Below are 113,342 nucleotides of genomic sequence, written 5' to 3'. Positions count from 1 at the left end.
TCGTCCCGGGCGACCAGCACGGCCAGCGCCCCCTGCCCGGACCGGCCCGCCCGCCCGGCCTGCTGCCACAGCGACGCCCGGGTGCCCGGATAGCCGGCGATGACCACGGCGTCCAGGCCCGAGATGTCGACGCCGAGTTCGAGGGCGTTCGTCGCCGCGAGGCCGAGGAGCTCGCCGGAGTGCAGGGCGCGTTCCAGGGCGCGGCGCTCCTCGGGGAGGTAGCCGCCGCGGTAGGCCGCGACCCGCCGGGGCAGCGACCGGTCGACCTCGGCCAGGCGCTCCTGGGCGATCACCGAGATCAGCTCGGCGCCGCGCCGGGAGCGTACGAAGGCGATCGAGCGCATGCCCTGCACAGTGAGGTCGGTGAGCAGGTCGGCGGCCTCGGCGGTGGCGGTGCGGCGGACCGGCGCCCCCTTCTCGCCCTCCAGTTCGGTCAGCGGCGGCTCCCAGAGGGCGAACACCAGTTCACCGCGGGGTGAAGCGTCGTCGGCCACCTCGACGACCGGCAGCCCGGTGAGCCGCCCGGCGGCCACCGAGGGCTCGGCGGCGGTGGCGGAGGCCAGCAGGAACACGGGCGACGCGCCGTAGCGGGCACACAGTCTGCGCAGCCTGCGCAGCACCTGCGCGACGTGTGAGCCGAAGACGCCGCGGTAGGTGTGGCACTCGTCGATGACGACGTACTTCAGCGACTTCAGGAAGGAGGACCAGCGGGCGTGGGACGGCAGGATCCCGCGGTGCAGCATGTCCGGATTGGTGAGGACGTAGGTGGCGTACTGGCGGATCCACTCGCGTTCCTCGAACGGCGTGTCGCCGTCGTACACGGCGGCTCGCACGGATGTGCCCAGCGGCCGTGCGAGTTCCTTCACGGACCGGCACTGATCGGCGGCCAGCGCCTTGGTCGGAGCCAGGTAGAGGGCGGTGGCGCCACGCCCGTTCGGGGCCTCGGAGCCGTCCAGGAGCGTCGAGAGGACCGGCACCAGATAGGCCAGGGACTTGCCGGAGGCGGTGCCGGTGGCGACGACCACCGACTCGCCGTCCAGGGCGTGTTCCGCGGCCCTTGCCTGGTGGGCCCAGGGGTGCTCGATACCCGCGGCCTGCACGGCGGCCACGACCTCCGGGCGAATCCGGTCCGGCCAGACGGCATGACGGCCCGCACGCGGGGGCAAGTGCTCCGTATGAGTGATGCGCGCAGCCCGGCTCGGTCCCGCGGCGAGCCGGCCCAGGACCGTGCCCGGATCCGGCCGGGAGCCGGGCCCCGCCGGGGGTCGGTCGGTTCGGTGATTCTCGGCCATCGGCACCGAGTGTGTCACTGGCGTGACGGACAATGGGACCAAGGCGTCGTGCACGCCTGCCGGTAAGTGATTGAATGCCATCGCGGCTGGCGAACCGTCCTGGGGGCTTCAAGCCGAGGTGTCCCGAGGGACGACCGCTCGATAGCAAGGTGCTGGAGGATCCGTGGACCTGTCCCTGTCGACCCGTACCGTCGGCGATCGTACGGTCGTCGAGGTCGGTGGCGAAATTGACGTATACACCGCGCCCAAGCTGCGCGAGCAGCTGGTCGAGCTGGTGAACGACGGGAGTTTCCACCTCGTCGTCGATATGGAGGGCGTGGACTTCCTCGACTCCACCGGGCTCGGCGTGCTGGTCGGCGGACTGAAGCGGGTGCGTGCCCACGAGGGCTCGCTGCGCCTGGTCTGCAACCAGGAGCGCATTCTCAAGATCTTCCGTATCACCGGCCTCACCAAGGTGTTCCCCATTCACACCTCGGTCGAGGAAGCGGTGGCGGCCACCGACTGACGACCGGTCCCGGGCCGTGGCCCGGGACGACCGAACCAAAGAGGGGCCGGGCTGTCGGCGGCCCGGCCCTTCGACAGCACGCCCGTAGTCCGAGGGGGATGCATGGCCACCGTCGAACTCCGCTTCAGCGCGCTGCCCGAGCATGTCCGCACCGCCCGTCTCGTGGCGGCGGCGGTGGCACGCAGGGCCGGAGTGGACGAGGCCGTCCTCGACGAGGTCAGGCTCGCCGTCGGCGAGGCCTGCACCCGGGCCGTGGGCCTGCATCAGCACGGCGGCATCACGGCGCCGGTCAACGTGTCGCTGATCGAGGAGGAGAAGCAGTTCTCCATCGAGGTCGGCGACAAGGCGCCGCACGCCGTGATCGGGCCCGTAACGCCGGAAGCCGCCGTCGACGACGCGGAGACCGAGGAGGACGAGATGGGCCTCGCGGTCATCAGCGGCCTCGTCGACGACGTGGAGGTCTCGGCCGGCCAGGACGGCGGACGGATCCGCATGACCTGGCCGACCGCGCCGGTGGTGCTGCCGCCGGCCTGACCCCGCCCCGCTTCACCCGAAGGGCCCTACCTCGTAGGGCCCTTCGTCATGTGCGGAAGACGCGGGCCGCGCCTACAGTGGCCCCGTGTCGCGTCAAGTGAATTCATTCACTACCGGCGGCGCGGAATGAGATCGCAGAAAGAGATCACGGAAGAGATCGTGAATAGGCTCGGGTCGGAGTCTCGCGGCGTTTAATGCCGGAGGGGCATTACTACTTCCGGGGCCCTTCCGGTTGACAGGGTAATTCTCTTTGTCGTGCACTGTTTTGATCAGGTTCCGGTACCTACAATCCCGTCCACATCTTGAGCTCAGCCCAAGCGTCAAGGAGGACGAATGGCGGAGCTTTCCACCCCTCATCAGTTGGGCGATGCCTCGACCGTCGCCGCCGCCGTACTGACCGACGGAAACCGCGCCCTGGTCGCGGTCATCGCGGTCGTGGCGCTGGCCGCCCTGGTGCTCGCGGGAGTCCTGGTGCGCCAGGTTCTCGCGGCGGGCGAGGGCACCGACAGCATGAAGAAGATCGCCGCGGCCGTCCAGGAAGGCGCCAACGCCTATCTGGCCCGGCAGCTGCGCACGCTCGGCGTATTCGCCGTCGTCGTGTTCTTCCTGCTCATGCTTCTGCCCGCGGACGACTGGAATCAGCGTGCTGGACGATCGGTCTTCTTTCTGATCGGCGCGGCGTTCTCGGCGGCCACCGGCTATATCGGCATGTGGCTCGCCGTGCGCAGCAATGTGCGCGTCGCCGCGGCGGCGCGGGAAGCGACACCGGCCCCGGGCGAACCGGAAAAGGATCTCACCCTCGTCTCGCACAAAGCGATGAAGATCGCCTTTCGCACGGGCGGCGTCGTCGGCATGTTCACGGTGGGACTCGGTCTCCTGGGCGCCTCCTGCGTGGTGCTGGTGTACGCGGCCGACGCGCCGAAGGTGCTGGAGGGCTTCGGCCTCGGCGCCGCGCTGATCGCGATGTTCATGCGGGTAGGCGGCGGCATCTTCACCAAGGCCGCCGACGTCGGCGCCGACCTGGTCGGCAAGGTCGAACAGGGCATCCCGGAGGACGACCCGCGCAACGCCGCGACCATCGCCGACAACGTGGGCGACAACGTCGGTGACTGCGCGGGCATGGCGGCCGACCTCTTCGAGTCGTACGCCGTGACGCTGGTGGCCGCGCTGATCCTCGGCAAGGTGGCCTTCGGCGACTCCGGACTGGCGTTCCCGCTGCTCGTGCCGGCGATCGGCGTGATCACCGCCATGATCGGCATCTTCACGGTGGCGCCCCGGCGCTCCGACCGCAGCGGCATGAGCGCGATCAACCGGGGCTTCTTCGTCTCCGCGGTGATCTCGCTGGTGCTGGTGGCGGTCGCCGTCTTCGTCTACCTGCCCGGCACGTACGCCGAGCTCGACGGCGTCACCGACGCGGCCATCGCCGCCAAGGACGGCGACCCGCGGATCCTCGCGCTCGTCGCCGTGGCGATCGGCATCGTGCTGGCCGCCCTGATCCAGCAGCTCACCGGCTACTTCACGGAGACCACCCGGCGGCCCGTCCGGGACATCGGGAAGACCTCGCTCACCGGCCCCGCCACCGTCGTCCTCGCCGGCATCTCCATCGGCCTGGAATCCGCCGTCTACACCGCCCTGTTGATCGGCCTCGGCGTCTACGGGGCCTTCCTGCTGGGCGGCACGTCGATCATGCTGGCCCTGTTCGCGGTGGCGCTGGCCGGCACCGGCCTGCTCACCACGGTCGGCGTGATCGTCGCCATGGACACCTTCGGACCGGTGTCCGACAACGCCCAGGGCATCGCCGAGATGTCCGGCGACGTCGAGGGCGCAGGCGCCCAGGTGCTCACCAACCTGGACGCCGTCGGCAACACCACCAAGGCCATCACCAAGGGCATCGCCATCGCCACGGCCGTTCTCGCGGCGTCGGCGCTGTTCGGGTCGTACCGCGACGCCATCACCACCGGCGCGCGGGACGTGGGCGAGAAACTCAGCGGCGACGGCGCGCCGATGAGCCTGATGATGGACATCTCGCAGCCCAACAACCTCGTCGGGCTCATCGCTGGCGCGGCGGTCGTCTTCCTCTTCTCGGGGCTGGCGATCAACGCGGTGTCGCGGTCGGCGGGTTCGGTGGTCTTCGAGGTGCGGCGGCAGTTCCGGGAGAAGCCCGGGATCATGGACCACACCGAGACACCGGAGTACGGCAAGGTCGTCGACATCTGCACCAGGGACGCCCTGCGCGAACTCGCCACGCCCGGGCTGCTCGCCGTGATGGCGCCCATCTTCATCGGGTTCACGCTCGGCGTGGGCGCGCTCGGCGCGTTCCTGGCGGGCGCGATCGGCGCGGGCACGCTGATGGCGGTGTTCCTCGCCAACTCCGGCGGCGCCTGGGACAACGCCAAGAAACTCGTCGAGGACGGCCATCACGGCGGCAAGGGCAGCGAGGCGCACGAGGCCACCATCATCGGCGACACGGTCGGAGACCCCTTCAAGGACACCGCGGGCCCCGCCATCAACCCGCTGCTGAAGGTCATGAACCTGGTGGCGCTGCTCATCGCGCCCGCGGTCATCAAGTTCTCCTACGGCGCCGACAAGAGCGTCGGCGTGCGGGTGCTGATCGCGGTCGTCGCGTTCGTCGTGATCGCCGCGGCGGTGTACGTGTCCAAGCGGCGCGGCATCGCGGTGGGTGACGAGGACAACACCGACCAGGAACCCAAGTCACCCGATCCGGCGGTCGTTTCCTAGGCACCGTTTGGGGCGGCGAGGAGCCGCCCTGCTCAACGTACGGGCGGACAGCGCGCACTGACGCGTCGTCCGCCCGTGCGGCGCGTCCGCGCGCCCTCACCGTGAGCCTTCTCTCTCTTGGTGCAAATGGCTGCAATACGGTCCTAATGGATGTTCGTCCTGCGGGTGTCCCCCATCCGGCGTGTATGTTCCGGGGCCGAGAGCCATGGAAGGGACCAATCCGGTGAACAAGAAGCTCGCGGCCGCACTGTCCGGCGGTGCGGTACTGGTACTGGCGCTGACGGGATGCAGCAGCGACGACGGCAACGACAAGCTGGACGCCTGGGCCAAGCAGGTCTGCGACGGGGTGCAGCCGCAGGCCAAGAAGATCGAGGCCGCCAACGCCGCGATCCAGAAGGAGACCTCGGACAACAGCACGCCGGAGCAGGTCCAGAAGACCGACGCGAAGGCCTTCCAGGACATGTCCGACGCCTACAAGGCGATGGCGAGCACGGTCCAGAACGCCGGGGCGCCGGACGTCGAGGACGGCGAGAAGAAGCAGCAGGACGCGGTCAAGGAGCTCAACGGCCTCTCGGCCTCGTACGCCTCGCTGAAGAAGCAGGTGGAGGGCCTCGACACCAAGGACCAGGCGAAGTTCGCCGACGGCCTCAAGGACGTCGCCACCGAGCTGAACAAGCTCGGCAAGTCCGGCAGCGACGCGCTGAAGACCCTCGAGGAGGGCGACGTCGGCAAGGCGATGGCCCAGCAGCCCAGCTGCAAGTCGGCCACCCAGTCGGCGCCGGCGGCCACGGGCTGACACCACGGCACCAGCGAGGCGGTGGGGGCACACCGGGCTCCGCCACCGGGGGCGGGGCGGCGCACCGGCCTCCGCCACCGGGAGGCGGGCGGCGCACCGGCCTCCGCCCGAGGGGCGCGAGGCGGAGCGCGGGCCACAATGGGGGTGTGAGTAACGCCAGCCTCTCCCCCCTGCCCTCCGCCGACCGCCCCGACGTCACCGCGCGGCTGCGGGACGCCCTGCTCGGGGCGTCCTTCACCGCCGACGGGCTGCTGGAGCTGCTCGGCGCCCCCGCCTACGCGGCGCTGTCGCGCAGCGAGGTCGTGCCCGCGCTCCGGGCCACCCGCGGCGACACGCCGCTGGAACTGCTCGTCCGGCTGTTCCTCCTCCAGCAACCGGTGTCCCACGCGCGCGTGGCGGACGTCCTGCCCGTCGACGCGTGCCTGGAGACCGGATGGCTCGTGCCCGTCGACGACGAGCTGGCGGCCACCGTGGACGTACGGCCGTACGGCGGACCCGACGGCGAGGACTGGTTCATCGTGTCCGACCTCGGCTGCGCGGTCGGCGGCGCCGGAGGCATCGGCAACCGCGCGGAGGGCGTCGTCCTCGGCGTCGGCGGTGCCTCCACGACCCTGGCCGGTCTCACCGTCCGCACCCCCGTATCCGCCGCCCTCGACCTCGGCACCGGCTCCGGCATCCAGGCGCTGCACGCCGCCCGCCACGCCACGCGCGTGACGGCGACGGACGTCAACCCGCGCGCGCTGCACATCACCGCGCTCACCCTCGCCCTGTCCGGCGCCCCCGCCGCCGACCTGCGCGAGGGCTCGCTCTACGACCCGGTCGGCGAGGGGGACACGTACGACCTGATCGTGTCCAACCCGCCCTTCGTGATCTCCCCCGGGGCCCGGCTGACCTACCGGGACGGCGGGATGGGCGGGGACGATCTGTGCCGCACGCTCGTTCAGCAGACGGGGGAGCGCCTGAACGAGGGCGGGTTCGCGCACTTCCTCGCCAACTGGCAGCACGTGGAGGGAGAGGACTGGACGGACCGGCTGCGCTCCTGGGTGCCGCGCGGCTGCGACGCGTGGATCGTGCAGCGCGAGGTGCAGGACGTCACGCAGTACGCCGAGCTGTGGCTCAGGGACGCCGGCGACCACCGCGGCGACGAGACCGAGTACCAGGCGCGCTACGACGCGTGGCTGGACGAGTTCGAGGCGCGCAAGGTCAGGGCCGTCGGCTTCGGCTGGATCACGCTGCGCAGGACGGCCGCCGCGGAGCCGTCGATCACGGCGGAGGAATGGCCGCACCCGATCGAGCAGCCGCTCGGCGAGACGGTGCGGACGCACTTCGACCGCCTCGACTACCTGCGCGAGCACGACGACGCGGCCCTGCTCGAGGCACACTTCGCGCTGGCCGCAGAGGTCGTCCAGGAGCAGGTCGGCCTGCCCGGCGCCGAGGACCCCGAGCACGTCGTGCTGCGCCAGAACCGCGGCATGCGCCGGGCCACCCGGGTCGACACCGTCGGCGCCGGCTTCGCGGGCGTCTGCGACGGCACCATGAGTGCCGGACGCATCCTGGACGCCATCGCCCAGCTGGTCGGCGAGGACCCGGTGGCGCTGCGCGACCGCACGCCCGCGCAGATCCGGCTGCTGGTGGAGCAGGGGTTCCTGGAACCGGCGTAGGGAATTCCCGCAGCGGCCGGCCGCGGTCCGCCGCTGCCTGCGGACCCGGGGGGAACGCGCCACGGGCAGCGCCCGTCGGCTCCCCGTTCACCTCGGGTTCGCCTGCCCGCCGCCCGCGCGTGACAGCCTCCCGGAGGCTGGACACTCGCGGACGGGGAAAAGGGGCACGGGGACCATGGAGAGCGGGCCGGCGATCTTCGCCGGAATGGTGTTCGCCCTGTTCGGGGGCGGCCTGCTGGTGTGGACCGTGACACGGGTGCGGCACGGCCGGCCCGTCGCGCTCGGTGTGAGCCCCGTCGCATCGGCGACCCTCGCGAGCGTCGTCGCCGTGGCCGCGCTGACCGCCGGGGCCTGGTGCCTGACGCGCGTGTGAGGGGCCGGATCCGGACGTCGGCCGCGGCCCCGCCCCGGTGATCGGGGGATCGCGCTCCGGATACGCGCATCATGGCTGGTCGGCACTCCGGGCGGCAGGAACAGGGTTCGTCGGGTTACCGTTCGAGTGGCCGTTGCGGGCTTTTCCCGTTTGACACGGGGGCGGGAGGTACCGTCACACTCCGCAGCGTCACGACCGAAACGCAGCACGACCCGAACCCGGGAGCACCGCCTGGGTCAGGCCCCAGTGTCGACCGGAGAGAAGAGCGAAGTTGTCCCCGACCAGCGAGACCGCGAACGGCGGCCGCCGACTCGTCATCGTCGAGTCGCCTGCCAAGGCGAAGACGATCAAGGGCTATCTCGGCCCTGGCTACGTCGTCGAGGCGAGCGTCGGGCACATCCGCGACCTTCCCAGCGGCGCTGCCGAGGTGCCCGAGAAGTACACCGGCGAGGTCCGCCGCCTCGGTGTGGACGTCGAACACGACTTCCAGCCGATCTATGTGGTCAACGCTGACAAGAAGGCCCAGGTCAAGAAGCTCAAGGACCTGCTGAAGGACTCGGACGAGCTCTTCCTCGCCACCGATGAGGACCGCGAGGGCGAGGCCATCGCGTGGCACCTCCAGGAAGTCCTCAAGCCGAAGATCCCGGTCAAGCGCATGGTGTTCCACGAGATCACCAAGGACGCGATCCGCGCCGCCGTCGCCAACCCGCGCCAGCTCAACCAGAAGCTGGTCGACGCCCAGGAGACCCGCCGCATCCTCGACCGCCTCTACGGCTACGAGGTCTCGCCGGTCCTGTGGAAGAAGGTCATGCCGCGCCTGTCGGCGGGCCGTGTGCAGTCCGTCGCGACGCGGCTCGTCGTCGAGCGGGAACGCGAGCGCATGGCGTTCCGCTCCGCCGAGTACTGGGATCTGACGGGCACCTTCGGCACCGGCCGCGCCGGTGACGCCTCCGACCCGTCGTCGCTGGTCGCGCGTCTGCAGACCGTCGACGGCCGGCGCGTGGCGCAGGGCCGAGACTTCGACTCCCTGGGGCAGCTCAAGAGCGCGAACACCCTCCACCTGGACGAGGCGAACGCCCGCGCGCTCGCCGCCGCGCTGGAGAGCACGCGCTTCGCCGTCCGCTCCGTCGAGTCCAAGCCGTACCGCCGCTCGCCGTACGCCCCGTTCCGTACGACGACGCTCCAGCAGGAGGCGAGCCGCAAGCTCGGCTTCGGCGCCAAGGCGACCATGCAGATCGCCCAGAAGCTGTACGAGAACGGCTACATCACCTACATGCGTACGGACTCGACGACGCTGAGCGAGACGGCGGTCGCCGCCGCCCGCGCCCAGGTCACGCAGCTGTACGGCGCCGACTACCTGCCGGCCCAGCCGCGCACGTACGCCGGCAAGGTGAAGAACGCGCAGGAGGCGCACGAGGCGATCCGCCCCTCCGGCGACCGCTTCCGCACGCCCGCCGAGACCGGTCTGACGGGCGACCAGTTCAAGCTGTACGAGCTGATCTGGAAGCGGACCGTCGCCTCCCAGATGAAGGACGCGACGGGCAACAGCGTCACGGTGAAGATCGGCGGCGCCGCCTCCGACGGCCGGGACGTCGAGTTCAGCGCCTCCGGCAAGACGATCACGTTCCACGGCTTCCTCAAGGCCTATGTCGAGGGCGCCGACGACCCGAACGCCGAGCTGGACGACCGCGAGCGCCGCCTGCCGCAGGTCGCCGAGGGCGACGCGCTGACGGCCGAGGAGATCACGGTCGACGGCCACGCCACCAAGCCCCCGGCCCGCTACACCGAGGCGTCGCTGGTCAAGGAGCTGGAGGAGCGCGAGATCGGCCGCCCGTCGACGTACGCGTCGATCATCGGCACGATCCTGGACCGCGGCTACGTCTTCAAGAAGGGCACGGCCCTCGTCCCGTCCTTCCTGTCCTTCGCCGTGGTCAACCTCCTGGAGAAGCACTTCGGCCGGCTCGTCGACTACGACTTCACCGCCAAGATGGAGGACGACCTCGACGCCATCGCCCGCGGCGAGGCCCAGTCCGTGCCGTGGCTGAAGCGCTTCTACTTCGGCGAGGGCACCGGTGAGGGCCGCGCGGCCGACGCGGGCAACGGCGACGGGGACCACCTCGGCGGCCTCAAGGAACTGGTGACCGACCTCGGCGCGATCGACGCCCGCGAGGTCTCCTCGTTCCCCGTCGGCAACGACATCGTGCTGCGCGTCGGGCGCTACGGTCCGTACGTCGAGCGCGGCGAGAAGGACTCCGAGAACCACCAGCGCGCCGACGTCCCCGAGGACCTGGCGCCGGACGAGCTGTCCGTCGAGCTGGCGGAGGAACTGCTCGCCAAGCCCAGCGGCGACTTCGAGCTGGGCACCGACCCGGCCACCGGCCACGCCATCGTCGCCAAGGACGGCCGCTACGGTCCGTACGTCACCGAGGTGCTCCCCGAGGGCACCCCGAAGACCGGCAAGAACGCCGTGAAGCCGCGGACGGCCTCGCTGTTCAAGTCGATGTCCCTGGACACGGTGACGCTGGACGACGCCCTCAAGCTGATGTCGCTGCCGCGTGTCGTCGGCACCGACGCCGAGGGCGTCGAGATCACCGCGCAGAACGGCCGCTACGGGCCGTACCTGAAGAAGGGCACGGACTCCCGGTCGCTGACGTCCGAGGAGCAGCTCTTCACGATCACGCTGGAAGAGGCGCTGGCGATCTACGCCCAGCCCAAGCAGCGCGGCCGGGCCGCGGCCAAGCCGCCGCTGAAGGAGCTCGGCACCGACCCGGTCAGTGAGAAGCCCGTCGTCGTCAAGGACGGCCGCTTCGGCCCGTACGTCACCGACGGTGAGACCAACGCGACCCTGCGCTCCGGCGACAGCGTCGAGGAGATCACGCCGGAGCGGGGCTACGAGCTGCTCGCCGAGAAGCGGGCCAAGGGGCCCGCCAAGAAGACGGCGAAGAAGACCGCGGCCAAGAAGACCACCGCCAAGAAGGCCCCGGCCAAGAAGGCGGCGGCGAAGAAGACCGCGGCCAAGACGACGACCGCCAAGAGCACGGCCGCCAAGACCACGGCGAAGAAGGCGGCCACGAAGACGGCCGCCAAGAAGGCCTCCGGCTCCCCGGCGTCGGAGGACTGAGAAGCCCTCCGGGCAGCTCCCGGGCCCCGTACGGCACACGCTGTCGTTCGCTGAGCGAACGCCCCGGCATCGATTCGGTGTCGGGGCGTGCGTACGTTCGGCCGGGTACCACGGGCTGTCGGTGACGCCCGATAGGCTGAACGCATGACGCGAGCCGACCAGCCAACGGCCCCTCACCCCGCCCCGGACGACGCCCTGGTCGCGGACTCCCGCGAGCGTGCCGTCCGCGCCCTGCTGCGCCGACCGCAGCTGAGGCGGTTGTGGAGCGCACAGCTCGTGGGGGGTGTCGGCGACACCCTCGCCCTGCTGGTGCTGGTCCTCCTCGCCGTGCAGGCCGCCATAGGCGCGGGCTCGTTCGGCGGGGGCTACCGGGGCGTGGCGTTCGCAGTGGCGACCGTTTTCGGCGTCCGCATCCTGGCGACGCTGCTCTTCGGCGCCGTCCTGCTCGGCCCGATCACGTCGCTCACCTCGCACGACGGTCCGCTCGACCGCCGCTGGACCATGGTGGGCGCGGACGGCCTGCGGGCGGCCCTGCTGATCGTGGCGCCGCTGTGGATCGACTGGACCCCGGACGACGCCCTCGCCGTCCTCCTGGTGACCGGCTTCGTCACCGGCGTCGCCGAGCGCTTCTGGACCGTGTGCCGGGAGGGCGCGGCCCCCGCGCTGCTGCCCGCGCCGCCCCCGGAGGGCGCGACGGTGCGGCCGCTGCCGGACCACATGGACTCCCTGCGCCGCCTGTCGCTGCGCACCGGCTTCGTGGCGATCCCCCTCGCCGCCGCCGTGCTCGTCGTCGCCGGACTGCTGAACAACCTGCTGGGCGCCGGCATCGACTGGTTCGCCCAGCACCAGGCGGCCCTCGGCTCGTACGTGGCGGCCGGACTGTTCGCCGCCTCCCTGTCCCTGGTGACCTTCCTCGAGCTGCCCGGTACCCGCACACCGCGCCCCCGGTCGCCGCTGGAGGGCATGCGCCGCCCGCGCTCGGCCGCCGGCGTCGACAAGGGCCGCAGCGGTGCCCTGCCGCTGCTGGTGTTCGCCTGCGCGGCCGTCGCCGCCGTCGTGTCCGCCGCGGTCGCCGTGGCGGTGCTGCACGCCAAGGACCTGGGCGGCGGCCCGGTGCTGTACGGGCTGATGGCCGGCGCCCTCACCGGCGGCGTGGTCGTCGGCATCCGCACGGCCCCGGCCCTGCTGCCCTCCCTGTCGCGCCGGCGGTTGCTGGCCCTGGCGATCGCCTTCGCCGGCGTCGCCCTGCTGGCCGCCGGTCTCGTCCCGGACGTCACCAGCGTGCTGCTGCTCCTCGCCCTGGCCGGCATCGGCGCGGGCGTGGCCGCAAACACCGGGCACGCGCTGCTCGACCAGGAGACCGAGGAGCAGCGCCGGTCCCGGACGGCCGACCACCTGCACGCCGTCGTCCGGGTCTATGTGGCGCTCGGCGCGGTGATCGCGCCCGTGGTGGCCGCGGCGATCGGGCCGCACCGCCTGGAGAACGGCAAGTTCGTCTTCGCGCACGGCGGCGCCGCGTTCGTGCTGATGCTGGCCGGCGCGCTGCTGCTGCCGGTGGCGGCGCTGGTGCTGGCCAAGGTCGACGACCGGTCCGGGGTGCCGCTGCGGCACGACCTCAAGGACGCGCTGCTCGGCGGTGACGACCCGGTGCCGACGCCCGCGGCGAACGGTTTCTTCATCGCCCTGGAGGGCGGCGACGGTGCCGGGAAGTCCACCCAGGCCCAGGCGCTCGCCGAGTGGATCCGGGGCAAGGGGCACGAGGTCGTGCTGACCCGTGAGCCCGGTGCGACGCCGGTGGGCAAGCGCCTGCGGTCGATCCTGCTGGACGTCTCCAGTGCCGGTCTGTCGCACCGCGCGGAGGCGCTGCTGTACGCGGCCGACCGCGCGGAGCACGTGGACACCGTGGTCCGGCCCGCGCTGGAGCGTGGCGCCGTGGTCATCTCCGACCGGTACATCGACTCCTCGGTGGCCTACCAGGGCGCCGGCCGCGACCTGTCGCCGACCGAGATCGCCCGGATCAACCGCTGGGCCACCAACGGCCTCGTCCCGCATCTGACGGTTCTGCTGGACGTGCCGCCGGAGACCGCGCGCGAGCGGTTCACCGAGGCGCCGGACCGTCTGGAGTCGGAGCCCGCCGAGTTCCACGCGCGCGTGCGGGCCGGTTTCCTGACCCTGGCCGCCGCCGACCCCGGCCGCTACCTCGTCGTGGACGCCGGCCAGGAGCCCGAGGCCGTCACCACCGTCGTACGGCACCGGCTCGACCGGGTGCTGCCGCTGTCCGAGGCCGAGATCAAGGCCCGGGAGGAGGCGCGCCGCAAGGCCGAGGAGGAGGCCCGGCGCAAGGCCGAGGAAGAGGCCGCGCGCAAGGCCGAGGAGGAGCGCCTGGAGCGCGAGCGCCTCGAACAGCTGGAGCGGCTGCGCGCCGAGGAGGAGGAGCGCAAGCGGCGCGAACTGGAGGAGGCGCAGCGGCGCGAGGCCGAGCGGCAGGCCGAGGAGGCCCGGCAGCGGGCCGAGGAAGCCCGCCGGAAGGCGGAGGAGGAGCGGGCCCGGCTCCTCGCGGAGGAGAAGGCCCGCGCCGAGGAGGAGGCCCGGCGCAAGGCCGAGCAGGAGCGGCTCCGCAAGCAGGCCGAGGAGGAGGCCCGGCTGCGCGCCGAGGCCGAGGCCCTGCGACTGGAGAAGCAGCGCAAGGCCGAAGAGGCCCTGATGCGGGCCGAGGAGGCACGCCGGGCCGCGGAGCAGGCGGCGGCCGCCGCCGCGGCGGGCCCCGGCCCGGCGGCTCCGCCCTCGGCGGACGGCCCCCGGCGCACCCCGGCCGCCCCGGCCGCGCAGGACCCCTCGGATGCGCTGACCGTGCCGACGCCCATCGTCACCCCGACGAACGCCTCCGGCGGTCCGGTGGAGGACACGGCGGTACTGCGCCCGGTACGGGACACCGGGGACGGCGTCGGCCGGCGTGACGACCGTCGCGACCGGCGAGCCGACGGCCGCGGCGACGACGGCCGCGGCGACGATGGCCGCGGCGACGACGGCCGGGCGTCCGGCGTGTCCGAGTCCGAGGTGACGGCCGAGCTGCCCAAGCCGCCCGCGCCGTCCGGCGCCGCGGACGAGACGGCGGTGCTGCCGGCCGTGGAGCCCCGGTCCGCCGACGAGACGGCCGTCCTGCCCCCGGTGACGCCGGGTGCCGCCGACGAGACGGCGGTACTGCCCCCCGTGCGCGGGGACGACCCGGCCGACCGGGTTCCGCCTGGCTACTTCCGGGAGGAGGGACCGGCCGGTGCCGGCCGGTCCGAGGAGCCGCAGGAGACCACGCGCGAGCTGCCGCAGATCGACCCCGACCAGGCACCGCCCCGCAGGCGCCGTTCCGACTGGGCCGAGGAGACCCCGCTGGACGACCTGCCGACCCTGGCGGACGAGCTGCTCGGCCCGAGGGACGACGACCGCGAGGACGGCCGTGACGGCGACGGGGGAGGCCGCGGCAGGGGCCGGGGACGGCGCTGACCGGCGCCCTCCGACCGGCCCGGAGCCCGTTGTCGGAGGCGGCCCCCACAATGGAGGGCGTGGCGCAGAGTGTGCGGCGGAGTGTGACGGAAGGACGGCGTGACCCATGACCGTGTGGGACGACCTCGTCGGGCAGGAGAAGGTGAGCGAGCAGCTCGCCGCCGCCGCCCGGGACGCCGACGCCTTCGTCACGGCCGCCGCGGCCGACGGCCCCCTCCCCGGAGCGTCGAGCATGACGCACGCCTGGCTGTTCACCGGCCCGCCCGGTGCAGGAGTGACGCAGACGGCGCGGGCCTTCGCCGCCGCGTTGCAGTGCGTGAGCCCCGACCGGGCCCTTGGCGGATCACCGGGCTGCGGCTTCTGCGACGGGTGTCATACGGCACTGGTCGGCACCCACGCGGACGTCAGCACGGTGGTCGCCGTGGGCGCGGAGATCCGGGCCCAGGACATGCGGGACACCGTCCGCAAGTCGTTCACCTCACCGGCGAACGGCCGCTGGCAGATCATCCTCGTGGAGGAGGCGGAGCGGCTCAACGAGAAGTCGGCGAACGCCGTCCTCAAGGCCGTCGAGGAGCCCGCCCCCCGCACGGTGTGGCTGCTGTGCGCCCCGTCCGTCGAGGACGTGCTGCCCACGATCCGCTCCCGCTGCCGCCACCTGAATCTGCGCACACCGTCGGTCGACGCCGTCGCCGACATGCTCGTCCGCCGCGAGGGCATCGAGCCGGACGTCGCCGCGTCCGTCGCCCGCGCCACCCAGGGGCACATCGACCGGGCCCGTCGGCTGGCCACGGATCCGGCCGCTCGGGCCCGCCGTGCGGCGGTGCTGAAGCTGCCGCTGCGCGTCGAGGACGTCGGCGGCGCGCTCAAGGCGGCCCAGGAGCTGGTGGACGCCGCCGCGGAGGACGCCAAGCAGCTCGCCGAGGAGATGGACACCAAGGAGACCGAGGAGCTGAAGGCCGCTCTGGGCGCGGCCCAGGGCGGCCGCCTGCCGCGCGGTACGGCGGGCGTGATCAAGGACCTCGAGGCGGACCAGAAACGCCGCAAGGCGCGCACGCAGCGCAACAGCCTCGACCTCGCCCTGTCCGAGCTCACCGGCTTCTACCGCGACGTCCTCGCGTACCAGCTGGGATCCCGCGTGGCGATCGCCAACGCCGACGCGGAGGACGTCCTGGAGCGGCTCGCCCGCGGCAGCACCCCCGAGTCGACCCTGCGCCGCATCGAGGCGATCGCCGCCTGCGGAGAGGCCCTCGACCGCAATGTCCCTCCGCTGCTGGCGGTGGAGGCGATGACGATGGCGCTCAGAGCGGGCTGAGCGCGAGCGGCCGACGCTCCCCGGCCGACGGCGTAACACGAACGAGGCACGCGAACCACGCACCGCGATGCCGTCGTCGCGGACAGTTACGCTCGCTGGATGCACACAAGGCGCACCCACCGCAGAACCCGTACCGGAACCACGCTGCTCGCCGCCGCGCTGCTCGCCACCGCCTGTTCGGCCGGGGGCGCCTCGACGTCGGCCGGTTCTCCGGCCGCGCAGGAGGCGGCCGGGGCGACCACGGCGGCGCAGACGACCCTGGCCGCGCTGCCCGAGGCCACGCCGTCGTCCCTGGCGCCGTACTACGGACAGAAGCTGAGCTGGCGCGACTGCGGTGTGCCCGGCTTCCAGTGCGCCACGATGAAGGCGCCGCTCGACTACGCGAAGCCGGCCGACGGTGACGTACGCCTCGCCGTGGCCCGCAAGAAGGCCACCGGCCCAGGCAAGCGGCTCGGCTCCCTGCTGGTGAACCCGGGCGGGCCGGGCGGCTCCGCGATCGGCTACCTCCAGCAGTACGCGGGCATCGGCTACCCGGCGGAGGTCCGCGCCCGGTACGACATGGTGGCCGTCGATCCGCGGGGCGTGGCCCGCAGCGAGCCCGTGGAGTGCCTCGACGGGCCGAGGATGGACGCGTACACGAAGACGGACGTCACCCCGGACGACGCCAGGGAGACCGACCTGCTGGTCGCCGCCTACAAGGGCTTCGCCGAGGGCTGCGGAGCGGACGCGCCGAAGCTGCTGCGCCACGTCTCGACCGTCGAGGCGGCCCGGGACATGGACGTCCTGCGGGCGGTACTGGGCGACGAGAAGCTGTCCTACGTCGGGGCCTCGTACGGCACCTTCCTGGGGGCGACGTACGCGGGCCTGTTCCCGGCCCGGACGGGCCGCCTGGTCCTGGACGGCGCGATGGACCCGTCCCTGTCCGCCCGCCGGCTGAACCTGGAGCAGACGGCGGGCTTCGAGACGGCGTTCCAGTCGTTCGCCAAGGACTGCGTACAGCAGCCGGACTGCCCGCTCGGCGGCAAGGGCACCTCCCCCGACCAGGTCGGCAAGAACCTGAAGGCATTCTTCGACGACCTGGACGCCAAGCCCGTCCCCACCGGCGACGCCGACGGCCGCAAGCTCACCGAGTCCCTGGCCACCACGGGCGTGATCGCGGCGATGTACGACGAGGGCGCCTGGCAGCAGCTGCGCGAGGCGCTGGGCTCGGCGATGAAGCAGCACGACGGCGCCGGCCTGCTCGTCCTGTCGGACAGCTACTACGAGCGCGGCGCCGACGGCCGCTACAGCAACCTGATGTCCGCCAACGCGGCGGTGAACTGCCTGGACCTCCCGGCGGCCTTCTCCTCCCCGGACCAGGTGCGCGCGGCCCTCCCCGACTTCGAGAAGGCGTCCCCGGTCTTCGGCGAGGGCCTGGCCTGGTCCTCCCTGAACTGCGCCTACTGGCCCGTCCAGCCCTCGGGCGAACCGCACCGCATCGAGGCCGCCGGCGCCACCCCGATCGTCGTGGTCGGCACCACCCGCGACCCGGCCACCCCGTACCGCTGGGCCCAGTCCCTGGCCGGCCAGCTCTCCTCCGCCCGCCTCCTCACCTACGAGGGCGACGGCCACACCGCCTACGGACGCGGCAGCACCTGCATCGACACGGCGATCAACACCTACCTCCTGCGCGGCACCCCACCGGCCGACGGCACGCGCTGCTCATAACCATCACCGTCGCCACCCGCCCCGCAGGCCCCGCCTCCGGGGCGGGTACGAAGCACCCCCGGAAACTGTGTAGACTTACCGACGTTGCTGATCGCACCATGGTGCGCACAGCGTGCCGCCTTAGCTCAGATGGCCAGAGCAACGCACTCGTAATGCGTAGGTCTCGGGTTCGAATCCCGAAGGCGGCTCCATCCGAAGCCCAGCTCAGACGTTACCTGAGCTGGGCCTTTTCATTCAGCGGGTGCGACGGCGGCCGCGGGAGCGCTCCGCGCGGGTGTCGGGCGGTCTCACTTCTGTTCTCAGTCGGGCCAGGATCCGGGGCCGGTGGGCTCGGTCCCGCCCGGCACGAGGCGGAACATGCCGAGGTCGGGATCATGTCGGTGGCCAAGGTGGGCCTTGGGCCGAGTGTGACGTTCGACCCGTGGGAGACAGCGGCCTACGGACCGATCCTGGGGTGCACGGTGGGGGCCTACGCCCGCCACGGCGCCATGCGGGGCTGGTGGCTCCGGCAGCTGTGGAATACGGCCTGACACGGTGAGCGGCGACTGATACGGCGACGGGCGCGGCCGGTGAGTCCCGGCCGGTCGGCGCGGCCCCCCGCTCACTTCGCGTCCGCGTAGCACTCCACCACCGCCGTCGTGAACGGGAAGCGGACCGGTGTGCGGCCGAAGGTGAGGTGGCCTGCCAGGTCGGACGCCTCGCGGATGGCCGCGACGACCGTGTCGGCCTCCTCCCGGGGACAGTGCACGATCACCTCGTCGTGCTGGAAGAACACCAGCTCCGCCGCCGATCCCGCCAAGGCCCGCCGCAGCGCGGCCAGCATCAGCAGGGCCCAGTCGGCGGCGCTGCCCTGGACGACGAAGTTGCGGGCGAAGCGGCCGCGCGCACGGGCGTCGGTGGAGGCGTAGCCCGGCACCCACTCCTCGCGGCCGGGGGCGTCCTGGGGCATGCCCGCCTCCTCGGCCGGGTCGTCGTCCGGCGTTCCGGCGGCCGGCGGGCAGGTGCGCCCCAGCCAGGTGCGCACGAGCCTGCCCTCCTCGCCGGCGCGGGCCGCGTCGTCGACGTACGCCACCGCCCTCGGGAAGCGGCGCCGGAGGGCGGCGAGGTTCTTCAGGCCGTCGCCGGAGGTCTGGCCGTACACCGCGCCGAGCACGGCGAGCTTGGCCTGGGCGCGGTCGCCGGAGAAGGCCCGGTCGGACACCGACTGGTAGAGGTCGGTCTCCCGGCCGGCCACCTCCATCAGACCGGGGTCGCGGGAGATCGCCGCGAGGACGCGCGGCTCCATCTGGTCGGCGTCGGCGACGACCAGGCACCAGCCCGGGTCGGCGACGGCGGCCCGCCGGATCACCTTGGGGATCTGCAGCGCGCCCCCGCCGTTGGTCACCCAGCGCCCGGTGACGGTGCCGCCGGCGAGGAACTCGGGGCGGAAGCGGCCGTCGCGCACCCAGTCCTGCAGCCAGGACCACCCGTGGGCGACCCAGATCCGGTACAGCTTCTTGTATGCGAGCAGGGGTTTCACCGCCGGGTGGTCGACCGACTCCAGCTCCCAGCGGCGGGTGGAGGTGACCCTGATTCCGGCCCGGGCGAACGCCTTGACGACGTCGGCGGGCAGGTCCGGCCGCACCCGGTGCCCGAACGCGGCGGAGACCTCCTCCGCCAGCTCGGCCAGGCGGCGCGGTTCGCCCCCGCCCGCATACCGCTCGCCGAGCAGGTCGTGGAGCACCTCGCGGTGCACGTCGGCCCGCCAGGGCAGTCCGGCGCGGTTCATCTCGGCGGCGACCAGCATCCCCGCCGACTCGGCCGCCGTCAGCAGCCGCAGCCGGTCGGGGTGCGCGGACCGGTCGTGGCGGCGCTGCTGCTCGGCGTAGACGGCGAGGAGGTCGTCCAGGGGGACGTGCACGCCCTGCGGTTCGAACAGCGGGGACTGCGCGCCCGGTGCGGCGGACCGCTGCGGCGGGTCGGGCGGTACCGGGCCGCCGCGCAGGCGGGCGAGGGCGGCGGCGGCCGAATGCGGCTGCCCGTATCTCCCCTCGTGGCCGAGGAGGAGGGTCTCGGCGGCCTCGATGTCGTAGCACCGCTCCACTCGCACCCCCGTGGCGAGCAGGCGCGGGTAGATCTCCGCGGTGGAGCGCCAGACCCATCGGGTGACGTCCGGGCGGGCGCGGACGGCCTCGGCGAGGCCGGGCTCCCGCCGCACCGGTCCGGCGGGCAGCCCGTCGGGGCCGAGGGGGGCGACGTCCACGCCACCGTCCTCGGCCACGGCGAGCGCCCACCGGTCGGCCATGCCGCGAGTGTGACAGGAGGGTCTGACAACGGCGTGACCCCGCGCATCGGCCCCGGCTCAGGCGTCCCGCGCATCGGCCCGGCTCAGGCGTCCCCCGCCCCGGCCGCCTCCTTCCCGGGCTCCTCCGCTTCCTCCGCCGCCGTCAGGAACTGGGACACCGTCTCGGTGACGTACCGCTCCACCGCGTCCTTGCCGATGCCGAGGCCGCTCAGCACGCCCTCTCCGTGCTCGTGCTCCAGCAGGGCGAGCAGGATGTGCTCGGTGCCGATGTAGTCGTGGCCGAGGCGCAGGGCCTCGCGGAAGGTGAGTTCCAGGACCTTCTTGGCCGCCGGCCCGTACGGCACCAGCTCCGGGACCTCGTCGGCGGCCGGCGGAAGCGCCGCCTGGGCCGCCTCGCGGACCGCGTCGAGGGGGACGCCCTGCTGGGCGATGGCCTTGGCGGCGAGACCCTCGCGCTCGGTGAGCACGCCGAGGACGAGGTGCTCGGGCAGGCCCTCGGTGGCGCCCGCGGCCACGGCCTCGTTGTGCGCGGCCATCACCGCGTTGCGCGCGCGGGGCGTGTAGCGGCTGAAGCCCTGGCTCGCGTCCAGGTCGGCCGACTCCTTGGGCACGAAACGCTTCTGCGCGGCCTGCCGGGTGACCCCCATGCGCCTGCCGATCTCCGTCCAGGACGCGCCCGAACGCCGGGCCTGGTCCACGAAGTGGCCGATCAGATGGTCCGCCACCTCGCCGAGGTGCTCTCCGGCGATGACGGCGTCCTGGAGCTGTTCGAGCGGCTCCGCGTGCGCCTTCTTGATGGCGTTGATGAGGTCGTCGAGACGTACGGATGACGTGATGCTGCTCGAGTTCGTCGTCATGTGTCAACCGTAGGTTGCGCTCCTGACACTGTCAACCAGTGGTTGACAGTGTCCTGTCGTGGCCGTCGTGGCACCATCACCGGGTGAGCACGTCCAGCACCGTCGACCGCGCCTTCGGGGCAGCCCTGTACGACACCGCCGACACCGCCCTCGACACCGCGGCCTCGCTGCTCGCGGCGGACCCCGCGGCCGATGCCGAACTGGCCCGGCGGGGTGCGGAGTTCGTGGCGACGGCCTGGCGGCGCGGCTGGCAGCCCGCCGACGTCGTACGGATCGTGCGGCGCGAGCTGGACGACGCGCACGTACGGCTGGTGGCCGGGCTGATCCGGGCCCAGGCGCCGCACGACCGTCCGCGCGGCCCCCGCTGGGCCGCGCAGCTCGAAGACCTGCCGGACCCGACGGCGGGGCCCCGCACCGACCGCTTCTCGCACGCCACCGCCGTACTGGAGCTCTACCGCCTGCTGCTGCGCCTGCCCGTGCTGGAGCCGCTGGAGACGGGGGAGCCGCACCGGGAGTCCCGGCCCGAGTCCCGTGCCCTCGCCCGCATCCGCGCGCTGCTCGCCAAGGCGGAGGCGACCGGGTACCCGGAGGAGGCGGAGGCGCTCAGCGCCAAGGCGCAGGAGCTGATGGCCCGGCACAGCGTCGACGAGGCGCTGCTGTCGGCGCACGCGCCCGCGCCGGACGCGCCGGGCGCCTGCCGGATCGGGGTGGAGCCGCCCTACGAGCAGGCCAAGGCGGTGCTGCTGGACGCGGTGGCCGACGCCAACCACTGCCGGGCCGTGTGGAACGAGGCGTTCGGTTTCTCCACCGTCGTCGGCTTCGAGGCCGACCTGGAGGCGGTCGAACTCCTCTACACCTCCCTGCTGGTGCAGGCCGAGACCGCGATGACCAGGGCGGAGGCCGCCCAGCGCGCCGGAGGGCGCAAGCGGACCAAAACCTTCCGTCAGTCGTTCCTCGCGGCCTACGCCCACCGCGCGGGTACCCGCCTGAGAGCCGTCGCCGAGCGCACGGCCGCCGAGACGGGGGCGGCGGACGCCGATCTGCTCCCGGTGCTCGCCTCCCGCGAGGTCGCGGTCACCGACCGCCTGGAGCGGATGTTCCCGGAGACGACCACGACCCGGCTGCGGGGCGTCGACGACGCGGCCGGCTGGACGGAGGGCACCCGCGCGGCCGACCGGGCCCAGGTCGGCCACCGGCGCCCGCTGCCGGGCCGGTAAGCCCCGGTCGGTCGACCGGCCCCGGTCAGTCCCCGGCGCGCTGGAACGCGCTCACGGCGGCGTCCGGCCCCTCGCCCTTCACCGCGACCTCGCCGTACGACCACGGGAAGCGGTGGGTCGTGGCGTCGCCGGGCAGGGCGAACTCCGCCGACCGCACGTCGAGGCCGTCGGCGGACCCGCGCACGTAGGTCAGGGCGAACGTGGCCGTGCCGTCCGCCGCGAGGGTCAGCCGCTGCGCGGTGGCGGCCTCGTCCGCGGGGACCCCGGCAGGGGCGCCGGTGCCGGTGAGGGTCACGGAGGGGAAGCCGTCGAGCGTGCACGCCGGACCGCGGTTGGCGAGGTTCACGGAGACGGTGCCCGTGTCGCCGGCGGCCGGAGCGGGGCTCGCCGCGATCTCCACATCCGTCTCCCCGATCCGGCAGGCGGCGGGGCCGCGGGCGCCGGTGCTGCTCTTGCCGCCGCCGTCACCGCCCCCGTCCCCGCCCCCGCTGTCGCAGCCGGCGAGGAGAAGGGCCGCGGTGACGGCGACCGCGGCGAGGGCGGGCGGTCCGGTGGTGCGCATGGCGTGGTTCCTTCGTGCGTGTGGTGCAGGACCGAGTGCGGCTCAGGAGCCCAGACCGGCCGTCGGCAGACCCGGCGGCAGCGAACCGCCCTCGGACTTGGTGTACGTCTCCTCACCGAGGGAGCCCTGCCACTTCACCTTCAGTGACGTCCCGTCGACCGACTCGACCGTTCCGTTCGCCCGGTCGTCGTTGCCGTCGGTGCACTTCAGGCGGAGGGTGCGGGTGCCGGACTCCTCGCCCGCGGTGCCGCTGCACACGGACCCGCCCGTGGCGAAGAGGGCGGCCTTGTCGCCGGTGACCATCAGGGCGACGGCGTTGCCGTCGGTGGTCGTCAGCCAGCTGCCCTCCAGCTCACCGGCCGGGGCGGACGGCGAGGCGCCGCCGGCACCGCCCGTGTCCGCGCTCGCCGAGGCGCTGGGCGCGGCCGAGGGCGCGCCGTCCTTGCCCGAGCCGCCGTCGGAGTCACCGTCGTCGCTGCACGCGGTCAGCGTCAGCGCGCCCACCAGGGCGACGGCCGCGGCGGCCGCCCGGGCGGACCGCCGCGCGCCGCCGCGGACGCCCGCGCGCGCCGCGTCCGCCGCGCTGCCCGCGTCCGCCGTGCTCGCCGTGCTCTCCCCAGTCACCAGTGTCACCGCAAGCTCCAAGCTGTAGCCGGACGGCCGGGTGGCCCCGCGTCAGCGGCAAGCTACCAGGACGACTTGCGAACTCCCGGCAGATGTCCGGCGTGTGCCTGCTCACGCAGATTCACCCGGGACAGGCCGAAGGCGCGGAAGACGCCGCGCGGGCGCCCGTCGATCTGGTCGCGGTTACGTACCCGCGTGGGGCTCGCGTCGCGTGGCTGGGCACGCAACTCCCGCTGGGCCGCACGCCGTTCGGACTCGGTCGAGGACGGCCTGCGGATGATCTCCTTCAGTTCCGCCCGCCGTGCGGCGTACCGCGCGACGGTCAGGCGCCGTTGCTCGTTCTTCGCGACCTTGCTCCTCTTCGCCATCAGACCCGCACCCCCCGCGCGCGGACGCGTGCCACGGCCGCCTCCACGCCGATCGCGTCGACGGTCCTGATCCCCTTCGTGCTCAGCCGCAGCCGCACGTGCCGGCCCTCGCTCGGCAGCCAGTAGCGCTTGGTCTGGATGTTGGGGTCGAAGCGGCGTGAAGTCCGCCGGTGGGAGTGGGAGATGCGGTTGCCGAAGCCCGGCCGGGCCCCGGTGAGCATGCAGTGCGCGGACATGGTGACGTACCTCTCGTCAGACGTCGGTGCTAATGGAATTCATTTTCATTAAGGTACCAGCATGGCACGCAACGAACTCCGCCCGGTCATCAAACTCCGGTCCACCGCCGGGACCGGCTTCACCTACGTGACCCGCAAGAACCGCCGCAACGACCCCGACCGCCTGACGCTGCGCAAGTACGACCCGGTCGTCGGCCGCCACGTCGACTTCCGAGAGGAGCGCTGACCGCCATGCGCGAGGGAATCCACCCGGAGTACCGCCCGGTCGTCTTCCGCGACCGTGCCGCGGGCCACGCCTTCCTCACCCGCTCGACCATGACCTCCGAGCGCACGATCGCCTGGGAGGACGGCCGTACCTACCCGGTGGTGGACGTCGAGATCTCGAACGTCAGCCACCCCTTCTACACCGGCACCGCCCGCGTCCTGGACACCGCCGGACGCGTGGAGCGCTTCGAGCGCCGGTACGGGAAGCGGGGCGGGGCATGAGCCCGTCGCCGGCCCTGCCGGTGGTGATCGTCGCGGGGCTGCACGCGGACGCCCGCCGGGCGGCCGTGGCGCGGCTGCTGGCCGACGTGCCCGGCAGCGTGGTCCTCCACCACGACCTGGCGACGGCCGCCGCGGGCACGGTCGTACGCACCGTCCGGGACGCCACCGGTGTCCTGTCCACCGGTGAGGCGCCCCTCGTCAACGACTGCGCGTGCTGTGCCCTGCGCGAGGACCTCGTCCCCGAGCTGGGACGGCTGGCGGACGCCGGAGGCACCCCGCTGGCCGTGGTCGAGCTGTGGGACTCGGTCGAGCCCAAGGCGATGGCGGAGGTGGTGACGGCCGGCGGCTTCACCGTCACCGGCGTGATCACGGCCGTCGACCCGGCACTGGTCCTGCCGTACCTCGGCAACGGCGACGATCTCGCGGAGGGCGGCCTCGCCGCCGCGGCCACCGATCAGCGCACCGTCGCCGACACCTTCGCACGCCAGTTGGAGTACGCCCCCGTCCTCGCCGTCGCCGACTCCCCGGAGGCCGACGACGAGGATCGCGAGCTGCTGTCCCAGCTGCACCCGACGGCCCGCCGGGTCCCGATCGGCCACGGTGGCCCGGCGGGCGCCCGCCCGTCCGCGCCCGCCTCCTCCGCCCTGGCGCGGGCGGCGTTCGCCGGCTTCGACGTGGAGGCCGCGGCGGCCGCCCAGCACCCCGCCTGCGCGCTGCTGCCCGCGGAGGCCGACGCGCACGGTGTCGCCACCTTCGTCTGGCGCCGGCGCCGCCCCTTCCACCCGGAGCGGCTGTACCAGGCGCTGGAGGACCTGACCTGCGCCGCCGCCCGCAGCCGCGGCCGCTTCTGGCTCGCCGACAAGGCGGACACGCTGCTGCACTGGGACGCCGCGGGCGGGGCCCTGTGCGTGGAGAGCGCGGGCCCGTGGATGGCGTCGCTGCCCGACGCGGCCTGGGAACTGGTCCCGCCCGTGCGGCGCGCCGCCGCCGCGCTGGACTGGCACCCCGAGCACGGCGACCGCTGCCAGCACCTGGTCTTCACGTCGCCGGGACTCGACCGGGACGGACTCGAACGGCTTCTGGAGTCCTGCCTGCTGACCGACGCCGAGTACGCCGCGGGCCACGCCGCCTGGCGACGGCTGCCGCCCGCCTTCGACACCCTCCTGGAGGTCTGACCGCCCATGCCCCGCAAGAGCGACCGCCGGCCCGCCGAGCAGCGCCCCAATCCGCTGGACGCGGCCGGGGTGACGTACATCGACTACAAGGACACCGACCTGCTGCGGAAGTTCCTCTCCGACCGCGGCAAGATCCGCAGCCGCCGCGTCACCCGGGTCTCGGCCCGGCAGCAGCGGCAGCTGGCCAGGGCCGTCAAGAACGCGCGCGAGATGGCGCTGCTGCCCTACGCGACCCGCTGACCGGCGGCGCCCCAGCCGCCCTCCCCGGCGACACCGGGGCCCGTTCCGTCCGACGGGTCCCGGTGTCGTCGCATGCCGTCTCACAGGGTCGTCGGCGCATGTTCTCCGAATACCGGGGCAGACGCGGGAACGACTTCTTCGGAGCGGGCGTCAAAGAGGGCAAGGGCTTTCGGGACGGCGGCCGTCAGCGCTGTAACCGGAGCAACACCGCGCGTGCACGTGCATTTGCTCATGCATCCGCACGTGAACGGGGTTATGATCCGGACCAGTTGACCGCTGCATCAAATGGCCACACCAGCCAGTGCACCACCGGGGAGCGACCTGTGGACCACGACGTGTACGACGTTGACGACGCGTCCGGCGTGTACAACGGCATGGCGGCCACGCAGCTGCACGACGTGGCCTGGCAGAAGAGCCGGCACAGCAACTCGCAGGGCTCCTGCGTGGAGTTCGCGCGGCTGCCGGACGGGGGCGTCGCCGTGCGCAACTCGCGCTTCCCCGACGGTCCCGCGCTCGTCTACACGCGTGCCGAGATCGAGGCCATGCTGCTTGGCGTCAAGGACGGCGAGTTCGATCACCTGATCGCGAGCTGACCGCCCGCGTCGCCGGGGCCGCTCACGCCGCAGGAAATTCGCGGGACGGTCAGTCCGCGGGCTTCTGGAGCCGGAACAGCGCCCAGACGACCTTGCCCCCGAGCGTGCCGGCCATCGGGTGCCAGCCCCAGCTGTCGCTGAAGGAGTCGACGAGGAACAGGCCGCGGCCCGACTCGGCCGAGAAGTCGTCGGTGTCCCGCGCGACCGGACTGTCGTGGCTGGGGTCGCGCACCGCGCACACCAGCCGCTCGCTCCAGCGCATCAGGTGCAGCCGCACGGGGCCGTTCCGGTCGGCCAGTCGCGGGGCGTTCGCCGGCAGGGCGTGGCGCAGGGCGTTGGTGACGAGCTCGGACACGACGAGACAGACGTCGTCGAAACGGTCGCCCATCTCCCAGCCGTCGAGCGTTCTGCGGGTGAACCGCCGGGCCTCGCGCACCGCCTCGTAGCGGGGCGGCAGGGCGCAGGACGCCGCGTTGGAGACGGCCGCGGGGTCGAGTGGCGGAAGGCCCTGCCGTAACGGCTCGAGCATGGTCGATCCATTCGTCCCCATGCGAGGCACTCCCGGGAATTCGCGGTCGTAGCGATGCGGCGCGGTGGTGCGGGACCATGGTTTCGGATGCGTACCCCAGATGCAAGGGCAGATGCACGTGCACGTGACCGAAATGGACCTGCCCGTACCGCTTGTTGGGTAATTTTTCCGCCGTCTTCGCGCCGCCTTCACCTCACAATCCGAGCGCCGGACGTCAACTCCCCGACCGTTCCCGCACGTTCTCTTTGGCTCGATTCCGTTTCCGTAACCGGACGAGTACTGCTCGGAGTGTTTTAGTGGCAGACTTCGGCCCCTGAAGACGGTTGGGGAGGCTGGCGAACGTGAGCGCGGGAGAGCCCGGATCGGTGGTGCGGCGCATGCTGCTCGGATCACAACTCAGGCGACTGCGTGAGACACGGGGGATCACGCGCGAGGCGGCGGGCTACTCGATCCGCGCCTCCGAATCGAAGATCAGCCGGATGGAGCTGGGCCGGGTGAGCTTCAAGACGAGGGACGTCGAGGACCTGCTGACCTTGTACGGCATCACGGACGAACAGGAGCGCGCCTCCCTGCTCTCGCTGGCCAAGGAGGCCAACGTCGCGGGCTGGTGGCACAGCTACAGCGACGTGCTGCCGAGCTGGTTCCCCACCTATGTGGGCCTGGAGGGCGCCGCGTCCTCGATCCGGGTGTACGAGGTGCAGTTCGTGCACGGCCTGCTGCAGACCGAGGAGTACGCCCGCGCGGTCGTCCGGCGCGGCATGAAGGGCGCGAGCGAGGCCGACGTCGAGCGGCGCGTGACGCTGCGCCTGGAGCGGCAGAAGCACCTCGTCGCCGAGAACGCACCCGAGTTCCACATCGTCCTGGACGAGGCCGCGCTGCGCCGCCCGTACGGCGACCGCGCGGTGATGCGCGGGCAGCTCCAGCATCTGATCGACATGTCGGAACGCCCCAATGTGAGGCTTCAGGTCATGCCGTTCGGCTTCGGCGGGCACTCCGGCGAAGGTGGCGCGTTCACGATCCTCAGCTTCCCCGAGTCCGACCTCTCGGACGTCGTGTACCTGGAGCAGCTCACCAGCGCCCTGTACCTGGACAAGCGCGAGGACGTCACCCAGTACGAGACGGCGCTCAAGGAGCTCCAGCACGACAGCCCGGGGCCGGACGAGAGCCGTGACCTACTGCGGGGTCTTCTCCAACTCTCCTGAAACATAAGTACGATGACGTCCCATCAGGCCGCTCGCGGCAGCTGCGGCGGCAGCTAGGGGATTGAGGGATCACATGTCGTCGTACTTCACCGACCTCGCCCAGCAGTACATCGACGGCGAGTGGCGTCCGGGCACCGGCTCCTGGGACATCATCGACTTCAACCCGTACGACGACGAGAAGCTGGCCTCGATCACCATAGCCACCGTCGACGAGGTCGACGCCGCGTACCGGGCGGCCGAGCGCGCGCAGAAGCGGTGGGCGGAGACGAACCCCTACGCGCGTCGCGCGGTGTTCGAGAAGGCGCTGCGCCTCGTGGAGGAGCGCGAGGCGGAGATCAGCGAGGCGATCGTCGCCGAGCTGGGCGGCACCCGCCTGAAGGCCGCCTTCGAGCTGCACCTCGCCAAGGAGTTCCTGCGCGAGGCCGTCCACCTGGCGCTGCGCCCCGAGGGCCGGATCATCCCCTCGCCGGTCGACGGCAAGGAGAACCGGGTCTACCGGGTGCCGGTCGGCGTCGTGGGTGTCATCAGCCCCTTCAACTTCCCCTTCCTGCTCTCCCTGAAGTCGGTCGCCCCCGCCCTCGCCCTGGGCAACGGTGTCGTCCTCAAGCCGCACCAGAACACACCGGTCGTCGGCGGCACCCTGGTGGCGAAGCTCTTCGAGGACGCCGGCCTGCCGGGCGGCCTGCTGAACGTCGTGGTCACCGACATCGCGGAGATCGGCGACGCCTTCCTGGAGCACCCGGTCCCCAAGGTGATCTCCTTCACCGGCTCGGACAAGGTCGGCCGGCACGTGGCCACCGTCTGCGCCGCCCACTTCAAGCGCTCGGTGCTCGAACTGGGCGGCAACAGCGCACTGGTCGTCCTCGACGACGCCGACGTCGACTACGCGGTCGACGCGGCCGTCTTCAGCCGCTTCGTCCACCAGGGCCAGGTCTGCATGGCCGCCAACCGCGTGCTGGTCGACCGCGCGGTGGCCGACGAGTTCACCGAGAAGTTCGTCGCCAAGGTGAAGACCCTCAAGGCCGGCGACCCGAGCGACCCGTCGACCGTCATCGGACCGGTGATCAACTCCTCGCAGGCCGACGCGCTCTCCGGCGTGGTCGAGCAGGCGCTCGCCGAGGGCGCGACCGCCCTGGTGCGCGGCACCACCACCGACAACCTCGTCACGCCGTCGGTCCTGACCGGGCTGCCCGCCGACTCCGCCCTGCTGAAGCAGGAGGTCTTCGGCCCCGTCGCCTTCCTCGTCCCCTTCGACGGCGAGGAGGAGGCCGTACGCCTGGTCAACGACACCCCCTACGGCCTCAGCGGCGCCGTGCACACGGCGGACGTCGAGCGGGGCGTCGCCTTCGCCAAGCGGATCGACACCGGCATGTTCCACGTGAACGACGGCACCGTGCACGACGAGCCGATCGTGCCCTTCGGCGGCGAGAAGCACTCCGGCATCGGCCGGCTGAACGGCGACACCATGCTGGACGCCTTCACCACGCAGAAGTGGATCTCGGTCCAGCACGGGCGCAGCGGCTTCCCGTTCTGAAGCCCGGCTTCCCGTTCCGAGGTCCCGGGCGGGCGGACTCCGGCGCCGGATCTAGGCTGGGCTCCATGTCAGCGATCCGTCTCCTCGTGCTCGGTGCCGTCCGCCAGCACGGGCGGGCCCACGGCTACCAGGTGCGCAACGACCTGGAGTACTGGGGCGCGCACGAGTGGTCCAACGCCAAGCCCGGCTCGATCTACCACGCGCTCAAGCAGATGGCCAAGCAGGGCCTGCTCGTCGCGCACGAGATCGCCCCGTCCACGGCCGGCGGCCCGCCCCGCACGGAGTACGAGATCACCGAGCGGGGCACCGAGGAGTACCTCACCCTGCTCCGCTCCTCTCTGACCGCCTACGACCAGCGGCCGGACGTGCTCACCGCGGCGCTCGGCTTCATGGTCGACCTCCCGCGCGCGGAGGCCCTCGCGCTGCTGGAGGAGCGGGTGCGGAAGATCGAGGAGTGGCGTGCCTCCGTCACCGACTACTACACGCCCGAGGAGGGGCCCGGCCAGCTCGGGCACATCGGCGAGATCATGAACTTCTGGGTCCACTCGGCCGACTCCGGTGCCGAGTGGACCCGGGGTCTGATCGAGCGGATCCGGGGCGGCGCGTACACCTTCGCCGGCGAGGGCGAGCCGTTCGTCGGCGTGCTGGCGGAGGGCCAGGAGAACCCCTTCGCGGCGGGGCGGCCGCACTACGGGGACGCCCGCTAATCAAGTTTGACCAATCGGATCGAGCGCGTTACCTTCTGGTGGTAGTCAAATTTGGCTAGTAGAGGGGGAGTGCAGTGGCCGACGCGGCGATCACCGTCGAAGGGGCACGCAAGAAGTACGGCGGCAGGCACGCGCTGGACGGGCTCGACCTCACGGTCGCCCGCGGCACGGTGCACGGGGTGCTCGGCCCCAACGGCGCGGGCAAGACCACCCTCGTCCGGATCCTGTCCACCCTGCTGCGCCCGGACGCGGGCCGCATCGAGGTGGCCGGGCACGATCCCGTCGCCGAGGCGTACGCCGTACGGCTGCGCATCGGACTGCTCGGCCAGCACGCGGCGCTCGACGAGGAACTGGGCGGCCGGCAGAACCTGGAGATGTTCGGCCGCCTGCACCATCTGGGCGCCCGGCGGGCACGCGCGCGTGCCGGCGAACTGCTCGACCGCTTCGGCCTGGGCGACACCGGACGCAGACCGGTCAGCGCCTACAGCGGCGGCATGCGGCGCCGCCTGGACCTCGCCGCGTCCCTCATCACCGAACCGGAGGTGCTCTTCCTGGACGAGCCGACCACGGGCCTCGACCCGCGCGGCCGCGCCGAGGTGTGGGAGTCGGTCCGCTCCCTGGTCGGCGGCGGTACGACGGTCCTGCTCACCACGCAGTACCTGGAGGAGGCCGACCAGCTCGCCGACCGCATCTCCGTCGTCGACGCCGGCCGGGTCGTCGCCGACGGCACGGCGGACGAGCTCAAGGCCGCCGTCGGCGGCGACCGCATCGACGTCGTCCTGCGCGACGCCGGCCGACTGGGCGCCGCCGTCGCCCTGCTCCCGCTCACCGGCGTCCGCGTCGACCCCGACCGCCGGCTGCTCAGCGCACCGGTCACCGACCGGATGGCGGCGCTCTCCGGCGTCGTACGGGCGCTGGAGGAGGCCGGGGTCGAGGCCGAGGACGTGGCCCTGCGCCGCCCGACCCTGGACGAGGTCTTCCTGCACCTCACCGACCGCACCGAGGAGGCCGCGTGACCGCCTACGCCCTGACCGACTCCTGGACCATGACCCGCCGTGAGCTGGCCCGCTGGGCGCGGCAGCCGGTGACGGTCGTGGTCAACCTCGCCTTCCCGGTCATGCTGCTGCTGATGTTCGGCTACCTGATCGGCGGCGGCCGGGGCGTGCGCGGCGACTACGTCGACTACCTGGTCCCCGGGATGCTCGCGCTCACCATGGCCTTCGGCCTGGAGGGCACGATGATCGCCGTCACCCGGGACCTCGAGAGGGGCGTCGTCGACCGCTTCCGCTCGCTGCCGATGGCCGACGGGGCGGTGCTGGTGGGCCGTTCGGCCGCCGACATGCTCCAGTCGGCCGCGGGGCTCGTGGTGCTGACCGCGGTCGGGTACGCGCTCGGCTGGCGCGCCCACGGCGGCCCCGGCGCGTTCCTGGGGGCGATGGGCCTGCTCCTGCTCCTCCGGTTCGCCATGCTGTGGGTCGGCATCTTCCTGGCCCTGGTGGCGGGCAAGCCGGAACTCGTGCAGGCGGTGCAGATCCTGGTCTGGCCGGTCGGCTTCCTCTCCAACGCCTTCGCCGCACCGGACTCCATGCCCGGCTGGCTGGGCACGGCAGTCCAGTGGAACCCGCTGTCCCAGACCGCCACGGCCGTGCGCGACCTGTTGGGCGGCCCCGGCGGCGAGCCCGGGCACGCCTGGGCGGCCGTCGGCTGGCCGCTGGTCCTGCTCGCGGTGTTCTTCCCGCTGGCGGTGGGGAGGTTCGCGCGCCTCAGCCGTTGAGGACGCTCTGGTGGTGGAACCCGGAGGCCGCGGCCTTGTCGCGGGTCAGCGGATACGGCTGCCGGCGCAGGTCCGGCAGCAGCCGCTCCAGGTCGGCGAGGAGCAGGTCCGCCATGTCCGCCGAGAAGCCGTTGCGGCACACCACGCGCAGCACGGACAGGTCCTCGCGGTGCGGCGGGAAGGTGTACGCGGGCACCAGCCAGCCGCCCTCGCGCAGCCGCCGGGACACGTCGAACACGTCGTACGCCTTTACGTCCTCGGCCGTCGTGAAGGCGAACACCGGCAGCTCGTCGCCGCGCGTCAGCAGCCGGAAGTCGCCGAGCGCCTCCACCCGCTCGGCGATGCCCCGGGCGATGTCCCGCGAGGTCTGCTGCACGGTCCGGTAGCCCTCGCGGCCCAGCCGCAGGAACGTGTAGTACTGCGCGGCCACCTGCGCGCCGGGCCGGGAGAAGTTCAGCGCGAAGGTCGGCATGTCGCCGCCCAGGTAGTTGACCCGGAACACCAGCTCCTCGGGCAGCGCGTCCGCGTCCCGCCACAGCGCCCAGCCGACACCGGGGTAGACGAGCCCGTACTTGTGCCCCGAGGTGTTGATCGAGGCGACCCTCGGCAGCCGGAAGTCCCACACCAGGTCCTCGTCGAGGAACGGCGCGACCATCGCGCCCGACGCCCCGTCGACGTGCACCGGGACGTCGAGGCCGGTCCGCTCCTGGAGGTCGTCCAGGGCGGCGCACAGGTCGGCGATCGGCTCGTAGGACCCGTCGAAGGTGGAGCCGAGGATGCCGACGGCCCCGATCGTGTTCTCGTCGCACAGCTCGGCGGCCGCCTGCGGGTCGAGGTGGAAGCGGTCGCCCTCCATGGGCACCTGCCGGGCCTCCACCTCCCAGAAGTTGCAGAACTTCTCCCAGCAGACCTGCACGTTCACGCCCATCACGAGGTTGGGCCGCGCGGTCGCCGGATAGCGGCCGGCGTTGCGCAGCGCCCACCGCCGCTTCAGCGCCATCCCGGCCAGCATGCACGCCTCGCTCGACCCCGTCGTCGAGCAGCCCACGGCCGCCGACGGGTCGGGCGCGTGCCACAGGTCGGCGAGCATCGCCACGCAGCGCCGCTCCAGCTCGGCGGTGCGCGGATACTCGTCCTTGTCGATCATGTTCTTGTCCCGGCACTCGCTCATCAGCACGCCGGCCTGCGGCTCCATCCACGTGGTGACGAAGGTGGCCAGGTTCAGCCGGGCGTTGCCGTCCAGCATCAGCTCGTCGTGGACCAGCCGGTACGCCGTCATGGGCGGCAGGGGAGTGTCGGGAAGGCGGTGCGTGGGCGGGGCCTCGGTCATACCGCCGGTCGGGTCCGTCTGACCGTAGAAGGGGTTCACGGCGAGCCGGCGCCGGGCGCTGCCCTCGTCCCGGGGCGGCTGGTGACCGTGGTGCAGTGGCATGCGTCCGACGGTAGGTCCGGGCCGGGCGGCACGCATCCGGGCTTGCACCTCACGCGACGTGAGGAGGCAGCGTGGACGGCGTCACAGAAGGGAGCGGAAGTGAGCTACTCCGTGGGACAGGTGGCCGGCTTCGCCGGGGTGACGGTGCGCACCCTGCACCACTACGACGACATCGGCCTGCTGGTACCGAGCGAGCGCAGCCACGCCGGCCACCGGCGCTACGGCGACGCCGACCTCGACCGGCTGCAGCAGATCCTGTTCTACCGGGAGCTGGGCTTCCCGCTCGACGAGGTCGCCGCGCTGCTCGACGACCCGGCCGCGGACCCGCGTGCGCACCTGCGCCGCCAGCACGAGCTGCTGACCGCCCGGATCGAGAAGCTGCAGAAGATGGCGGCGGCCGTGGAGCAGGCCATGGAGGCACGCAGCATGGGCATCAACCTCACGCCCGAGGAGAAGTTCGAGGTCTTCGGCGACTTCGACCCCGACCAGTACGAGGAGGAGGTCAAGGAGCGCTGGGGCGACACCGACGCCTACCGCCAGTCCAAGGAGAAGACCGCCTCGTACACCAAGGAGGACTGGCAGCGCATCCAGGACGAGGCCGACGAGCTCACCCGGCGCTTCGTCGCCCTGATGGACGCCGGTGAGCCCGCCGAGTCCGAGGCGGCCATGGACGTCGCCGAGGACCACCGACAGGGCATCGCCCGCAACCACTACGACTGCGGGTACGAGATGCACACCTGTCTGGGCGAGATGTACGTATCGGACGAACGTTTCACGCGGAACATCGACGCCGCCCGGCCGGGCCTCGCCGCCTACATGCGCGACGCGATCCTCGCCAACGCCGTCCGGCACACCCCCTGAGCGTCGTGGTCCGGGTCACTCCCGGACCACGACCACCGCCGTCCCGTAGGCGCACACCTCGGTGCCCACGTCCGCCGCCTCCGTCACGTCGAAGCGGAACGCCAGCACCGCGTTGGCGCCCCGCGCGCGGGCCTGCTCCACGAGCCGCTCCATGGCCTGGTTGCGCGTCTCGACGAGGGTCTTGGTGAGTCCGCGCAGCTCGCCGCCGACCAGCGACTTCAGCCCGGCGCCGATCTGGCTCCCCAGGTGCCGGGAGCGTACGGTCAGGCCGAAGACCTCCCCGAGCACCTCCTGCACGCGGTGGCCGGGCAGGTCGTTCGCGGTCACGACGAGTACGTCGGGCTGAGGGCCCTGTCCGCCGCCGTATTCTTCAATGCCCATGGTTCACAGGGTTCCCCGGACGGGCGCACAGCGCACCCCATGGACCTCCGTGGAACCTGGGCCCCGACGGCCGCGTTGATACGTTGGGGCAGCCAAGCCCCAGCCCGCCCCCCAGTGCAGGAGCCACAATCCCGTGACCACGCTTGCGCTCGGCCCCGAGTGGCTGAGCCCGGACTACCTGATCGAGACCTTCAGCCTGGCAGGCATCCTGCTGATCGTCTTCGCCGAGTCCGGTCTCTTCGCCTTCCTGCCCGGCGACTCGCTGCTGTTCACGGCGGGTCTGTTCGTCGCCCAGGGGCAGTACATCAGCCAGCCGCTGTGGCTCGTGTGCGCCCTGATCGTGGCCGCCGCCGTCCTCGGCGACCAAGTCGGCTACATGATCGGCAAGTTCTTCGGTCCCAAGCTCTTCAACCGGCCCAACTCCAAGCTCTTCAAGCAGGAGAATCTGGAGAAGGCCCACGAGTTCATGGAGAAGTACGGGCCCAAGGCGATCGTCCTGGCCCGCTTCGTGCCGATCGTGCGCACCTTCGCCCCCATCGTGGCGGGCGCCGGCCGCATGAAGTACCGCACCTTCCTCACGTACAACGTGATCGGTGGCGTGGCCTGGGGCACGGGCGTCACCCTCGCGGGCTACTGGCTCGGCCAGATCGAGTTCATCCGCACCAACGTCGAGGCGATCCTCGTCCTGATCGTCGTGGTCTCGGTGGTCCCGATCGCCATCGAGTACCTGCGCGAGCGCGGGAAGAAGAAGCGCGCCGCGGCGGCACAGCCGACTCCTCCGGCGGCCCAGCAGCACCAGCAGCCCCAGTACCCGGCCATGGACGACGCGACGACCCAGCTCCGCCGCGTGGAGCCGTACCAGCAGCCGCAGCAGCACCAGCACCAGCAGCAGTCCCCGCAGCAGTACGACCAGGGCTACGGCGACCAGGGCTACGGCGACCAGGGGTACGGCCACCAGGGCTACGGCGAGCAGCAGCCGTACGCGCAGCAGTACCCGCAGAACTACGGCGGCCGGCAGCAGTACGGCGACCAGTACCCGTACGACCAGGGCCGCTGACGCCGTCCGAAGGGACGCGGGGCGTTGTCAGAAACCCCGCGTCCGCTTGGCCGCCCGCCGGCCCGCCGCGCTCGCCGCGCCCGGCACCTTCAGGAACAGCCGTGAGATCTCCCCACCGAGGTTGACCCCGATGGCGATGGCCATGGCGAGCGCCACCGCCTTCGACAGCGACAGCAGCCCCGCGTCCACCTCGCTCTGCGCGATCGCCAGCAGACCGAAGTACGTCGCCGAACCGGGCAGCAGCGGCCCGATCGCCGCGGTCGTGTACGGCAGCGCCGACGCGAACCGGTACCGGGACATCAGCTGCCCGAACAGGCCCACCAGCCCGGCAGCCGCGGCCGTGGAGGCCACCGGCGAGATCCCGCCGGTGTAGTGCATGGCACCGTAGACGCACCAGGCGATGCCGCCGTTCAGGGTCACCGCCAGCACGGTGGACCGCTCCTGCTGGAGCAGGATCGCGAAGGCCAGCGACAGCAGCATCGACGCGAAGATCTGCACGACCGGCTGGTCACCGGTGCCCAGCGCGGCGTCCGGGTTGAGCTCGGCGCCCAGCTGGACACCGAAGTACAGCACCACCAGCACCCCGGCGACGATGCTGACGAAGAAGTACATGACCTCCAGCAGACGCGCTGCGGCGGTGATGTAGAAGCCGGTCAGACCGTCCTGCACGCCCGCGACCAGCGCCCGCCCCGGCAGCAGGGCGAACAGGCCACCGGTGATGACCGCGGACGCCTTCACGTCGACGTGCGTCAGCGTCAGCGCGATCCCTATCGCCGCCGGCGGCATCGCGGCCACCGCGAACTGGTAGAACTCCGGCAGTCCGCGCCCCGCGCACAGCCACGCCAGCCGGTCGCCGAGCATCGCGCCGAACAGGGCCGCGAAGAACACGATCACGTCACCGCCGACCAGCAGCGAGGCCGCGCCGGCCAGCGAGCCGCTCGCCACGGTCAGGACCCAGGTCGGGTACGGGTGCCGGTTGCGGCGGATCTCCGCCAGGCGCCGGTAGGCCTCCTCCAGGGAGATGTGCGTGTCCGGGTCGCTGAGGTCGTCCACCAGGTGGAACACGGCCGCGAGCCGCGTGTAGTCGGTGCCCCGGCGGCGCACCGTCCGCGACGCCGTCACCGGGTCCTCGACCAGGGACGGCTGGTGGGAGATCGACAGCAGCGTGAAGGTGACGTTCGGCTCGCAGCGGTCCAGGCCGTAGGAACGGCAGACCGCGAACATCGCCGCCTCCACGTCCTCGGCGCCCTCACCGCCCGCCAGCAGCAGCTCCCCGATACGCAGCGTCAGGTCGAGCACGCGCGGCACGGCGGGGCCGGTGTCGTCGTCGTGGCGCTGCGCGGTCTCCGGCGCGGGCCGCTCGGCCACCGGCATGCGCAGCATCGCCCGCATCCGGTCCTGCCACGGCACGTCCTTGGTCAGACTCACCAGCGGGACACCGCTCGCCGGCGTGAAGGCGGCGGGCGCGGTCCAGGCGCTGTACGTGCTCGGCGTGCTGAACGCCGACCCCTCCGACTCGGCGGCCGGCCCCTGGGGCACGTCCAGGCCCTCCGGAAGCGCGAACTCCGAGGTCGTCTCGGACTCCGATCCGGGAGGGGGCACGGCCAGCCCCTGCGGGATCTCGAACTCCGACGTCGTCGACGACTCGCCGTCGACCGCCGCCGCGACCCCTTGCGGCTGCCGGAAGGCGCTGTGCGCCTCGTCCGACTGCGGCTTGCGGTCCTCCGCCTCCGTCACTTGCGTTGCGCTCCCTGGGTACGACACACCCTCCTGTAGCCCTCAGTATGCGTACCCAAACGTGTACGGGCCGCACGCCATGGCGTGCGGCCCGTTACGGGAGGGGCTGCTGCTCAGTGGCCGCCCTGGTCCTTGAAGCGCTTGTAGGACCGCTCGATCTCGGCCTCGGCCTCGGTGCGGCCGACCCAGTCGGCGCCCTCGACCGACTTGCCGGGCTCCAGGTCCTTGTAGACCTCGAAGAAGTGCTGGATCTCCAGGCGGTCGAACTCCGACACGTGATGGATGTCACGCAGGTGCTCCACGCGCGGGTCCGTCGACGGCACGCACAGCAGCTTGTCGTCGCCGCCGGCCTCGTCGGTCATGCGGAACATGCCGATGGCGCGGCAGCGGATGAGGCAGCCCGGGAAGGTCGGCTCGTCCAGGATGACCAGCGCGTCCAGCGGGTCGCCGTCCTCGCCGAGGGTGTTCTCGACGAAGCCGTAGTCGGTCGGGTAGGCGGTCGAGGTGAACAGGCGGCGGTCCAGGCGGATACGACCGGTCTCGTGGTCCACCTCGTACTTGTTCCGCGAACCCTTCGGGATCTCGATCGTGACGTCGAACTCCACCGGACGCTCCTCCATGATCAGCACATAGTTCTGGTGGTTAAGTGTCCCTCACGCAGGCGTGTGATCGCGAAAGGGGCTGGTGGTAGTGCCAGAGCTGAGGCCTTGGCGGGCCGCGAGACCGCACATGGTGCGGGCCGCGGGTGCCGTACGACCGCGTCTCGCACGGGCCGCGCGCGCCGCCCGTCCGCGTCTGACGCGGCTCGCGCGGGCCACGACACCGCAGCTCACCCGCAGGCCGAAGACCTGGCAGTACACCGCCGGCGCCGCCACCGCCGGGCTGGCACTGGCCGCCGGTGTGGTGACCGCCGCCGGCCCCTGGGACTCCACGGGTCAGCGTACGGCGGAGCGGGACCGGGCAGTGGCCCTGGACCACACGGGTGGCGCAGATCACGGTCGCGGATCCGCCGGCCCCGGCGCCGCCTCCCGGAAGCCCCGGCCCGCGCCCAGTGCCGCGTCCGTCCTGACCGCGCTCGCCGGCACCTCCGGCACCGCCCCCGGCGGCGTCAAGGCGGCACCGCGCGGCAAGGCCCTCGCCGACACCCTCGGGCCCCTCCTCGACGACCCCGCGCTCGGCCCCCGCAGCGGTGCGGCGGTCGTCGACCTGACCACCGGCAAGCGGCTGTACGGCACCGGCACCGGCACCGCTCTGACCCCCGCCTCCACCACCAAGATCGCCACCGCGATCGCGGCTCTCGCCGCCCTCGGCCCCGACCACCGCCTCACCACCCGCGCCGCCCTGGAGTCCGACACGGGCGAACTCGTCCTGGTCGGCGGCGGCGACCCCACCCTCACCGCCCGTCCCCACTCCGGCGGCCCGGCGAGCCTGCGCACCCTCGCCGAGCAGACCGCCGCCGCCCTGAAGAAGCGGGGCGTGCGCCAGGTGACCCTGTCGTACGACACGTCGCTGTACGCCGGCGACGAGAAGCACCCGATCGGGGTCAACGAGAACCTCGCCCCCGTCACCGCCCTGATGGCCGACGAGGCCCGCACCGACGACTCCACCAGCGGCCCGGCCCCGCGCGCGGCGGACCCGGCGGCGGACGCGGCCCGCGCCTTCGCGGGCTTCCTGGGCGACCACGGCGTCAAGACCTCGGCCCCGGGCCCCTCGAAGGCCACGGCCCGCGCCGCCACCCTCGCCACCGTCTCCTCGCCGCCGCTGTCCGCCCTGGTCGAGCGGATGCTGACCGACAGCGACAACGACCTCGCCGAGGCGCTGGCCCGCCACACGGCCCTGGCGAGCGGCGAGCGCGCCGACTTCGACGGCGTCTCCGCGGCCCTCACCACCCGGCTGAAAGGGCTCGGACTGCCCGTGCGGGGTGCGGTGTTCCACGACGGCAGCGGCCTGGACCGCTCCGACCGGATCACCGCCGACCTCCTGACGGCGCTGCTCGCCGAGGCGGCCGACCCCGACCGGCCCGAGCTCCGGCCGGTCCTCACCGGTCTCCCCGTCGCCGGCTTCACCGGCACCCTGAGCGGCCGCTACGCCGACGGCGCGGCCGGCCTGGTCCGCGCCAAGACCGGCACCCTGACCGGCGTGAACACCCTCGCCGGCACCGTGACCACCCCCGACGCCCACGTCCTGGCCTTCGCCTTCCTGACCAACGGCACGACAGACCCCCAGGCGGCCCAGACGGCCCTGGACAAGGCGGCGACGTCCCTGGCGACCTCGTCGTCCTAGCTGCGGGCAGTCGTGCCTCCCCCAGTGCCCGAACGCGCCGGGCAGCGCACCCACGCCCGCCCAGCCCCCGCACCGGCCACCCACCCCGCACCCCACCGCCCCGCACAGCCTGCCCCCAGTGGCGGCGCTCACGTACCGTTGAGGAATGACGAGCATCGGCGCATCTTCCGGCATGGTCGACTGGAATCTCGCGGTGGCGACCGCGACCCGGCTCGTACGGCCGGGCCCCGAGGTGAGCCGCGACGAGGCCCGCGCCGTCGTCGCGGAGCTCCGCCGCCACGCCAAAGCCTCGGAGGAACACGTCCGGGGCTTCACTCGTATGGCCACCGACGAGATCCACGACACCCCCGTCCTCGTCGTCGACCGCCCCGGCTGGGTCCGGGCGAACGTCGCCGGGTTCCGGGAGATCCTCAAGCCCCTGCTGGAGAAGATGCAGGAGCGCCGCGGCGGCTCCCCCGGCAGCGCGGTCCTCGGCGCCGTCGGCGGCAAGGTCACCGGCGTCGAGCTGGGCGTGCTGCTGTCGTTCCTGTCCTCCCGCGTCCTCGGCCAGTACGAGACCTTCGCCCCGGCCACCCGCGAGCTGCCCGCCGGCGCCAACGGCGGCGGCCGGCTGCTCCTGGTCGCGCCGAACATCGTGCACGTGGAGCGCGAACTCGACGTCGAGCCGCACGACTTCCGCCTGTGGGTGACCCTGCACGAGGAGACGCACCGCACGCAGTTCACCGCCGTGCCGTGGCTGCGCGACCACCTCGAGGGCGAAATCCAGTCGTTCCTCGCGGAGACCGACGTCGACCCCATGACCTTCCTGGAGCGCATCCGCGACGCCGCCCAGTCGCTCGCCGGAGGACGCCCCGAGGGCGAGGAGGAGGACGGCGGCCGGTCGCTCGTCGAGCTGGTGCAGACGCCCGCCCAGCGGGAGGTCCTCGGCCGCCTCACCGCCGTGATGTCCCTGCTGGAGGGCCACGCGGACTTCGTGATGGACGGGGTCGGCCCCGCGATCGTGCCGAGCGTCGGGGAGATCCGCGAGAAGTTCCAGCAGCGCCGCGCCAAGGGCGCCTCCCGCCTCGACACGGCCCTGCGCAAACTGCTCGGCCTCGACGCCAAGCTCCGCCAGTACCGGGACGGCGAGCGCTTCGTGCGGGCCGTCGTCGAGGAGTGCGGCATGGATGGCTTCAACCGCGTGTGGACCTCGCCCAACACGCTCCCCACCAAGTCGGAGATCGCCGAACCGGCGGACTGGATCGCGCGGGTGCACCGCAAGCCCGAGTCGTGAGCCCCGGGGGCCGGTCGTGAACGAATCCGGCCGACGGCAGACGAACGCCTCTCCAATCACCCGTCCGAGGGACCGTGAGCCCTCGGCAGGCGTGCGATGCTCGGAGAACGCCCCGTTTCTGTCACCATCTAGGCACTCTGCGTGACCGAACCTCGGGGCTCACCCCCCGAAACTTCATGAAGGGCACCGGACATGGGTCCCCATCCTGCGGTCGCGGCGATACGCCTGGCGGTCCGCCGCGTCCTCCACGACATCCTCGACGAACTGAACACCACGGCCGGCGTCCCCACGGGGACGGCCGCCGAGCGTGCGCCCGGACTCCCGGCGGCGCCGCTCGTGCTCGTGGCCTGCTCCGGCGGCGCCGACTCCATGGCGCTCGCCTCCGCCCTCGCCTTCGAGGCCCCCCGGCTCGGCGTCCGCGCCGGCGGCGTCACCGTCGACCACGGCCTCCAGCACGGCTCCGACCTGCGTGCCGAAGAAGTCGTCCTGCGCCTGCGCGAACTCGGCCTCGACCCGGTCGAGGCGACCGCCGTGACCGTCGGCCGCGAGGGCGGGCCCGAAGCCGCCGCCCGCGACGCCCGATATGCCGCCCTGGACGCCGCCGCCGCCCGCCACGGGGCCGCCGCCGTCCTGCTCGGCCACACCCGCGACGACCAGGCCGAGACCGTCCTGCTGGGCCTCGCCCGCGGCTCCGGCATCCGCTCCCTGTCGGGCATGGCCGCGGTCTCGGGGGCCGGCGGCCGTTACCGGCGCCCCTTCCTCCAGGTCGACCGGCAGACCGCCCGCAAGGCCTGCATGGTCCAGTCACTGCCCGTCTGGGACGACCCGCACAACACCGACCCGGCGTACACCCGCTCCCGCCTGCGCCACGAAGGACTGCCCGCCCTCGAGAAGGCCCTCGGCAAGGGGGTCGTCGAGGCCCTCGCCCGTACGGCCCAGCTCTCCCGGGACGACGCCGACGCCCTCGACACCTGGGCCCGCCAGGCCGAGGCCGGCGTCCGCGACGCCACCGGCGTACTGGAGTGCGCGGGGCTCTACGCCCTGCCGCCCGCCGTACGCCGCAGGATCCTGCGCCGGGCCGCGATCGAGGCCGGTGCCCCGGCCGGTGCGCTCTTCGCCCGCCACATCGAGGAAGTCGACCGGCTGATCACCGGCTGGCGCGGTCAGGGGGCCATCAACCTCCCCGGCAAAGTCGTCGCCCGGCGCCAGGGTGGCAGACTGGTGATTCGGCAAGGCTGAATCCGGACCCTCCCACCGACCCGCTCGGGTCATCAGGGTGTTCCGGAGTGGCCGGTGGGACGACCGAAAGTGATGCGGGTGGACGCGAACGACATGGGTGCCGACCTCGAGAAGGTACTCATCACCAAGGAAGAGATCGACGCGAAGCTGGCCGAGCTGGCCGCGAAGATCGACGCGGAGTACGAGGGCGAGGACCTGCTCATCGTCGGTGTCCTCAAGGGCGCCGTGATGGTCATGGCGGACCTCGCCCGGTCGCTGTCCACCCCCGTCACCATGGACTGGATGGCGGTGTCCTCGTACGGCGCGGGCACCCAGTCCTCCGGGGTGGTGCGGATCCTCAAGGACCTCGACACCGACATCAAGGGCAGGCACGTCCTGATCGTCGAGGACATCATCGACTCCGGCCTGACCCTGTCCTGGCTGATCTCCAACCTCGGCTCGCGCGAGCCCGCCTCCCTCAAGGTGTGCACGCTGCTGCGCAAGCCCGACGCCGCGAAGGTCGCCATCGACGTGGAGTGGGTCGGTTTCGACATCCCCAACGAGTTCGTCGTCGGCTACGGGCTCGACTACGCCGAGAAGTACCGGAACCTGCCGTTCGTCGGTACGCTCGCGCCCCACGTCTACGGTGGCTAGCACGGCCCCGTAGCGCGCGACGGGAACCCCGGCGGCCTCCGCGCCGTTGGAGCATGCAGACGGGCCGTCGGCCGTCCTGTGCGGCTTCGGGCCACCAGGCTGGGGTACCGTCAGAAGAACTGTCTTATCAAACTCACTATGGCAGGAGGGACGGGGCGGCACCGCTCCGTGTGGATGGACGTGAAGCGATACTTCCGTGGGCCGGTCATGTGGATCGTGCTGGCCGTCCTTGCCGTGGTCGTGTTGATGCAGGTCGTCGGCTCGTCCGGCGGCTACAAGACGGTGGACACCGGCCAGGTCGTCCAGGCGATCAACGACAACAAGGTCGAGTCGGCCAAGCTCACCACCGGTGACGAGCAGACCATCAAGGTCCAGCTCAAGGACGGCGAGAAGATCAAGGGCAGCTCGAAGATCCAGGCGAGCTACATCGGCGACCAGGGCGTGACCATCGCCGGCACCCTGCAGAACAAGTTCCAGGACAAGCAGATCCCCGACGGCTACACCGTGTCGCCGTCCAAGCAGAACGCGTTCGTCGGCATCCTGCTGTCCCTGCTGCCGTTCGTCCTGATCGTGGTCGTCTTCCTGTTCCTGATGAATCAGATGCAGGGCGGCGGCTCCCGGGTCATGAACTTCGGCAAGTCCAAGGCGAAGCTCATCACCAAGGACACCCCGAAGACGACGTTCTCCGACGTCGCCGGGTCGGACGAGGCCGTCGAGGAGCTCCACGAGATCAAGGAGTTCCTCCAGGAGCCGGCGAAGTTCCAGGCCGTCGGCGCCAAGATCCCCAAGGGTGTGCTGCTGTACGGGCCGCCCGGTACCGGCAAGACCCTGCTCGCGCGCGCCGTCGCGGGCGAGGCGGGCGTGCCGTTCTACTCGATCTCCGGTTCCGACTTCGTCGAGATGTTCGTCGGTGTCGGTGCCTCCCGAGTGCGTGACCTGTTCGAGCAGGCCAAGGCGAACGCCCCGGCCATCGTCTTCGTCGACGAGATCGACGCGGTCGGCCGCCACCGCGGCGCCGGCCTGGGCGGCGGTCACGACGAGCGCGAGCAGACGCTGAACCAGCTGCTCGTCGAGATGGACGGCTTCGACGTCAAGGGCGGCGTGATCCTCATCGCCGCGACGAACCGGCCCGACATCCTCGACCCGGCGCTGCTGCGCCCGGGCCGCTTCGACCGGCAGATCGCCGTCGACCGGCCGGACATGCAGGGCCGTCTGGAGATCCTCAAGGTCCACCAGAAGGGCAAGCCGGTCGCCCCGGACGTCGACCTGTCGGCCGTCGCCCGCCGCACCCCCGGCATGACCGGTGCCGATCTGGCCAACGTGCTGAACGAGGCCGCGCTCCTGACCGCGCGCAGCGATCAGAAGCTGATCGACAACAAGATGCTGGACGAGGCGATCGACCGGGTGGTCGCGGGCCCGCAGAAGCGGACCCGGATCATGTCGGACAAGGAGAAGAAGATCACCGCGTACCACGAGGGCGGTCACGCCCTGGTCGCGGCGGCCTCGCCGAACTCCGACCCGGTCCACAAGATCACGATTCTCTCCCGCGGCCGCGCCCTCGGCTACACGATGGTGCTCCCGGACGAGGACAAGTACTCGACCACGCGCAACGAGATGCTCGACCAGCTCGCCTACATGCTGGGCGGCCGCGCGGCCGAGGAACTGGTCTTCCACGATCCGACGACCGGTGCCGCCAACGACATCGAGAAGGCCACCGGTGTGGCCCGCGCGATGGTCACGCAGTACGGCATGACCGAGCGTCTCGGCGCGATCAAGTTCGGTGGCGACAACACCGAGCCCTTCCTCGGCCGGGAGATGGCGCACCAGCGCGACTACTCGGAAGAGGTCGCCGCGCTGGTCGACGAAGAGGTCAAGAAGCTCATCGAGACGGCGCACAACGAGGCCTGGGAGATCCTGGTCGAGAACCGCGACGTCCTGGACAATCTCGTCCTCGCCCTGCTGGAGAAGGAGACGCTCGGCAAGGAGGAGATCGCCGAGATCTTCGCCCCGATCGTCAAGCGTCCGCCCCGGCCCGCCTGGACCGGTTCCTCCCGCCGCACCCCCTCGACCCGTCCGCCGGTGCTCTCCCCCAAGGAGCTCGCGCTGACCAACGGGGCGAATGGTGCGACGGCGGCGATCTCCACCGCCAAGAGCACCACGGCGGAGCCCGCCCCGGCACCGGAACGAGCCCCGGAGGACCGCCCGGAGAGCTGATCCGGGCCCTCCCCGCGGGCCCACCAGGCCCGGAATGTATGCCGCGCCCCCCAGGTTCTAGCCTTGGGGGGCGCGGCGTTTTCGCATGCCGACACGTGAGAAGACAGGAACGAGGCACCAGATGACCGACCCCGTGACGCTGGACGGCCAGGGCCCGATCGGCGAGTTCGACGAGAAGCGGGCCGAGAACGCCGTACGCGAACTGCTGATCGCGGTCGGCGAGGACCCGGACCGCGAGGGCCTGAGGGAGACGCCGGCCCGGGTGGCACGGGCGTACAAGGAGATATTCGCGGGGCTGTACCAGGAGCCCGAGGACGTCCTCACGACGACCTTCGACCTCGGTCACGACGAGATGGTCCTGGTGAAGGACATCGAGGTGTTCAGCACCTGTGAGCACCACCTGGTGCCGTTCCGGGGCGTCGCGCACGTCGGGTACATCCCGTCCACCAGCGGGAAGATCACCGGCCTGTCCAAGCTGGCCCGTCTCGTGGACGTCTACGCCCGCCGTCCGCAGGTGCAGGAACGTCTCACCACGCAGGTGGCGGACTCCCTGATGGAGATCCTGGAGCCGCGTGGAGTGATCGTCGTCGTGGAGTGCGAGCACATGTGCATGTCGATGCGCGGTATCCGCAAGCCCGGCGCGAAGACCATCACCTCGGCCGTACGCGGTCAGCTGCGCGACTCCGCCACGCGCAACGAGGCGATGAGCCTGATCATGGCGCGTTGAGTGCGTCGAGTGCGTCGAGCGGGGTGTCCGGTCAGGTGGTCGGGGCCGCGCCCGAGTGGTCGTCGTCGTCCTCCGGGAGCTTGCAGACCCGCTCGAGGAAGACGGCGGCCGCTATCACGCCGATGCCCGTGAGGACCGAGAAGCCGGCGTAGATGGCCTGGTCGCGGCGGGCGGGGATGTCCAGGTACTCCAGAAGGAAGACCCCCGTGCCGCCGTACATGCCGGCGACGAGGGCGGCCACGAGGGCGCTGGCCTGGCCGAAGACGACCGCTCGGGCCGCCATCAGCGGGTCGACGCCCTTCGCGCCGGGGACACGGTCCCGCTGTGCCTTGAGACGGGCGCGGAGCGAGAGCGCCGTGGCCAGCAGGACCACGGCGATCGCCGCGAGCACGATGGGGGCGGCGAGGGGGACGCTCGGGAGGGTCCCGATCGAGTTCCACAGGCGGGCGCCCGCCCAGGACAGGACTCCGGCGACGACGAACACGCCGGCCAGCATCCTGATGCGCAACTCTTTCACGGTGCCCCTTCGCTCCCCGGCTGTCCGGCTCAGGCGCCGGCTGCCGCACGCCCGGACGGCGGGCGTCCGGCGGCGGACTTCGGTCGTCTCGACCTTAACGACTACTCGGGCAGGTGAAGTTCCAGGTCGGCCCGCGCCTCGACGCCCGCGCGCGTCACCGCCTCCAGGAGACCGGCGACCGGGCCGTGGCCGGGCAGTTGCGCCTCGGGGTCCACGTCGTGCCACGGGGCGAGGACGAAGGCGCGCTCGTGGGCGCGCGGGTGGGGCAGGGTGAGGTGCGGGTCGTCGGACACCACGTCGGCATAGGCGACGATGTCGACGTCGAGGGTGCGCGGGCCCCAGCGCTCGTCCCGGACGCGGTGGAAGGCCTCCTCTACCGCGTGCGCCCGCTCCAGGAGCGAGGACGGCGGCAGGGTGGTCTTCAGGACCACGACCGCGTTGAAGTACGACGGCTGGGTGCCGGGCTCGACGCCCCACGGCTCGGTCTCGTAGACCGGCGAGACGCCCTTGATCCGCACGCCGGGGGTCTCCTCCAGGGCGTCGATGGCGCCCTGGAGGGTCTCCAGGCGGTTGCCGAGGTTGGCGCCGAGGGCGATCACGGCGCGTTTCGGGTTGGACAGCGTGCTGTCGGCCGCGTCCACCCTCTCGACGACCGAGGCGGGCACCGGCTGGACGGTCGGGTCGCTGGGACCGTTGGTGAACGGGACACTCATACACGGCTCCGGATGATGGTGACGGTGACGTCGTCGAAGGGCACCGTGATCGGCGCGTCCGGCTTGTGGACGCAGACCTCGACCTCCTCGACCCCTGCGTGCTTCAGGCAGACCTGGGCGATGCGCTCCGCGAGCGTCTCGACCAGGTTGACGGGCTCGCCCTCGACGACGGCCACGACCTCCTCGGCCACGATGCCGTAGTGCACGGTCTTCGCCAGGTCGTCGTCGGCCGCGGCCGGTCGGGTGTCCAGGCCCAGGACGATGTCCACGAGGAAGGTCTGGCCCTCCTCGCGCTCCTTGGGGAACACACCGTGGTGCCCGCGGGCCTTCAGGCCGCGCAGCGCGACACGATCCACACGAATCACTCCTGCAGTCGTCGGTCTCGGCCGGTGCGCGCCACGTGCGGGTGGTGCGCCGGCCTCAGTCGAATCTACCCGCGGGCACCGACAGAGCCGGGCCACGGGTGGCGTGGGTGGCGTGGGTCCGGGGGGACGTCCGGAGGTTTCACCGTGCGTTTGCCCTGGCGGACCCGGGGGATCACGGGCTGGTAGCCGCCCCTACCCGGTGGTCCGTGATTCCCACCACTTCTTGCTGCCGCCGGTCCGGTCAGGTCGGTGTGTCCTCGCCGTCCGGGGAGTCCTCGGCGCCGTTCGGCTTGTCCGTCTCCGCCAGGACGGGCGAGGCGTGGTGCGACCAGAGCTTCCAGCCCGCGGGCGTGCGGCGGTAGGCGTTGGTGGCGACCACCAGCTGGCCGACGAGCGGTCCGAGCTCGTCGTCGCCCTCGGGGGCGGGGCCGCCGCTGAGGATGTTCTCCGTGCAGGTCACCAGGGCGGTGTCGCCGGTCACCGAGACGTGCACATCGGTGAGGAAGAACTGGATGTAGTCGGTGTTCGCCATGATCAGGGCGTAGGAGCGGAGGACCTCGCCGCGGCCGGTGAGCACCGGCCAGCCGGGGTGCACGCAGGAGACCACGCCGGCGTCCGCCGGGTCGTGGTAGGTCTCGTCGATGCCCAGGTCGGACGGGGTGAGCCAGAGCTCGGACACCTTCTCGAAGTCGCCCTGCTCCAAGGCCTCGTAGAAGGCGGTGTTGGCGGCCTCGACCTCCTCGACGTCGATGTGCGGGGCGTTCACCGGGCTCCTTCCACGGCGCGGGCGACCCGGACCGCGTCCGCAGTCGCGCGCACCTCGTGCACGCGGACGGCCCAGGCGCCGGCGTGCGCCGCGAGCGCGGAGACGGCGGCGGTGGCGGCGTCGCGCTCGCGCGCGGGGGGCGGGGAGGCCTGGGGGCCGGCGAGGACGCGGCCGAGGAAGCGCTTGCGGGAGGCGGCGACGAGGAGGGGGTGGCCGAGGGCGAGCAGGCGGTCGAGGTGGGCGAGGAGGACGAGGTCGTGCTCGGCGTCCTTGGAGAAGCCGAGGCCGGGGTCGATGACGACGCGGTCGGCGGTGATGCCGCCCGCCAGAACGGCCTCGACGCGGGCCTGCAGCTCGTCCACGACCTCGGTGACGACGTCGGTGTAGGTGCCGCGGACGTTGCCGCCCTCCAGGAAGCCGCGCCAGTGCATGACGACGAAGGGGGCGTCGGCGTCGGCCACGACCGGGATCATGCGGGGGTCGGCGAGGCCGCCGCTGACGTCGTTGACGAGGGAGGCACCGGCGGCGAGGGCCTGCTCGGCGACGGAGGCACGCATCGTGTCGACGGAGATCGTGACGCCCTCGGAGGCGAGTCCGCGGACGACGGGGACGACGCGGCGGAGTTCCTCGTCCTCGTCGACGCGGGTGGCGCCGGGGCGGGTGGACTCGCCGCCGACGTCCACGAGGTCGGCGCCCTCGGCGACCAGGTCCAGGCCGTGCTTGATGGCGGCCGTCGTGTCGAAGAAGCGACCGCCGTCGGAGAAGGAGTCGGGGGTCACGTTGACGACCCCCATGACCGCACAGCGGTCCCATGCGGTCAGTCCCGCCAAGGGGCGGCGGACGGTCTGCTTGCTCATGTGTTCAGCGTAGGCCCCGTGGGTGGGATGCCTGCGGTGGCCTCCGGCGGTTGGGCGGTGGGATGCCTGCGGTGGCCTCCGGCGGTTGTGGGGCGGGGTGCGGATGCCTCCGGCGGTTGTGCGGCGCCGTGCGCGGTGCCTGCGGTGGCCTCCGGCGGTTGGGCGGGATGCCTGCGGCGGCCTGTGCGGGTTCGGTGGGGGTGCGTGTAGCGCGTTCGGTCCGGTGGTGGGTCGGGGCCGCGCCGGGGGGTGTCCGTCCTCGGAACGGCGCGAAATCGGTTACCTGGCAGCAGGCGGGGCGTTGACGCGCCAACCGCTGCGGGCGGACACCCCCCGACACGGCCCCTTCTCGCCGTACGCGGCTGTCCGCCGTCCCCCGCCGTCCCAGCTGCGGGCAGTCGCCCCCGCCGTGCCGTCCCAGCTGCGGGCAGTCGTGCCTCCCCCAGTGCCTGAACCGCCTGGGAGGTGCCCCAGGGCGGCACGGGTGGGCGCTGGGGTCCCCCTCTGGGGGAGGCACCTCGTGGCGCCGGGGCGCGTCACCCACCTGCCCCGCAGCCACGCCGGGGACCCTGGCAGACACCGGGCCACGTGAACCCGGCCCAGCACCCGCGCCGGGCGCACCCGCGTCACGCCGCCCGGGCCTCCCCGTGTACGCACGGTCGGCGCGCGGCCGTCCTGCGGCGCAGGAAGCGGGGCAGCGGTGGCGTCAGTGTCACGAAGCCCTCCGCCTGCATCGCGGCGAAGCCGATGCGGGGCAGGTCCGCGGAGGTGCGGTAGACCACGAAACGGGGCTCCCAGCGAGGCCGGAACTTCGCGTTGAACTTGTACAGCGACTCGATCTGGAACCACCGCGACAGGAACACCAGCAGACCGCGCCACGCCCGCAGCACCGGCCCCGCGCCGATCTTCTCGCCCCGCGCGAGCGCCGCGCGGAACATCGCGAAGTTCAGGGAGACGCGGTTGATGCCCAGCTTCGGCGCGGCCTGGAGCGCGGCGACGATCAGGAGTTCGTTCATGCCGGGATCGGCCGCGCGGTCGCGGCGCATGAGGTCCAGGGAGACGCCGTCGGGGCCCCACGGCACGAAGTGCAGGATCGCCTTGAGGTCGCCGTACTCGCCCGGTTCCGCGTCCTGCTTGTGCGCCGTCGCTATCAGGCAGTCCCCGTCGGAGGGGTCGCCGATGCGGCCCAGGGCCATCGAGAAGCCGCGCTCGGTGTCCGTGCCGCGCCAGTCGTCGGCGGCCCGGCGGATCCGCTCCAGCTCGGTGTCGCCGAGGTCAGCCACGCGCCGTACCCGGGTCTCGTAACCGGCGCGCTCGATGCGCTTGACCATCTGGCGCACGTTGCGCATCGCGCGGCCGGCGAGGGAGAAATCCGCGACGTCCACCACCGCCTCGTCGCCCAGTTCGAGGGCGTCCAGGCCGGTCTCACGGGTCCAGACCTCGCCGCCGGTCTCCGAGCAGCCCATGACGGCCGGTGTCCAGGAGTGGGCGCGCGCCTCGTCCATGAAGCGCTCGATGGCGCCCGGCCAGGCCTCGACGTCGCCGATCGGGTCGCCGCTCGCGAGCATCACACCGGAGACCACGCGGTAGGTGACGGCGGCCTTGCCGCTGGGGGAGAAGACGACGGCCTTGTCGCGGCGCAGCGCGAAGTGGCCGAGCGAGTCGCGGCTGCCGTGCTTGGCCAGCAGGGCGCGCAGGCGGGTCTCGTCGTCCTCCGTCAGGCGCGCGGCCGGGTGTTCGGGACGGAAGGCGAGGTAGATGGTGGTGACGGCGGTGAGCAGGCCGAGGGCGCCGAGGGAGAAGGCGACCGTCCAGGAGGTGTTGCCCCGGTAGTCGATCGGCCCCTCGAAGCCGAACAGTCCGTACAGCACGTGCGCGATGCGGTCGGCCAGGCTGGGGTCGCCCACCATGCGGTGCGGGTGGACACTGACGATGACCAGCCCGAGGGCGAGCGAACCCGCGCCCATGAGGACGAAGTTGGCGAGCGCCTTCCAGCGGCTGCGCGGGTCCGGCAGCGCCGCGAACTGGTCCCGGTGGCGCAGCAGCGGCGCGAGCAGCGCGAGGGAGACGATCACTCCGGCCAGGGAGTGACGGTAGGTGAACTGTGCGAATGCGCCCAGCGGCAGCAGGGCCACGGCGGCCCGCCAGGCCCGGCGCTTGCGGCGCCGCAGCCCGTGCGCGAGGAGCAGCAGCAGGACGCCCGCGCTGAGCGAGAGCGCCGCGGCGAACGGGCCGAACGCGCCCGGCAGCACCTCGGCGAGGGCGTGCATACGGCTGTGCCGGAAGCGGGGGAAGACGCCCGCGGCGACGTTCAGCAGACCGACCAGGGTGCAGGCCCTGCCGACGAGGACGGGCACGGACTCCGGACGCGGACCGCGCGGCAGCCGGACCGCACGTGTGAGGCCGGCGGCTTTGGGAGCGGCCCCCGGAACCGCACCCGACATTTCCTCATCTGTCCTGACAGACATCGCACCCGTAGTTCTGCGAGAGACCGTGGATCCGGGCCCTTCTCGGGCATCCGGCGACATTGCGCCCTCTAGGACGGTGTCTTGGGGAGAGAGGTTCACTCCCCTTCTCAAAGCCACGTCAAAGGCGGAGGAAAGCTACGGGGCACCCCTCGCGCATCCGACGGGGGGCCGGGCACCCCTGTGGGAAGCGTAGGCAGGTAGCAAGGCATGGGTCTGACAAGCAACAAGGTGCTGGCGCTGGCGGTCCTGTCCGGCGTGCTGCTGTTCGTCGGCACGGTGTGGCTGTGGCCGCGCCTGGCCGGGCGGAACTGGCGGGCCGTCACGGGGCGGATAGGCCTGCTGTTCGCCACCCAGCTGGCGGTCTTCGCCGCCGTCGGCCTCGCCGCCAACCAGTCCTTCGGGTTCTACGCGAGCTGGGCGGACCTGTTCGGCCGGGAGACCGGTCAAGGTGTGGTGGTCGACCACTCGGCGGGCGGTCGCGGCCCGCTCCAGGTCGTCGGCACGGGGCGGGTGACCAAGGCGGGCGGGGCCCGGCCGGCGGTCGGCGGCCAGATCCAGCACATCAGGATCGTCGGGCGTACGACGCACATCGCGACGCCCGCCGAGGTGTATCTGCCGCCCGAGTACTTCCAGCCGCGCTACCGCACCCGTACGTTCCCCGCGGCCGTCGTCCTCACCGGCTACCCGGGGACGACCGAGGCGCTGGTGACCAAGCTGCACTACCCGCGCACGGCGCTGGACCTGGCCAAGAACGGCCGTGTGCAGCCGATGATCCTGGTGATGCTTCGGCCCACGGTGGCGCCGCCGCGCGACACGGAGTGCGTGGACGTCCCGGGCGGCCCGCAGACGGAGTCGTTCTTCGCCAAGGACCTCCCCGAGGCCGTCACCGCCCACTACCGGGTGGGCCGGAAGCCGGGCAGCTGGGGCGTCGTCGGCAACTCGACCGGCGGGTACTGCGCGCTGAAGCTCGCCCTGCACCACCCCGGCGTCTACGCCGCCGGTGCCGGTCTGTCCCCGTACTACAACGCTCCCAGCGACCCGACCACCGGCGATCTCTTCCACGGCGACAAGGAACTGCGCAATCGCGCCGACCTCTGGTGGTACGTCAAGCACATGCCCGCGCCCGCGACTTCGCTGCTCGTCACCAGCAGCAAGTCCGGCGAGACGAACTACAAGGACACCCTCAGGTTCATAGAGCGGGTGAAGGACAAGAAGCCGACCCGGATCTCCTCGATCATCCTCGAAAGCGGCGGACACAACTTCAATACCTGGCGGCGCGAGATCCCCGCCACGCTGCAGTGGCTCAGCGGGCGGCTGAGCGGCAGCTGACGGGCGGTCGACGCGGTGCGGACGGTTTTCCTGAAAATGATCTTGAGGTAATTCGGGGCCCTCCACGGGCGAGTGGAATGCCGGTGCCGTGTGAACGCGCCGGAGACGGCCGAGTTTTTACGGGGCGGGGCGCCAAGATTCGCCTACGCGCGGTAAGTTTCTGGCCATGCCACGTGGACGTCACCGCCATTCCCCGCCTCTGCACAGGCTGCTTCCCCCGTCGGCGATCGCAGGCGTATCGGTCGTCTGCGCGGCCGGTCCCTGGGTGTTCAGCGAGGCGATGGTCCTCCGTGCCCTCGCGGCGGCCGCCGCGGTGACGGCGGTCGTCGGCGCGGTCGTCATGCGGCACTGGGACGCGCAGGCGGGCAAGCGCGTCGCCGACCTCACGCGCGCGCGGGCGAGCGACGAATGGCGTCACGAGGAGCGGGTCGCCGAACTGGAGTCCGACCTGGAGGAGTCGCGCGAGCTGCGCATGAAGCTCGAGCACCGCCTGCGCGCCAAGCGCACGGAGCTGGCCGGGCTGCGCAATGAGCACGCCTCCCTGCTGCGCCGGTACGCCACCGCGGAGACCGAGCGCGCCAGCGCGCTGGAGGGCCGCCGCCTGCTGGAGATCGAGGCCGCGCCGACGACCCCCGCGCTGCCCGCCGCCCGGCCCGCGCCGGCGGAGGAGACGCCCGCGGCGGAGGCCGCCGAGGAGACCCCCGCCGTCTTCTCTCCGGCGGGCTCCCGGCTGTTCCTGCGGGCGAGCGCCGCACTGGCGCGGTTCGACGACGAGGTGCCCGCCGGTGCGGAGGACCGGAAGACCGTTGACGGTGACGACGACGGCGGCGACGACGGTGACGGCGGTGGCAACGGCGGCGGCGAGAGCGCCGCGGCGGCCGAGCCCACGCGGGAGGACGAGGCCCCGGGGCAGCCCGAGGCGGCCGACGGCCACGAGGCCGCGTCCACCAGCGCCCCGGACCGGCCCGACGAGCGGCCCGACCAGTCGGCGCAGCAGTCCGCTCGGCAGCCCGCCGGGCACTTCGCGGTGCCGACCGCGGTGGCCGTCGTACCGGCCGCTCCCGCGCGGCGCCCGGTGGTCGAGGGCGGTTTCGACTTCTTCGGCACGAAGAACGCCAAGGACTCGACCGCGTCGCCCGCCGCCCTGGAGGCCGTCCAGAACGAGGACCTCGCCGACGTCGTCGGCCAGGAGGCCCTCGCCCTGCACAAGGCCGAGGCCGAGGCCGCGTTCAAGCCGGCCGGCGAGGAGTCCCGGGGGGTGGGCCAGGTGATCGACCTGACCGCCCACGACGAGACCGAGCAGATCGACGTGCAGGGGCTGCGCAGCGCGGTGTCCTGACCGGCGCGCCCGCGATCGGCCCGCCGTCAGGACATCCAGCGGTCCGGCAGCGCGTCCCGGCGCCCCGTGCGGGAGCGTTCCGCCTGGGCGCGCAGCAGTTCCGCCGCCTCGTCCGCGTCCCGCAGTCGCGCGCTCACGGTCTTGTTCGCCCCCGTGTCCACCCGTACGCCGGCCACCCGCAGGGTCCGCTGCCACGGACCCTGCGTCAGGCGGACGCTCTGCACCTTGGCGTGCGGCACCAGCGCCAGGCTCCGCCGCAGCAGCCCGTGGCGGGCGGCGAACACCGCGTCCGTGACGGCCAGCCCGTGCCCGCGCCACCACAACGGCAGGCACCACCGGGACCGCCGCGGCGGACGCGCCAGCGCCCCCGGCGCCGGCACGGTCACCCCGGGCAGCACCCGCGCCACCACCGACTCGGCGATCTCGCGCGGGGCGACCGGCAGCAGCACCGAGTTCGACGACCCGGCGACGTCCAGCTCGACCCGGACCCAGCCGCGCCGGCGCCACAGCAGCGGCTCCACGATCCGCACCGTCTGCACCCGGCCCGGCGGCACCGTCTCGTGGGCCCGGTCCAGCAGCCCGTGGTCGATACGCAGCCCGTCCGGCGACTCGGCCACCGTCCAGTCGTACTCCCCGACGAACCGCCCCACGCTGCTCGCCCCGGCCGCGCCCAGCAGCGGCAGGGCCGTCGCGAGGACCGTCCACAGGCTGTGGGTGGCCGACCAGAGCAGCGCCGGTACGGCCACGGCGGCGATCAGCGTGCCCCAGGTCGCGCCGGTCAGCAGCAGGGAGACGGCGAGGACGCCGGGCGGCACGCGCAGCAGGTGCCGGGACGGCGCCTCCCCGACCTCGTGCGCCGTCTCGGGCGCGAAGCCCGCCGCGCGGGCGAGCAGCTCGGCCCGCAGGGCGCGCGCCTCGGCGGCGCCCAGGAAGGCCAGTTCGTCCTTCTTGGCGGTCCCGATGACGTCGAGCTTCAGCTTCGCGACCCCGGCGACTCGGGCGAGCAGCGGCTGGGTGACGTCGATGGCCTGGATGCGCTCGAGCCGGATGTGCGCGGTGCGCCGGAACAGCAGGCCGGTGCGGATGCGCAGCTCGGTGTCCGTCACCGCGAAGTGGGTGAACCACCAGGTCAGGAAGCCGTACAGGGCGGCGGCCGGGATCAGTACGGCGAGACCGATCAGCAGCGTGGTCGTGGTCAGCCGCGACAGCTGGCGCTGCGCCTGGTCGGGGTCGTGCACGGCCCAGCCGACGATCACGGCGACCGGCGCCCAGGCCCGCCGCAGCGGGGTGACGGGGTGCAGCCGGTGCTCGGTCACCCCTTCGTCGGCGCCCGTGGTGCTCACAGCCCCGCCGATCGGGCCTCGCCCAGCTCGGTGAGCCGGTCGCGCAGACGTTCCGCCTCGGCCGGGTCCAGGCCCGGGATGGTCGCGTCGGTCGCGGCGGCGGCCGTGTGCAGCTGCACGCTGGCCAGCCCGAAGTACCGCTCGACGGGCCCGGAGGTCACCTCGACCAGCTGCATCCGGCCGTACGGCACCACGGTCTCCTCCCGCCACAGCACGCCCCGGCTGATCAGCAGGTCGTCGGCGCGCTCGGCGTACCGCCAGGAGCGCCAGTTGCGCTCCAGCATCACCCAGCCCCAGACCAGCAGGGCCAGCGGCAGCAGGGCGAAGAGGGCCCAGGCGGGACCCGCGAACAGGCCGGGCAGGAGACCGGCGGCGAGCGCGAGCAGCCCCATCCACACCAGCAGCAACAGCCGTCGCATCCGAAGCAGCCCGGGCGGCAGTCCGGTCCACACCGGTCCGTCCGCCGCATCCGCCGCGGCCGCCGCCCTCGCGTCCCCCGCCGTGCCCGTGTGGTCAGGGCTCCCCGTCTCCATGGATCCAGCGTACGTAGGGGAGACTGTGCGCATGACTCCCAAGACGGAGACCATGGTCGGTATCGGCGGCGCCGCGGAGAGCACCGACATGGTGCTCAACATCGGCCCCCAGCACCCGTCGACGCACGGCGTGCTGCGGCTGCGGCTCGTCCTGGACGGCGAGCGCATCACGAGCGCGGAGCCCGTGATCGGCTACATGCACCGCGGCGCGGAGAAGCTCTTCGAAGCGCGTGACTACCGTCAGATCATCGTGCTGGCCAACCGGCACGACTGGCTGTCCGCGTTCTCCAACGAACTGGGCGTGGTCCTCGCCGTCGAGCGCATGCTCGGCATGGAGGTCCCCCCGCGCGCGGTGTGGACCCGGACGCTGCTCGCGGAGCTGAACCGGGTGCTGAACCACCTGATGTTCCTGGGCTCGTACCCCCTGGAGCTGGGCGGCATCACCCCCGTCTTCTACGCCTTCCGGGAGCGGGAGGTCCTCCAGAACGTCATGGAGGAGGTCTCCGGCGGGCGCATGCACTACATGTTCAACCGCGTCGGCGGACTCAAGGAGGACCTGCCGGCCGGCTGGACCGCACGCGCGCGTGCCGCCGTCGCCGCCGTGCGCTCGCGCATGGACGTCTTCGACGACCTGGTGCTCGGCAACGAGATCTTCCGGGGACGGACGCGCGGGGTGGGCGTCCTGAGCGCCGGGGCGGTGCACGCGTACGGCGTCAGCGGGCCGATCGCCCGCGCCTCCGGCGTCGACTTCGACCTGCGCCGCGACGAGCCGTACCTGGCCTACGGCGAGCTCCAGGACACCCTGAAGGTCGTCACCCGCACCGAGGGCGACTGCCTCGCCCGCTTCGAGTGCCTCCTGGAGCAGACGCACAACGCCCTCGACCTCGCCGACGCCTGCCTGGACCGGCTGGCCGGGCTGGAACCGGGACCGATCAACCAGCGGCTCCCGAAGGTGCTGAAGGCGCCCGAGGGGCACACGTACGCCTGGACCGAGAACCCGCTCGGCATCAACGGCTACTACCTGGTCAGCAAGGGCGAGAAGACCCCGTACCGGCTGAAGCTGCGCTCGGCGTCCTACAACAACATCCAGGCACTCACCGAGCTGCTGCCCGGGACGCTGGTCGCGGACATGGTGGCGATCCTGGGCTCACTGTTCTTCGTCGTCGGCGACATCGACAAGTAGCCGCGCGGCGACGTCGGCGGACCCGACCGGCTGGAGCAGCCACACGAAGTCGCCGAGCCCGCCGGACGCGGTCAGCTCGGCGGCCTCGGAGGCGCTCGCGAGGGCGCGCACATAGGCCGCCGGGTCGGTGGAGGCGAGCGCCAGCGGGGGACGCGCGCCGGCGACGCCGAGGGCGCGCAGGGCGTCGCGCTGGGGGAGCAGCCGAGCTTGGGGGAGCGCACGCGCCGGATCACGCTCCGCGCAGGCGTCCAGGGCCACATGGGACGTGATGTCGCACGAGCCGTCCGGTACCGGGGCCGTCTCCCGGCCCTCCCGGAAGCCGGTGAGCGTGCCGTAGGGCGGGCGGGCGGCCAGGGCGTGCGCGTAGTCGGCGGCCACGGCCAGACCCCGCTCGAGGGCGGCGACGGCGCCGGCCCACGCGGTGTCCCTGGGGTGCCCGATCTCGGCCCGCAGCCCCTCCTCGCCCGGCAGCGGCCACCAGCGGGCCAGCCACGCGGCGTCCGCCCCGCCCACCGGCTCCCCGAGCCGTTCCGTCCCGTCGGCCCGGACGAGCACCCGCCGTGCCACGCCGTCGGCGTCCACCTCCGCGACGTCCACGGGGACGTTGTCCAGCCACTCGTTGGCGAACAGCAGCCCCGTCACCCCGCGCGGCGGCTCGGCCAGCCACTCGATCCGGGGGTCGAGTCCCTCGGGGCGGTGGGCCACCTCGACGGCGTACGCGCGCGTGCGGGCGGCCGTGTCCGCGGGCAGCGCGGCCAGCACCCCCGTGACCAGCTCGCCCCGCCCCGCGGCCATGTCCACGAAGGCGAGCGACGCGGGCCGGCCCAGCGCCTCGTCGACCCGGCACAACAGCCGCGCCACGGCCCGGGCGAACAGCGGCGACGCGTGCACGGAGGTGCGGAAGTGCCCGGCGGGGCCCTCCGGCCCGCGGTAGAACCCCGCCGGCCCGTACAGGGCGTCCGCCGTGGCCTCACGCCAGCCACGCCAGCCGCCGACCGTCCCCTCGGCCCCTGCCGCCTCCGCCGCCTCTGTCTTCCTCGCCGTCACGGACCCAGGCTAGGGGTACGGGCGAGCGGAGCCTCCACCTTCCGGAGTATGCGCGCCGGGCGCGGATCGGCCCTCCGGTTGACCCCTGCACCTATCTTGCTTCCCTACGCTGGGTTACGTGCAGCGCCTCTACGACTTCCTCCGCAGACACCCGACCGGGGTCGACTGCTTCTGGGCCCTTGTCCTGCTCGGCATCTCCGTGATGTCCGTGGCCCCACAGGAGGACGCCCGGGGGACCGACGTCACCGCGCTGATCGTCCCGTTCGTGGTGCTGCTCTCCCTGGTGATCGCGCTGCGCCGGCGCATGCCGGAGAAGATGCTGCTGCTGGCTCTCGCCCTGGGCGTGGGCCAGCTGGCGCTGGACGTCTCCACCATGCCCGCCGACTTCGCCCTGCTGGTGATCGTCTACACGGTCGCCGCGACCGGCGCCCGCTGGGCCTCCCGGGTCGCGCTCACCACCGGCCTGTGCGCCGCGCCCGTCGCGCAGCTGCGCTGGCCCAGCGAGGAGACCGGCATAGCGGGCAACATCGCCCTCACGGTCTTCCAGGCGGTGCCCTTCGCCCTCGCCTGGGTGCTCGGCGACTCCATCCGCACCCGCCGCGCCTACTTCGCGCAGCTGGAGGAGCGCAACGCCCGGCTGGAGAAGGAGCGCGAGGCGCAGGCCAAGGTCGCGGTCGCCGCCGAGCGGGCCCGGATCGCCCGCGAGCTGCACGACGTCGTCGCGCACAACGTCTCGGTCATGGTCGTGCAGGCCGACGGCGCCGCCTACGTCCTGGACACGGCCCCCGACCAGGCGAAGAAGGCCCTGGAGACCATCTCCTCCACCGGCCGGCAGGCCCTCGCCGAGATGCGCCGCCTGCTCGGCGTGCTGCGCACCGGCGAGCACCAGGAGGCCGGGGAGTACGTCCCGCAGCCCGACGTCCAGCAGATCGAGGAACTGGTCGAGCAGTGCCGCACCTCCGGGCTGCCCGTCGACTTCAAGGTCGAGGGCACCCCGCGCCGGCTGCCCAGCGGTGTGGAGCTGACCGCGTACCGCATCGTGCAGGAGGCGCTCACCAACACCCGCAAGCACGGCGGGCCCAACGCGGGCGCGAGCGTGCGCCTCGTCTACTTCGACGACGGGCTCGGCCTGCTCGTCGAGGACGACGGCAAGGGCGCCCCCCACGAGCTGTACGAGGAGGGCGGCTTCGACGGCCAGGGCCACGGCCTGATCGGCATGCGGGAACGGATCGGTATGGTCGGCGGCACCCTGGACGCGGGCCCGCGGCCGGGCGGCGGCTTCCGCATCAGTGCGCTGCTGCCGCTGAAACCCGCACACTGATGTCCGCGTCCCCTTACGCATGTACGCCGTTGACACCTGTCACGACCCCCGCACCCCCGGGCCGGACCTTCCGGCCGCGTCCCCCAGCCGGAGAACGGAAGAGGCCCCGATGACGATCCGCGTGATGCTCGTCGACGACCAGGTGCTGCTGCGCACCGGTTTCGGGATGGTGCTCGCGGCCCAGCCGGACATGGAGGTCGTCGCGGAGGCGGGCGACGGCGTCGAGGCCCTCGAGGTGCTGCGCTCCACCGCCGTGGACGTCGTCCTGATGGACGTCCGCATGCCCAAGCTCGACGGCGTGGAGACCACCAGCCGGATCTGCGCGAACCCGGACGCGCCGAAGGTGCTGATCCTGACCACCTTCGACCTGGACGAGTACGCGTTCTCGGCGCTGAAGGCGGGCGCCTCCGGCTTCATGCTCAAGGACGTGCCGCCCGGCGAGCTGCTCGCGGCGATCCGCTCCGTGCACAGCGGTGACGCGGTGGTGGCCCCGTCGACCACGCGCCGGCTCCTCGACCGGTTCGCGCCGATGCTGCCGGCCACCGGCCAGGAGCCCCGGCACACGGAGCTCCAGCGGCTCACCGGGCGCGAGCGCGAGGTGATGGTCCTGGTCGCGCAGGGCCTGTCGAACGGGGAGATCGCGGCCCGGCTCGTGCTCTCCGAGGCGACCGTGAAGACGCACGTCGGCCGCATCCTGACCAAGCTCGGTCTGCGCGACCGGGTGCAGGTCGTGGTCCTGGCCTACGAGACCGGGCTGGTGCGGGCCGGCGGCGGACACGGCTGAGCGGGCCCCGGCGGGGGGCGGGGCGCGGCGTCGGTAGGGTGCCGCGCCTGCTCTTGTTTCGAGACCGTGCTGCGGCGGCTGCGCGAGCGGGGCCCCGGGCGCCTTCTGGCACACGTCACCGGCAGGAACCCCGGTCCGCGCCGCGAGAGCTGGGCCGTGCGGCGGCTCGACCACTGCCTGGAGCGGCTGTGCGAGGCGGAGTTCGCCGAGCACCTGTGGACGGGCCACACCACCGTCCCGAAGACCGCCGACCGGATCGCCGTCCTGGCCGGACTCACCCCTCGGCCCGACCACGAGGGCGCGCTGCGCACGCGGCTGCGGCAGGCGGGCGTGGGGCCGCGGCACATCCGCCTCGACCGACCGCCGACGCTTCCCGCGCGGGCGGCGCACCGGGCCACCGCCGACCGGCTGCGGCTACCGGAGGAGACCCTCCAGGAAGTCGCTGCCCAGCCGGGCCACCACCGTCACGTCCAGCTGGTGCAGGACGTACCGGCCGCGCCGGCGCGTGGTGATCAGGCCCGCCTTCTTCAGCACCCCGAGGTGCCGGGATATCTCCGGGGCCGTCATGCCGTGCGCCTGCGCCAGCTCGCTCGTGGTGTACGCGCTGCGGGCCAGATGGCGGCAGATCCGCATCCGCACCGGGTGGGACAGCGCGGACATCCGCAGCGTGAGCTGCTCGACCGACGGCGGGGAGGCCGGTTCGGCGGCGCCGACGGGATAGTGCAGGACGGGCTGCCAGCCGTGCCGGTGCAGGACCGACAGGTGCGGCCAGCCGAAGCCGGTGGGCAGGAGCATCAGCCCGCCGTCCGCCGTGGCCGTACGGCCGTCGCCCAGCTTGTCGATCGTGATCACGCCGGCCGCCTCGTCCAGCGCCACCGCCGGGGACACCGCGGCCAGCGCCTCGGCCAGGCCCCGGCGCCGCAGCAGGTCGGTCTTGTGGCGGGCGTCGGCCGTGAGCTGGTGGCGCAGCCGGGACCAGGCGTCCGCGAAGAACGCCTCGTCGCAGTCGTGCAGGAACTGGCGCAGCCAGGCCCGGATCCGGGGCGGGTCGGCCAGCAGCCGCTCACTGAAGCGCAGCTGCCGGGGCCCCCGCGCGGCGGCCAGGTCCAGGGCGCGCCGGCGCACCTCGGCGTCCGCGAGCACGGAGGCGCCCTGGACGCCGTACGGCATGGCGCAGGTGAACTCCAGGGCGGCGTCCGCGAACTGCTCGTCCGACAGCTTGTCCAGCAGGTCCAGGTCCTCGGCGAGGGTGCCGCCGGGCAGCGTGCTGCGGCCGAGGCCGGCGAACGGCAGGAACAGGTCCGAGAACGTCGTCCGCCACAGGAAGTCGGCCTCGCACATCCGGTCGGCCAGGTGCGAGTCGAGCCGGGCGGTGACCCCGGTCACCCAGCCCTGGAGCCCCGGGTGATGGGCCGGCTCGGACAGCGCGTGCAGCGCCATGCACAGTTCGGCCAGGGGTGAGGGCACGACGGCGACCCTCTCCGGCCGCAGCCCCGCGATGTCGATGCGCACGCTCATGCCCCCATGGTGCACGCCCCCACCGACAACGCCCTCGTCGTTTGACCGCCGCCGTCAATCTGCACGACACCGCCGGGGCGGGGGAGCACTCTGGGCCACCCGGGCAGCCGCGGAGCCCGCACACCGAACCGTCAGCCGTCGTGCCCGAAGAGGCGATCCGCCATGAGCATCACGCAGCAGTACCTCCTCGACACCTACCGCGCCCGGCAGCTCGGCGAGCCCGCACCGCCCGCGCCCGGCACCCACGACCGGCAGGTCCTCCGCGCGTGGGGCGACCGCCGCCGCTTCCGCAGGGTCCTGGCCGGCCGCCCGGCGCACGGCCGCGTGCGGCGGGCCCTGCGCCGGTGGCGGACTCCGCGGGCGCGTGCCGCCGGCTGAGCGAGGACGGAACGGGTGAGCCGCTCACCGGGGCAGGCGCGCGGCGAAGTCCGCGACCGCGGCCCGCACGTCGGCGGCCGTCCACTCCAGACCGGCCGCCTCCACCCCGACCTCGGTGACGGCGATGCCCGGACCCGTCTCGTCCCACGGCCGGCCGAAGAGCAGGGTCCCCGTCTCCTCGCCCTGCCGGAGCGCGATCTCCCCGAGGACATCGGCGTCGTACGGCAGCCAGACCTGGAACTCGTGGGTGTGCGGTACCTCGGGGTGCACCCGCGCCCACGGCAGCCCGGCCGCGGCGAAGCCCTCGCGCAGCGCGGCGGCCACCACGCGCGCGTGCCGCACGTACTCGGGCAGCCGGGGCAGCTCGTGCTCCAGTCCGGCCAGCGCGGAGAGGGCCGTGGGGAACTGCTGGAACACATTGCCGCCGTACCGGTGCCGCCACGCCCTGGCCTCCTCCACCAGCGTCCGGGGACCGGCCAGGGCGGCACCGCCGTAGCCCTTGAGCGACTTGTAGAACGAGACGTACACGCTGTCCGCGAGGCCCGCGATCTCGTCCAGCGGTCGGCCGAAGTGCACGGTGGTCTCCCACAGGCGGGCCCCGTCGAAGTGCACGACCGCGTCGCGCTCCCGGGCCGCCTCGGCCACCTCGGTCAGCTCCTCCCACGTGGGCAGCAGATACCCGGCGTCCCTGAGCGGCAGCTCCAGCATCAGCGCCCCGAACGGCTCCCCGAAGTCACGCACCTCGTCGGCGGCCGGCTGCCGGGGCTCGCCGGACAGCCGTACCGGGCGCAGGCCGCTGACCCGGCTGAAGGCGTTCCGCTCGTGCACCTCGGGATGGCCGAGCCCGTGCAGGGCGACGACCGGGTTGCCGGTGCGGCCCGCCCAGCAGCGCAGCGCCACCTGCTGGGCCATGGTGCCGGTCGGGAAGAAGGCCGCGGCCTCGTGGCCGAGCAGGGCGGCCGTCCGCTCCTCCAGCGCCGTCACGACACCGTTGCCGTAGACGTCCGACGGCTCGTCCAGGTCGTGAAGCTCCCCGGCGCCGTCGAGCAGGGCGATGCGCTCCCGGAGCGTGGTGGTGTAGCCCGGCCGGGCGAGCAGGCGCTGCGCGCCGCGATGGACGGCCACGCGCCGCTCACGCGTACGCCGGTGCCGCTCCGCCTGCTGCTCCGGCTCCTCCGCCGTCTTCGCCTGGTCCGCGTTCTCCCCTGTGGCAGTCATGCCGGGATCATGCCGTGCGGGAACCGGCGGGGTCACCGGGGTTTCCGCACGCGTCGCGTACACACCCGGAGTGAGGGGCGCCGGGCGGTGCGAAAGCCCACAGCCTGTGGACGACCGGACGCTCGCGGGACGGATAGCGTTAACATGACGAGAAATCGTCCGGTACCCCGAGCGGACTGGAACGGGAAGGCCGCCGTCGCGTGAACACAACCCCACAGCCAGACCCCAAGGACCGCCCCGCGCGGCTCGCCGTAGGCGTCGTCGGCGCCGGCCGGGTGGGCCCCGCGCTGGCCGCGGCCCTCCAGCTCGCCGGGCACCGCCCGGTGGCCGTCTCCGGAGTCTCCGACGCCTCCAGGCGACGTGCCGCCGCCCTGCTCCCCGACGTGCCGCTCATGACGCCCGCCGAGGTCCTCCGGCACGCCGAACTGGTGCTGCTGACCGTCCCCGACGACGCGCTGCCCGGCCTGGTGACGGGGCTCGCCGAGACCGGCGCGGTGCGCCCGGGCCAGCTGCTCGCGCACACCTCAGGGCGCTACGGCGCGAAGGTCCTCGACCCCGCCCTGCGGGCCGGCGCCCTGCCGCTCGCCCTGCACCCGGCGATGACCTTCACCGGCACCCCCGTCGACGTCCAGCGCCTGGCCGGCTGCTCCTTCGGCGTCACCGCGCCCGAGGAACTGCGGCTGGCCGCCGAGGCCCTGGTCATCGAGATGGGCGGCGAGCCGGAGTGGATCGCCGAGGACAAGCGCCCGCTGTACCACGCGGCGCTGGCCCTCGGCGCCAACCACCTCGTCACCCTGGTCGCCCAGTCCATGGAGCTGCTGCGCACCGCCGGTGTGGAGGCCCCCGACCGGATGCTGGGCCCGCTGCTGGGCGCCGCCCTCGACAACGCCCTGCGCTCCGGCGACGCGGCGCTGACCGGGCCCGTCGCGCGCGGGGACGCGGGCACGGTCGCCGCGCACATCGTGGAACTGCGCGCACACGCCCCGCAGGCCGTCGCCGGATACGTGGCGATGGCCCGCGCGACGGCGGACCGCGCCCTGGACCACGGGCTGCTCAAGCCCGAACTCGCCGAGGACCTCCTCGGGGTACTCGCCGACGGAAGCGGCCCGGCCGGAGCCGGCGGCACGGACTCCACCGACGGCACCGACGGCACCGACGGCACCGAGGGAGACGCCCGATGACCACCACCTTGCTGCGCACCGCGGACGAACTGCACGCGCGCGTACGTCACGGGCGCCGGGCCGTCGTGATGACCATGGGCGCCCTGCACGAGGGCCACGCCACCCTGATCCGCACGGCACGCCGCATCGCCGGCCCCGACGGCGAAGTCGTCGTCACCGTCTTCGTCAACCCGCTCCAGTTCGGCGCCGGCGAGGATCTGGACCGCTACCCGCGCACCCTGGACGCCGACCTGGAGCTCGCCGGGCAGGCGGGCGCGGACGTCGTCTTCGCCCCGTCCGTCGACGAGGTCTACCCGGGCGGCGAGCCCCAGGTCCGCGTCACGGCGGGCCCCATGGGCGAACGCCTGGAGGGCGCCTCCCGCCCCGGCCACTTCGACGGCATGCTCACCGTCGTCGCCAAGCTGCTCCACCTCACCCGCCCCGACCTCGCCCTGTACGGCCAGAAGGACGCCCAGCAGCTCGCCCTGATCCGCCGCATGGTCCGCGACCTGAACTTCGGCGTGGAGATCGTGGGCGTGCCCACCGTGCGCGAGGACGACGGCCTGGCCCTCTCCAGCCGCAACCGCTACCTCTCGCCCCGGGAGCGCCGCACCGCGCTCGCTCTCTCCCAGGCCCTGTTCGCCGGCCTCGACCGGCACGCCGCCCAGGAGGCGCTGCGCGCGCGGGCCCGCGAAGTGCCCGCCACGCGCGCGCGTGCCGAGGCCCTCAGCGCCCTCGGCGAGTCCCGGGCGGCGGCCGACGCGCACGCCGTCGCCACCTCCGCACCGGGCGGTGCCACGGCCGTCCTCGCCGCCGCCCGCCTGGTCCTGGACGACGCCGCCCGCCTGGACCCGCCGCTGGAGCTCGACTACCTCGCCCTGGTCGACCCGTCCGACTTCACCGAGATCGGCGACGACCACACCGGCGAGGCCGTCCTCGCCGTCGCCGCCCGGGTCGGCGCGACCCGGCTGATCGACAACGCCCCCCTCACCTTCGGAGCCGCCTCGTGACCAGCACAGGCATACGACTGCACGCCCCCGCACCCGGCTGGGCCCTCACGGCGGACGTCGTGGTCGTCGGCTCCGGCGTCGCCGGCCTCACCGCCGCGCTGCGCTGCGAGGCCGCCGGCCTGAACACGGTCGTCGTCACCAAGGCCCGCCTCGACGACGGCTCCACCCGCTGGGCCCAGGGCGGCATCGCCGCCGCCCTCGGTGAGGGCGACACCCCCGAGCAGCACCTCGACGACACCCTGGTGGCCGGCGCGGGCCTCTGCGACCCGGAGGCCGTGCGCATCCTGGTCACCGAGGGCCCCGACGCCGTACGCCGGCTCATCGCGACCGGCGCGCACTTCGACGAGTCGTCCGAGGGCGGGATCGCCCTCACCCGCGAGGGCGGCCACCACCGCCGCCGCATCGCCCACGCGGGCGGCGACGCCACGGGCGCGGAGATCTCCCGCGCACTCGTCGAGGCGGTCCGTGCGCGGGGGATCCGCACCGTCGAGAACGCCCTCGTCCTGGACCTCCTCACGGACGCCGAAGGCCGCACCGCGGGCGTCACCCTGCACGTCATGGGCGAGGGCCAGCACGACGGCGTCGGCGCCGTCCACGCGCCCGCCGTGGTCCTCGCCACCGGCGGCATGGGCCAGGTCTTCTCGGCCACGACGAACCCGTCCGTCTCCACCGGCGACGGCGTGGCGCTCGCCCTGCGCGCGGGCGCCGAGGTGAGCGACCTCGAGTTCGTCCAGTTCCACCCCACGGTCCTCTTCCTCGGCGCGGACGCGGAGGGCCAGCAGCCCCTCGTCTCGGAGGCGGTACGCGGCGAGGGCGCCCACCTGGTGGACGCGGACGGCACGCGCTTCATGACGGGGCAGCACGAACTCGCGGAGCTCGCCCCCCGGGACATCGTCGCCAAGGGCATCACGCGCCGCATGCAGGAGAAGGGCGCCGAGCACATGTACCTCGACGCCCGCCACTTCGGCGCCGAGATGTGGGAGCACCGCTTCCCGACCATCCTCGCCGCCTGCCGCGCCCACGGCATCGACCCGGTCACCGAGCCGATCCCGGTCGCCCCGGCCGCCCACTACGCCTCCGGCGGCGTCCGCACCGACCCCTCGGGCCGCACCACGGTCCCCGGCCTCTACGCGTGCGGCGAGGTCGCCTGCACGGGCGTGCACGGCGCCAACCGCCTCGCGTCGAACTCCCTCCTGGAGGGCCTGGTCTACGCCGAGCGCATCGCCACCGACGTCGCGGCGGGCCACGCCGACGGCACGCTCCACGCGCGCGTGCCCGCCCCGCTGCCGCACACGGCCCAGCCGACGCACCCCCTCCTCCCGCCGGAGGCCCGCTTCGCCGTCCAGCGGATCATGACCGACGGCGCCGGCGTCCTGCGCTCGGCCGACTCCCTCACCCGCGCCGCCGACCGCCTCCACGACCTGCACGCCGAGGCCCGCGACGCCCTGCGGGAGAACGGCAAGACGGCCGAGCCGGGCGTCGACACCTGGGAGGCGACGAACCTCCTGTGCGTGGCCCGCGTCCTGGTCGCCGCGGCGGCGCGGCGTGCGGAGACGCGGGGCTGCCACTGGCGCGAGGACCACGCGGACCGCGACGACACGACGTGGCGCCGCCACATCGTCGTACGGCTGAACCCGGACCGCAGCCTCGCCGTGCACACCACGGACACGCCAGAATTCCCCCCGACCACCCCGAGCCCCCAGCCGGCGCAGCGCCCCCAGGAGCAGTGACGACAGTGAACACCCACGACCTTCCCCTCGCCTCCGGCGGAGGCTGCGGCGACGGCTGCGCCTGCGGCTCGGACACCGACGACGAGACCTACCTGGAGTGCGGCCTCGACCCCGCGCTCGCCGCCCTCCTGCTGGACTCCGGCCTCGACCCCGTGGAGGTCGAGGACATCGCGAACGTCGCCCTCCAGGAGGACCTGGCCCACGGCGTGGACGTGACGACGGTCGCGACCATCCCCGAGGACGCGGTGGCCACCGCCGACTTCACCGCGCGCGAGGCGGGCGTCGTGGCCGGCCTCAGGGTCGCCGAGGCGGTCCTGTCGATCGTCGCGACGGACGAGTTCGAAGTGGAACGCCACGTGGCGGACGGCGACCGGGTGGAGCCCGGCCAGAGGCTCCTGACGGTCACCACCCGCACCCGCGACCTCCTCACCGCCGAACGCAGCGCGCTCAACCTCCTGTGCCGCCTGTCGGGTATCGCGACCGCCACGCGCGCGTGGGAGGACGTCCTCGAAGGCACGAAGACCCGCGTCCGGGACACCCGCAAGACGACCCCGGGCCTGCGCTCCCTGGAGAAGTTCGCGGTCCGCTGCGGCGGTGGCGTCAACCACCGCATGTCCCTCTCGGACGCGGCCCTGGTCAAGGACAACCACGTGGTCGCCGCGGGCGGCGTGGCGGCGGCCTTCCAGGCGGTCCGCGAGCGCTTCCCGGACGTCCCCATCGAGGTCGAGGTCGACACGCTCCACCAGCTGCGCGAGGTCCTGGACGCCGGCGCCGACCTGATCCTGCTGGACAACTTCACGCCGGGCGAGTGCGAGGAGGCGGTGGCCCTCGTCGACGGCCGCGCCGCCCTGGAGGCCTCCGGCCGCCTCACCCTCGACAACGCCAAGGCGTACGCCGACACGGGCGTCGACTACCTCGCCGTGGGCGCCCTCACCCACAGCTCCCCGATCCTGGACATCGGCCTCGACCTGCGGGAAGCGGAGTAGAGGCATGCTGCTGACCATCGACGTAGGCAACACGCACACCGTCCTGGGCCTCTTCGACGGCGAGGACATCGTCGAGCACTGGCGCATCTCCACGGACTCGCGCCGCACGGCCGACGAGCTGGCGGTCCTCCTCCAGGGCCTGATGGGCATGCACCCGCTCCTCGGCGGCGAACTGGGCGACGGCATCGACGGCATCGCCATCTGCGCGACCGTCCCCTCGGTCCTGCACGAACTCCGCGAGGTCACCCGCCGCTACTACGGCGACGTCCCCGCGGTCCTGGTCGAACCGGGCGTCAAGACCGGCGTCCCGATCCTCACCGACCACCCCAAGGAGGTCGGCGCCGACCGCATCATCAACGCGGTCGCCGCGGTCGAGCTCTACGGCGGCCCGGCGATCGTCGTGGACTTCGGCACGGCGACTACGTTCGACGCGGTGAGCGCGCGCGGGGAGTACGTCGGCGGCGTCATCGCCCCCGGCATCGAGATCTCCGTCGAGGCGCTCGGCGTCAAGGGCGCGCAGCTCCGCAAGATCGAGGTGGCGCGGCCGCGCAGCGTGATCGGCAAGAACACGGTCGAGGCGATGCAGTCCGGGATCGTCTACGGCTTCGCGGGCCAGGTGGACGGGGTGGTCAACCGCATGGCCCGCGAGCTGGCGACCGACCCCGACGACGTGACGGTCATCGCGACGGGGGGACTGGCGCCGATGGTGCTGGGCGAGTCGTCGGTCATCGACGAACACGAGCCGTGGCTGACGCTGATCGGTCTCCGACTGGTCTACGAACGCAACGTGTCCCGCATGTAGCGGGGGTGCCCGGCGCGAGTGGGCGCTCTGGTTCCCCGTGTTGCCGGGGTGCCCGGCGCGGTTGCTGGGCGGGGGCGGGTGACGCGGCCCGGTGCTGCGGGGGTGCCTCCCCAGAGCGGGGGGACCCCCATCGCCCCTGGGGGTACCTCCCAGGCCCTTCAGGCACTGGGGGAGGCACGACTGCCCGCAGCTCAGTGGGATTGCGGCCGTCAGTCGCGTACGGCGAGAAGGGGCCGTGTCGGGGGGTGTCCGCCCGCAGCGGTTGGCGCGTCAACGCCCCGCCTGCTGCCAGGTAACCGATTTCGCGCCGTTCCGAGGACGGACACCCCCCGGCGCGGCCCCGACCCACCACCGGACCGAACGCGCTACACGCACCCCCACCGAACCCGCACAGGCCACCGCAGGCACCGCGCACGGCGCCACACAACCACCGGAGGTCACCGCAGGCACCGCGCACGGCGCCACACAACCGCCGGAGGCCACCGCATCCGGGTGGGTCCCCCGCGCCACACCCACCCGTTATGCCAAGTTTGTCTGATTAGCGCGTATCGTCGCCGCATGCCCACGCCATACGGATCCCGAGGCGGCATGGCGTTCGGCGCTCAGGAGCTGCGTGTGCTCCGGCGCGCCCTCGCCCTCGCCCTGAACCCCAGCCCCGCCTCGGCCGAGGACGTCCAGGACTGTCTCCGCCTCGCGGAGTCGCTCGACGAGGCGATGGAGGAGAGCGCCCGGCTGCGCGCCTTCCTGCTCGCCGACCTCGCCCGGTACCGCGCCGCCCTCCCCGGCAGCGTCACCGGCTACCTCGCCCTCCTCGACGAGGCCCTCAGCGCCGGCCACACCCCCCTCGCGGACGACCTCGCCGCCCTCCGGGCCCTGCGCGGCAACCCCACCGCCGCAGCCCTCCTCACCCGCTGCGCACCCCCGGCGAACGCGGCCGCCACCACCGCCACCGCCACCGTCCCCGCCGCCCGCACCCACCTCCACGCCCTCCCGGGCGGCCGCTGCGCCGGTGACCAGGATCCGGCCGCCCGCCCCGGCGCGAAGCCCCCGCAGAAGCCGGCCCCCACCCCCGCCCCGGCGACGCCGGCCACCCCGAAACGCCCCGTCCCCACCCCCGGCGAGGTCTTCCCCCGCCGCAAGCCGACCCCGCCCCCCGCCGGCTCCCGGCACCACCTCGCCGCCGGCTGACCCGGCCTGGCTACCCTGGATCCATGGACTACGTCTCCGCGCTCCTCCCCCCGGTCGTCATGGCGGCCTTCTTCATCGGTGTCGTCAGGGTGATCGTGAAGACCCAGGGCGGCGCCAGCAAGACCAAGGAGGACGCGGCCGTGGACGCCGCCCTCGCGAGGGCGGAGGGCGCCCGCCAGACGCCCGCACACCCGGAAGCCTGACCCGCACACCCAAGGGCCCGCACACCCAAGGGCACCGCACACCCCCGTACGGCTCCTCCGCGCTCCCGCGCCGACGAGCCGTACGCCCTTTTCACCCCCATCCACCCCCAAAACACGCGAATCCGCATGCCCCGCACCCGATCGATCCGATTCCGCACTATTGTCGGGAGCGTGCCTCGCCCATTGGGAGAACTCGAAGACGCGGTCATGACGCGGGTGTGGAAGTGGAACCGCCCGGTGACCGTTCGAGAAGTTCTGGAAGATCTCCAACAGGAACGGTCGATCGCGTACACCACCGTCATGACCGTCCTGGACAATCTCCATCAGAAGGGCTGGGTCCGCCGCGAGGCCGAAGGCCGGGCCTATCGATATGAGGCGGTCTCCACCCGCGCCGCCTACGCCGCAGCCCTGATGAACGACGCGTGGTCGCAGAGCGACAACGCCACCGCCGCTCTCATCGCCTTCTTCGGCATGATGAGCGAGGAACAGCGCGAGGCGCTCAGGGACGCCATCCGCATCGTGCAGGGCCCGGAAACACCCGCGCCGGGCCCCGGCTCCGTGACCGGCACCGGCGAGCGATAGCGTCCCCACATGTCAATTGCCATCACCGTCCGGCGGGCCCGCACCAGCGATGTCCCGGCCGTACGCCGGCTCCTCGACGAGTACGTCCGCGACCGCATCCTGCTCGACAAAGCGATGGTGACGCTTTACGAGAGCATCCAGGAGTTCTGGGTCGCGGAACGGGACGACAACGCCGAGGTGGCCGGCTGTGGCGCCCTGCACGTGATGTGGGAAGACCTCGCGGAAGTCCGGACTCTCGCGGTGAAGCCGGGCCTGAAGGGGGCCGGCGTCGGGCACCGGTTGCTGGAGAAGTTGCTGGACACCGCACGCCGGCTGGGCGTTCGCCGCGTTTTCTGTCTCACCTTCGAAGTGGACTTCTTCAGCAAGCACGGCTTCGTGGAGATCGGGGAGACACCGGTGGACACCGATGTCTACGCCGAGCTACTGCGTTCCTATGACGAGGGCGTAGCGGAGTTCCTCGGTCTCGAACGAGTGAAACCGAACACCCTCGGCAACAGCCGGATGCTTCTGCATCTGTGACCGAACGCCGGAAGCGTCCAAGGGACGCCCCGTAGGCAAGCCCCTCGCCAGGTTTATTCCGCCGACGGACCGCACGCGGGTTCCCTATGTCCGAAACGCGCACCTTTCCGGGCCGGAGAGGTCCTGCGGGTTCCCGCCGGGGGTTTGTGTTTTTCCGGCAAAAGCGGTTTGCTTTCCGGCGTACTGCAGTACTGCATATAACAAGGGACGGCGATACGGCGGATCCCGGCGGACCCCACGCATCCCGGCCCTCACGTTATCGATGAAAGGAAATCCGGTGGCACAGAAGGTTCAGGTCCTTCTTGTCGATGACCTCGACGGCGGCGAGGCGGACGAGACGGTGACGTTCGCGCTGGACGGCAAGACGTACGAGATCGATCTCACCACCGCCAACGCGGACAAGCTCCGTGGTCTTCTCGAGCCCTACGTCAAGGGCGGCCGTCGGACCGGGGGCCGTGCTTCGGGCGGGCGCGGCAAGACGCGCGCCTCCTCGGGCGGCAGCCAGGACACCGCGGCGATCCGCGCGTGGGCGAAGGAGAACGGCCACGAGGTCAACGACCGCGGCCGGGTGCCCGCGGCGATCCGTCAGGCGTACGAAGAGGCCAACGGCTGATCGCGGCACACGTCACCGACCCGGCCCGCACACGCCCGGCCCGCCCGCTCCCGGCCCGCACGCCCTCGGCGAGCAAGCCCTCAGCGTCGCGCCCGGGAGAGCCGGAGCCGGTGGCACTGCGTCGCCAGCGTGTGCACCAGCCGTGCGAGATCGGGGGCGGTCCCGGCGCCCCCCAGGGCCGACAGCGTCGGCAGCGAGGCCTCGGCCTCGCCGTCCGTCCCGGGGGGCCGCAGCCATACGGCGGCCCCCTGCGAAGCGTCCCGGCCCGCAGGCCACGGTGGCGACGACGGGGGATCACACTCCGGAGGCAGGGGCGCGTCCACGAGGCCGCCCGCGCCGACCGCCCGCAGGTCGAGCGTCAGGGAGCCCCACTCCAGCCAGTCCAACAGCCCGGGCAGCTCGTCCGCGCCGCCCACGGCCACCAGCAGCAGCATCCGCTCGCCCCGCAGCGCCACGGGAAACTCGCGTTCCTGGCGCCGCAGCGCCGCGTGACCGGCATCGGCCGGGACGTCGATGACGTCGAAACGGACGCCCGTGCGAAGCCGTACGGGGACTCCGGGAGCCGTCGGCCAGCCGAGCCCGCTCTCGTACCACGACCGCACCCGCTCCCACGCCCCGCTCGCTTCGAGCGGTCGGCGGGGGAACGGCACCGTGGAGGTCGTGGGCAGGACGCCGGCCATGCCACAAGCAACCGCCGAAAAGCCGCTCGGGTTACGCTGAGTGGTCGGACGGATGCGTTCGGTACGGGAAACGGGGGCGCGCGGGGGTGTGGAGAGGCGCAAGGTTGTTCGCCCGTAGCGGAGGGAACCGGTGTGCGCGGCATGGAGTGTCAGTCCCAGCGGGTAAGACATCCCTAGTGGGAGGGGGCGACACGCAGATCGGGCCGTCTCACGTTCGCCATCGGCGTACTGGCGAGCGGGGTAAGTGCCTGGCCTGCGGGAACATCGTCTCGCACCATCGGGTTGTGGCAGATGTCGGCGTCAGGGGTCAGGAGGCCATCGACGGTGTCGGCAGTTGGAATGAGCGGTCCCCGCTTGCGGGACTAAGCTGCGGAAGGACAGGGAGGGGAAGTTCCCCTTACTGCCTGACCGCTCTGAGGAGCGATTAACGATGTTCGAGAGGTTCACCGACCGCGCGCGGCGGGTTGTCGTCCTGGCTCAGGAAGAAGCCCGGATGCTCAACCACAACTACATCGGCACCGAGCACATCCTCCTGGGCCTGATCCACGAGGGTGAGGGTGTCGCCGCCAAGGCCCTTGAGAGCCTCGGGATTTCGCTCGAGGCGGTCCGCCAGCAGGTGGAGGAGATCATCGGGCAGGGCCAGCAGGCCCCGTCGGGTCACATCCCCTTCACCCCCCGTGCCAAGAAGGTCCTGGAGCTGTCGCTCCGCGAGGCCCTTCAGCTGGGTCACAACTACATCGGCACGGAGCACATCCTGCTCGGCCTGATCCGCGAGGGCGAGGGCGTCGCCGCCCAGGTCCTGGTCAAGCTGGGCGCAGATCTGAACCGGGTGCGGCAGCAGGTCATCCAGCTGCTCTCCGGTTACCAGGGCAAGGAGACCGCCACCGCCGGCGGGCCTGCCGAGGGCACCCCCTCGACGTCCCTGGTCCTCGACCAGTTCGGCCGGAACCTCACCCAGGCCGCTCGTGAGTCCAAGCTCGACCCGGTCATCGGGCGCGAGAAGGAGATCGAGCGGGTCATGCAGGTGCTGTCCCGCCGTACCAAGAACAACCCGGTGCTGATCGGTGAGCCCGGCGTCGGCAAGACCGCCGTCGTCGAGGGCCTCGCGCAGGCCATCGTCAAGGGCGAGGTGCCCGAGACCCTCAAGGACAAGCACCTCTACACCCTGGACCTGGGCGCGCTGGTCGCCGGCTCCCGTTACCGCGGTGACTTCGAGGAGCGCCTGAAGAAGGTCCTCAAGGAGATCCGCACCCGCGGCGACATCATCCTGTTCATCGACGAGCTGCACACGCTGGTCGGTGCGGGTGCCGCCGAGGGCGCCATCGACGCCGCGAGCATCCTCAAGCCGATGCTGGCCCGCGGTGAGCTGCAGACCATCGGTGCCACCACGCTGGACGAGTACCGCAAGCACCTGGAGAAGGACGCGGCCCTCGAGCGCCGCTTCCAGCCCATCCAGGTCGCGGAGCCGTCGCTGCCGCACACGATCGAGATCCTCAAGGGTCTGCGCGACCGCTACGAGGCCCACCACCGCGTCTCCATCACGGACGAGGCCCTCGTCCAGGCGGCGACGCTCGCCGACCGCTACATCTCGGACCGCTTCCTGCCGGACAAGGCGATCGACCTGATCGACGAGGCCGGTTCCCGGATGCGCATCCGCCGGATGACCGCGCCGCCGGACCTCCGCGAGTTCGACGAGAAGATCGCCGGCGTCCGCCGCGACAAGGAGTCCGCGATCGACTCGCAGGACTTCGAGAAGGCCGCCTCCCTGCGCGACAAGGAGAAGCAGCTCCTCGCCGCCAAGGCCAAGCGGGAGAAGGAGTGGAAGGCCGGCGACATGGACGTCGTCGCCGAGGTCGACGGCGAGCTGATCGCCGAGGTCCTCGCGACCGCCACCGGCATTCCGGTCTTCAAGCTCACGGAGGAGGAGTCGTCCCGCCTGCTGCGCATGGAGGACGAGCTCCACAAGCGGGTCATCGGCCAGAAGGACGCCGTCAAGGCGCTCTCGAAGGCGATCCGGCGTACCCGTGCCGGCCTGAAGGACCCGAAGCGTCCGGGTGGCTCGTTCATCTTCGCCGGTCCGTCCGGTGTCGGTAAGACCGAGCTGTCCAAGGCGCTCGCCGAGTTCCTCTTCGGTGACGAGGACGCGCTGATCTCCCTCGACATGTCGGAGTTCAGCGAGAAGCACACGGTCTCCCGTCTCTTCGGTTCGCCCCCCGGTTACGTGGGCTACGAGGAGGGCGGCCAGCTGACGGAGAAGGTGCGCCGCAAGCCGTTCTCGGTCGTCCTCTTCGACGAGGTCGAGAAGGCCCACCCGGACATCTTCAACTCGCTGCTGCAGATCCTGGAGGACGGTCGCCTGACCGACTCCCAGGGCCGGGTCGTGGACTTCAAGAACACGGTCATCATCATGACGACCAACCTCGGCACCCGGGACATCTCCAAGGGCTTCAACCTGGGCTTCGCCGCCGCGGGCGACACGAAGACCAACTACGAGCGCATGAAGAACAAGGTGTCGGACGAGCTCAAGCAGCACTTCCGCCCCGAGTTCCTCAACCGCGTCGACGACGTGGTCGTCTTCCCGCAGCTGACCCAGGACGACATCCTCGCGATCGTCGACCTGATGATCGGCAAGGTGGACGAGCGCCTGAAGGACCGGGACATGGGCATCGAGCTCTCCCAGTCCGCCAAGGAGCTGCTGTCCAAGAAGGGCTACGACCCCGTGCTGGGCGCCCGGCCGCTGCGCCGAACCATCCAGCGCGAGATCGAGGACTCGCTGTCGGAGAAGATCCTCTTCGGCGAGCTGCGTCCCGGTCACATCGTGGTCGTGGACACCGAGGGCGAGGGCGAGGCCAAGACCTTCACCTTCCGGGGTGAGGAGAAGTCGGCCCTCCCCGACGTCCCGCCGATCGAGCAGGCGGCCGGCGGCGCCGGCCCGAACCTGAGCAAGGAGGCGTAGCCCTCCGGGGTGAGCCTGTGAAGGGGCCGCTCCGGGACTTCGGTCCCGGAGCGGCCCCTTCGCCGTGTCAGCGGTCGCTCACCGTCACCTCGGCGCCCGGGAAGAGAGCCCTGAAGGCGGCGGCGTCGGGGCGGGGCCCCGGGGCGCCCTGGACGTCGACGACGCGGACGCCGGGCAGGCGCGACGGCAGCATGGAGAAGTCCTCGCCACCCCGGAGTTCGGCCAGACGGAGCTCGGTGATCCCGGGCAGGACCGGCATGGGTCCGAGTCCGTCCCGGAAGAGGCGCGCGTTCAGCTGGAGCCGGGTCAGCAGCGGAAGCCGGCCGACCTCGGCCCAGTCGTCCGCGGTCAGCGGCGCCGTGGGGGCCAGGCTGAGCACCTTCAGCCGGACCCAGTGGGACAGGCCGCGCAGCCCGGTCTCGTCCGTCGTGCCGCGGCCCAGGAAGAGGAAGTCCAAGGGAGCGGCGGCGGGCAGGACGTCCGTCAGACACCTTCCGGCCACGGGGTGCGTCAGCGACAGCAGGCGGAGCGAGTCCAGCCGCCGCAGGCCGTCGACGTCGGCGACCCGGCCGACGACGAGCTGGTGGAGCGGCAGCCCCGCGAGCCGCCCGAATCCGCGCGCGGACCAGCAGTCGATCACCACCAGCCGCCGCAGCGAGGGAAAGGCAGTGAGCGGACCCAGATCGCCCGCCCCCGGGTTGTACAGCAGGCGCAGCGTCTCGACGACATCCGGTTCGGTCACCGCGGCGATGACGTCCGCGAGGCACTGCCGTCCCCGGAACTCCAGGCGGTGCCACGGCGACAGGCCCGCGGCGACCGTGCGCTGGGCCCCGGTGGCGCAGGTCAGCGTGAGGCCCGTCCGGTCCAGGTGCTCCAGCACCTCGACGGCGTACTCCCGTGCCTCGAACCGTTCCCAGGTCCCCACCAGCTGGCGCCGCACGTCAAGCGAGGGGTGCTTCCGGTACCGGCGCAGCACGGCGAGGCTCCCGTCCGGTTCGTACTCCGCGAGCAGCGAGGCCGTCACCGTCACCCCGTGGGCCTCCGCGTCCGTCAGGCCCTCCGGGCCCGGCAGCAGCTCCAGCACCAGGGGGCCCGCCTCGGCCAGTGTCTTCGCCTCCTCCTTCGAGCCGGGAGGGATCAGCGCCCCCGCCCGCGTCTCCACCTCCGCCCGCACCGCGGGGTCCAGCGCGGTGGCGTGTTCCAGGCAGGCCAGGGCCAGCAGGGTCAGCCGCGGGGTGTCCTGGGCCAGCAGCCGGCGCAGCAGCACCGCACGCTCGCCGGGACGGGCGTGGGCGACCGCCATGCGGATGACGTCCTCCCACCGGGTGTCCTGGGCGTGGCCGGCCAGGACGTCCAGGTGGCCCTCCTCCACCGCGTACCGGGCGCCCAGGTAGTCCTGGAAGGTGCGGTGGACGAATTCCAGCACCCCTTCCTCGGGCCGGCGCAGCAGCCCGCTGCGCAGCAGGAGGGTCCGCAGGACCGTCGCCGCGTCGCCCTGCCCGGCCGCCGCGGCGACCGACGGCAGGCAGCGCTCCACGATGCCCTCGGCGGTTCCCATCTCCATCTCGGTGAGCCCGCTCAGCACCAGGGCGTAGGCGAGCCGTTGGAGCAGCTCGAGCTGGGCCTCCTCGCCCAGCTCCAGCGCGTCCATGCCTCGCTCCCGGTCGCGGCGGGCCAGCAACATGGTGAGGGCGGCGTCGTACAACTCCTTGCGGCCGGTGGGGAGATAGCCGCGACGCTCGCGATGCAGGGCGCAGATCAGGCCGCACATCAGCGGGTTGGTGGCGAGGCGGGCCAGGTCGCGCTTGGTGCGCAGGGAGTCCAGCAGCCGCTGCTCGTACTCCGGGGCGCGGGCTGCCTCGTGCCAGCGGTGGACGAAGGTGGCGACCTCCGACCGGCCCATCGGAGCGAGGGAGAGTTCCCCGAAGCGTTCCTGGGCGAGCCAGTCCGCGCGCACGGCGGTGGGCCGGGTGGTCAGCAGCCAGTGGTTGCCGGGGTAGGCGTGGAGGAGGCCGCTCAGCCAGTCACGCGTGGCATGGCGGTCGGCCTGCGAGATCTCGTCCAGGCCGTCGATCATGACCAGTGCGCGGCCCGCCGTCAGGACACGTTCCGCCCAGCCGTCCGGCGGTGACAGCGGGCAGCCGACCGCGCTGAGGAAGGCGGACGGGGCCGGCAGGGGGCCGGTGCGGAACAGGGTGCGCAAGGGGAGGACGAAGGGGACGCGCGTGCCCTCCCGGGCCGCGGTCACCGCCAGCCACTGCACCAGGGTCGTCTTGCCGGAGCCCGCGTCGCCGCGCAGCAGCACACGGGGTTCCTTGTCGAGTGCCGCGCCGGCGGGCATCCGTCCGGTGCGGGCCGGCGGGTTCTCGCCCGGCACGGCGTCCCGGCCGGGTTCCCCGTCGACGGTCGCCTCCAGGCTCAGGTACGCGACCTCCAAGGGCCAGCGGTCGGGGGAGTCGCGGAGGTCGAGGCCGTAGATGGTGAGGTGGTTGTGCCGGTCGGCCACGTACGGCAGGTACCGGCGCTCGAACGCGGTGTCCCGGGTGTCCGGGCGCGGGGTGCGGACGATCAGCTCGTCGACCTTGGCGATCAGTTCCCTCTGGGACCGCGTCTGCTCCACCAGCGTCCGCGCCACGAACGTCGAGCGTCGGGTGAAGAACTCCAGGATGTGCAGGCAGGCCCACTCCGTCGCGGAGTCGAGGAAGTGGCCGGCGTCGGTGGACAGGCCGTCACCGGCGCCGGGGGCGTGCCGGCGCAGCTGGGCGGCCAGCTCCCGGTGGCCGAGCCGGACCGCCTGGACGTCGTCCATGTCCAGGTCGCCGAGGGCCGTCAGACGGGCCGTCAGGGCGTGGGTGACGGCGTCCGCCTCGTCGCCCGCGAAGGGCGGCTCGCCGGGGGAGTCGAGGGCCGTTCCGACCAGCCGCCCGGCGAGCCTGGCCACCTCTGCCTCGCCGAGGTGGCGCCGCTCGCCCCGGAAGGACACCAGACGGGTCAGCCGGACGGGCCTGTCGGTCAGCCCGGCGCCCGGCCCGTCCGTCACGAACAGCTTCTTCACCAGCGGGGCGACCAGGGAGGACGCCAACTTCCCGCCGAGCACCGCCGGTTCCATGCGCCACCCCCGTGGTAGGTCGACGCGGGGAGCCTATCGGGGGTCAGGACAACTGGCCGTCGTAGTCCGGAAGCTTGAAGGTCTTCTCGGCGTGGCCGCCCGACAGGTCGGTGGGCGTGTTGCCGATGTTGGCGATGATCGTGTAGCCCTTCGACTCGATGTTCGCGCGCTGCGCGGTCTTGTACTCGGCCACGTCGCGGAACAGGTCGAGGAAGCCGCGGACGTAGAGGCCGGAGGACTCGTAGCCGGCGTGGTCGAGGTTCCACTCGGTGGGCGCCTGGATGATGCCCGGCCGGGCGGTCACGAAGAAGAGGGCGACGCCGTGCTCCTGGGCGTACCGGGCGGCCTCCAGGACCGGACGGTTCGCGGGCTGCGGATAGCTGAAGCCGAAGTCGGTCTCCAGGGACGTGTTGTCGATGTCGAGGACGATCGCCTGCTTCTCGCCGGGGGCGGCGTCGGCGATCCGCGCCTTCAGATAGGGCAGCGCCTGGTCCATCACGGCCCGGCAGTCCCGCTGCCAGGTGGTGTAGTCGACGTCTGCGGCGGCGGCCGTGGAGGCCGTAGGGGCGGCGGGGGCCGCGTCGGCCGGGATGACGGCCACGGCCAGTGCGGCCGTCGTGACGGCGGCGGTGCCGAGGGCGCGCCGCCGGGTGCGCCCGGACCGCCCCGCGCGGTCCGTCCGGCCGCCCTGTCTGGTCTGTCCGTTCTGTTCGGTCATGGGGGGTGGGGTCCTCTCATGAACTGCGCGGATGCCTGACGGCACCAAAGTTGACGCGTGCATGCTCGCCTGGGCAAGTGGCGGGACGGCAACGTTTGGGTTACTGGCGAGTAGTGCCACGTGAAGGGCCCGATCCGTGTGGCCTCGGCCACGATCGGGGGTGACTGAACGCCCTTGTGCGAGGGGTGGGTTAACCGGAAACGGAGTAGCCCGGGTCACATCCACCGGCCTGTCGATCATGGCCTCCGGTGACGTGCCGCACAGGTCATTTGGCCGGTACTACGCGGAATAGTCGACGCCGCAAGAACTAAGAAAACGGACAGATCGCACTGGAGTGGTGGGCTGTATGCAGGGCTCTGAGCTGGTTTTGTCCGTAATAGCTGGTCTGTAGTGACTCAGGAAGTTTCACGCTGAAGTACTAGATAGGGTCGTAGATCACACCTTTGTGCTGGTACGGCCCGGCGGGTTACCAATGTGGAGCCCGCCCGGTGAGTGCCTGTGCATCCGCCAGCACCCCCGAGGGGCGTTCCTGTGTTCCCGTCCCCATGAGGTTCGAATGTTCTCGCGTGTCACGTCCCCCCGCTCCTCCCGTACGACCACCGTCCGCACCCGCGCCGCCGTGATGGCCGCCGGCCTCGGAGCCTCGGTCGCACTGGGAGCAGGGGTCGCGGCCGCCAGCGGCACCACGGCGGCCTCCGGCACCTCCACCGTCGCCAACGCCGTCGAGGCCCAGGCCGCGGCGCAGGCGAAGGCGGCGAAGGCCGAGAAGGCCTCCGCGAGCGCCAAGAAGGCCGCCGCCAAGAAGAAGGCGGCCTCCTGGGTGGACCCGGTCAAGAAGTACGCGCTCAGCGCCAAGTTCGCCCAGAACGGCGGCATGTGGGCGCACAAGCACAGCGGCCAGGACTTCGCCGTGCCGATCGGCACCAATGTCGTGGCCGCCCACGGCGGCACCGTCGTCAAGGCCGGCGGCAACGGCGCCGGTGACGGCCCCGCCTACGGCAACGCCATCGTCATCAAGCACGGCAACGGCACGTACTCCCAGTACGCCCACCTGTCGCGCATCGACGTGAAGATCGGCCAGGTCGTGAAGACCGGCCAGCACATAGCCAAGTCCGGCAACACCGGTAACTCGAGCGGTCCGCACCTGCACTTCGAGATCCGCACGACGCCGAACTACGGCTCGGCCGTCGACCCGGTCGCCTTCCTGCGCGCCCACGGCGTGACCGTCTGAGCGTGACGGAACGCGGCCGCCCGGCCGGGATCCGGACTCCCCGGGCCTGACCGGCGGAACGTGACCGGCCGGATGCGGTCGGTCACGCGTCGTCCGTCAGGCGCCCCCGGTCGTGCGCGGGCCGGTCAGTCCCCGGCACCTCGGTGCGCCTGTGCCACCAGATCGGTGGCGACCTCGAGCACGGCCTCGCGCTTGCGCTCGGGGTCGGCCTCCAGGTCCTGGAGGGCGAACATCCCGGCGTGCAGGGTGAACAGCGCACTGACACAGCGGACCTGGTCGACCAGGTCCGCTTCCGGGTCGATGAGGATGTCCCGCAGGCCCAGCACCCGGGTCTTGAACATCTCCCCGATGCGCAGTTCCCGCAGTGCCGCCTGGTTCTCCTGCATGAAGCGGAAGAGCGGCGCCGCGCCCGCCAGCGCCTCGCTGTAGCGGCGGACGATCTCCTGCTTGGTCTCCAGGGTGTGCGGCTGGAGCCGGCCCCATTCGATCAGGTCCTCGATCGGCCGCGAGAGATCCTCGAAGATGCTGACGAGGATCTCTTCCTTCGTCTTGAAGTGGTAGTACAGCGCCGCCTTGGTGACGTCGAGGCGCTCGGCGATCTCACGGAGCGAGGTCTTCTCGTACCCCTGCTCGGCGAAGAGCTCGAGCGCCACGTCCTGGATGCGCTGGCGGGTGTCCCCGCGGCGCCGCTGCTGCTTGGTGGTGTCCATCGTGCCGCCCATCCTCCTACGCACCTCCTGCTCCGCGCACGCGCCGAGAACTTACTTGACGCCCGGCTAGTGAGGTTCTACCTTCCTAGTGTAGTCAGCTTGCCGGGCGGCAAGTAAGTAGCGATGCGCACAGCGGTAGCTGGGGGAGTGGCAGCGATGACGGACACGGCGACGGGCAACGCCGTCGACACCGACGGCGGGAAACAGCCGAAGAGCGTGCGGGTGGTTCTGCTCGCGCTCATGATCGCGATGATGCTCGCGATGCTCGACAACATGATCATCGGCACGGCGATGCCGACGATCGTCGGCGAGCTGGGCGGCCTGGAACACCTGTCGTGGGTGGTGACCGCCTATGCCCTCGCGACCGCGGCGTCCACCCCGCTCTGGGGCAAGATCGGCGACATGTACGGGCGCAAGGGTGCGTTCCTGTCCTCCATCGTGATCTTCCTGATCGGCTCGGCGCTCAGCGGCATGGCCCAGGACATGGGCCAGCTCATCGGCTTCCGCGCCGTCCAGGGTCTCGGCGCCGGCGGTCTGATGGTCGGCGTCATGGCGATCATCGGCGACCTGATCCCGCCGCGGGAGCGCGGCAAGTACCAGGGCATGATGGCCGGCGTCATGGCGCTGGCGATGATCGGCGGACCGCTGGTCGGCGGCACCATCACCGACCACTGGGGCTGGCGCTGGGCCTTCTACATCAACCTGCCGCTCGGCGCGGTCGCGCTGGTCGCGATCACTGCCGTACTGCACCTGCCGAAGAAGCGCAGCGACGCGCGCATCGACTATCTGGGCGCCGTACTGCTGACCGTCGGCATCACCGCCATCGTGCTGGTGACCACCTGGGGCGGCACGGAGTACGCCTGGACCTCCGCGCGCATCATGGAGCTGATCGGCATCGGTGTCGCCGCGCTGGTCGGGTTCGTGTTCTGGCAGACCCGGGCCGCCGAGCCGGTCGTGCCGCTGCACATCTTCCGCAACCGCAACTTCACGCTGATGTCCCTCATCGGCTTCATCACCGGCTTCGTGATGTTCGGCGCCACCCTCTTCCTGCCGCTGTACCAGCAGGCGGTGCAGGGCGCCTCCGCCACCAACTCCGGGCTGCTCCTGCTGCCGATGCTGGGCGCGATGCTCGTCACGTCCATGGTCGCCGGCCGGCTGACCACCAGCACCGGGCGCTACAAGATCTTCCCGGTGGCCGGTGGCGCGCTGATGACCGTCGGACTGTTCCTGCTGTCGCTGATGGACACCGGGACCACCCGCTTCACCTCCGGCCTCTACATGGCCGTCCTCGGTCTCGGCATGGGCTGCCTGATGCAGATCACCATGCTGGTGGCGCAGAACAGCGTCGAGATGAAGGACATGGGCGTCGCGTCCTCGACCACCACCCTCTTCCGCACCCTCGGCTCCTCCTTCGGCGTCGCGATCATGGGCGCCCTGTTCAACCACCGGGTCCAGGACGTCATGGCCGAGAAGGCCGGGGGGCTGGGCTCCAAGGTGACCGAGCAGTCGGCGCAGCTGGACGCGGCGAGCCTGGCCAAGCTGCCCGCCGCGGCGCGCGAGGCCTACCAGCACGCGGTGTCCGCCGGTACGCACGGAGCGTTCCTGCTGGGCTCGGTGGTGGCCGTGCTCGCGCTGATCGCGGCCGTGTTCGTCAAGGAGGTCCCGCTCAAGGGGACGGGGCCGAAGGCGGCGGACGGCCCGGCCGGCGACGGCGACACCGCGACGCCGAAGGCGCCGGTGACCGAGTCGGTGTGACCCGCCCGTCCGTCACTAGGGCCTCCTGGCGGTTCCGGCCGCCGGAGGCCCTTCGCCGTGGCATACCCTCACGGCATGGTGCGGAGCGAGGCCGGCGACGTCGCCGGTTATCTGACGGAGGTGCCCGAGGGGCGCAGGGCCGCGCTGGCCGGGGTGCGCGCGCTGTGCCTCGAGGAACTGGCGGGATTCGACGAGGTCATGGCGTACGGGATGCCCGCCTACGAGCGGGACGGCGCCTGCGAGATCGCGTTCGCGAGCCAGAAGCAGTACATCTCGTTCTACCTCATGCGCGATGACGTCCGTGCGGCGTTCGAGGAACGGCTGGCCGGCCAGGACATGGGCAAGGGCTGCCTGCGGTTCCGCAAGGCCGAGGACATCGACCACGACCTGCTGCGGGACCTGCTCAGAGCCACCGCGGCCCGGCCCGGCCGGACCTGCTGACGCCCGCGGACCACGCCGTGCGCACCGGGCCCCGGCCCGCCCGGTGCCAGGCCCGGCCCGCCCGGCGCTACGCCCCGCCCGCCACCCGGTCCGGCAGCATCGGATAGCTCCCCGTGTTCGTCGGCGCGTGTTCCGGCAGCCACAGCACCGCCACCGCGCCCTCGGCCGGGATGTGCTCGGGAGCCCCGGCGGGCCGGACGTTGCGGAAGGTGAGCCGGGCACCGAGCACCCGGGCCTGCCCCGCCGCGATGGTCAGCCCCAGCCCGTGCCCGCGCCCGGCCCGGTCCGCGCTGCCGGTGCGGAAGCGGCTCGGGCCGTCGGCGAGCAGGTCCTCGGGGAAGCCGGGGCCGTGGTCGCGGACCCGGATCACCCGGCCCTCGACGCTGACCTCGATGGGCGGCCTGCCGTGCCGGGCGGCGTTGGCGAGCAGATTGAACAGCACGCGCTCCAGCCGCCGCGGGTCGGTGGTGACCTCCGACTCGTGCACCACCAGCACACGCACGGCCGGGTCCCTGGCCGCCACCCGCCGGCTGACGAAGTCGCCCAGCATGATGTCCTGCAGCTCGGCCCGCTCCGAGGCGCCGTCCAGCCGGGCCACCTCCAGCACGTCCTCCACCAGCGTGCGCATGGCCTTCGCCCGGTCCAGCACCAGCTCGGTCGGCCGGCCCGGCGGCAGCAGCTCGGCGGCGGTCAGCAGCCCCGTCACCGGCGTGCGCAGCTCGTGCGCGATGTCCGCGGTGACCCGGCGCTCGGCCTCCAGACGCTGCTGAAGGGCGTCCGCCATCGCGTCCACGGCGGACGCGAGGTCGTCGGTCTCGTCCCGGACGACGCCGCCGATGGCGTCCCTGACGCGGACGTCCGGCTCGCCCTTCGCGACCTGGTTGGCGGCGGCCGCGGCCTTGCGCAGCCGGCGCGACAGCTGCCCGCCGATGAGCACGCCGAGCGCGCTGCCGCCGAGGACGACCGCGATGGAGCCGATGACCAGGGCCTGGTCGAGATCCTTGAGGATGTCGGCGCTGCGGTCGGTGAACCCGGAGTGCAGGGACATCACGTGCCCGTCCTTGAGCGGCACGGCCGCCCAGATGTCCGTCACGCCGTTCGCCCGCTCGGAGACGAAGGTCGCCCGGCGCCCGGCCTCCACCTTCTTGCGCAGCCCGGCCGGCAGCTCGGGGTCGTCGATCTGGGCGTTCGGGAAGTTCAGGCGGCCGGAGAGCTCGTAGTTGCGCTGCGCGATCAGGACGCGGTCGTCCGCGAGGTCGCGCGCGTTGTCCAGCATCGACACCCGGGCCGCGTTGTGCACGACCAGGCTCAGCGCGACCGCCACCAGCGCGCCGACCAGCGCGATCGCCGCGCTGAGCTTCCACCGCAGCCCCGTACGGATGCCCGCGCGCCTCAGGGGCGAGGCGGCCAGGCGTCGGATGAACCCCCGCATGTCCCCGCTCAGGCCTTCAACTTGTAGCCGAAGCCGCGGACCGTCTCGATCCGGTCCTGGCCGATCTTCGTGCGCAGCCGCTGCACATGGACGTCGACGACGCGGGTGTCACCGCCCCAGCCGTAGTCCCAGACCCGCTCCAGCAGCCTGTCGCGCGACAGCACGGTGCCCGGCGCGGAGGAGAACTCGAGCAGCAGCCGCATCTCGGTCGGAGTGAGCGCCACCGGCCGCCCGGCCCGCCGGACCTCCATGCCGTCGGTGTCGACCACCAGCTCGCCGAAGGTGAGCACGCCCCCGGTGTCCGCGACGGACCCCGCGTCGGCCCGGTCGCCGCCGCCGGCGTGGCCGAAGCGGCGCAGCACCGCACGGATGCGGGCGACCAGGACGGCCCCGTCGAAGGGCTTGGTCACATAGTCGTCGGCGCCCGCCTCCAGGCCCAGCACGACGTCGATGGAGTCCGCCCGCGCCGACAGCATGATCACCGGCACGGTGGACTCGTCGCGGATCCGGCGGCACAGGCTGACGCCGTCGAGGCCGGGGAGCATGACGTCCAGCAGCGCGATGTCCGGGCGGTCGGCGCGGAACGCCTCCAGGCCCGACAGCCCGTCGGGCATCGCGGTGACCGCGAAGCCGTCGCGCTCCAGGGCGAGCTGCGTGGCCTCGCGGATGACGTCGTCGTCCTCGACGAACAGGACGTGGGTCTGGTCTGCCATCCCGGTGCTCTCAGTCCTCGTTGTCATGGTCGGTTGCGGGCGCGGTCACACGTCAGCTTTCCGGTGCCGGGGTGGGCTCCGCCCCCACGGCGTTGCTGTAGTCGTTGTGCGTGCGGTAGGCCTCGGTGAAGCGGCCCGCGGACCAGCGGTACGTGATCACGTTCTCGCCGGACGGGCTCGACACCGGGTCGCCCTTCTCGTAGACCTGCTTGCTCACCACCAGGTCGCCGCGGTCGATCTCGGCGTAGACCGGAGGCTCCTCGGCCTGGAACACATTCTCGTACCCGCCGTCCTTCTCGCGGTACACGTAACTCCCCACGCCCACGCCGTCACTGCAGGTCAGCACATTGACGACGACGTCCTCCGCGGTGCCCGCGGTCAGCTCCCCGTACGACACGTCCACCGGGTACTCGTCGGCGACGCACGGCTTCAGCTCGCGCTTGACCTCCGCCGAGACCTTGGGATCGGCCTTGACCAGCCGGACCGCGTCCACCCGGTCGGGGACCCGGGACGGGGAGACCACGGGCGTCGGGGAGGCGGAGGCGACCCCGCCGACCGCGTCCGCGTGGGCCGGCCCCTCGTCGCGCGCGCCGGTGCCGCCGGCCGCACAGCCGGAGAGGGAAACGCCGACGGCGACGAACACGGCCACCGCCGTACTCGTCGCCCGCACGCTCTTCCGGGTCTCCCCGGGTGTCCGACCGTCGGTCAGGCCGCGCAACGCTCCCGCTCCTCACGCTCCAGCGCCCGCGCGTCCAGATCGCGGGCGACCAGCTCCTCGCGGAGCCGGGCGAGCGCCCGGTGCAGCGTGCTCTTGACCGTTCCCGCCGACATGCCGAGGGCGGCGGCGGTCTCCTCCGTTGACATCTGCTCCCAGTGTCGCAGCACCACGACGCTGCGCTGCTTCGGGGCGAGCACCTTCATCACGTCCATCAGCAGGGCGCGGTCCGCGTGCTGCTCGGTGGAGTCGTCCACACAGGACTCCGGGAGCTGCTCGGTCGGCACCTCCTCCAGCTTCCGCGCCCGCCACCACTCGGTCCGCGTGTTGATCATCACCCGGCGCAGATAGGCGTCCGCCAGCCGCTTGTCCTCGATGGTCTCCCAGCGGCCGTACGTCCGCGCCAGCGCGGTCTGGAGCAGGTCCTGGGCGTCGACGGGGTCGGGGACCAGGCGTCGGGCGCTGCGCAGCAGCGCGTCCTGCCGGGTACGGACGTACTCCTCGAACTCGAGCACCTCGCCCTGCGCCATGGTCAACCGCCTTCCGATCCCCGTTTACCGGCGGTTGGTCACCCGCCGGCCCACTGCCTGTGCTGCAAAGCCGTCCCGTGCCCTCGGGCACGGAAACGAAGGTAGGGAAGCGTTGTCACGGCGCTGTGCGAAGCAGCCTGCGGCTAACCCTCGGCTGTCCGTCGGTTGTGTAACGAAGCAGGTAACCGGGCACCGCAGTGGGCGAATTGGGTGCGGTAAAGGGTGATTTGTCCGGCGGGTCGTTGTGACACAGACCGTCACGGCGGTGCCCGCCGTGACGTGTCGGCTGTGCCCCCGCTGTGCGTCAGCTCAGCGGCAGCCGGTACATCCCGTCCGCCAGCGGCTCCACCAGGCCGTCGGCGACCAGGCCGTCCAGGGCGCGGGCGCGCTGGACCGGCTCGTGCCACACCCGGTCCAGCGCCGCCTGCGGCACCGGCCCGTGCGCCTCACGCAGAACCGCGAGCAGCCGGCCGCGCACCTGCCGGTCGGTGCCCGCGTAGGTCTGCCCGCGGCGCGGCGGCCCGTCGTGCGCGGGCTTGCCGGCCAGCCGCCAGGCACACTGCGCGGCGATCGGACAGCGGTGGCACGACTCGTTGCGCGCCGTGCACACCAGCGCGCCCAGCTCCATGGAGGCCGCGGCCCAGCGTGCGGCGCGCGCCTCGTCCTCCGGCAGCAGCGCGCGGGCCAGCTTCCGTTCGGCGGCGGTGGTCGCGTTCGGCGGGTACTGCACCCCGGTGACCGCCCGGGCGAAGACCCGGCGGACGTTGGTGTCCAGCACGGCGTGCCGCCGGCCGTAGGCGAAGGAGGCGACCGCGGCGGCCGTGTACTCGCCGATGCCCGGCAGCGCCAGCAGCTGGGCGTGGTCGGACGGTACGTCCCCGCCGTGCCGTTCCGTTATGGCGGCGGCGGCGCCGTGCAGACGCAGGGCGCGGCGCGGGTAGCCGAGCCGGCCCCAGGCGCGGACGGCCTCGCCGGGGGCCTCCGCGGCGAGGTCCGCGGGACGCGGCCAGCGGGCCATCCACTGCTCGTACACGGGCAGGACCCGGCTGACCGGCGTCTGCTGGAGCATGAACTCACTGACCATCACGCCCCACGCACCGGCTTCCGGGCGCCGCCACGGCAGGTCGCGGGCGTGCTCGTCGAACCAGTCGATGACGGGGGAGTGCAGCGGTTCACCGGACACGGCCGGCCCGGCGGCCGGGGCGGCCGTGTCCGGCGGGGCGGCGGCGGGGTCGGCCGGACCGGTGTGCGAGGGCTTCGTGGGCGCAGTCATGACCCTCCGATCCTGCCACGGGAGGAGGCCCGCGCGGGCGAACCGCCACCCGCGCGGGCCGCGGCACCTGACGATCGGCAGGGGCGCCGCCGCCCCCACCGCTTGTAGCGTCGGGGGCATGCGACGCCCTCGGCGGTCCCCGCCCCCCGAGCCCCACGGCCCCACGGGCGCCGGCGGCACCCCGCGCGCCCTCCGCCGGTTCCGGCCGGCCGCCCGAGGTGTCCTGCTGTGGGCGGTCCTCGCCGTCCCGGCGGTCACGGCGGACGGCCTCGGCCTGAACGAGCCGCGCTCCGTGGGGCAGCAGCTGGCCGGTCTGGGCGTGCTCGCCGCGGCCGTCGCGATCGCCCGCCGCCGCCCCCTCGCGGCGTTCCTCCTGGCCGCGGCCCTGAGCCTGATCGCCGCGCCCGCCCTGTTCAGCGTCTCCTACGGCCCCGCGCTCGGCGTCCTCGCCCTGCTCCTGGGCCTGCGAGCGCCCGGGGCACGCCCCGCCGCGGCCGCCTTCGCCGCGGTGGGCGCCGTCGGCACGGCCCGGATCGCGCTGACCGGCGCGGACCCGGCCCCGGAGTGGCTCGTCATGACCGGCACGCTGCTCTTCGGCTGTGTCTTCCCCTGGCTCGGCGGGCGCTACTGGCGGCAGAGCCGCGCGCTCGCCGAGGCCGGCTGGCTCAGGGCGGCCCGGCTGGAGGACGAGCAGCGGCACACCGAGGAGCGGGCCCGGCTGCGGGAGCGGGCCAGGATCGCCCAGGACATGCACGACTCCCTCGGCCACGAGCTGAGCCTGATCGCCCTGCGCGCCGGCGCCCTCCAGGTCGCCCCCGGGCTCGCCCCGGACCACCGTGCCGCCGCGGCCGACCTGAGGGCGGCGGCCGCCGACGCGACGGACCGGCTGCACCGCATCATCGGCGTGCTGCGCGAGGCCGACGAGCCGGCCCCGCTGACCCCGGCCGGTGAGAGCGTGGCCGAACTCGTCGCCCGTGCCGCCGAGTCGGGGCTCCCGGTGCGCTGGGAGCCGGCGGACACCGCACCCGCCCCGGACCCGGCCGGTGTCGCCGGGCGGCTGCTGCACCGCGTGGTGCGCGAGGCGCTGACCAACGCGGCCCGGCACGCCCCGGGCGCCCCCGTCGTCGTCGCGGTCACCGGACAGGCCCACGGCACGACGGTCACCGTCACCAACGGCCGGGCCACCGAGGCGGCTTCGCCCTCGGCGGGCGGTTCCGGCCTCCTCGGGCTGCGCGCCGCCGTGACCTCCGTCGGCGGCGACCTCGAGGCGGGCCCGCACGACGAGGGCTTCCGGGTCCGGGCGTACGTCCCCGCCCAGGACGCCGGAGCGCCACGCGCCGCCGCCCCGCCCGCCGCCCCCTTCACCCGGGCCCGCCGCCGCGTCGCCCTCGGGCTGGGCGCCGCCGCCGGCGCCGGGGTCGTCCTGGTCGGCGCGGCCTTCGGCTGGTACGCGTACACGGAGACGCACTCGGTGCTCAGCCCCGCCGCGTACGCCGAGTTGTCCCCGGGGACGCCGCTCGCGCAGATCACCGACGTGCTGCCCGACCGCGCGGTGCACGACCCGCCCTCCGACCGGGCGCCCGCGCCGCCGGAGGACACGGACTGCCGCTACTACCGGGCGAGCGGTGAACTCCTCGTCTCCGTCGACCACTTCAGGCTCTGCTTCGACGACGAGGGCCGCCTCGTCGCCAAGGACGTCGTCCCCCGCGTCGGGCTCTCCGGCGAGGGACGCGAGGAATACGAGGAGTTCGTACGGTGATCCGGGTCCTGCTGGCCGACGACGAGGCGATGGTGCGGGCCGGGGTGCGGGCGATCCTGGCGAGCGGCGGCGAGAGCGAGGTCGTCGCGGAGGCCGGCGACGGCCGGGAGGCGGTCGAACTCACCCGCGCCCACCGCCCCGACGTCGCCCTGCTCGACATCCGCATGCCCCGCCTGGACGGCCTCGCGGCGGCCGAGGAGATCGTGCGCACGGTCCCCGGCACGGCTGTCGCCATGCTGACCACCTTCTCCGAACAGGCCTATGTGGCCCGCGCGCTGTCCGCGGGAGCCACCGGCTTCCTGCTCAAGTCCGGTGACCCGTACGAACTGATGGCGGGCGTACGGGCCGTGGCGGACGGCGCCGCGTTCCTGTCGCCGAAGGTGGCCCGGTACGTCATCGAGGACCTCGGCAGGGGCGGGGGCCGCCTCGCCCGCGCGGAACACGCACGAGCGCGCGTGGCGCGGCTCAGCCCCCGCGAACGCGAAGTGCTCGGCCTCGTCGGCGCCGGCCTGTCCAACCCGGAGATCGCCGCCCGGCTGCACCTCGTCGAGGGCACGGTCAAGGCGTACGTGAGCGCGGTCCTGGACCGGCTGGACGTCCGCAACCGGGTGCAGGCGGCGATCGTGGCGTACGAGGCGGGACTCGTCGAACCGGACGCGTGAGGGCTCACCGCCGCCGGTGCGTGGCGACGTACGCCGCCGCGGGCGCGCCGGCCGCCCCCGGCCCGGCGAGCCACCGGACGGCGGGCGCCTCCGAGGCCCGCAGCGCGCCGGCCAGCCGGGTCGCCGGGCGGGTGCCCAGCCGTACGGCGACGACCGTGACGACGGCACCCAGCACCAGCCCGGCCGCGACGTCGTGCGGGTAGTGGACGCCGACGAAGACGCGGGAGAAGGCCATCAGCAGGGCCAGGGGCGCCGTCAGCCAGACGAGCGCACGCCGGACGAGGACCAGCGCGACGGCCGCGGCGCCCGCGATGGTCGCGTGGTTGCTGGGGAAGGACCAGTCGCCGCTCGCCGGGCACTCGGCCAGCGAGCCGACGGCCCCGGTGACCGCCCGGCACGGACGTTCCTCGGTGAGGCCGGACTTGAGCAGTTCGCTGCACACGTACGCCACAGCCGTGGCCACGGGTGCAAGGACCGCGATCGCGAACGCCCGTGGGCTGCCGCGGCGCGCCCTCCACCACGCGGTGACGAACAGCGCGGCGAACAGCAGGAGTCCGGCCTCGGTCCACACCTCCGCCGTGTGCTGTACCCAGGTGGGGGTGTCGTGGGCGAAGCCGGTGATGTCGCGGTAGAGCTCGTCGTCCTCAAAGGTCATGGTCACGGACCGTAGGCGATCGGGCGATCCGGTCACACCCCGCGATCGACACGTGCCGCACCTGACGATCGGCAGGGGTGCCGGAGCCCCTCCGGGATGATGATCCGGAAAAGTTGCGGGCCCAAGCGGCGGGTGGGACAAGGGAACGCGCCGATCTCTCGTACAGTTTGCGCCGTGGGATCTCTGCGCAATCCGGTCGGGCCGCTTCCCTCCTCCATCTACTGGCGACGGAGGGCCGTACTGCTGTCCGTGTTCGCCCTGTTGGCGCTGCTGGTCACGTGGATCGTGGTCGTCGGCGACGGGGGCGGCGGGAAGGGGCACGACGACGGTGCCGACGGCAAGCACCCCGCGCCGTCGATCACGCCCGGCCCCTCGGGATCCGGCCCGGCGATCAGTCAGGCGCCGGGCGGACGCGACGAGTCGGAGGGCGGCGACTCCAGCGGCTCGGGCTCCGGTTCCGGTTCCGGCGACGGCTCGGGCGACGAGGCCGGCGACGGATCCGGCGAGGCCGGCGGCGACGGATCCGGCGGTTCGGGTTCCGGCGGACCGGTCACCGGTGTCGGCGCGGGCGACGCGCTGCCGGCCGGTTCGAGCCTGCCCGACTGCACCGCGAGCGCGGTGAAGCTGAGCGTGCGCAGCGTCCGCAACTCCTACGCGCCCGGGCAGACGCCCGCCTTTGAAGTCACCGCCCGGAACACCTCCGGCAGCGACTGCAAGATCGACCTCGGACCGAAGCACGCCGTGCTGACGATCACCCCGGCGAGCGGCGACGACGCCTACTGGTCCTCCGGGGACTGCCCCAAGGGCTCGGGAAGCCTCGTGTACCGGGTGGCCGCCGACAGCGGCATCACGTCCACCGTGAAGTGGGACCGCAAGCCGAGCGCCCCCGAGTGCGGGACGCCCCCGGCGGGTTCGGCCGAGGCGGGCACGTATCTGGTGGAGGCGAAGGCCGAGGGCTTCGGGAAGGTGCGGACGTCCTTCGTGCTGGAGAACGACTGACGCGGCCGGTCAGACGTACCGCTCCAGGATGGACGACTCCGCCAGCCGCGACAGACCCTCCCGCACGCTGCGCGCCCGCGCCTCGCCGACGCCGTCCACCGTCTGGAGGTCGTCCACGCTGGCGGCGAGCAGCTTCTGCAGCCCGCCGAAGTGCTCCACGAGCCGGTCGATGATCGCGCCGGGCAGCCGGGGCACCTTCGCCAGCAGCCGGAAGCCGCGCGGCGACACCGCGGAGTCCAGCGTCTCGGGCGACCCGGTGTATCCCAAGGCCCGCGCCACCGTGGACAGTTCGAGCAGCTCGGCGTGGCTGAGCTTGTCCAGCTCGGCCAGCGCCTCGTCGACGGTGCGGGAGCGCTTCGCGGTGGGCTCGGGCACATAGTCCCGCACGACCAGCTCACGCTCGGGCTCCACACCGGCGATCAACTCGTCCAGCTGCAGCGCCAGCAGGCGCCCGTCGGTGCCCAGCTCGACCACGTACTCGGCGATCTCGGTGGCGATCCGGCGCACCATCTCCAGCCGCTGCGAGACGGCGGAGACGTCCCGCACCGTCACCAGATCCTCGATCTCCAACGCGGACAAGGTGCCGGCGACCTCGTCGAGCCGCAGCTTGTACCGCTCCAGCGTGGCCAGTGCCTGGTTGGCCCGGGACAGGATGGCGGCGGAGTCCTCCAGAACCCGCCGCTGCCCGTCCACGTACAGGGCGATCAGCCGCATCGACTGCGACACGGAGACGACGGGAAACCCGACCTGCTTGCTGACCCGGTCCGCCGTACGGTGCCGGGTGCCGGTCTCCTCGGTGGGAATCGTCGGATCCGGCAGCAGCTGCACCCCCGCCCGCAGGATCTTCGACAGGTCCGACGAGAGCACGATGCCGCCGTCGAGTTTGCACAGCTCGCGCAGCCGGGTCGCGGTGAACTCCACGTCCAGCACGAAACCGCCGGTGCACATCGACTCGACGGTCTTGTCCGAGCCCAGCACGATCAGGCCGCCGGTGTTGCCGCGAAGGACCCGCTCCAGGCCGTCCCTCAGCAGCGTGCCGGGCGCCACGGCGCTCAGGGAGGCACGCATCAGGCCATCGGCACCGGCACTCCCACCGGACTTTCCGGGAGCTGCTGCCCGGTCGTTGGCTGCCACTGCACTCCTCCGGTCGCAGGTTCTTCTGGCGCTCCCGTGTCGCACACTCGGTCGTACGGACGGGCGAGACCAGGGCAAAGTCTACCGGCGGTCCTCCGCCTCCCGTGGGGCCTCTCGCCGACGGGAGCGCGGAAGGACCCGCAGGGCGTCCCCCATGTCCGCGACTTCCAGGACCTTCATGCCGTCAGGGACCCTGCCCGGATCGGTCGGTACCAGGGCATGCGTGAATCCCAGCCGGTGCGCCTCGGCGAGCCTGCGCTGCACGCCCGTGACCCGTCTCACCTCACCGGCGAGCCCCACCTCGCCGATCGCGACGAGATTCTTGGGCAGCGGGGTGTCGCTGGCGGCCGAGGCCAGCGCCAGCGCGATCGCGAGGTCGGCGGCCGGCTCGGACAACTTCACCCCACCGACCGTCGCGCTGTAAATATCCCTTTTGCCCAGCGCGCTGATCCTTCCCCGCTGTTCCAGCACGGCCAGCATCATCGACACCCGGGACGTCTCCAGACCGGACGTGGTGCGCCGCGGGGAAGGGATCTGCGAGTCGACGGTGAGCGCCTGCACCTCGGCCACCAGCGGCCGGCGCCCCTCCAGGGTGACGGTCAGACAGGTGCCGGGCACGGGCTCGGCACGCCGGGTGAGGAACAGCCCACTGGGGTCGGCGAGGCCGGTGATGCCCTCGTCGTGCAGCTCGAAGCAGCCGACCTCGTCGGTCGTCCCGTACCGGTTCTTGACGCCCCGCACCAGACGGAGCCGCGCGTGCCGGTCGCCCTCGAAGTGCAGGACGACGTCGACGAGGTGCTCCAGCAGCCGGGGCCCGGCGATGGCGCCGTCCTTGGTGACGTGACCCACCAGCAGCGTGGACATGCCGCGCTCCTTGGAGGCACGGATGAGAGCGCCCGCCACCTCACGCACCTGCGCCATGCCGCCGGGGGCGCCGTCGATCTCGGGGGAGGCCACGGTCTGCACGGAGTCGAGGATCAGCAACGACGGCTTGACCGCGTCCAGGTGCCCCAGGACGGCCGCGAGGTCGGTCTCGGCGGCGAGATAGAGATGGTCGTCGATGGCCTTGATCCGGTCGGCCCGCAGCCGCACCTGGCTCGCCGACTCCTCACCCGTGACATAGAGGGTCTTGTGCTCCTCGCTGGCCGACTTGGCCGCGACGTCGAGCAGCAGCGTGGACTTGCCGACGCCGGGCTCACCCGCGAGGAGCACCACGGCACCGGGCACGAGTCCGCCGCCGAGCACGCGGTCCAGCTCGGGCACGCCGGTCGGGCGAGCGGTGGCCTGACGGCCGTCGACCTGGCCGATGGGCAGGGCAGACGTGGTGACGCGCCCCGGCGTCGTCGTACGGACCGCGGGCGCGCCGTACTCCTCGACGGTGCCCCAGGCCTGGCACTCGGGGCAGCGGCCGAGCCACTTGGCCGTCTGCCAGCCGCACTCGGTGCAGCGGTAGGACGGCCGGTCCTTGGTGGTCTTCGCACGGGTGGCCATGCGTGAACGGTAACCGGCCCCACTGACAGCGCGCGGCGGCCGGTGTGGCACCCGGCGCGAGTGGGGGCCGCAGCTGGGTGCGTGTGGCCGTGCGTTGCCGGGTTCCCGGCGCGGTCGCTGGCCGGGGGTGGGTTGCGCGGCCCGGCGGTACGGGGTGCCTCCCCAGAGCGGGGACGCCCAGCGCCCACCCGTGCCGCCCTGGGGGCACCTCCCGGGCGGTTCAGGCACTGGGGGAGGCACGACTGCCCGCAGCTGGGACGGCTGGGGCTGCCGGGGCGGGCGACTGCCCGCAGCTGGGGCGGGATGGGATGGCGGCCGTCAGTCGCGTACGGCGAGAAGGGGCCGTGTCGGGGGGTGTCCGCCCGCAGCGGTTGGCGCGTCAACGCCCCGCCTGCTGCCAGGTAACCGATTTCGCGCCGTTCCGAGGACGGACACCCCCCGGCGCGGCCCCGACCCACCACCGGACCGAACGCGCTACACGCACCCCCACCGAACCCGCACAGGCCGCCGCAGGCACACCCCTGTCCCCTTATGAGGGATCGTTTCACCCGTACGGATTAAAAGTGTCCAACGCGCCACTTCGCGCCACCCATACCCGCCTACGGTCACCGGGTGATGAGGAGCAGTCCGGAGACCACGACCCGCCCCCACCGGGCACACCGGGAGCACCGCGAGCACCGGGAAGCGCGAGACCGCGCAGCGGCGCGCACGCTGGCGCAGCGACCGCCCACGCGCTACGAGGCGTATCTGGACGGCCTGTTCACCTACTGCCTGTCCGTCCTGTGCGACCACGACACCGCGACCGCCGCCCTGGGCGACGTCCTCGCGCTCGCCGAGCGCCGCGACCACCGCGGCCACCGCGGCCCCGACCCCGCGGACCGCAGGGCCTGGCTGTACGCCCTCGCCCGCTGGGCCTGCCTGCGCAAGCTGGCCGAGGCCAAGCAGAAACGTCCGGCCACCCACGCCGCAGGCCGCCCCGCCCCCGACCGGCAGCGCCCGGCCCCCGACCGGCAGCGCCCGGCCCCCGACCGGCAGCCCCCCGCGCCTCCCGGCGAGGACCAGGAGCGCCGCCGCCGCGAACTGGCCCTGCTGGCCTGGCCGGAGGCCGCCGGTACCACCCCCGAGCAGCGCGAGGCCCTGGAGCTCGCCGTGCGCCACCACCTCGCCCCCCACGAGGTAGCCGCCGTGCTCGGCACGGACCTCCCCGCCACCAGGGAACTGCTCGCCGCGGCCGCCTGCGAGGTGGAACGCACCCGCGCGGCCCTCGCGGTCGTCGAGACCGGCGCCTGCAAGGGAGTGTCCCGCCTCACCGGCGAGAACCGCTACGTGCTCAGCGCAGCGCTCCGCCGCGAACTGGTCCGGCACGTCGACGACTGCCCGCGCTGCCGCCGCACGGCCGAGCGCGCGATCCCCGGCCGCTGGCCCGGCACCACCGTCACCCCCGCCGAACTACCGGTCCTGGAGGCCCCGCGCGCGGCCCTGCACGCCGCCATGGCCCACGGCCCGCGCGCGCGGCCCGCCGCACCCCGCTTCGACCGGCGCGGCTTCCCGATGGACCCCAAGGACCGTGCGGCCCGCCGGGACCGCCTGCGCGCCCGTGCCGTCACCACCACCGTCGTCGCCACGGTCGTGGCCGCCCCGGTGCTGGCCCTGTGGGCGGCCTACCGCGGCACCCCGGTCGGCGAGGGCCAGGACGGCCGCTCGGCCAGCGCCAGCGAGGCCCACGGCCCGGACGGCATGAACGGCGAGCAGGCCGACGACCACGGCTACGGCCACGGCTACGAGAACGCCGGCAACGCGAGCAGCACCCCCGGCGCCCGCTTCGGCGAGGACGGCAAGGCCGACGTCTCCGTCGAGGTCGTCAGCGTCTCCGGCGCGGACGCGAAGGGCACCGGCCACCTGGACGTGTCGGCCGGCAGCCACGGCGACACGACGCTGATCACCCTGGCCGCGACGGGCGACGCCCCGGTGCACTGGTCCGCGTCCACCCCCGCCCCCTGGCTCTACCTGAGCCAGTCGTCGGGCACGCTCCACCCCGGCGAGACGCTGACGATCCGGGTGTACGTCGACCACCTGCGCGAGCCGTCCGGCCCCTGGAGCGCCAAGGTGGCCGTCTCACCGGCCGGCGCCGTCATCTCCATCCGGGGCTACGGCACCGCCCCGAGCCCTTCCCACCCGGACCCGCGCCCCAGCGCACCGGACGACTCGTCGTCCCCGACCACCCCGGGCCCGGACCCGACCCCGTCGACGACGCCCCCCGATCCCACCACACCCGGCCCGGACCCGACCCCCACCACACCCGGCCCGGACCCGACACCCCCCGACCCGACCCCGACGGACGGCACGGACACCCCGTCGCCCCCGCCCGACAACGGCAACGACGACGACAGCGGCGCCGCGAGCCCGGCCGGCTCCTGAGGGCGGGGCCGCCTCAGCGAGGCGCCGGATCCGCCGGATGCGGCGCCAGCAACGGCAGCTGCGACGCCAGGCGTGCCTCGCACAACTCCACCAGCCGGTCGTACCCCGCCTTGCCCATCAACTCGATCAGCTCCGGCCGGTAGGACACGTACACCGGCTCGCCCGCGCCGTGCGCCGAGGTGGCCGACGTGCACCACCAGTGCAGGTCGTGCCCGCCCGGCCCCCAGCCCCGCCGGTCGTACTCCCCGATGGACACCTGGAGCACGCGGGTGTCGTCGGGCCGGTCGATCCATTCGTACGTCCGCCGCACCGGCAGCTGCCAGCACACGTCGGGCTTGGTCTCCAGCGGCTCCCGGCCCTCCTTGAGCGCCAGGATGTGCAGCGAGCACCCCGCGCCCCCGGCGAAGCCGGGCCGGTTCTGGAAGATGCACGAGCCCTGGAAGGGCCGGGTCTGCCGGGAGCCCTCGTCGTCCTCGGAGATCCAGCCGTTCCGCGTGCCCTCGGCGTGGTGCTGCCAGATGTCCGGCGTGAGCCTCGCCACGTGCTCGGCGACCCGCTGCTCGTCGTCCTCGTCGGAGAAGTGCGCGCCCAGCGAGCAGCATCCGTCGTCGGCGCGGCCCGCCTGGATGCCCTGGCAGCCGCTGCCGAAGATGCAGTTCCAGCGGGAGGTCAGCCACGTCAGGTCGCAGCGGAAGACCTGCTCGTCGTCCGCCGGATCGGGAAACTCGACCCACGCGCGCGCGAAGTCGAGCCCCTTCTCGTCGCCCTTGCCGTCACCCGGCACGGGACCGGACACGGAACCCGGCGTCTCGTCCCGCATGCTCGTCTTATTCCTTTTGGGCGACTTTCCGTCCTTCGCCTTTTTCGTCTTTGGCACGGTTCCAGGGTAAGTCGCCCGGACCGGACGACGGCACCGTCGCCCCGCCCCGTCGGCAGTAGCGTTCCCCTTATGAGACTCGGTGTCCTCGACGTGGGTTCGAACACGGTGCATCTGCTGGTGGTGGACGCACATCCGGGCGCGCGCCCGCTGCCCGCGCACTCGCACAAGGCGGAGCTGCGCCTCGCCCAACTCCTCGACGCGGACGGCGCGATCCACCCCGAGGGCGTGGACCGGCTGATCGCGGTGGTCCACGAGGCGCTCCAGGCCGCCGAGGACAAGGGCGTCGAGGACCTCCTGCCGTTCGCCACCTCCGCCGTGCGCGAGGCGCGCAACGCCGACGACGTCCTCGCGCGCGTCCGCGAGGAGACCGGCGTGGAGCTGACCGTGCTCAGCGGTGCGGAGGAGGCCCGGCTCACCTTCCTCGCCGTCCGCCGCTGGTTCGGCTGGTCGGCGGGCAAGCTGCTGGTCCTCGACATCGGCGGCGGCTCCCTGGAGATCGCCTACGGCATCGACGAGGAGCCGGACGCCGCCGTGTCGCTGCCGCTCGGCGCGGGCCGGCTGACCGCCGCCCGGCTGCCCGGCGATCCGCCCGACCCGGAGGACGTCCGCGCGCTGCGCCGCCATGTCCGTACGGAGATCGCCCGTACGGTCGGCGAGTTCAGCCGCTTCGGCGCCCCCGACCACGTGGTGGCCACCTCCAAGACCTTCCGGCAGCTCGCCCGGATCGCGGGCGCGGCCCGCTCGGCGGAGGGCCTCTACGTCCAGCGCGAGCTGAAGCGGGCCTCGCTGGAGGCCTGGGTGCCCCGCCTGGCCGCCATGACCGCCGCCGAGCGCGCCGAACTCCCCGGCGTCTCCGAGGGCCGCGCGAACCAGCTCCTGGCCGGCGCCCTGGTCGCCGAGGCCGCGATGGACCTCTTCCACGTGGAGAGCCTGGAGATCTGCCCGTGGGCCCTCAGGGAGGGCGTGATCCTCCGCAGGCTGGACCACATGGACCAGGGATGACAAACGCGACGGACCGGGGACGACGCACGCGACGGACCGGGGACGACACACGTGACGGACCGGGGACGACGCAAGCGCGCGGCAGGGCACCCCGGACCCCACCCGCCCTATGGCCCTCACCACAACGGCGAACGGCCGCCCCGCATCCCCCCACCCGCACCCCGTAACCTGGCCCCCGTGGCAGAACCAAGGGACGCAGTCCGCACCCCGGACGCGAAGGTCGCCCTGTCGACGGCTTCCGTCTACCCGGAGTCGACGGCGACGGCCTTCGAGATCGCCGCGCGCCTCGGGTACGACGGCGTCGAGGTCATGGTGTGGACCGACCCGGTCAGCCAGGACATCGAGGCCCTGCGCCGGCTCAGCGACTACCACCGGATGCCGATCCTGGCCATCCACGCGCCCTGTCTGCTCATCACCCAGCGGGTGTGGTCCACGGACCCCTGGACCAAGCTCCAGCGCGCCCAGGCCGCCGCCGAGAAGCTGGGCGCGAGCACCGTCGTCGTGCACCCGCCGTTCCGCTGGCAGCGCCAGTACGCGCGTGACTTCGTCGACGGCATCTGGCGGATGGCGAACGAGACGGACGTGCGGTTCGCCGTGGAGAACATGTACCCCTGGCGCTACCGGGACCGCGAGATGCTCGCCTACGCGCCCGACTGGGACGTGACGAAGGAGGACTACCGTCACTTCACGATCGACCTCAGTCACACCGCCACGGCCCGCACCGACACCCTCGGCATGATCGAGCGCATGGGCGACCGTCTCGGCCACATCCACCTCGCCGACGGCAAGGGCTCCGCCAAGGACGAGCACCTCGTCCCCGGCCGCGGCGACCAGCCCTGCGCCGAGCTGCTGGAGGGCCTCGCGCACACCGGTTTCGACGGCCACGTCGTCATCGAGGTCAACACCCGTCGCGCCATGTCCGGCGCCGAACGTGAGGCCGACCTCGCCGAGGCGCTGGCCTTCACGCGCCGGCACCTGGCGCAGTCGGCGGCCCCGGTCCCCGGGGGCTCCGCGACGAGGACGGACCGCCGGTGAGCGACGAAGCCCACGCGGCCACCCGCCGCCGGGGCCGCCCGCGCCGCACGGAGTCCGGGGACACCCGCGACCGCATCCTCACCACCGCCCGCGAGGAGTTCTCCGAGCGCGGCTACGAGAAGACCTCCGTGCGCGGCATCGCCAAGGCCGCGGGCGTGGACCCGGCGCTGGTGCACCACTACTTCGGCACCAAGGAGCAGGTCTTCGAGGCGGCCGTCGAGGTCGCCTTCGCACCCGCCCTGGACGCCCCGGAGGCGATCGCCGACGGCCCCCTGGACGGGGTGGGCGAGCGCCTGACCCGCTTCATCCTGGGCGTCTGGGAGAACCCCGCCACCCGTGCCCCCCTGCTGGCCGTCCTCCGCTCGGCCGTGAACAACGAGACCGCCGTCACCGTCTTCCGCCGGCTGATCGCAGCCCAGCTGCTGCGCCGGGTCGCCGCCCAGCTGGACGTCCCCGACGCGGAGCTGCGCGTGGAACTGGCGGCGGCCCAGCTGGTGGGGTGTGCGATGCTCCGCTACGTGATCAAGGTGGAGCCGCTGGCCTCGGCCGACCCGGAGGAGCTCGTCGCCCGTCTGGCACCGGTCGTACAGGGCCACCTCACCGGCCCCTGACCCGCCTCCGACACGGCCTGACCCGCCCCCGACACGGCCGTGGACCCGCCCCCGACACGGCCGCACGCGAGACACGCGTCCCGTATTCCGGACACCCCGTCCCGACCTCTGGATGACCGGCGTACGCTCGACGGCAGTCATAACTCTCCGAAGGAGCGAGCGACGATGCCCGAGCTGAGGTCCCGCACAGTCACCCACGGCCGCAACATGGCGGGCGCCCGCGCCCTTATGCGTGCCTCCGGTGTACCCGGCGCGGACATCGGCCGGAAGCCGATCATCGCGATCGCCAACAGCTTCACGGAGTTCGTGCCGGGCCACACGCACCTCGCCCCGGTCGGCCGGATCGTCAGCGAGGCGGTCGTCGCCGCCGGCGGCATCCCGCGCGAGTTCAACACGATCGCCGTCGACGACGGCATCGCCATGGGCCACGGCGGCATGCTCTACTCCCTGCCCTCCCGCGACCTGATCGCGGACAGCGTGGAGTACATGGTCGAGGCCCACTGCGCCGACGCCCTGATCTGCATCTCCAACTGCGACAAGATCACCCCGGGCATGCTGAACGCCGCACTGCGGCTGAACATCCCGACGGTCTTCGTCTCCGGCGGCCCGATGGAGTCCGGCCGCGCCACCCTGGTCGACGGCACGGTCCGCACACTCGACCTGGTCGACGCGATCTCGGACGCCGTGAACGACAAGATCTCGGACGAGGACATCCTCCGCATCGAGGAGAACGCCTGTCCGACCTGCGGCTCCTGTTCCGGCATGTTCACCGCCAACTCGATGAACTGCCTGACCGAGGCCATCGGCCTCTCCCTGCCCGGCAACGGCTCGGCCCTGGCCACCCACACCGCGCGCAAGCAGCTCTACGTCGACGCCGCGCGCACCGTGATGGACCTGGTCCACCGCTACTACGAGCAGGACGACGAGTCCGCCCTGCCGCGCAACATCGCCACGTTCCAGGCGTTCGAGAACGCCATGGCCCTCGACATCGCGATGGGCGGCTCCACCAACACGATCCTGCACCTGCTGGCCGCCGCCCAGGAGGCTGGTGTCGCCTTCGGCCTGGAGCACATCGACGCCGTCTCCCGCCGGGTGCCGTGCCTCGCGAAGGTCGCGCCGAACGTCGCCAAGGACCGCACGTACTACATGGAGGACGTGCACCGCGCCGGCGGCATCCCCGCCCTCCTCGGCGAGCTGCACCGCGCAGGCCTGCTGAACGAGGACGTCCACTCCGTCCACAGCCCGTCCCTGGCCGACTGGCTCAAGACCTGGGACGTGCGCGGCGGCTCCCCGTCGCCCGAGGCCGTCGAGCTGTGGCACGCGGCGCCGGGCTGCGTCCGCTCCGCCGAGGCCTTCTCCCAGTCCGAGCGCTGGGAGGCGCTGGACACCGACGCCGAGGGCGGCTGCATCCGCTCAGCCGAGCACGCCTACTCCAAGGACGGCGGCCTCGCGGTCCTCAAGGGCAACCTGGCCGTGGACGGCTGCGTCGTGAAGACCGCCGGCGTCGACGAGTCCATCTGGACCTTCGAGGGCCCCGCGGTGGTCTGCGAGTCGCAGGAGGAGGCCGTCCAGAAGATCCTCACCCAGCAGGTCACGGAGGGCGACGTCGTCGTCATCCGCTACGAGGGCCCCAAGGGCGGCCCCGGCATGCAGGAGATGCTCTACCCGACCTCGTACCTGAAGGGCCGCGGCCTGGGCAAGGCGTGCGCGCTGATCACCGACGGCCGCTTCTCCGGCGGCACGTCCGGCCTGTCCATCGGCCACGCCTCCCCGGAGGCTGCCTCGGGCGGCACCATCGCCCTCGTCGAGGACGGCGACCGCATCCGCATCGACATCCCGGGCCGCTCCATCGAGCTGCTCGTCGACGACGCCGAACTGGCCCGCCGCGCCGAGGCCCTGAACGGCGTGTACGCCCCGAAGAACCGCGACCGCAAGGTCTCCGCGGCGCTGAAGGCGTACGCCGCGATGGCGACGAGCGCCGACACGGGCGCCGTCCGCGACGTGAGCAAGCTGGGCTGACCGCCCGGGGCACCGGCCCCTGCAAGCTCGCCCCTACGGACCCGGCCCCCGCTACCAGGCGGCCGGGTCCCGCCCGTCCACGCCGAACACCGTGCCGTCCGGCGCACCGGCGTAGACGTACCCGCCCGCGAGCACCGGCGCCGGCAGCGAGGCGGGCACCCGGTCGGAGTCCGCACCGAACCTCGGCCTCGTCTGCCCGAGCAGCTTGCCCGTGCGGGCGTCGACCCCGAGGAGCCGCCCGTCGGGGGCGGTGACGTACACGTGCCGTCCGTCCGAGACGGGCGCCGAGCCCCGGCTCACGCCGGTCTCCAGCCGCCACCGCTGCCTCCCGGACGCCATGTCGACGGCCACCAGCGAGCCGCCCGCGCCCATGAGGTGCACGGTGTCCCCGCGCACCCCGGCCTGCGCCGCGGCGACCGGGACGTCGAGCGTCACCCGCCGGGTCACCCCGCTGCCGGGCGTGTAGCGCACCACGGCGGTGGCGTCCCCGTAGGTCGCGCCGCCGACCAGGAAGTACACCGACCCGTCCGCCGCACCAACCGGCGTCACCGTCCCCTCCAGGCCGGCGTCCCACCGCACGTCCCCGGTCGCCGCGTCCACCGCGGTCACCCGGGTCCGGGAGCCGTCGTCCGACACGGTCGACGCGTAGGCGTCCGGATCCCCGGCGAACGAGGTGAAGTACGGCACGGTCTGCCCGGCGATCCGGTGCGACCACCTGGTCTCGCCCGAGGCGCTGTCCACGCCGGTGACCATTCCGTCGGCCATGGTCAGCAGGAGCATGTCGCCCGCCCGGCGCAGCCCGCTGTACCCCGGCGAGTCCACGTGCCACCGCACTTCGCCCGTGGCGGGGTCGAGGGCCTCCAGGTCACCGATCAGGTCGAGCGAGGGCTGCACCAGGCCGCCCGACACGACCGGCGGTTCACTCCGCGTCGTCCCGCCGACGTCGTGCCGCCACAGCGTGCGGCCGTCGGCCGGGTCGAGGGCGAGGACCACCCCGGGCCGCCCGCACACCAGCGCGCCCGCCCCGTAGGAGCACTGGGGCATGCCGCCTCCCGCGGCCTCCGTCTCCCATGCCCCGAAGCCGCCGGACGCCTCCTGGGCGACGGCGGTCTTGCCCGCAGGACCGGAGCCGCCGGCCCACTGGAGCGAGGCGAGCCCGCCCAGCACGGTGAGACAGAGCACCCCGGCGACCAGCACCGTCCGCCGCCCGAGACGGCGCGCGGGCCGCGCCCGGCACCCGTCCGCGCCGGACTCCGCCGCGTCCGCTGCAGGCCCCGCCGTCTCCTCCGACTCCGACTCCTCCTCCTCGGTCCGCGGCGCCCGCAGGAAGGTCTGCGTGTCGTACGACGCCGCCACCGACCGCAGCCGCCGCATCAGCTCGTCCGGCGTGGGCCGCTCGTCCGGATCCTTGGCCAGGCAGCTCAGCACCAGCGGCGCGAGCGTCTCCGGCACGCCCGTCAGATCGGGCTCGTCGTGCACGACCTGGTAGGCGACGACGTACGGGCTGTCCGAGTCGAAGGGCCCGCGCCCGGTCGCCGCGTGCACCATCAGCGAGCCGAGGGCGAAGACGTCGGCGGCGGGGCCCACCTCGCGGGGCCGGCGGAACTGCTCGGGTGCCATGAACGGCGGGGTACCGATCAACTTGCCGGTCTCGGTGCGCAGTTCGCTGTCCTTGGGCCGGGAGATGCCGAAGTCGATGACCTTCGGACCGTCCTCCGCGAGCAGTACGTTGCTCGGCTTCAGGTCCCGGTGCACCACGCCGACCCGGTGGATGTCCCGCAGCGCCTCCGCGAGCCCGGCCATCAGCCGCCGCAACTGCCCGGGGTCCATGGGCCCGTTCCGCTTCACCTCTTCCGAGAGGGTCGGCCCGGGGATGAACAGGGTGGCCATCCAGGGCCGCGGGGCCTCCGGGTCGGCGTCGACGACCGGCGCGGTGAAGGCGCCGCTCACCCGCCGTGCCGCGGCCACCTCCTGCCGGAACCGCCCCCGGAACTCGGGATCTTCGGCGTAGCGGGCATGGACGACCTTCACCGCCAGTTTCATCCCGGAGGTACTGCGGGCCACGTGCACGACGCCCATGCCGCCCGATCCCAGACAGGAGTCCAGACGGTAGTGACCGGCGTATTCCGGACGTTCCGCTTCCGCGCCCGCTCCGTCGTTCTCCCGTGGCGCCATGGGACCACCCCCGTGCTGTTCCTTTGCGCGCGCGACGCTCGGAGCCTAGTCGATGACTCGTACGGGGCCGAGGCGGCTTGCTAGCCTCCGCGTGCGAGTCACGAACTCGCGTGTGACGGCCTGTTCCGGACAGTCCGTCACCGCGGCATCTTGGGGACTCCGCGGCACGCGCGGGGTCCGACGGGGGGAGAACACATGACCGTCGACCATGTCGACCACCTGGCAGAGACCGCCGGCACCGCGGAAGCCCTCACGGCGACCGCGGCGGCGGCCGTCACGTACTACCCGGTGGCCCCGGGCGTCCGCCTCAACGTCCGCAGCGGCCCCGGCACCGGCTACGGCATCGTGCGGGTCCTGGCGGAGGGGGCCCGTGTCCCCGTCCACTGCCAGACGCCGGGGACCAGGGTGACGGGCCCGTACGGCACCAGCGCCATCTGGGACGACATCGGCGACGGATACGTCTCCGACGCGTACGTGCGCACCGGCAGCGACGGCTACGTCGCCTCCCGCTGCTCCTGAGCCCGCCCGGGGCCCGCGGCGCGTCCGGCGCCATAATCGTTCCGTGAGCGCAGAGAACGGCACGAACGGCAACCCGGACACCTCCGCGGGCCCCCCACCCGGCCCCCGCCCCGAACCCCTCCGGTTCTTCGGCACGACCTGGGTGAACCACGACAACGGCTACGCCGCCCGCCGGGCCGGCGTGTCCCTCGGCTCCCTCGTCGCGGCGGCCGCCGCCTGCTTCGTCCTCCGCTTCGCCTACGAGGGCCTCCAGGTCGCCGACATCGGCGGTTTCGTGTCGCTGCTGGTGATCGTGATGTTCGCGGCCTGCAGCGCCATGGCCTTCCGGCACACCTGGTCCGGCTTCTCCACCCGCCCCGACCCCGAGCGCCAGTCCTCCCTGCGCGGCCTGCTCACCATCGGCTTCGTCGGCGCGCTCCTCGCCTACTTCTTCCGCACCTTCACCGAGGCCCCGGGCGAGAAGCTCCACCGCGCCGAGTACGACAGGGCCCGCGAGGAGTACGAGAAGCGCAGCTCGCGCCGCTCCCGCAACCCGTCGAAGAAGCGCCGCCGCTCCTCCTAGGAAGGCCCCCTGCGCCTCGCCGTCACCGGGCCACCATGGCCGTATGACGACACCGAGGACCGACTCGCCGGCCGGCCGCGCCGCCCGCGCCCACTCCTTCAACGCGGCCGCGGCCCAGTACGCCGCCAACCGCCCCTCCTACCCGCCGGCCCTCTTCGAGGCGATCGAGGAGCTGTCCGGTCGCCCCCTGGCCGGCTCCCGCGTCGCGGACGTCGGCGCCGGTACGGGTATCGCCACCGCCCGGCTGCGCGAACGGGGCGCCGACGTGGTCGCCGTCGAGCCCGGCGCGGGCATGGCGGCCGAGTTCCGCCGCCGCCTCCCTGATGTGCCGGTGGTCCGCGGCAACGGCAACGCCCTCCCCCTCGCCGACCACCGCCTCGACCTCCTCACCTACGCCCAGGCCTGGCACTGGACCGACCCCGCCCGCGCGGTCCCGGAGGCGCTGCGCGTGCTGCGTCCGGGCGGGGCGCTGGCGCTGTGGTGGAACACCGACGCCCTCGACGTGCCGTGGATACGCGAGGCGGCCGAGCGCACGGGGCGGGCGTTCGGCCTGAACGTCTCCGCCGAGAAACGGGACGTCAACGCCCGGGTCGCCGACCCCGCCCGCCGGCTGGCCTTCACTCACCGCGACATCCGCTGGAGCCGCCGCGTCCCGCTGGACACGCACCTGGCCAACATCGCCAGCCACTCGGTCTTCCTGATCCACGGCGAGGAACGCAGCGCGGCCTTCCTGGCCGAGGAGCGGGAGCACCTCCTGACCGTATTCCCGGACGGGATCGTCGAGGAGACGTACGACGTCGTCCTGCTGCTCGCCAGGACCCCGTCGGCCGCTTGACGTCCGCGAGGGCGGGGAGCAGTATTCATCACATGATGAATTACTCGCCCCGCCCTCCCGACGACACCCCGACGGCCGCCGGCAGCGGTCCGGCCGGCAGCGACCCCGCCCCCGCCGTCCACGCGGAGAACCTCACCGTCACCCGCGGCTCCCGCACCGTCCTGCGCCGCCTCGGCTTCACCGTCCCGCGGGGCCGGATCACCGGCCTCCTCGGCCCCTCCGGCTGCGGCAAGTCCACCCTGATGCGCGCGATCGCCGGCACCCAGGCCAAGGTCACCGGCACCCTGGACGTCCTCGGCCGCCCCGCCGGCCACCCCGTCCTGCGCACCCGCATCGGCTACGTCACCCAGGCCCCGTCCGTCTTCGACGACCTCACCGTCCGCCAGAACCTCGACTACTTCGCGGCGATCCTCGCCCCCGGCCACGCCGCCTCCGACAGCCGCCGCGAGACCGTCACCCGCGCGATCACCGACGTCGACCTCACCACCCACGCCGACGCCCTGGCCGGCAACCTCTCCGGCGGCCAGCGCAGCCGCGTCTCCCTGGCCGTCGCCCTCCTCGGCGCCCCCGACCTCCTGGTCCTCGACGAACCGACGGTCGGCCTCGATCCCGTACTCCGCCGCGACCTGTGGAACCTCTTCCACGCCCTCGCCGCCGACCGCGGCACCACCCTCCTCGTCTCCTCCCACGTCATGGACGAGGCCGAGCGCTGCCACCGCCTCCTCCTGATGCGCGAGGGCACGCTCCTCGCCGACGACACGCCGGACGCCCTGCGCACCCGCACGGACACCGAGACGGTCGAGGAGGCCTTCCTGCACCTGGTCGACGAGGCCACGGCGGCAGCCCGCGCGAAGGAGACCACGCGATGACCACCACACCCACCACCCCCACGGCCACCCTGAACCCGGCCCCCACCCGCCCCCTCAGCCTCTCCCGCACCACCGCCACCGCGGCCCGCGTCCTGCGCCAGCTCACCCACGACCCCCGCACGATCGCGCTGCTGCTCCTGATCCCCTGCCTGATGCTGTTCCTGCTGCGCTACGTCTTCGACGGCAGCCCGCGCACCTTCGACAACATCGGCGCCTCCCTGCTCGGGATCTTCCCGCTGATCACGATGTTCCTGGTCACGTCCATCGCGACGCTGCGCGAGCGCACCTCCGGCACCCTCGAACGCCTCCTCGCCATGCCGCTGGGCAAGGGCGACCTCATCGCCGGCTACGCCCTCGCCTTCGGCACCCTCGCCATCGTCCAGTCGGCCCTGGCGACGGGCCTGGCGGTCTGGTTCCTCGGCCTCGACGTGACCGGCAGCGCCTGGCTGCTCCTCCTCGTCGCCCTGCTCGACGCCCTCCTGGGCACCGCGCTCGGCCTCTTCGTCTCGGCCTTCGCGGCCTCGGAATTCCAGGCGGTGCAGTTCATGCCGGCGGTGATCTTCCCCCAGCTCCTCCTCTGCGGCCTCTTCACCCCGCGCGACCGCATGCACCCGGCCCTGGAGGCCGTCTCCGACGTCCTGCCGATGTCCTACGCGGTCGACGGCATGAACGAAGTCCTGCGCCACACCGACATGACGGCCACCTTCCTCCGCGACATCCTGATCGTCGCGGGCTGCGCCGTCCTGGTCCTGGCACTAGGGGCGGCCACCCTCAAACGCCGCACGTCCTGAATCCAGCCCGTCCCGCGTTTGAGGACGAGGCCGTCCAGGCCGAAGCAGGGGTCTGGGGGCGGCAACCCCCGGGGACGATGGGGGCACCTCCCGCTCGAGCGAAGCCGAGAGCGGGGGAGGGAAGGGGCGGCGGGCGCGAAACCCCCTCCCCACCACCACCCCCATCCCGCCACCTGGACGCACCACCCCACCCGCCTCCCCGAATGCGAGGATGACGACGGCCAACGCGCACCCCCGGAGGGCACCAAAACCCATGACCCAGAAAGTCGCAGTCCTCGGCACCGGCAAGATCGGCGAAGCCCTGCTCAGCGGAATGATCGGCTCCGGCTGGTCCCCCGCCGACCTCCTGGTCACCGCCCGCCGCCCGGAACGGGCCGACGAACTCCGTACCCGCTACGGAGTCACCCCCGTCACCAACGCCGAGGCCGCCAAGTCCGCCGACACCCTGATCCTCACGGTCAAGCCGCAGGACATGGGCACCCTCCTCGACGAACTCGCCCCGCACATCCCCGCCGACCGCCTGGTCATCAGCGGCGCCGCGGGCATCCCGACCTCCTTCTTCGAGGAACGCCTCGCCCCCGGCACCCCTGTCGTCCGCGTCATGACGAACACCCCCGCCCTCGTCGACGAGGCCATGTCCGTCATCTCCGCCGGCACCCACGCCACCGCCGGCCACCTCGCCCACGCCGAGGAGATCTTCGGCGCGGTCGGCAAGACCCTCCGCGTCCCCGAGAACCAGCAGGACGCCTGCACCGCCCTCTCCGGCTCGGGCCCGGCGTACTTCTTCTACCTGGTCGAAGCGATGACCGACGCCGGCATCCTCCTCGGCCTGCCCCGCGACAAGGCGCACGACCTGATCGTCCAGTCCGCGATCGGCGCCGCGAAGATGCTCCGCGACAGCGGCGAACACCCGGTCAAGCTCCGCGAGAACGTCACGTCCCCCGCCGGCACCACCATCAACGCCATCCGCGAACTCGAGAACCACGGCGTCCGAGCCGCCCTCATCGCCGCCCTCGAAGCCGCCCGCGACCGCAGTCGCGAACTCGCCTCCGGCACCAAGGACTGACGACCCGGTGAGCCCCCTGGAGCAGGGGGCTCACTCCGCCGCGGCCACCACGTCCCCCGTCGTCACCACCCGCGCGAACCCGCCCCCGTGCAGCGACACCGCCGACGCGCGCGCCAGTTCGTCCGCGCTCTGCCGCCAGCCGAAGGGCCCCTCCAGGTCGAAGGTGTACGTCGCGTCGAACGCGACCAGCACGTCGTACCCGAGGTTCCCGCCCATCCGGGCCGTCGTCTCCACGCACATGTTCGTCTGGATCCCGGCCAGCACGACCTGGCCGATCCCCTGCTCCCGCAGCCACGCCCCCAGGTCCGGCGTCCCGAGGAAGGCGGAGTTCACGGTCTTCGTGACCAGCAGCTCGGGCGCGCTCCCCTTCCCGCGCCGCTGCTCGACGTACTCCTTGAAGCCGTTGCCCTCGTACCCCGCCCGCAAAGGCGACTCCGGCTTGACCGAATCGTGCCGCACGAAGACGACCGGCCGCCCGGTCGCCTGCCACACGTCGACGAGGGCGGCGATGTTGTCGTCCGCCTCCGGGTTGTTGCGCGTACCCCAGAAGCCGAGCTCCTCGAAGCCCTTCTGCACGTCCACGACCACCAGCGCTGCGTTCTCTGCGATGTCCATGCCCCGATCGTGCCGCCGCACGGCCGCGCTCCCCAGAGGTACAGAAGTCAGCGATCGATGGTTTACTGCCACCATGGCAGAGCCGGCCGCCGCCCCGTCCCCCTATCGCGTCGCCCTCGTCGCCTTCCCCGGCATCCGGGCCTTCGACGTCTCCGTCATCACCGAGGTCTGGGGCACCGACCGCACCGACCGCGGCGCCCCCGCCTTCGACCTGCGCCGCGTCGCCGCCGACGGCACCACCGCCGTCCCCATGCGCGGCGGCCTCGCCCTCCACCCCGACCGACCCCTCGGCTGGCTGGACCACGCCGACCTCGTCGTGGTCCCCGGCCTCGACGACCACCTGACTCCGGCCCCCGCCCCGGTCCTCGACGCCCTCCGCCGCGCCCACGCCCGCGGCACCACCGTCGCCGCCCTGTGCGGAGGCGCCTTCACCCTCGCCCAGGCGGGCCTGCTCGACGGCCGCCGGGCCATCACCCACTGGCGGCTGGTCGACCTCCTGCGCACCCACCATCCCCGCGTCACCGTCGTCCCCGACGCCCTCTTCATCGAGGACGACAAACTCTGGACCGCGGCCGGCACCGCGGCCGGCATCGACCTCTGCCTCCACCTGGTCCGCCTGACCCACGGCGCCGAGGCCGCCGCCACCATCGCCCGCTCCATGGTCACGGCCCCCTTCCGCACCGGCACCCAGGCCCAGTTCATCGAGCACCCGACCCCACGCACCGACCGGGACGCCGACGCCCTCGCCGCCGTCCGCGAGTACGCCCTGCGCCGTCTCCACGAGCCGCTGACCGTCGCCGACCTGGCCGCCCGCGCCCGCATGTCCCCCCGCTCCTTCGCCCGCCACTTCACGGCGGCGACCGGCACCACCCCCCTGCGCTGGCTCCTCGAGCAGCGCATCGCCGCCGCCCAGAAGCTCCTGGAACGCACCGACCTCCCCATGCCCGAGGTCGCCCGCCGGGCGGGCATCGGCAGCGAGGTCACGATGCGCCAGCACTTCGCATCGCGCCTCGCCACCAGCCCCAGCGCCTACCGGGCCGCGTTCACCACCGTCTCCGGCACCGGCGGCAGCAGCCCGATCGCGCGATAGGCGGCGTCCACCGTCGGCCGGGACATCGCCCGCGCCCTCTCCGCACCCACCCGCAGCACGCCCTCCACATAACCGGGATCCGCGCACAGCTCCTGATGCCGCTCCCGCAACGGTCGCAGCACCTCCACCACGGCCTCCGCCACGTCCTTCTTCAACGCCCCGTACGAGTCGTACGCCCCCGCCAGCTCAGCGGGCTCCCCACCCGCGCAGGCGGCGAGGACCTCCAGGAGATTCGCGAGCCCCGGCCGCGCCACCCGGTCGTACACGACCTCGCGCCCGCTGTCGGTCACGGCCCGCATGACCTTCTTCCGCACCACGTCCGGTTCATCGAGCACATAGACGATCCCGGGACCGACGTCATCGCTCTTCCCCATCTTCGACGCCGGTTCCTGCAGATTCATCACGCGTGCCGCCACCCCCGGACGGGTGGCTCTGGGCACCACGAACGTGTGCCCGTACCGCTGGTTGAACCGCACCGCGAGATCCCGGGCCAGTTCAACGTGCTGCGTCTGGTCGTCCCCTACCGGCACCTCGTCCGTCCCGTACGCCAGGATGTCGGCCGCCATCAGCACGGGATACGTCAGCAGCGACAGCCGCACACTCCCGCCCCGCTCCCGCTCCCGCGCGGCCTTCTCCTTGTACTGGATCATCCGCCGCATCTCCCCGTCGGTCGCGACACATTCCAGTACGTACGACAGCCGCGCGTGCTCGTCCACATGACTCTGCACGAACACGGTGCACAACTCCGGATCCAGCCCCGCCGCCAGCAGCAGCGACGCCGCCTGCCGACTCAGTCGGCGCACCCGTGCCGGATCGTGGTCCACGGTCAGCGCGTGCAGATCGACGACACAGAACAACGCGTCGGAACGATGCTGGTCCACCGCGGCCCACCGCCGCATGGCTCCCAGATAGTTCCCCAGCGTCAGATGCCCGGTCGGCTTGACCCCACTGAAGACCCGCGTCACTACTCCACCTCCTGGTCAGGGCCGCCGCCACCCGCCGGCCGCCCCTCCTGGAGGGAGATACGAGAACGGCCGCCGAAGCGGCGGCCGTCGAGTGCATACGTGAGCGCGGCCGCCGTCAGGCGGCCCACCAGAACTGGTTGCACGTACGCGTCGTCACGCCCCTCACGCTACGCCCCCGGCGAGGGCCCCGCCACGGAGTTGACACGGCCTGCCCCCATCCGTACTGTTCTCCGAGTTGTCCGACGTGAGCGCCGACTCCGGTCGGTCCCCGGACAGCGATTCCGCAAGTACCAACCACTTATCGACGAACAGTCGCGTCTGTCGGCGTCGTCGTGTCATTGGCGTGCGTATTCGCGGAATGAGGAATCCACGTTCGAAAGGACGCGGCCCCCGATTAGCTCGGGAGTCAGGAATCCGCTAGAGTCTCACTCGTCGGAACGGCCCAACAGCCGGGAAGGCAACCCCCTCTGACGGGGAATCAGAGCCCTAAAGGATCTGATAGAGTCGGAACCGCCGGAAAGGGAAACGCGGAAGCGGGAACCTGGAAAGCACCGAGGAAATCGGATCGGAAAGATCTGATAGAGTCGGAAACGCAAGACCGAAGGGAAGCGCCCGGAGGAAAGCCCGAGAGGGTGAGTACAAAGGAAGCGTCCGTTCCTTGAGAACTCAACAGCGTGCCAAAAGTCAACGCC

103 protein-coding genes, 1 tRNA gene and 1 pseudogene (1 of these 105 running past the window's edge) are annotated in these 113,342 nt (G+C 72.7%); 66 read left to right on the top strand and 39 right to left on the bottom strand.

Translation table 11 applies throughout. From position 1 onward, the window contains the following. On the bottom strand, window positions 1-1,373 hold the 5' portion of the coding sequence (locus tag AB0E77_RS21260; protein WP_361572903.1) for a DEAD/DEAH box helicase. 1,129 nt of this gene lie to the left of the window's left edge; 1,373 of the gene's 2,502 nt are visible here — the first part of the coding sequence; the start codon lies at window positions 1,371-1,373; the stop codon falls past the left edge of the window. 82 nt (window positions 1,374-1,455) lie between these two features. Here AB0E77_RS21260 and bldG point away from each other — a divergent pair, with 82 nt between their 5' ends. From bldG to AB0E77_RS21205, 11 genes are all read left to right on the top strand, one after another. After that, window positions 1,456-1,797: an anti-sigma factor antagonist BldG gene (gene bldG / locus AB0E77_RS21255; RefSeq protein ID WP_003975386.1), complete on the top strand. Its 342-nt coding sequence runs from the start codon at window positions 1,456-1,458 to the stop codon at window positions 1,795-1,797. Window positions 1,798-1,899: 102 nt separating this feature from the next. Further along, window positions 1,900-2,331 (top strand): ATP-binding protein, encoded by a 432-nt coding sequence (locus AB0E77_RS21250; protein ID WP_361572901.1) that lies wholly within the window; start codon window positions 1,900-1,902, stop codon window positions 2,329-2,331. A 333-nt stretch (window positions 2,332-2,664) separates the two neighbouring features. Further along, window positions 2,665-5,070 carry a sodium-translocating pyrophosphatase gene (locus AB0E77_RS21245; protein WP_361572899.1) on the top strand — a complete coding sequence of 802 codons (2,406 nt, stop codon included), beginning with the start codon at window positions 2,665-2,667 and terminating at the stop codon, window positions 5,068-5,070. A 205-nt stretch (window positions 5,071-5,275) separates the two neighbouring features. Continuing rightward, window positions 5,276-5,866: a small secreted protein gene (locus tag AB0E77_RS21240; protein WP_361572897.1), complete on the top strand. Its 591-nt coding sequence runs from the start codon at window positions 5,276-5,278 to the stop codon at window positions 5,864-5,866. Between the two features lie 146 nt (window positions 5,867-6,012). Continuing rightward, window positions 6,013-7,527, top strand: a complete 1,515-nt coding sequence (locus AB0E77_RS21235; RefSeq protein ID WP_361572895.1) for a methyltransferase — start codon at window positions 6,013-6,015, stop codon at window positions 7,525-7,527. Window positions 7,528-7,702: 175 nt separating this feature from the next. Beyond that, window positions 7,703-7,900 carry a hypothetical protein gene (locus tag AB0E77_RS21230; RefSeq protein WP_361572893.1) on the top strand — a complete coding sequence of 66 codons (198 nt, stop codon included), beginning with the start codon at window positions 7,703-7,705 and terminating at the stop codon, window positions 7,898-7,900. Between the two features lie 271 nt (window positions 7,901-8,171). Further along, window positions 8,172-11,021, top strand: a complete 2,850-nt coding sequence (gene topA / locus AB0E77_RS21225; RefSeq protein WP_361572891.1) for a type I DNA topoisomerase — start codon at window positions 8,172-8,174, stop codon at window positions 11,019-11,021. 144 nt (window positions 11,022-11,165) lie between these two features. Next, on the top strand, window positions 11,166-14,519 hold the full coding sequence (tmk, locus tag AB0E77_RS21220; RefSeq protein ID WP_361572889.1) for a dTMP kinase: 3,354 nt from the start codon (window positions 11,166-11,168) through the stop codon (window positions 14,517-14,519). Between the two features lie 106 nt (window positions 14,520-14,625). Next, complete coding sequence (locus AB0E77_RS21215) at window positions 14,626-15,831, top strand: DNA polymerase III subunit delta' (protein ID WP_361572887.1); 1,206 nt, start codon at window positions 14,626-14,628, stop codon at window positions 15,829-15,831. 99 nt (window positions 15,832-15,930) lie between these two features. After that, a complete protein-coding gene (locus tag AB0E77_RS21210) occupies window positions 15,931-17,538 on the top strand; it encodes an alpha/beta hydrolase (RefSeq protein ID WP_361572885.1) in 1,608 nt (535 codons plus the stop codon). A gap of 114 nt (window positions 17,539-17,652) precedes the next feature. After that, a tRNA-Thr gene (locus tag AB0E77_RS21205) sits at window positions 17,653-17,729 on the top strand. A 410-nt stretch (window positions 17,730-18,139) separates the two neighbouring features. On the opposite strand, the gene AB0E77_RS21200 is transcribed toward AB0E77_RS21205, so the two are convergent. Beyond that, window positions 18,140-19,822, bottom strand: a complete 1,683-nt coding sequence (locus tag AB0E77_RS21200; protein WP_361572883.1) for a bifunctional 3'-5' exonuclease/DNA polymerase — start codon at window positions 19,820-19,822, stop codon at window positions 18,140-18,142. An 83-nt stretch (window positions 19,823-19,905) separates the two neighbouring features. Beyond that, a complete protein-coding gene (locus AB0E77_RS21195; RefSeq protein WP_361572881.1) occupies window positions 19,906-20,679 on the bottom strand; it encodes a Clp protease N-terminal domain-containing protein in 774 nt (257 codons plus the stop codon). A gap of 83 nt (window positions 20,680-20,762) precedes the next feature. Between AB0E77_RS21195 and AB0E77_RS21190 the strand changes: the two genes are divergently transcribed. Continuing rightward, on the top strand, window positions 20,763-21,896 hold the full coding sequence (locus AB0E77_RS21190) for a DUF2786 domain-containing protein (protein WP_361572879.1): 1,134 nt from the start codon (window positions 20,763-20,765) through the stop codon (window positions 21,894-21,896). 25 nt (window positions 21,897-21,921) lie between these two features. On the opposite strand, the gene AB0E77_RS21185 is transcribed toward AB0E77_RS21190, so the two are convergent. The 4 genes from AB0E77_RS21185 to rpmB form a co-directional block, all read right to left on the bottom strand. Continuing rightward, window positions 21,922-22,458 (bottom strand): DUF4232 domain-containing protein, encoded by a 537-nt coding sequence (locus AB0E77_RS21185; protein WP_361572877.1) that lies wholly within the window; start codon window positions 22,456-22,458, stop codon window positions 21,922-21,924. A gap of 42 nt (window positions 22,459-22,500) precedes the next feature. Continuing rightward, window positions 22,501-22,965: a hypothetical protein gene (locus AB0E77_RS21180; protein ID WP_361572957.1), complete on the bottom strand. Its 465-nt coding sequence runs from the start codon at window positions 22,963-22,965 to the stop codon at window positions 22,501-22,503. Window positions 22,966-23,144: 179 nt separating this feature from the next. Then, entirely contained in the window at window positions 23,145-23,450 is a 306-nt protein-coding gene (rpsN, locus tag AB0E77_RS21175; RefSeq protein WP_361572875.1) for a 30S ribosomal protein S14, read from the bottom strand. Then, on the bottom strand, window positions 23,450-23,686 hold the full coding sequence (gene rpmB / locus AB0E77_RS21170) for a 50S ribosomal protein L28 (protein ID WP_361572873.1): 237 nt from the start codon (window positions 23,684-23,686) through the stop codon (window positions 23,450-23,452). Before rpmB ends, rpsN begins: the two co-directional genes overlap by 1 nt. A gap of 61 nt (window positions 23,687-23,747) precedes the next feature. Between rpmB and rpmG the strand changes: the two genes are divergently transcribed. The 5 genes from rpmG (at window position 23,748) to AB0E77_RS21145 (ending at window position 26,180) form a co-directional block, all read left to right on the top strand. Further along, window positions 23,748-23,912 (top strand): 50S ribosomal protein L33, encoded by a 165-nt coding sequence (gene rpmG / locus AB0E77_RS21165; RefSeq protein ID WP_033321692.1) that lies wholly within the window; start codon window positions 23,748-23,750, stop codon window positions 23,910-23,912. Between the two features lie 5 nt (window positions 23,913-23,917). Further along, window positions 23,918-24,172 (top strand): type B 50S ribosomal protein L31, encoded by a 255-nt coding sequence (locus AB0E77_RS21160; protein WP_361572871.1) that lies wholly within the window; start codon window positions 23,918-23,920, stop codon window positions 24,170-24,172. Then, window positions 24,169-25,347 (top strand): GTP-binding protein, encoded by a 1,179-nt coding sequence (locus tag AB0E77_RS21155; RefSeq protein ID WP_361572869.1) that lies wholly within the window; start codon window positions 24,169-24,171, stop codon window positions 25,345-25,347. Before AB0E77_RS21160 ends, AB0E77_RS21155 begins: the two co-directional genes overlap by 4 nt. 6 nt (window positions 25,348-25,353) lie before the next feature. Next, the gene (rpsR, locus tag AB0E77_RS21150) at window positions 25,354-25,587 is read left to right on the top strand and encodes a 30S ribosomal protein S18 (protein WP_361572867.1); all 234 of its coding nucleotides are present in this window, start codon (window positions 25,354-25,356) and stop codon (window positions 25,585-25,587) included. A gap of 323 nt (window positions 25,588-25,910) precedes the next feature. Further along, window positions 25,911-26,180 (top strand): DUF397 domain-containing protein, encoded by a 270-nt coding sequence (locus AB0E77_RS21145; RefSeq protein WP_077799099.1) that lies wholly within the window; start codon window positions 25,911-25,913, stop codon window positions 26,178-26,180. Between the two features lie 49 nt (window positions 26,181-26,229). On the opposite strand, the gene AB0E77_RS21140 is transcribed toward AB0E77_RS21145, so the two are convergent. After that, on the bottom strand, window positions 26,230-26,709 hold the full coding sequence (locus AB0E77_RS21140; protein ID WP_361572865.1) for an ATP-binding protein: 480 nt from the start codon (window positions 26,707-26,709) through the stop codon (window positions 26,230-26,232). A 377-nt stretch (window positions 26,710-27,086) separates the two neighbouring features. Here AB0E77_RS21140 and AB0E77_RS21135 point away from each other — a divergent pair, with 377 nt between their 5' ends. The 5 genes from AB0E77_RS21135 (at window position 27,087) to AB0E77_RS21115 (ending at window position 31,926) form a co-directional block, all read left to right on the top strand. Next, window positions 27,087-27,911 (top strand): helix-turn-helix transcriptional regulator, encoded by an 825-nt coding sequence (locus AB0E77_RS21135; protein ID WP_361572955.1) that lies wholly within the window; start codon window positions 27,087-27,089, stop codon window positions 27,909-27,911. A gap of 73 nt (window positions 27,912-27,984) precedes the next feature. Then, window positions 27,985-29,445, top strand: a complete 1,461-nt coding sequence (locus AB0E77_RS21130; protein ID WP_361572863.1) for an aldehyde dehydrogenase family protein — start codon at window positions 27,985-27,987, stop codon at window positions 29,443-29,445. A 65-nt stretch (window positions 29,446-29,510) separates the two neighbouring features. Next, window positions 29,511-30,152, top strand: a complete 642-nt coding sequence (locus AB0E77_RS21125; RefSeq protein WP_361572861.1) for a PadR family transcriptional regulator — start codon at window positions 29,511-29,513, stop codon at window positions 30,150-30,152. Window positions 30,153-30,226: 74 nt separating this feature from the next. Next, window positions 30,227-31,168, top strand: coding sequence for an ATP-binding cassette domain-containing protein (locus AB0E77_RS21120; protein ID WP_361572859.1), 942 nt, complete (start codon window positions 30,227-30,229; stop codon window positions 31,166-31,168). Further along, window positions 31,165-31,926 carry an ABC transporter permease gene (locus AB0E77_RS21115; protein WP_361572857.1) on the top strand — a complete coding sequence of 254 codons (762 nt, stop codon included), beginning with the start codon at window positions 31,165-31,167 and terminating at the stop codon, window positions 31,924-31,926. The genes AB0E77_RS21120 and AB0E77_RS21115 overlap by 4 nt, the downstream gene beginning before the upstream one ends. Here the strand turns inward: AB0E77_RS21115 and AB0E77_RS21110 are convergent. After that, a complete protein-coding gene (locus AB0E77_RS21110; RefSeq protein WP_361572855.1) occupies window positions 31,916-33,358 on the bottom strand; it encodes a glutamate decarboxylase in 1,443 nt (480 codons plus the stop codon). The two genes, AB0E77_RS21115 and AB0E77_RS21110, sit on opposite strands and share 11 nt — an antisense overlap. Window positions 33,359-33,457: 99 nt before the next feature. Here AB0E77_RS21110 and AB0E77_RS21105 point away from each other — a divergent pair, with 99 nt between their 5' ends. Beyond that, window positions 33,458-34,219: a MerR family transcriptional regulator gene (locus tag AB0E77_RS21105; protein WP_361572853.1), complete on the top strand. Its 762-nt coding sequence runs from the start codon at window positions 33,458-33,460 to the stop codon at window positions 34,217-34,219. 15 nt (window positions 34,220-34,234) lie between these two features. Here AB0E77_RS21105 and AB0E77_RS21100 read toward each other — a convergent pair whose 3' ends face one another. Next, window positions 34,235-34,600 (bottom strand): YbjQ family protein, encoded by a 366-nt coding sequence (locus tag AB0E77_RS21100; RefSeq protein WP_361572851.1) that lies wholly within the window; start codon window positions 34,598-34,600, stop codon window positions 34,235-34,237. Window positions 34,601-34,733: 133 nt separating this feature from the next. Between AB0E77_RS21100 and AB0E77_RS21095 the strand changes: the two genes are divergently transcribed. Further along, entirely contained in the window at window positions 34,734-35,657 is a 924-nt protein-coding gene (locus AB0E77_RS21095) for a VTT domain-containing protein (RefSeq protein ID WP_361572849.1), read from the top strand. Between the two features lie 27 nt (window positions 35,658-35,684). Here AB0E77_RS21095 and AB0E77_RS21090 read toward each other — a convergent pair whose 3' ends face one another. Further along, the gene (locus tag AB0E77_RS21090; RefSeq protein WP_361572847.1) at window positions 35,685-37,394 is read right to left on the bottom strand and encodes a threonine/serine exporter family protein; all 1,710 of its coding nucleotides are present in this window, start codon (window positions 37,392-37,394) and stop codon (window positions 35,685-35,687) included. Window positions 37,395-37,507: 113 nt separating this feature from the next. Further along, entirely contained in the window at window positions 37,508-37,999 is a 492-nt protein-coding gene (locus AB0E77_RS21085) for an inorganic diphosphatase (RefSeq protein WP_003975424.1), read from the bottom strand. A gap of 124 nt (window positions 38,000-38,123) precedes the next feature. On the opposite strand from AB0E77_RS21085, the gene dacB reads away from it, so the two are divergent. The 6 genes from dacB to folE all read left to right on the top strand — a co-directional run bounded on the left by dacB (window position 38,124) and on the right by folE (window position 45,763). Continuing rightward, window positions 38,124-39,677, top strand: a complete 1,554-nt coding sequence (gene dacB, locus AB0E77_RS21080; protein WP_361572953.1) for a D-alanyl-D-alanine carboxypeptidase/D-alanyl-D-alanine-endopeptidase — start codon at window positions 38,124-38,126, stop codon at window positions 39,675-39,677. 145 nt (window positions 39,678-39,822) lie between these two features. Next, the gene (locus AB0E77_RS21075) at window positions 39,823-40,950 is read left to right on the top strand and encodes a zinc-dependent metalloprotease (RefSeq protein WP_361572845.1); all 1,128 of its coding nucleotides are present in this window, start codon (window positions 39,823-39,825) and stop codon (window positions 40,948-40,950) included. A gap of 192 nt (window positions 40,951-41,142) precedes the next feature. Next, window positions 41,143-42,189 (top strand): tRNA lysidine(34) synthetase TilS, encoded by a 1,047-nt coding sequence (gene tilS, locus AB0E77_RS21070; RefSeq protein WP_361572843.1) that lies wholly within the window; start codon window positions 41,143-41,145, stop codon window positions 42,187-42,189. Between the two features lie 93 nt (window positions 42,190-42,282). Continuing rightward, entirely contained in the window at window positions 42,283-42,822 is a 540-nt protein-coding gene (gene hpt / locus AB0E77_RS21065; RefSeq protein ID WP_237519076.1) for a hypoxanthine phosphoribosyltransferase, read from the top strand. 174 nt (window positions 42,823-42,996) lie between these two features. Beyond that, the gene (ftsH, locus tag AB0E77_RS21060) at window positions 42,997-45,036 is read left to right on the top strand and encodes an ATP-dependent zinc metalloprotease FtsH (RefSeq protein WP_361572951.1); all 2,040 of its coding nucleotides are present in this window, start codon (window positions 42,997-42,999) and stop codon (window positions 45,034-45,036) included. Between the two features lie 121 nt (window positions 45,037-45,157). Further along, complete coding sequence (folE, locus tag AB0E77_RS21055) at window positions 45,158-45,763, top strand: GTP cyclohydrolase I FolE (RefSeq protein WP_361572841.1); 606 nt, start codon at window positions 45,158-45,160, stop codon at window positions 45,761-45,763. A 31-nt stretch (window positions 45,764-45,794) separates the two neighbouring features. Here folE and AB0E77_RS21050 read toward each other — a convergent pair whose 3' ends face one another. From AB0E77_RS21050 to AB0E77_RS21025, 6 genes are all read right to left on the bottom strand, one after another. After that, window positions 45,795-46,280, bottom strand: a complete 486-nt coding sequence (locus AB0E77_RS21050; protein ID WP_361572839.1) for a DUF3180 domain-containing protein — start codon at window positions 46,278-46,280, stop codon at window positions 45,795-45,797. A 101-nt stretch (window positions 46,281-46,381) separates the two neighbouring features. After that, complete coding sequence (gene folK, locus AB0E77_RS21045) at window positions 46,382-46,993, bottom strand: 2-amino-4-hydroxy-6-hydroxymethyldihydropteridine diphosphokinase (RefSeq protein ID WP_361572837.1); 612 nt, start codon at window positions 46,991-46,993, stop codon at window positions 46,382-46,384. Further along, entirely contained in the window at window positions 46,990-47,349 is a 360-nt protein-coding gene (gene folB / locus AB0E77_RS21040; protein WP_361572835.1) for a dihydroneopterin aldolase, read from the bottom strand. Before folB ends, folK begins: the two co-directional genes overlap by 4 nt. 250 nt (window positions 47,350-47,599) lie before the next feature. Further along, the gene (locus AB0E77_RS21035) at window positions 47,600-48,124 is read right to left on the bottom strand and encodes a nuclear transport factor 2 family protein (RefSeq protein WP_361572833.1); all 525 of its coding nucleotides are present in this window, start codon (window positions 48,122-48,124) and stop codon (window positions 47,600-47,602) included. Beyond that, the gene (gene folP, locus AB0E77_RS21030; protein ID WP_361572831.1) at window positions 48,121-48,981 is read right to left on the bottom strand and encodes a dihydropteroate synthase; all 861 of its coding nucleotides are present in this window, start codon (window positions 48,979-48,981) and stop codon (window positions 48,121-48,123) included. The genes AB0E77_RS21035 and folP overlap by 4 nt, the downstream gene beginning before the upstream one ends. Window positions 48,982-49,607: 626 nt before the next feature. Next, window positions 49,608-51,425, bottom strand: coding sequence for a phosphatidylglycerol lysyltransferase domain-containing protein (locus tag AB0E77_RS21025; RefSeq protein ID WP_361572829.1), 1,818 nt, complete (start codon window positions 51,423-51,425; stop codon window positions 49,608-49,610). 231 nt (window positions 51,426-51,656) lie between these two features. Between AB0E77_RS21025 and AB0E77_RS21020 the strand changes: the two genes are divergently transcribed. Continuing rightward, entirely contained in the window at window positions 51,657-52,778 is a 1,122-nt protein-coding gene (locus tag AB0E77_RS21020) for an alpha/beta hydrolase-fold protein (protein ID WP_361572827.1), read from the top strand. Between the two features lie 166 nt (window positions 52,779-52,944). Further along, window positions 52,945-54,117, top strand: a complete 1,173-nt coding sequence (locus tag AB0E77_RS21015) for a hypothetical protein (RefSeq protein WP_361572825.1) — start codon at window positions 52,945-52,947, stop codon at window positions 54,115-54,117. Window positions 54,118-54,143: 26 nt separating this feature from the next. On the opposite strand, the gene AB0E77_RS21010 is transcribed toward AB0E77_RS21015, so the two are convergent. Further along, window positions 54,144-55,460 carry a PH domain-containing protein gene (locus tag AB0E77_RS21010; RefSeq protein WP_361572823.1) on the bottom strand — a complete coding sequence of 439 codons (1,317 nt, stop codon included), beginning with the start codon at window positions 55,458-55,460 and terminating at the stop codon, window positions 54,144-54,146. After that, window positions 55,457-55,993, bottom strand: coding sequence for a PH domain-containing protein (locus AB0E77_RS21005; RefSeq protein ID WP_361572821.1), 537 nt, complete (start codon window positions 55,991-55,993; stop codon window positions 55,457-55,459). The genes AB0E77_RS21010 and AB0E77_RS21005 overlap by 4 nt, the downstream gene beginning before the upstream one ends. 31 nt (window positions 55,994-56,024) lie before the next feature. Here AB0E77_RS21005 and AB0E77_RS21000 point away from each other — a divergent pair, with 31 nt between their 5' ends. Then, a complete protein-coding gene (locus tag AB0E77_RS21000) occupies window positions 56,025-57,176 on the top strand; it encodes an NADH-quinone oxidoreductase subunit D (protein ID WP_361572819.1) in 1,152 nt (383 codons plus the stop codon). Here the strand turns inward: AB0E77_RS21000 and AB0E77_RS20995 are convergent. Further along, complete coding sequence (locus tag AB0E77_RS20995) at window positions 57,141-58,223, bottom strand: SAM-dependent methyltransferase (RefSeq protein WP_361572817.1); 1,083 nt, start codon at window positions 58,221-58,223, stop codon at window positions 57,141-57,143. The two genes, AB0E77_RS21000 and AB0E77_RS20995, sit on opposite strands and share 36 nt — an antisense overlap. A gap of 118 nt (window positions 58,224-58,341) precedes the next feature. On the opposite strand from AB0E77_RS20995, the gene AB0E77_RS20990 reads away from it, so the two are divergent. The 3 genes and pseudogenes from AB0E77_RS20990 to AB0E77_RS20980 all read left to right on the top strand — a co-directional run. Then, complete coding sequence (locus AB0E77_RS20990; protein WP_361572815.1) at window positions 58,342-59,544, top strand: sensor histidine kinase; 1,203 nt, start codon at window positions 58,342-58,344, stop codon at window positions 59,542-59,544. Between the two features lie 109 nt (window positions 59,545-59,653). Beyond that, window positions 59,654-60,328, top strand: a complete 675-nt coding sequence (locus AB0E77_RS20985; protein WP_361572813.1) for a response regulator transcription factor — start codon at window positions 59,654-59,656, stop codon at window positions 60,326-60,328. A 60-nt stretch (window positions 60,329-60,388) separates the two neighbouring features. Further along, window positions 60,389-60,685 (top strand): annotated as a pseudogene (locus tag AB0E77_RS20980) (ATP-binding protein); the annotation flags it as partial. A 57-nt stretch (window positions 60,686-60,742) separates the two neighbouring features. Here AB0E77_RS20980 and AB0E77_RS20975 read toward each other — a convergent pair. After that, entirely contained in the window at window positions 60,743-61,846 is a 1,104-nt protein-coding gene (locus tag AB0E77_RS20975) for a DUF5937 family protein (protein WP_361572811.1), read from the bottom strand. Window positions 61,847-62,008: 162 nt separating this feature from the next. Between AB0E77_RS20975 and AB0E77_RS20970 the strand changes: the two genes are divergently transcribed. Beyond that, complete coding sequence (locus tag AB0E77_RS20970) at window positions 62,009-62,224, top strand: hypothetical protein (protein WP_361572809.1); 216 nt, start codon at window positions 62,009-62,011, stop codon at window positions 62,222-62,224. A gap of 24 nt (window positions 62,225-62,248) precedes the next feature. Here the strand turns inward: AB0E77_RS20970 and AB0E77_RS20965 are convergent, their stop codons facing one another. Continuing rightward, window positions 62,249-63,442 carry a beta-eliminating lyase-related protein gene (locus AB0E77_RS20965; protein ID WP_361572807.1) on the bottom strand — a complete coding sequence of 398 codons (1,194 nt, stop codon included), beginning with the start codon at window positions 63,440-63,442 and terminating at the stop codon, window positions 62,249-62,251. A 200-nt stretch (window positions 63,443-63,642) separates the two neighbouring features. On the opposite strand from AB0E77_RS20965, the gene AB0E77_RS20960 reads away from it, so the two are divergent. The 10 genes from AB0E77_RS20960 (at window position 63,643) to AB0E77_RS20915 (ending at window position 72,235) form a co-directional block, all read left to right on the top strand. Beyond that, window positions 63,643-64,623, top strand: coding sequence for a DUF2520 domain-containing protein (locus AB0E77_RS20960; protein ID WP_361572805.1), 981 nt, complete (start codon window positions 63,643-63,645; stop codon window positions 64,621-64,623). Further along, entirely contained in the window at window positions 64,620-65,612 is a 993-nt protein-coding gene (gene panC, locus AB0E77_RS20955) for a pantoate--beta-alanine ligase (protein ID WP_361572803.1), read from the top strand. The genes AB0E77_RS20960 and panC overlap by 4 nt, the downstream gene beginning before the upstream one ends. After that, window positions 65,609-67,342, top strand: coding sequence for an L-aspartate oxidase (locus AB0E77_RS20950; RefSeq protein WP_361572801.1), 1,734 nt, complete (start codon window positions 65,609-65,611; stop codon window positions 67,340-67,342). The genes panC and AB0E77_RS20950 overlap by 4 nt, the downstream gene beginning before the upstream one ends. Before the next feature lie 5 nt (window positions 67,343-67,347). Beyond that, on the top strand, window positions 67,348-68,328 hold the full coding sequence (gene nadC / locus AB0E77_RS20945) for a carboxylating nicotinate-nucleotide diphosphorylase (protein WP_361572949.1): 981 nt from the start codon (window positions 67,348-67,350) through the stop codon (window positions 68,326-68,328). A 4-nt stretch (window positions 68,329-68,332) separates the two neighbouring features. Further along, window positions 68,333-69,130, top strand: a complete 798-nt coding sequence (locus AB0E77_RS20940) for a type III pantothenate kinase (protein ID WP_361572799.1) — start codon at window positions 68,333-68,335, stop codon at window positions 69,128-69,130. A 558-nt stretch (window positions 69,131-69,688) separates the two neighbouring features. After that, window positions 69,689-70,318, top strand: coding sequence for a hypothetical protein (locus AB0E77_RS20935; protein ID WP_361572797.1), 630 nt, complete (start codon window positions 69,689-69,691; stop codon window positions 70,316-70,318). Window positions 70,319-70,341: 23 nt separating this feature from the next. Next, entirely contained in the window at window positions 70,342-70,521 is a 180-nt protein-coding gene (locus AB0E77_RS20930; protein WP_361572795.1) for a hypothetical protein, read from the top strand. Window positions 70,522-70,728: 207 nt separating this feature from the next. Next, window positions 70,729-71,103 (top strand): BlaI/MecI/CopY family transcriptional regulator, encoded by a 375-nt coding sequence (locus AB0E77_RS20925; RefSeq protein WP_361572793.1) that lies wholly within the window; start codon window positions 70,729-70,731, stop codon window positions 71,101-71,103. A 9-nt stretch (window positions 71,104-71,112) separates the two neighbouring features. Continuing rightward, window positions 71,113-71,622 (top strand): amino-acid N-acetyltransferase, encoded by a 510-nt coding sequence (locus AB0E77_RS20920; protein ID WP_361572791.1) that lies wholly within the window; start codon window positions 71,113-71,115, stop codon window positions 71,620-71,622. 277 nt (window positions 71,623-71,899) lie between these two features. Then, entirely contained in the window at window positions 71,900-72,235 is a 336-nt protein-coding gene (locus tag AB0E77_RS20915; RefSeq protein ID WP_361572789.1) for an Lsr2 family protein, read from the top strand. Window positions 72,236-72,315: 80 nt separating this feature from the next. On the opposite strand, the gene AB0E77_RS20910 is transcribed toward AB0E77_RS20915, so the two are convergent. Next, window positions 72,316-72,915, bottom strand: a complete 600-nt coding sequence (locus AB0E77_RS20910; protein ID WP_361572787.1) for an SCO3374 family protein — start codon at window positions 72,913-72,915, stop codon at window positions 72,316-72,318. Between the two features lie 430 nt (window positions 72,916-73,345). Here AB0E77_RS20910 and AB0E77_RS20905 point away from each other — a divergent pair, with 430 nt between their 5' ends. Beyond that, window positions 73,346-75,871, top strand: coding sequence for an ATP-dependent Clp protease ATP-binding subunit (locus tag AB0E77_RS20905; protein ID WP_351022932.1), 2,526 nt, complete (start codon window positions 73,346-73,348; stop codon window positions 75,869-75,871). Window positions 75,872-75,938: 67 nt separating this feature from the next. Here the strand turns inward: AB0E77_RS20905 and AB0E77_RS20900 are convergent, their stop codons facing one another. Next, window positions 75,939-78,980, bottom strand: a complete 3,042-nt coding sequence (locus AB0E77_RS20900) for an NACHT domain-containing protein (RefSeq protein ID WP_361572785.1) — start codon at window positions 78,978-78,980, stop codon at window positions 75,939-75,941. Between the two features lie 43 nt (window positions 78,981-79,023). After that, window positions 79,024-79,698 carry an HAD family acid phosphatase gene (locus tag AB0E77_RS20895; RefSeq protein ID WP_361572783.1) on the bottom strand — a complete coding sequence of 225 codons (675 nt, stop codon included), beginning with the start codon at window positions 79,696-79,698 and terminating at the stop codon, window positions 79,024-79,026. Window positions 79,699-80,254: 556 nt separating this feature from the next. Here AB0E77_RS20895 and AB0E77_RS20890 point away from each other — a divergent pair. Next, window positions 80,255-80,929: a M23 family metallopeptidase gene (locus AB0E77_RS20890; protein WP_361572781.1), complete on the top strand. Its 675-nt coding sequence runs from the start codon at window positions 80,255-80,257 to the stop codon at window positions 80,927-80,929. Window positions 80,930-81,054: 125 nt separating this feature from the next. Here AB0E77_RS20890 and AB0E77_RS20885 read toward each other — a convergent pair whose 3' ends face one another. Beyond that, window positions 81,055-81,651: a helix-turn-helix domain-containing protein gene (locus AB0E77_RS20885; protein ID WP_361572779.1), complete on the bottom strand. Its 597-nt coding sequence runs from the start codon at window positions 81,649-81,651 to the stop codon at window positions 81,055-81,057. A 144-nt stretch (window positions 81,652-81,795) separates the two neighbouring features. Between AB0E77_RS20885 and AB0E77_RS20880 the strand changes: the two genes are divergently transcribed. Further along, window positions 81,796-83,394, top strand: a complete 1,599-nt coding sequence (locus tag AB0E77_RS20880; RefSeq protein ID WP_361572777.1) for an MDR family MFS transporter — start codon at window positions 81,796-81,798, stop codon at window positions 83,392-83,394. A gap of 75 nt (window positions 83,395-83,469) precedes the next feature. Then, the gene (locus AB0E77_RS20875) at window positions 83,470-83,835 is read left to right on the top strand and encodes a DUF1801 domain-containing protein (protein ID WP_361572775.1); all 366 of its coding nucleotides are present in this window, start codon (window positions 83,470-83,472) and stop codon (window positions 83,833-83,835) included. A 67-nt stretch (window positions 83,836-83,902) separates the two neighbouring features. Here the strand turns inward: AB0E77_RS20875 and cseC are convergent, their stop codons facing one another. The 5 genes from cseC to AB0E77_RS20850 form a co-directional block, all read right to left on the bottom strand. Beyond that, window positions 83,903-85,267, bottom strand: coding sequence for a two-component system sensor histidine kinase CseC (gene cseC / locus AB0E77_RS20870; RefSeq protein WP_361572773.1), 1,365 nt, complete (start codon window positions 85,265-85,267; stop codon window positions 83,903-83,905). Window positions 85,268-85,275: 8 nt separating this feature from the next. Continuing rightward, the gene (gene cseB / locus AB0E77_RS20865; RefSeq protein ID WP_361572771.1) at window positions 85,276-85,980 is read right to left on the bottom strand and encodes a two-component system response regulator CseB; all 705 of its coding nucleotides are present in this window, start codon (window positions 85,978-85,980) and stop codon (window positions 85,276-85,278) included. Window positions 85,981-86,032: 52 nt separating this feature from the next. After that, on the bottom strand, window positions 86,033-86,698 hold the full coding sequence (locus AB0E77_RS20860) for a hypothetical protein (RefSeq protein WP_361572769.1): 666 nt from the start codon (window positions 86,696-86,698) through the stop codon (window positions 86,033-86,035). Next, window positions 86,686-87,225, bottom strand: a complete 540-nt coding sequence (locus AB0E77_RS20855; protein ID WP_161166322.1) for a SigE family RNA polymerase sigma factor — start codon at window positions 87,223-87,225, stop codon at window positions 86,686-86,688. The genes AB0E77_RS20860 and AB0E77_RS20855 overlap by 13 nt, the downstream gene beginning before the upstream one ends. A gap of 304 nt (window positions 87,226-87,529) precedes the next feature. Then, the gene (locus AB0E77_RS20850) at window positions 87,530-88,498 is read right to left on the bottom strand and encodes an A/G-specific adenine glycosylase (RefSeq protein ID WP_361572767.1); all 969 of its coding nucleotides are present in this window, start codon (window positions 88,496-88,498) and stop codon (window positions 87,530-87,532) included. A gap of 118 nt (window positions 88,499-88,616) precedes the next feature. Here AB0E77_RS20850 and AB0E77_RS20845 point away from each other — a divergent pair, with 118 nt between their 5' ends. Together AB0E77_RS20845 and AB0E77_RS20840 are read left to right on the top strand one after the other, a co-directional pair. Beyond that, the gene (locus AB0E77_RS20845) at window positions 88,617-90,257 is read left to right on the top strand and encodes a histidine kinase (protein WP_361572765.1); all 1,641 of its coding nucleotides are present in this window, start codon (window positions 88,617-88,619) and stop codon (window positions 90,255-90,257) included. Continuing rightward, complete coding sequence (locus tag AB0E77_RS20840) at window positions 90,254-90,919, top strand: response regulator transcription factor (protein WP_361572763.1); 666 nt, start codon at window positions 90,254-90,256, stop codon at window positions 90,917-90,919. The genes AB0E77_RS20845 and AB0E77_RS20840 overlap by 4 nt, the downstream gene beginning before the upstream one ends. Window positions 90,920-90,923: 4 nt before the next feature. On the opposite strand, the gene AB0E77_RS20835 is transcribed toward AB0E77_RS20840, so the two are convergent. After that, entirely contained in the window at window positions 90,924-91,574 is a 651-nt protein-coding gene (locus AB0E77_RS20835) for a phosphatase PAP2 family protein (protein ID WP_361572761.1), read from the bottom strand. Window positions 91,575-91,748: 174 nt separating this feature from the next. On the opposite strand from AB0E77_RS20835, the gene AB0E77_RS20830 reads away from it, so the two are divergent. Then, window positions 91,749-92,573, top strand: coding sequence for a hypothetical protein (locus AB0E77_RS20830; RefSeq protein ID WP_361572759.1), 825 nt, complete (start codon window positions 91,749-91,751; stop codon window positions 92,571-92,573). 9 nt (window positions 92,574-92,582) lie between these two features. Here the strand turns inward: AB0E77_RS20830 and disA are convergent, their stop codons facing one another. Then, window positions 92,583-93,707 (bottom strand): DNA integrity scanning diadenylate cyclase DisA, encoded by a 1,125-nt coding sequence (gene disA, locus AB0E77_RS20825; protein ID WP_077799043.1) that lies wholly within the window; start codon window positions 93,705-93,707, stop codon window positions 92,583-92,585. A gap of 81 nt (window positions 93,708-93,788) precedes the next feature. Then, window positions 93,789-95,198 carry a DNA repair protein RadA gene (radA, locus tag AB0E77_RS20820; RefSeq protein WP_361572757.1) on the bottom strand — a complete coding sequence of 470 codons (1,410 nt, stop codon included), beginning with the start codon at window positions 95,196-95,198 and terminating at the stop codon, window positions 93,789-93,791. A gap of 615 nt (window positions 95,199-95,813) precedes the next feature. Here radA and AB0E77_RS20815 point away from each other — a divergent pair. Next, on the top strand, window positions 95,814-97,616 hold the full coding sequence (locus AB0E77_RS20815) for a hypothetical protein (RefSeq protein ID WP_361572755.1): 1,803 nt from the start codon (window positions 95,814-95,816) through the stop codon (window positions 97,614-97,616). A gap of 13 nt (window positions 97,617-97,629) precedes the next feature. Here AB0E77_RS20815 and AB0E77_RS20810 read toward each other — a convergent pair whose 3' ends face one another. Next, on the bottom strand, window positions 97,630-98,493 hold the full coding sequence (locus AB0E77_RS20810; protein WP_361572753.1) for a hypothetical protein: 864 nt from the start codon (window positions 98,491-98,493) through the stop codon (window positions 97,630-97,632). A gap of 72 nt (window positions 98,494-98,565) precedes the next feature. On the opposite strand from AB0E77_RS20810, the gene AB0E77_RS20805 reads away from it, so the two are divergent. From AB0E77_RS20805 to ilvD, 4 genes are all read left to right on the top strand, one after another. Continuing rightward, entirely contained in the window at window positions 98,566-99,498 is a 933-nt protein-coding gene (locus tag AB0E77_RS20805; protein WP_361572751.1) for a Ppx/GppA phosphatase family protein, read from the top strand. A 177-nt stretch (window positions 99,499-99,675) separates the two neighbouring features. After that, window positions 99,676-100,533 (top strand): sugar phosphate isomerase/epimerase, encoded by an 858-nt coding sequence (locus tag AB0E77_RS20800; protein WP_361572749.1) that lies wholly within the window; start codon window positions 99,676-99,678, stop codon window positions 100,531-100,533. Beyond that, entirely contained in the window at window positions 100,530-101,144 is a 615-nt protein-coding gene (locus AB0E77_RS20795; RefSeq protein ID WP_361572747.1) for a TetR family transcriptional regulator, read from the top strand. The genes AB0E77_RS20800 and AB0E77_RS20795 overlap by 4 nt, the downstream gene beginning before the upstream one ends. Before the next feature lie 165 nt (window positions 101,145-101,309). Continuing rightward, the gene (gene ilvD / locus AB0E77_RS20790) at window positions 101,310-103,163 is read left to right on the top strand and encodes a dihydroxy-acid dehydratase (protein WP_361572745.1); all 1,854 of its coding nucleotides are present in this window, start codon (window positions 101,310-101,312) and stop codon (window positions 103,161-103,163) included. A gap of 51 nt (window positions 103,164-103,214) precedes the next feature. Here ilvD and AB0E77_RS20785 read toward each other — a convergent pair whose 3' ends face one another. After that, window positions 103,215-105,338, bottom strand: a complete 2,124-nt coding sequence (locus tag AB0E77_RS20785; RefSeq protein ID WP_361572743.1) for a serine/threonine-protein kinase — start codon at window positions 105,336-105,338, stop codon at window positions 103,215-103,217. Between the two features lie 195 nt (window positions 105,339-105,533). On the opposite strand from AB0E77_RS20785, the gene AB0E77_RS20780 reads away from it, so the two are divergent. From AB0E77_RS20780 to proC, 6 genes are all read left to right on the top strand, one after another. Continuing rightward, on the top strand, window positions 105,534-105,857 hold the full coding sequence (locus AB0E77_RS20780) for an SH3 domain-containing protein (protein WP_361572741.1): 324 nt from the start codon (window positions 105,534-105,536) through the stop codon (window positions 105,855-105,857). A 43-nt stretch (window positions 105,858-105,900) separates the two neighbouring features. Next, a complete protein-coding gene (locus tag AB0E77_RS20775) occupies window positions 105,901-106,419 on the top strand; it encodes an EamA/RhaT family transporter (RefSeq protein WP_361572739.1) in 519 nt (172 codons plus the stop codon). A gap of 43 nt (window positions 106,420-106,462) precedes the next feature. Then, entirely contained in the window at window positions 106,463-107,254 is a 792-nt protein-coding gene (locus tag AB0E77_RS20770) for a class I SAM-dependent methyltransferase (RefSeq protein WP_361572737.1), read from the top strand. Between the two features lie 32 nt (window positions 107,255-107,286). Beyond that, entirely contained in the window at window positions 107,287-108,123 is an 837-nt protein-coding gene (locus tag AB0E77_RS20765; protein WP_361572735.1) for an ABC transporter ATP-binding protein, read from the top strand. After that, on the top strand, window positions 108,120-108,914 hold the full coding sequence (locus AB0E77_RS20760) for an ABC transporter permease (RefSeq protein ID WP_361572733.1): 795 nt from the start codon (window positions 108,120-108,122) through the stop codon (window positions 108,912-108,914). Before AB0E77_RS20765 ends, AB0E77_RS20760 begins: the two co-directional genes overlap by 4 nt. Before the next feature lie 253 nt (window positions 108,915-109,167). Continuing rightward, a complete protein-coding gene (proC, locus tag AB0E77_RS20755) occupies window positions 109,168-109,980 on the top strand; it encodes a pyrroline-5-carboxylate reductase (RefSeq protein ID WP_361572731.1) in 813 nt (270 codons plus the stop codon). Between the two features lie 30 nt (window positions 109,981-110,010). Here the strand turns inward: proC and AB0E77_RS20750 are convergent, their stop codons facing one another. Then, a complete protein-coding gene (locus AB0E77_RS20750) occupies window positions 110,011-110,595 on the bottom strand; it encodes a cysteine hydrolase family protein (RefSeq protein WP_361572729.1) in 585 nt (194 codons plus the stop codon). Between the two features lie 73 nt (window positions 110,596-110,668). On the opposite strand from AB0E77_RS20750, the gene AB0E77_RS20745 reads away from it, so the two are divergent. Further along, a complete protein-coding gene (locus AB0E77_RS20745) occupies window positions 110,669-111,685 on the top strand; it encodes a helix-turn-helix domain-containing protein (RefSeq protein WP_361572727.1) in 1,017 nt (338 codons plus the stop codon). Here the strand turns inward: AB0E77_RS20745 and trpS are convergent. Beyond that, window positions 111,625-112,650, bottom strand: coding sequence for a tryptophan--tRNA ligase (gene trpS, locus AB0E77_RS20740; protein WP_361572725.1), 1,026 nt, complete (start codon window positions 112,648-112,650; stop codon window positions 111,625-111,627). The two genes, AB0E77_RS20745 and trpS, sit on opposite strands and share 61 nt — an antisense overlap. Between the last annotated feature and the right edge of the window lie 692 nt (window positions 112,651-113,342).

The sequence above is a fragment of the Streptomyces sp. NPDC032940 genome, assembly GCF_040636935.1.
In the GTDB taxonomy this organism is placed as follows: domain Bacteria; phylum Actinomycetota; class Actinomycetes; order Streptomycetales; family Streptomycetaceae; genus Streptomyces.
This window is presented reverse-complemented; position numbering and strand designations above follow the sequence as displayed.

Excerpts from the sequence above, each read along its gene's own strand:
- AB0E77_RS21015 (WP_361572825.1), top strand. The coding sequence starts at position 52,945 with ATGCCACGTGGACGTCACCGCCATTCCCCGCCTCTGCACAGGCTGCTT.
- AB0E77_RS20885 (WP_361572779.1), bottom strand. The coding sequence starts at position 81,651 with ATGGGCGGCACGATGGACACCACCAAGCAGCAGCGGCGCCGCGGGGAC.
- AB0E77_RS21005 (WP_361572821.1), bottom strand. The coding sequence starts at position 55,993 with ATGGAGACGGGGAGCCCTGACCACACGGGCACGGCGGGGGACGCGAGG.
- AB0E77_RS20935 (WP_361572797.1), top strand. The coding sequence starts at position 69,689 with ATGCCCACGCCATACGGATCCCGAGGCGGCATGGCGTTCGGCGCTCAG.
- AB0E77_RS20930 (WP_361572795.1), top strand. The coding sequence starts at position 70,342 with ATGGACTACGTCTCCGCGCTCCTCCCCCCGGTCGTCATGGCGGCCTTC.
- AB0E77_RS21185 (WP_361572877.1), bottom strand. The coding sequence starts at position 22,458 with ATGCGCACCACCGGACCGCCCGCCCTCGCCGCGGTCGCCGTCACCGCG.
- AB0E77_RS21130 (WP_361572863.1), top strand. The coding sequence starts at position 27,985 with ATGTCGTCGTACTTCACCGACCTCGCCCAGCAGTACATCGACGGCGAG.
- AB0E77_RS21215 (WP_361572887.1), top strand. The coding sequence starts at position 14,626 with ATGACCGTGTGGGACGACCTCGTCGGGCAGGAGAAGGTGAGCGAGCAG.
- AB0E77_RS21210 (WP_361572885.1), top strand. The coding sequence starts at position 15,931 with ATGCACACAAGGCGCACCCACCGCAGAACCCGTACCGGAACCACGCTG.
- AB0E77_RS20985 (WP_361572813.1), top strand. The coding sequence starts at position 59,654 with ATGACGATCCGCGTGATGCTCGTCGACGACCAGGTGCTGCTGCGCACC.
- panC (WP_361572803.1), top strand. The coding sequence starts at position 64,620 with ATGACCACCACCTTGCTGCGCACCGCGGACGAACTGCACGCGCGCGTA.
- AB0E77_RS20910 (WP_361572787.1), bottom strand. The coding sequence starts at position 72,915 with ATGGCCGGCGTCCTGCCCACGACCTCCACGGTGCCGTTCCCCCGCCGA.
- dacB (WP_361572953.1), top strand. The coding sequence starts at position 38,124 with ATGGTGCGGGCCGCGGGTGCCGTACGACCGCGTCTCGCACGGGCCGCG.
- AB0E77_RS20760 (WP_361572733.1), top strand. The coding sequence starts at position 108,120 with ATGACCACCACACCCACCACCCCCACGGCCACCCTGAACCCGGCCCCC.
- AB0E77_RS20835 (WP_361572761.1), bottom strand. The coding sequence starts at position 91,574 with ATGACCTTTGAGGACGACGAGCTCTACCGCGACATCACCGGCTTCGCC.
- tmk (WP_361572889.1), top strand. The coding sequence starts at position 11,166 with ATGACGCGAGCCGACCAGCCAACGGCCCCTCACCCCGCCCCGGACGAC.
- AB0E77_RS20920 (WP_361572791.1), top strand. The coding sequence starts at position 71,113 with ATGTCAATTGCCATCACCGTCCGGCGGGCCCGCACCAGCGATGTCCCG.
- proC (WP_361572731.1), top strand. The coding sequence starts at position 109,168 with ATGACCCAGAAAGTCGCAGTCCTCGGCACCGGCAAGATCGGCGAAGCC.
- AB0E77_RS21230 (WP_361572893.1), top strand. The coding sequence starts at position 7,703 with ATGGAGAGCGGGCCGGCGATCTTCGCCGGAATGGTGTTCGCCCTGTTC.
- AB0E77_RS20785 (WP_361572743.1), bottom strand. The coding sequence starts at position 105,338 with ATGGCGCCACGGGAGAACGACGGAGCGGGCGCGGAAGCGGAACGTCCG.
- AB0E77_RS20770 (WP_361572737.1), top strand. The coding sequence starts at position 106,463 with ATGACGACACCGAGGACCGACTCGCCGGCCGGCCGCGCCGCCCGCGCC.
- ftsH (WP_361572951.1), top strand. The coding sequence starts at position 42,997 with ATGGACGTGAAGCGATACTTCCGTGGGCCGGTCATGTGGATCGTGCTG.
- cseB (WP_361572771.1), bottom strand. The coding sequence starts at position 85,980 with ATGGCAGACCAGACCCACGTCCTGTTCGTCGAGGACGACGACGTCATC.
- AB0E77_RS20970 (WP_361572809.1), top strand. The coding sequence starts at position 62,009 with ATGAGCATCACGCAGCAGTACCTCCTCGACACCTACCGCGCCCGGCAG.
- AB0E77_RS21135 (WP_361572955.1), top strand. The coding sequence starts at position 27,087 with ATGCTGCTCGGATCACAACTCAGGCGACTGCGTGAGACACGGGGGATC.
- AB0E77_RS20745 (WP_361572727.1), top strand. The coding sequence starts at position 110,669 with ATGGCAGAGCCGGCCGCCGCCCCGTCCCCCTATCGCGTCGCCCTCGTC.
- folK (WP_361572837.1), bottom strand. The coding sequence starts at position 46,993 with ATGAGTGTCCCGTTCACCAACGGTCCCAGCGACCCGACCGTCCAGCCG.
- AB0E77_RS21025 (WP_361572829.1), bottom strand. The coding sequence starts at position 51,425 with ATGTCGGGTGCGGTTCCGGGGGCCGCTCCCAAAGCCGCCGGCCTCACA.
- rpsN (WP_361572875.1), bottom strand. The coding sequence starts at position 23,450 with ATGGCGAAGAGGAGCAAGGTCGCGAAGAACGAGCAACGGCGCCTGACC.
- AB0E77_RS21075 (WP_361572845.1), top strand. The coding sequence starts at position 39,823 with ATGACGAGCATCGGCGCATCTTCCGGCATGGTCGACTGGAATCTCGCG.
- AB0E77_RS20750 (WP_361572729.1), bottom strand. The coding sequence starts at position 110,595 with ATGGACATCGCAGAGAACGCAGCGCTGGTGGTCGTGGACGTGCAGAAG.
- AB0E77_RS21100 (WP_361572851.1), bottom strand. The coding sequence starts at position 34,600 with ATGGGCATTGAAGAATACGGCGGCGGACAGGGCCCTCAGCCCGACGTA.
- AB0E77_RS21245 (WP_361572899.1), top strand. The coding sequence starts at position 2,665 with ATGGCGGAGCTTTCCACCCCTCATCAGTTGGGCGATGCCTCGACCGTC.
- ilvD (WP_361572745.1), top strand. The coding sequence starts at position 101,310 with ATGCCCGAGCTGAGGTCCCGCACAGTCACCCACGGCCGCAACATGGCG.
- AB0E77_RS21250 (WP_361572901.1), top strand. The coding sequence starts at position 1,900 with ATGGCCACCGTCGAACTCCGCTTCAGCGCGCTGCCCGAGCATGTCCGC.
- rpmG (WP_033321692.1), top strand. The coding sequence starts at position 23,748 with ATGGCACGCAACGAACTCCGCCCGGTCATCAAACTCCGGTCCACCGCC.
- AB0E77_RS21155 (WP_361572869.1), top strand. The coding sequence starts at position 24,169 with ATGAGCCCGTCGCCGGCCCTGCCGGTGGTGATCGTCGCGGGGCTGCAC.
- AB0E77_RS21200 (WP_361572883.1), bottom strand. The coding sequence starts at position 19,822 with ATGGCCGACCGGTGGGCGCTCGCCGTGGCCGAGGACGGTGGCGTGGAC.
- AB0E77_RS20905 (WP_351022932.1), top strand. The coding sequence starts at position 73,346 with ATGTTCGAGAGGTTCACCGACCGCGCGCGGCGGGTTGTCGTCCTGGCT.
- AB0E77_RS20845 (WP_361572765.1), top strand. The coding sequence starts at position 88,617 with ATGCGACGCCCTCGGCGGTCCCCGCCCCCCGAGCCCCACGGCCCCACG.
- AB0E77_RS20815 (WP_361572755.1), top strand. The coding sequence starts at position 95,814 with ATGAGGAGCAGTCCGGAGACCACGACCCGCCCCCACCGGGCACACCGG.
- AB0E77_RS21000 (WP_361572819.1), top strand. The coding sequence starts at position 56,025 with ATGACTCCCAAGACGGAGACCATGGTCGGTATCGGCGGCGCCGCGGAG.
- rpmB (WP_361572873.1), bottom strand. The coding sequence starts at position 23,686 with ATGTCCGCGCACTGCATGCTCACCGGGGCCCGGCCGGGCTTCGGCAAC.
- rpsR (WP_361572867.1), top strand. The coding sequence starts at position 25,354 with ATGCCCCGCAAGAGCGACCGCCGGCCCGCCGAGCAGCGCCCCAATCCG.
- AB0E77_RS21195 (WP_361572881.1), bottom strand. The coding sequence starts at position 20,679 with ATGACGACGAACTCGAGCAGCATCACGTCATCCGTACGTCTCGACGAC.
- AB0E77_RS20850 (WP_361572767.1), bottom strand. The coding sequence starts at position 88,498 with ATGACTGCGCCCACGAAGCCCTCGCACACCGGTCCGGCCGACCCCGCC.
- radA (WP_361572757.1), bottom strand. The coding sequence starts at position 95,198 with ATGGCCACCCGTGCGAAGACCACCAAGGACCGGCCGTCCTACCGCTGC.
- AB0E77_RS20880 (WP_361572777.1), top strand. The coding sequence starts at position 81,796 with ATGACGGACACGGCGACGGGCAACGCCGTCGACACCGACGGCGGGAAA.
- AB0E77_RS20940 (WP_361572799.1), top strand. The coding sequence starts at position 68,333 with ATGCTGCTGACCATCGACGTAGGCAACACGCACACCGTCCTGGGCCTC.
- AB0E77_RS20765 (WP_361572735.1), top strand. The coding sequence starts at position 107,287 with ATGATGAATTACTCGCCCCGCCCTCCCGACGACACCCCGACGGCCGCC.
- tilS (WP_361572843.1), top strand. The coding sequence starts at position 41,143 with ATGGGTCCCCATCCTGCGGTCGCGGCGATACGCCTGGCGGTCCGCCGC.
- AB0E77_RS20895 (WP_361572783.1), bottom strand. The coding sequence starts at position 79,698 with ATGACCGAACAGAACGGACAGACCAGACAGGGCGGCCGGACGGACCGC.
- AB0E77_RS20875 (WP_361572775.1), top strand. The coding sequence starts at position 83,470 with ATGGTGCGGAGCGAGGCCGGCGACGTCGCCGGTTATCTGACGGAGGTG.
- AB0E77_RS21020 (WP_361572827.1), top strand. The coding sequence starts at position 51,657 with ATGGGTCTGACAAGCAACAAGGTGCTGGCGCTGGCGGTCCTGTCCGGC.
- AB0E77_RS21160 (WP_361572871.1), top strand. The coding sequence starts at position 23,918 with ATGCGCGAGGGAATCCACCCGGAGTACCGCCCGGTCGTCTTCCGCGAC.
- AB0E77_RS20855 (WP_161166322.1), bottom strand. The coding sequence starts at position 87,225 with ATGGCGCAGGGCGAGGTGCTCGAGTTCGAGGAGTACGTCCGTACCCGG.
- AB0E77_RS20975 (WP_361572811.1), bottom strand. The coding sequence starts at position 61,846 with ATGAGCGTGCGCATCGACATCGCGGGGCTGCGGCCGGAGAGGGTCGCC.
- AB0E77_RS20965 (WP_361572807.1), bottom strand. The coding sequence starts at position 63,442 with ATGACTGCCACAGGGGAGAACGCGGACCAGGCGAAGACGGCGGAGGAG.
- AB0E77_RS20780 (WP_361572741.1), top strand. The coding sequence starts at position 105,534 with ATGACCGTCGACCATGTCGACCACCTGGCAGAGACCGCCGGCACCGCG.
- hpt (WP_237519076.1), top strand. The coding sequence starts at position 42,283 with ATGGGTGCCGACCTCGAGAAGGTACTCATCACCAAGGAAGAGATCGAC.
- AB0E77_RS20900 (WP_361572785.1), bottom strand. The coding sequence starts at position 78,980 with ATGGAACCGGCGGTGCTCGGCGGGAAGTTGGCGTCCTCCCTGGTCGCC.
- AB0E77_RS20805 (WP_361572751.1), top strand. The coding sequence starts at position 98,566 with ATGAGACTCGGTGTCCTCGACGTGGGTTCGAACACGGTGCATCTGCTG.
- AB0E77_RS21125 (WP_361572861.1), top strand. The coding sequence starts at position 29,511 with ATGTCAGCGATCCGTCTCCTCGTGCTCGGTGCCGTCCGCCAGCACGGG.
- folE (WP_361572841.1), top strand. The coding sequence starts at position 45,158 with ATGACCGACCCCGTGACGCTGGACGGCCAGGGCCCGATCGGCGAGTTC.
- cseC (WP_361572773.1), bottom strand. The coding sequence starts at position 85,267 with ATGCGGGGGTTCATCCGACGCCTGGCCGCCTCGCCCCTGAGGCGCGCG.
- AB0E77_RS21140 (WP_361572865.1), bottom strand. The coding sequence starts at position 26,709 with ATGCTCGAGCCGTTACGGCAGGGCCTTCCGCCACTCGACCCCGCGGCC.
- folP (WP_361572831.1), bottom strand. The coding sequence starts at position 48,981 with ATGAGCAAGCAGACCGTCCGCCGCCCCTTGGCGGGACTGACCGCATGG.
- AB0E77_RS20890 (WP_361572781.1), top strand. The coding sequence starts at position 80,255 with ATGTTCTCGCGTGTCACGTCCCCCCGCTCCTCCCGTACGACCACCGTC.
- AB0E77_RS20925 (WP_361572793.1), top strand. The coding sequence starts at position 70,729 with ATGACGCGGGTGTGGAAGTGGAACCGCCCGGTGACCGTTCGAGAAGTT.
- AB0E77_RS21110 (WP_361572855.1), bottom strand. The coding sequence starts at position 33,358 with ATGCCACTGCACCACGGTCACCAGCCGCCCCGGGACGAGGGCAGCGCC.
- AB0E77_RS21240 (WP_361572897.1), top strand. The coding sequence starts at position 5,276 with ATGGAAGGGACCAATCCGGTGAACAAGAAGCTCGCGGCCGCACTGTCC.